This window comes from Pseudomonas yamanorum (assembly GCF_900105735.1).
In the GTDB taxonomy this organism is placed as follows: domain Bacteria; phylum Pseudomonadota; class Gammaproteobacteria; order Pseudomonadales; family Pseudomonadaceae; genus Aquipseudomonas; species Aquipseudomonas yamanorum.
This window is the reverse complement of the sequence record NZ_LT629793.1, coordinates 6,834,747-6,950,089: the sequence shown is the minus strand read 5'-3', so window position 1 is coordinate 6,950,089 and position 115,343 is coordinate 6,834,747. Positions and strand designations below refer to the sequence as shown.

The 115,343-nt window shown below is 60.5% G+C and carries 73 protein-coding genes and 2 pseudogenes (2 of these 75 cut by a window edge); 31 read left to right on the top strand and 44 right to left on the bottom strand.

Features of this window, described 5'->3' with window-relative positions; genetic code table 11:
• Together BLU46_RS32140 and BLU46_RS32135 are read right to left on the bottom strand one after the other, a co-directional pair.
• Positions 1-218, bottom strand: the 5' end (the start) of a protein-coding gene (locus BLU46_RS32140; protein WP_003209708.1) for an ABC transporter permease subunit. 751 nt of this gene lie to the left of the window's left edge; only the first 218 of its 969 coding nucleotides appear in the window; the start codon lies at positions 216-218; its stop codon lies off the left edge, out of view.
• 25 nt (positions 219-243) lie between these two features.
• A complete protein-coding gene (locus tag BLU46_RS32135) occupies positions 244-1,776 on the bottom strand; it encodes a sugar ABC transporter ATP-binding protein (protein WP_008430405.1) in 1,533 nt (510 codons plus the stop codon).
• A 410-nt stretch (positions 1,777-2,186) separates the two neighbouring features.
• Between BLU46_RS32135 and BLU46_RS32130 the strand changes: the two genes are divergently transcribed.
• Genes BLU46_RS32130 through BLU46_RS32120 form a run of 3 tightly spaced genes read left to right on the top strand, consistent with a single transcriptional unit; the run spans position 2,187 to position 5,188 of the window.
• Positions 2,187-3,542 (top strand): sensor histidine kinase, encoded by a 1,356-nt coding sequence (locus BLU46_RS32130; RefSeq protein ID WP_093209878.1) that lies wholly within the window; start codon positions 2,187-2,189, stop codon positions 3,540-3,542.
• Positions 3,527-3,910: a response regulator gene (locus BLU46_RS32125; protein ID WP_003209702.1), complete on the top strand. Its 384-nt coding sequence runs from the start codon at positions 3,527-3,529 to the stop codon at positions 3,908-3,910. Before BLU46_RS32130 ends, BLU46_RS32125 begins: the two co-directional genes overlap by 16 nt.
• Before the next feature lie 9 nt (positions 3,911-3,919).
• Complete coding sequence (locus tag BLU46_RS32120; RefSeq protein ID WP_093209876.1) at positions 3,920-5,188, top strand: EAL domain-containing response regulator; 1,269 nt, start codon at positions 3,920-3,922, stop codon at positions 5,186-5,188.
• A gap of 211 nt (positions 5,189-5,399) precedes the next feature.
• Here the strand turns inward: BLU46_RS32120 and BLU46_RS32110 are convergent, their stop codons facing one another.
• Entirely contained in the window at positions 5,400-6,395 is a 996-nt protein-coding gene (locus tag BLU46_RS32110; RefSeq protein WP_093210228.1) for a M14 family metallopeptidase, read from the bottom strand.
• Here BLU46_RS32110 and BLU46_RS33330 point away from each other — a divergent pair.
• Positions 6,340-6,972, top strand: a pseudogene (locus BLU46_RS33330) (TetR/AcrR family transcriptional regulator); the annotation flags it as partial. The gene BLU46_RS32110 and the pseudogene BLU46_RS33330 overlap by 56 nt on opposite strands.
• On the opposite strand, the gene BLU46_RS32100 reads toward BLU46_RS33330, so the two are convergent.
• From BLU46_RS32100 to BLU46_RS32065, 7 genes are all read right to left on the bottom strand, one after another.
• Positions 6,928-7,926 carry a DMT family transporter gene (locus BLU46_RS32100; RefSeq protein ID WP_093209871.1) on the bottom strand — a complete coding sequence of 333 codons (999 nt, stop codon included), beginning with the start codon at positions 7,924-7,926 and terminating at the stop codon, positions 6,928-6,930. The pseudogene BLU46_RS33330 and the gene BLU46_RS32100 sit on opposite strands and share 45 nt — an antisense overlap.
• A complete protein-coding gene (locus BLU46_RS32095) occupies positions 7,923-8,621 on the bottom strand; it encodes an ABC transporter permease (RefSeq protein WP_063030284.1) in 699 nt (232 codons plus the stop codon). Before BLU46_RS32095 ends, BLU46_RS32100 begins: the two co-directional genes overlap by 4 nt.
• Before the next feature lie 7 nt (positions 8,622-8,628).
• On the bottom strand, positions 8,629-9,333 hold the full coding sequence (locus BLU46_RS32090; RefSeq protein WP_063030286.1) for an ABC transporter permease: 705 nt from the start codon (positions 9,331-9,333) through the stop codon (positions 8,629-8,631).
• 147 nt (positions 9,334-9,480) lie between these two features.
• A complete protein-coding gene (locus BLU46_RS32080) occupies positions 9,481-10,317 on the bottom strand; it encodes a transporter substrate-binding domain-containing protein (protein WP_063030288.1) in 837 nt (278 codons plus the stop codon).
• Positions 10,318-10,342: 25 nt separating this feature from the next.
• Positions 10,343-12,337: an aminotransferase class I/II-fold pyridoxal phosphate-dependent enzyme gene (locus BLU46_RS33410; protein ID WP_093209867.1), complete on the bottom strand. Its 1,995-nt coding sequence runs from the start codon at positions 12,335-12,337 to the stop codon at positions 10,343-10,345.
• A gap of 103 nt (positions 12,338-12,440) precedes the next feature.
• The gene (locus tag BLU46_RS32070; protein WP_093209865.1) at positions 12,441-13,232 is read right to left on the bottom strand and encodes a CDP-diacylglycerol diphosphatase; all 792 of its coding nucleotides are present in this window, start codon (positions 13,230-13,232) and stop codon (positions 12,441-12,443) included.
• A 69-nt stretch (positions 13,233-13,301) separates the two neighbouring features.
• Complete coding sequence (locus BLU46_RS32065; RefSeq protein WP_063030294.1) at positions 13,302-14,285, bottom strand: aldo/keto reductase; 984 nt, start codon at positions 14,283-14,285, stop codon at positions 13,302-13,304.
• 111 nt (positions 14,286-14,396) lie between these two features.
• On the opposite strand from BLU46_RS32065, the gene BLU46_RS32060 reads away from it, so the two are divergent.
• Together BLU46_RS32060 and BLU46_RS32055 are read left to right on the top strand one after the other, a co-directional pair.
• On the top strand, positions 14,397-15,323 hold the full coding sequence (locus BLU46_RS32060) for a LysR family transcriptional regulator (RefSeq protein WP_093209863.1): 927 nt from the start codon (positions 14,397-14,399) through the stop codon (positions 15,321-15,323).
• A 57-nt stretch (positions 15,324-15,380) separates the two neighbouring features.
• Complete coding sequence (locus BLU46_RS32055; RefSeq protein WP_063030298.1) at positions 15,381-16,727, top strand: cation:proton antiporter; 1,347 nt, start codon at positions 15,381-15,383, stop codon at positions 16,725-16,727.
• Positions 16,728-16,730: 3 nt separating this feature from the next.
• On the opposite strand, the gene BLU46_RS33115 is transcribed toward BLU46_RS32055, so the two are convergent.
• From BLU46_RS33115 to BLU46_RS32045, 3 genes are all read right to left on the bottom strand, one after another.
• Positions 16,731-16,871, bottom strand: coding sequence for a hypothetical protein (locus BLU46_RS33115; RefSeq protein WP_167410157.1), 141 nt, complete (start codon positions 16,869-16,871; stop codon positions 16,731-16,733).
• A gap of 11 nt (positions 16,872-16,882) precedes the next feature.
• Positions 16,883-17,095 carry a hypothetical protein gene (locus tag BLU46_RS32050; protein WP_063030300.1) on the bottom strand — a complete coding sequence of 71 codons (213 nt, stop codon included), beginning with the start codon at positions 17,093-17,095 and terminating at the stop codon, positions 16,883-16,885.
• A gap of 72 nt (positions 17,096-17,167) precedes the next feature.
• The gene (locus BLU46_RS32045) at positions 17,168-17,713 is read right to left on the bottom strand and encodes a hypothetical protein (RefSeq protein WP_063030302.1); all 546 of its coding nucleotides are present in this window, start codon (positions 17,711-17,713) and stop codon (positions 17,168-17,170) included.
• Between the two features lie 399 nt (positions 17,714-18,112).
• Between BLU46_RS32045 and BLU46_RS32035 the strand changes: the two genes are divergently transcribed.
• The 3 genes from BLU46_RS32035 (at position 18,113) to BLU46_RS32025 (ending at position 21,119) form a co-directional block, all read left to right on the top strand.
• Positions 18,113-19,522, top strand: coding sequence for a circularly permuted type 2 ATP-grasp protein (locus BLU46_RS32035; RefSeq protein ID WP_063030304.1), 1,410 nt, complete (start codon positions 18,113-18,115; stop codon positions 19,520-19,522).
• Between the two features lie 2 nt (positions 19,523-19,524).
• Entirely contained in the window at positions 19,525-20,475 is a 951-nt protein-coding gene (locus BLU46_RS32030) for an alpha-E domain-containing protein (protein ID WP_076013496.1), read from the top strand.
• A gap of 212 nt (positions 20,476-20,687) precedes the next feature.
• A complete protein-coding gene (locus BLU46_RS32025; RefSeq protein WP_063030306.1) occupies positions 20,688-21,119 on the top strand; it encodes a nuclear transport factor 2 family protein in 432 nt (143 codons plus the stop codon).
• A gap of 4 nt (positions 21,120-21,123) precedes the next feature.
• Here BLU46_RS32025 and msrA read toward each other — a convergent pair whose 3' ends face one another.
• The 3 genes from msrA to msrB all read right to left on the bottom strand — a co-directional run bounded on the left by msrA (position 21,124) and on the right by msrB (position 24,276).
• On the bottom strand, positions 21,124-21,819 hold the full coding sequence (gene msrA / locus BLU46_RS32020; RefSeq protein WP_093209859.1) for a peptide-methionine (S)-S-oxide reductase MsrA: 696 nt from the start codon (positions 21,817-21,819) through the stop codon (positions 21,124-21,126).
• 175 nt (positions 21,820-21,994) lie between these two features.
• Positions 21,995-23,734: a cytochrome c biogenesis protein DipZ gene (locus tag BLU46_RS32015; protein ID WP_093209856.1), complete on the bottom strand. Its 1,740-nt coding sequence runs from the start codon at positions 23,732-23,734 to the stop codon at positions 21,995-21,997.
• A 29-nt stretch (positions 23,735-23,763) separates the two neighbouring features.
• Entirely contained in the window at positions 23,764-24,276 is a 513-nt protein-coding gene (gene msrB, locus BLU46_RS32010) for a peptide-methionine (R)-S-oxide reductase MsrB (RefSeq protein ID WP_093209854.1), read from the bottom strand.
• Positions 24,277-24,574: 298 nt separating this feature from the next.
• Between msrB and BLU46_RS32005 the strand changes: the two genes are divergently transcribed.
• Complete coding sequence (locus BLU46_RS32005) at positions 24,575-25,285, top strand: response regulator transcription factor (RefSeq protein WP_093209852.1); 711 nt, start codon at positions 24,575-24,577, stop codon at positions 25,283-25,285.
• Positions 25,282-26,757: a sensor histidine kinase gene (locus BLU46_RS32000; protein WP_093209850.1), complete on the top strand. Its 1,476-nt coding sequence runs from the start codon at positions 25,282-25,284 to the stop codon at positions 26,755-26,757. Before BLU46_RS32005 ends, BLU46_RS32000 begins: the two co-directional genes overlap by 4 nt.
• Positions 26,758-26,815: 58 nt before the next feature.
• Here the strand turns inward: BLU46_RS32000 and BLU46_RS31995 are convergent, their stop codons facing one another.
• On the bottom strand, positions 26,816-29,731 hold the full coding sequence (locus BLU46_RS31995; RefSeq protein WP_093209848.1) for a hypothetical protein: 2,916 nt from the start codon (positions 29,729-29,731) through the stop codon (positions 26,816-26,818).
• 206 nt (positions 29,732-29,937) lie between these two features.
• Here BLU46_RS31995 and BLU46_RS31990 point away from each other — a divergent pair, with 206 nt between their 5' ends.
• The 5 genes from BLU46_RS31990 (at position 29,938) to BLU46_RS31970 (ending at position 38,643) form a co-directional block, all read left to right on the top strand.
• On the top strand, positions 29,938-31,398 hold the full coding sequence (locus BLU46_RS31990) for a hypothetical protein (RefSeq protein ID WP_093209846.1): 1,461 nt from the start codon (positions 29,938-29,940) through the stop codon (positions 31,396-31,398).
• A gap of 122 nt (positions 31,399-31,520) precedes the next feature.
• Entirely contained in the window at positions 31,521-32,981 is a 1,461-nt protein-coding gene (locus BLU46_RS31985; protein WP_093209844.1) for a hypothetical protein, read from the top strand.
• 49 nt (positions 32,982-33,030) lie between these two features.
• On the top strand, positions 33,031-35,256 hold the full coding sequence (locus tag BLU46_RS31980; RefSeq protein WP_093209842.1) for a hypothetical protein: 2,226 nt from the start codon (positions 33,031-33,033) through the stop codon (positions 35,254-35,256).
• 54 nt (positions 35,257-35,310) lie between these two features.
• Positions 35,311-37,122: a hypothetical protein gene (locus BLU46_RS31975; RefSeq protein WP_157721322.1), complete on the top strand. Its 1,812-nt coding sequence runs from the start codon at positions 35,311-35,313 to the stop codon at positions 37,120-37,122.
• A 30-nt stretch (positions 37,123-37,152) separates the two neighbouring features.
• Positions 37,153-38,643 (top strand): hypothetical protein, encoded by a 1,491-nt coding sequence (locus BLU46_RS31970; RefSeq protein ID WP_093209838.1) that lies wholly within the window; start codon positions 37,153-37,155, stop codon positions 38,641-38,643.
• A 6-nt stretch (positions 38,644-38,649) separates the two neighbouring features.
• Here the strand turns inward: BLU46_RS31970 and BLU46_RS31965 are convergent, their stop codons facing one another.
• Positions 38,650-39,555, bottom strand: a complete 906-nt coding sequence (locus BLU46_RS31965; RefSeq protein ID WP_093209836.1) for an AraC family transcriptional regulator — start codon at positions 39,553-39,555, stop codon at positions 38,650-38,652.
• 99 nt (positions 39,556-39,654) lie between these two features.
• Here BLU46_RS31965 and BLU46_RS31960 point away from each other — a divergent pair, with 99 nt between their 5' ends.
• Positions 39,655-40,614, top strand: coding sequence for an oxidoreductase (locus BLU46_RS31960; protein WP_063030324.1), 960 nt, complete (start codon positions 39,655-39,657; stop codon positions 40,612-40,614).
• A 58-nt stretch (positions 40,615-40,672) separates the two neighbouring features.
• Entirely contained in the window at positions 40,673-41,881 is a 1,209-nt protein-coding gene (locus tag BLU46_RS31955; protein WP_093209834.1) for a serine hydrolase domain-containing protein, read from the top strand.
• Here the strand turns inward: BLU46_RS31955 and BLU46_RS31950 are convergent.
• Both BLU46_RS31950 and BLU46_RS31945 read right to left on the bottom strand, forming a co-directional pair.
• Positions 41,841-44,129, bottom strand: a complete 2,289-nt coding sequence (locus BLU46_RS31950; protein ID WP_063030328.1) for an ATP-dependent DNA helicase — start codon at positions 44,127-44,129, stop codon at positions 41,841-41,843. The genes BLU46_RS31955 and BLU46_RS31950 overlap by 41 nt on opposite strands.
• Positions 44,126-45,775, bottom strand: coding sequence for a VRR-NUC domain-containing protein (locus BLU46_RS31945; protein WP_093209832.1), 1,650 nt, complete (start codon positions 45,773-45,775; stop codon positions 44,126-44,128). Before BLU46_RS31945 ends, BLU46_RS31950 begins: the two co-directional genes overlap by 4 nt.
• Positions 45,776-45,963: 188 nt before the next feature.
• Here BLU46_RS31945 and BLU46_RS31940 point away from each other — a divergent pair, with 188 nt between their 5' ends.
• On the top strand, positions 45,964-46,188 hold the full coding sequence (locus BLU46_RS31940) for a YgdI/YgdR family lipoprotein (protein ID WP_063030332.1): 225 nt from the start codon (positions 45,964-45,966) through the stop codon (positions 46,186-46,188).
• A 330-nt stretch (positions 46,189-46,518) separates the two neighbouring features.
• Positions 46,519-46,794 (top strand): hypothetical protein, encoded by a 276-nt coding sequence (locus BLU46_RS31935; protein ID WP_081253251.1) that lies wholly within the window; start codon positions 46,519-46,521, stop codon positions 46,792-46,794.
• 70 nt (positions 46,795-46,864) lie between these two features.
• On the opposite strand, the gene BLU46_RS31930 is transcribed toward BLU46_RS31935, so the two are convergent.
• The 10 genes from BLU46_RS31930 to BLU46_RS31885 form a co-directional block, all read right to left on the bottom strand.
• Positions 46,865-48,295 carry a polyurethane esterase gene (locus tag BLU46_RS31930; RefSeq protein ID WP_093209830.1) on the bottom strand — a complete coding sequence of 477 codons (1,431 nt, stop codon included), beginning with the start codon at positions 48,293-48,295 and terminating at the stop codon, positions 46,865-46,867.
• A 179-nt stretch (positions 48,296-48,474) separates the two neighbouring features.
• Positions 48,475-51,585, bottom strand: coding sequence for an autotransporter domain-containing protein (locus BLU46_RS31925; protein ID WP_093209828.1), 3,111 nt, complete (start codon positions 51,583-51,585; stop codon positions 48,475-48,477).
• Positions 51,586-51,769: 184 nt separating this feature from the next.
• Positions 51,770-54,727: an autotransporter serine peptidase EprS gene (gene eprS, locus BLU46_RS31920; RefSeq protein WP_093209826.1), complete on the bottom strand. Its 2,958-nt coding sequence runs from the start codon at positions 54,725-54,727 to the stop codon at positions 51,770-51,772.
• Between the two features lie 33 nt (positions 54,728-54,760).
• A complete protein-coding gene (locus BLU46_RS31915) occupies positions 54,761-56,095 on the bottom strand; it encodes a TolC family outer membrane protein (RefSeq protein WP_063030340.1) in 1,335 nt (444 codons plus the stop codon).
• Positions 56,096-56,097: 2 nt separating this feature from the next.
• Positions 56,098-57,432: an HlyD family type I secretion periplasmic adaptor subunit gene (locus tag BLU46_RS31910; protein WP_093209823.1), complete on the bottom strand. Its 1,335-nt coding sequence runs from the start codon at positions 57,430-57,432 to the stop codon at positions 56,098-56,100.
• Positions 57,429-59,180: a type I secretion system permease/ATPase gene (locus BLU46_RS31905; protein WP_093209820.1), complete on the bottom strand. Its 1,752-nt coding sequence runs from the start codon at positions 59,178-59,180 to the stop codon at positions 57,429-57,431. The genes BLU46_RS31910 and BLU46_RS31905 overlap by 4 nt, the downstream gene beginning before the upstream one ends.
• 104 nt (positions 59,181-59,284) lie before the next feature.
• Positions 59,285-59,653 carry an AprI/Inh family metalloprotease inhibitor gene (locus tag BLU46_RS31900; protein ID WP_063030346.1) on the bottom strand — a complete coding sequence of 123 codons (369 nt, stop codon included), beginning with the start codon at positions 59,651-59,653 and terminating at the stop codon, positions 59,285-59,287.
• Between the two features lie 74 nt (positions 59,654-59,727).
• Positions 59,728-61,176, bottom strand: coding sequence for a serralysin family metalloprotease (locus BLU46_RS31895; RefSeq protein WP_003217113.1), 1,449 nt, complete (start codon positions 61,174-61,176; stop codon positions 59,728-59,730).
• 364 nt (positions 61,177-61,540) lie between these two features.
• Complete coding sequence (locus BLU46_RS31890) at positions 61,541-62,641, bottom strand: DmpA family aminopeptidase (RefSeq protein WP_093209817.1); 1,101 nt, start codon at positions 62,639-62,641, stop codon at positions 61,541-61,543.
• A 9-nt stretch (positions 62,642-62,650) separates the two neighbouring features.
• Positions 62,651-64,015: an APC family permease gene (locus BLU46_RS31885; protein WP_093209814.1), complete on the bottom strand. Its 1,365-nt coding sequence runs from the start codon at positions 64,013-64,015 to the stop codon at positions 62,651-62,653.
• Positions 64,016-64,212: 197 nt separating this feature from the next.
• Between BLU46_RS31885 and BLU46_RS31880 the strand changes: the two genes are divergently transcribed.
• A complete protein-coding gene (locus BLU46_RS31880) occupies positions 64,213-65,007 on the top strand; it encodes a helix-turn-helix transcriptional regulator (protein ID WP_063030352.1) in 795 nt (264 codons plus the stop codon).
• A 115-nt stretch (positions 65,008-65,122) separates the two neighbouring features.
• On the opposite strand, the gene BLU46_RS31875 is transcribed toward BLU46_RS31880, so the two are convergent.
• From BLU46_RS31875 to BLU46_RS31860, 4 genes are read right to left on the bottom strand one after another with little or no spacing between them, the layout of a single operon-like run.
• Positions 65,123-66,202 carry a polyamine ABC transporter substrate-binding protein gene (locus BLU46_RS31875; RefSeq protein WP_093209811.1) on the bottom strand — a complete coding sequence of 360 codons (1,080 nt, stop codon included), beginning with the start codon at positions 66,200-66,202 and terminating at the stop codon, positions 65,123-65,125.
• 60 nt (positions 66,203-66,262) lie between these two features.
• Complete coding sequence (locus BLU46_RS31870; protein WP_003217122.1) at positions 66,263-66,604, bottom strand: cupin domain-containing protein; 342 nt, start codon at positions 66,602-66,604, stop codon at positions 66,263-66,265.
• Between the two features lie 27 nt (positions 66,605-66,631).
• Entirely contained in the window at positions 66,632-68,038 is a 1,407-nt protein-coding gene (locus BLU46_RS31865) for an NAD(P)/FAD-dependent oxidoreductase (protein WP_093209809.1), read from the bottom strand.
• A 49-nt stretch (positions 68,039-68,087) separates the two neighbouring features.
• Positions 68,088-68,903 carry a helix-turn-helix transcriptional regulator gene (locus BLU46_RS31860; RefSeq protein WP_093209807.1) on the bottom strand — a complete coding sequence of 272 codons (816 nt, stop codon included), beginning with the start codon at positions 68,901-68,903 and terminating at the stop codon, positions 68,088-68,090.
• Between the two features lie 260 nt (positions 68,904-69,163).
• On the opposite strand from BLU46_RS31860, the gene BLU46_RS31855 reads away from it, so the two are divergent.
• Positions 69,164-69,436, top strand: coding sequence for a DUF1652 domain-containing protein (locus BLU46_RS31855; protein ID WP_017479708.1), 273 nt, complete (start codon positions 69,164-69,166; stop codon positions 69,434-69,436).
• Between the two features lie 51 nt (positions 69,437-69,487).
• On the opposite strand, the gene BLU46_RS31850 is transcribed toward BLU46_RS31855, so the two are convergent.
• A complete protein-coding gene (locus BLU46_RS31850) occupies positions 69,488-71,956 on the bottom strand; it encodes a UvrD-helicase domain-containing protein (RefSeq protein WP_093209804.1) in 2,469 nt (822 codons plus the stop codon).
• A 218-nt stretch (positions 71,957-72,174) separates the two neighbouring features.
• Between BLU46_RS31850 and BLU46_RS31845 the strand changes: the two genes are divergently transcribed.
• Positions 72,175-72,870, top strand: a complete 696-nt coding sequence (locus BLU46_RS31845; RefSeq protein ID WP_063030360.1) for a pirin family protein — start codon at positions 72,175-72,177, stop codon at positions 72,868-72,870.
• A 156-nt stretch (positions 72,871-73,026) separates the two neighbouring features.
• Here the strand turns inward: BLU46_RS31845 and pgm are convergent, their stop codons facing one another.
• From pgm to BLU46_RS31825, 4 genes are all read right to left on the bottom strand, one after another.
• Positions 73,027-74,670, bottom strand: a complete 1,644-nt coding sequence (gene pgm / locus BLU46_RS31840) for a phosphoglucomutase (alpha-D-glucose-1,6-bisphosphate-dependent) (protein WP_093209802.1) — start codon at positions 74,668-74,670, stop codon at positions 73,027-73,029.
• A 99-nt stretch (positions 74,671-74,769) separates the two neighbouring features.
• Positions 74,770-76,182 (bottom strand): aminotransferase-like domain-containing protein, encoded by a 1,413-nt coding sequence (locus BLU46_RS31835; protein WP_093209799.1) that lies wholly within the window; start codon positions 76,180-76,182, stop codon positions 74,770-74,772.
• A gap of 24 nt (positions 76,183-76,206) precedes the next feature.
• The gene (locus tag BLU46_RS31830; RefSeq protein WP_172834566.1) at positions 76,207-77,616 is read right to left on the bottom strand and encodes a hypothetical protein; all 1,410 of its coding nucleotides are present in this window, start codon (positions 77,614-77,616) and stop codon (positions 76,207-76,209) included.
• A 651-nt stretch (positions 77,617-78,267) separates the two neighbouring features.
• On the bottom strand, positions 78,268-79,290 hold the full coding sequence (locus tag BLU46_RS31825) for a zinc-dependent alcohol dehydrogenase family protein (RefSeq protein WP_093209797.1): 1,023 nt from the start codon (positions 79,288-79,290) through the stop codon (positions 78,268-78,270).
• Positions 79,291-79,538: 248 nt separating this feature from the next.
• Between BLU46_RS31825 and BLU46_RS31820 the strand changes: the two genes are divergently transcribed.
• Positions 79,539-80,453: a LysR family transcriptional regulator gene (locus tag BLU46_RS31820; protein WP_008433801.1), complete on the top strand. Its 915-nt coding sequence runs from the start codon at positions 79,539-79,541 to the stop codon at positions 80,451-80,453.
• Between the two features lie 661 nt (positions 80,454-81,114).
• Here the strand turns inward: BLU46_RS31820 and BLU46_RS31815 are convergent.
• The 5 genes and pseudogenes from BLU46_RS31815 to BLU46_RS31795 form a co-directional block, all read right to left on the bottom strand.
• The gene (locus BLU46_RS31815; protein ID WP_093209794.1) at positions 81,115-84,780 is read right to left on the bottom strand and encodes a hypothetical protein; all 3,666 of its coding nucleotides are present in this window, start codon (positions 84,778-84,780) and stop codon (positions 81,115-81,117) included.
• Between the two features lie 181 nt (positions 84,781-84,961).
• Positions 84,962-85,078 (bottom strand): annotated as a pseudogene (locus tag BLU46_RS33315) (IS5/IS1182 family transposase); the annotation flags it as partial.
• 986 nt (positions 85,079-86,064) lie between these two features.
• On the bottom strand, positions 86,065-89,112 hold the full coding sequence (locus tag BLU46_RS31805) for an ATP-binding protein (RefSeq protein ID WP_093209788.1): 3,048 nt from the start codon (positions 89,110-89,112) through the stop codon (positions 86,065-86,067).
• Positions 89,109-90,959 carry a trypsin-like serine peptidase gene (locus BLU46_RS31800; RefSeq protein ID WP_093209785.1) on the bottom strand — a complete coding sequence of 617 codons (1,851 nt, stop codon included), beginning with the start codon at positions 90,957-90,959 and terminating at the stop codon, positions 89,109-89,111. The genes BLU46_RS31805 and BLU46_RS31800 overlap by 4 nt, the downstream gene beginning before the upstream one ends.
• Positions 90,960-90,961: 2 nt before the next feature.
• Positions 90,962-93,763, bottom strand: a complete 2,802-nt coding sequence (locus BLU46_RS31795) for a S8 family serine peptidase (RefSeq protein ID WP_093209783.1) — start codon at positions 93,761-93,763, stop codon at positions 90,962-90,964.
• A gap of 1,378 nt (positions 93,764-95,141) precedes the next feature.
• Here BLU46_RS31795 and BLU46_RS31790 point away from each other — a divergent pair.
• From BLU46_RS31790 to BLU46_RS31760, 7 genes are all read left to right on the top strand, one after another.
• Entirely contained in the window at positions 95,142-96,872 is a 1,731-nt protein-coding gene (locus tag BLU46_RS31790) for a Hint domain-containing protein (protein ID WP_093209780.1), read from the top strand.
• Between the two features lie 232 nt (positions 96,873-97,104).
• Positions 97,105-97,872, top strand: coding sequence for a hypothetical protein (locus BLU46_RS31785; RefSeq protein ID WP_157721321.1), 768 nt, complete (start codon positions 97,105-97,107; stop codon positions 97,870-97,872).
• The gene (locus BLU46_RS31780; RefSeq protein ID WP_172834565.1) at positions 97,815-100,124 is read left to right on the top strand and encodes a hypothetical protein; all 2,310 of its coding nucleotides are present in this window, start codon (positions 97,815-97,817) and stop codon (positions 100,122-100,124) included. Before BLU46_RS31785 ends, BLU46_RS31780 begins: the two co-directional genes overlap by 58 nt.
• On the top strand, positions 100,121-103,933 hold the full coding sequence (locus BLU46_RS31775) for a hemagglutinin protein (protein ID WP_093209771.1): 3,813 nt from the start codon (positions 100,121-100,123) through the stop codon (positions 103,931-103,933). Before BLU46_RS31780 ends, BLU46_RS31775 begins: the two co-directional genes overlap by 4 nt.
• Entirely contained in the window at positions 103,933-105,309 is a 1,377-nt protein-coding gene (locus tag BLU46_RS31770) for a ComEC/Rec2 family competence protein (RefSeq protein ID WP_093209768.1), read from the top strand. The genes BLU46_RS31775 and BLU46_RS31770 overlap by 1 nt, the downstream gene beginning before the upstream one ends.
• A 50-nt stretch (positions 105,310-105,359) precedes the next feature.
• On the top strand, positions 105,360-112,943 hold the full coding sequence (locus BLU46_RS31765) for a hypothetical protein (RefSeq protein WP_093209766.1): 7,584 nt from the start codon (positions 105,360-105,362) through the stop codon (positions 112,941-112,943).
• Positions 112,943-115,343 carry the 5' portion of a hypothetical protein gene (locus BLU46_RS31760; protein ID WP_093209763.1) on the top strand. 2,054 nt of this gene lie beyond the right edge of the window, so the window shows 2,401 of its 4,455 coding nt (coding positions 1-2,401); it begins with the start codon at positions 112,943-112,945; its stop codon lies beyond the right edge, outside the window. Before BLU46_RS31765 ends, BLU46_RS31760 begins: the two co-directional genes overlap by 1 nt.

Genomic DNA, 115,343 nt, shown 5'->3' with positions numbered 1-115,343 from the left:
AAGTCGATGCCCGCTGTGAGGATCACAAAGGTCATGCCCGCCGCCAGCACCACGTTGACCGACGCCTGCTGGGTGATGATCGACAGGTTCTGCACCGTCATGAAGTTTTCGCTGGCGAGGGCAAAGCCCACCAACAGCAGCACCAACACCGGCAGCATGCCCACCGTGCGCATCAGTTCCCGAATACGCTCAGCCTTGCCGATCGTTGCCACAGTCATGGTGTTGCTCCCGCTCGTAGTTGAATTAGCCATGGGCGGCCACCTGCTCGCTGCCGGTGGCGAGGTCGATGATCGCCTCCTGGGAAATATCCAGCCCCGATGCCCCGCCCACTTCGGCTACCAATTGCCCTTCGCGCATGATCAGCACGCGGTCGCAGGTGCCGATGATTTCCGGCAACTCGCTGGAGATCACCACGATGCCTACGCCGGCCTTGGCCAACTGATTGATGATGCGGTAGATCTCGGATTTGGAGCCGATGTCCACGCCACGGGTGGGTTCGTCGAGGATCAGCACATGAGGCTTGACCTCCAGCAGCCGGGCCAGCAGCACCTTCTGCTGATTGCCACCGGACAAGCTGCCGACATTGACCTTGCCCGACGCCACGCGGATCGACAGGGACTTGATTGCATCGCGTGAGCGTTGTGCCGCGTGGCCACGGTCGAGTACCCCACCGGCATGGGCATCCGGCACACAGGCACAAACGTTGATGTTGTCGGCCACGCTCATGTCGAGAAACAGGCCCTGGGCCTTGCGGTCTTCGGTGAGGTACACCACGCCGGCACGAATCGCATCCGCCGGGTTGCGCAGTTGGGTCACGGTCTTGCCGACCACCTCCAGGGTGCCCGAAGTACGCGGGTCGGCCGCAAAGATCAGCCGCGCCAGTTCGGTACGGCCAGCGCCCACCAGCCCGGCAATGCCCAGCACTTCACCGGCGTGCAGGTCGAAACTGCAATTGCGCACGCGCTTGCCGTCGGCCATGTCGCGCACACGCATCACCACCTGGCCGGGGTCGTAGGCGGCATGTTCCTTCTTGTAGAAACCGGAAAGGTCGCGGCCCACCATCATCTTCACCAGCACCTCGGCCGACAGCACGTCCCGCGCCAGTTCGCCGACGTACTCGCCGTCCCGCAGCACCGAGACCCGGTCTGACAGTTCGTAGATTTCCGCCATGCGGTGGCTGATGTAGATGATCGCCAAGCCTTGGCTGCGCAGCTGTTTGATCAGCGCAAACAGGCGGTCGGTTTCCCGGGAAGACAGCGGCGTGGTGGGTTCGTCCATCACCAGGATTTTCGCGTGGGCATGCAGCGCCCGGGCGATTTCTACCAATTGGCGCTCGGCGATGGACAGGCTGGCGACGCGGGTGGTGGGCAGGAACTCCGCGCCGAGCCTTGCCAGCACTTCAGCCACCCCGGCTTCCATGCCCTTGCGGTCGATGGTCCAGCCACGGCGCAGTTCACGGCCCAAGTAGATGTTCTCGGCCACCGTGAGGTTCGGACACAGGCTGAGTTCCTGGTAGATCACGGCAATGCCAAGGGCTTTGGCGGAGGCTGGGTTGTAACTGGCGACAGGCTGGCCATCGATGCGGATGGTGCCGCCGTCATCGGCCTGGTAGGCACCGGAGAGGATTTTCATCAAGGTCGATTTGCCGGCGCCGTTCTCACCCATCAGGGCGTGGATTTCACCGGGGTAGACCTTCAGGCTGACGTTCTTGAGCACCCGCAGGCCGTTGAAGGTCTTGCTGATGCCCTGCATTTCAAGCAAGGGTTCAAGGCTCATGACTGAGCTCCTGGTTTTATTATTGTTGTGTTCAAGCGTTTGCCGGTGACACCCATCGGCAGACCTGACTGCTGCCGACTCTAATCAGATATATTTGCTTACGCAAGCGCTTGCGTCAGCCGTTTATCGCTTGATTAAACGTTTCACCTGATGAATAAATGTTCATTCGGCGATCTGGACCGGTTAAGCGCACACAAAATCGCGCCTTTTTCATCGGAATCTATCCAGTTGGGTGATTTTTCGAAAAAGGCACTGCTTTTGGCCACCGCAACCCCTGTGGTTTGCTGTTTATCTGCTATCGTCCAAAGACATCATCTCCTCCTCATCGTGCCTGCGCGATCTTCTGTGAGCATGCTCTGCGGCGCTGCGTTTGGGCAGCGTCAGGCCTCAAGCTCACGGAACACGTCACGATGGACAATTCTTCAGCCGACAGCCCCATCGAGCCGCAATCCCGGGCCGAGAAAATCGTCGAATTCAAACGTCAGAAAGCCCTGCTCAAGACCGGCGCGCTGCAAGACGCGATCTTCAACAGCGCTTACTTCTCCAGCATTGCCACCGACGAAAAAGGCGTGATCCAGATCTTCAACGTCGGCGCTGAACGCATGCTCGGCTATGCCGCCGCCGATGTGCTGAACCGCGTGACACCGGCCGACATTTCCGACCCCGCCGAGCTGATCACCCGCGCCGCTGCCCTCAGCCTGGAACTGGACACACCGATCACGCCCGGCTTCGAAGCCCTGGTGTTCAAGGCCTCCCGGGGTATCGAGGACATCTACGAGCTGACCTATATCCGCAAGGACAACAGTCGCCTGTCAGCGATGGTCTCGGTCACCGCCCTGCGCAACCGCAACGACGCGATCATCGGCTATCTGCTGATCGGCACCGACAACACCGCACGCAAGCAGGAAGAGGCACAACGCAAAGGCTTTGAGCGTGCGCTCGAAGAGAAGAACCTGGAGCTGGAACACGCCAGCCACATGAAGTCCGAATTCCTCGCCACCATGTCCCACGAGTTGCGCACGCCGCTGAATGCCGTGATCGGTTTTTCCGAGGCGCTAAAGGACGGCCTGGTGGGCGACATGAGCGATATCCAGCGCGAATACATTGGTGACATCTTCACCAGCGGCCAACACTTGCTGTCGCTGATCAACGACATCCTCGACCTGTCCAAGGTCGAGGCCGGGATGATGGACCTGGAACTGGAAGCCGTGGAACTGGCGGGGTTGTTGGCCAACAGCCTGCTGATCGTGCGGGAAAAGGCCGCGCTGCAACGCATCCAGTTGAAGCTCGAAAGCCAGGACGACTTCGGCACCCTGGAACTCGACCTGCGCAAGACCAAGCAGATCATCTACAACCTGCTGGCCAATGCGGTGAAGTTCAGCGAGCACGGCGGCTCGGTGACCCTGTCGGTGCGCGAGGTGAGTCGTGCACAAGTCGGGCAGGTTCCCGGCGACTGGCCCACCTATGGTTTTGCCCTGCAACCCAGCGAGCACCGACAGTTCCTGGAATTCAGCGTCAGCGACACCGGCATCGGTATCGCCCGGCACGACATGAGCAAGCTGTTCAAGGCTTTCAGCCAGATCGACAGTAGCCTGGCGCGTAAATTCGAAGGTACGGGTCTGGGACTGGCGATGGTCAAGCAACTGACCGACCTGCACGGCGGCAGTGTCGCCGTGGCCAGCCGCGAAGGTGCCGGCGCGCGATTTGTGGTGTGGCTGCCGCTGCACCGCGCTGCGGATGCGGAGGCCCCATGGCCGAAATCCTGATCGTCGAAGACAACGAAGCCAACATGCGCCTCGCCCGCTTGCTGCTGGTAAACGCCGGCCACAGCGTGTTGTGGGCGGCCGATGCCGAGACCGGGTTGACCCTGGCCCGGGAAAAACAACCGGCGCTGATCCTGATGGATATCCAGTTGCCCGGCATGGACGGCCTGGCGGCCACGTCACTGCTCAAGCAGGACCCTCACACCGCCCACATCCCGGTGATCGCCCTGACCGCCATGGCCATGAAGGAAGACCGCGACAAAACCCTGCGGGCCGGCTGCGATGCCTACATCATCAAGCCCCTGCGCTACAAAGAGCTGTACCAGGTAATCGATACGCTGCTGCAAAAGAACATTACACCTCCAACTTGAGTCCTCTCCATGGCCAGCCAACCCGCAACGCTCTTGATCGTCGATGATGAAATCCAGGTGCGCAAGCTGCTGGAAACCCTGCTGCGCCACGAGGGGTACCAGACCGTGAGTGCCGCCAGTGGTGAAGAAGCCTTGCAGTTGGTGGCGCAACGGCCGCCAGACTTGATCCTGCTGGACATCATGATGCCGGGCATGGACGGTTACGAAGTGGCCAACCAGCTCAAGAGCAACCAGGCCACGGCGAACATTCCGATCATCATGCTCTCGGCCCTGAGCGAATCCAGTGCGCGACTCAGTGGCCTGGAAACCGGTGCTGAAGAATTCATCAGCAAACCAGTGGAACGGGTCGAGTTGTGGCTACGGGTACGCAACCTGCTGCGGCTCAAGGCCCACGGCGATCAGTTGAAAAACCATAGCCTGTTGTTGGAGCAGCAACTTAAACACCACCAACAGGAGTCCTCGCGGTTGAATGTGCATGACCTGGCGCGCCTGGACCTTGAAAAAGCCCTGCGCCTAGCCGTCGAGCGCGAAGAATTCGTGCTGCATTATCAACCCAAGGTCGAACTGGCCAACGGTCAGGTGTGTGCCCTTGAGGCCCTGCTACGCTGGGACCGGCCCGGTTACGGTGCAGTGTCTCCGGCGGTGTTCATACCGATCCTGGAAAGCCAGGGGCTGATCGTCACGCTAGGGCGTTGGGTGATCGACAACGTGTGCCGTCAGATCGCGACCTGGCAATCCAGCGCGGTGGGTGCGGTGGAAGTGTCGGTCAACGTTTCCGGGCATCAATTGATCGAGGGCGACCTGATTGCCGATATCGCTCAATCACTCGCGAATGCCGGCGTCGAGGCCCATTGGCTGGAGGTTGAACTGACCGAAGGCTCGTTGATGGAGAACACCCAACACACCATCGCCAGCTTGCAACGCCTGCGGGCCATGGGGGTGAAGATCTCCATTGACGACTTTGGCACCGGCTATTCCAGCCTGGCTTACCTGCGGCGGTTCCCGATTGATACGCTGAAAATCGATATTGCGTTTATCCGCGAAGTCACCAGCAACCCCCAGGACGCGGCGATCACCCGCACCATCATCGAACTGGCCCACAGCCTCAAGCTGCGAGTGGTCGCCGAAGGTGTGGAAACCCAGGCGCAGCTGGAGTTTCTGCGGGAAGCCGGCTGCGATCAGATCCAGGGGTATCTGTTCAGCCGGCCGCTGCCGATGAAAGAACTGGAGCGCTTGTTGCTGGAAAAACGCGGCCTGGTCAGGCCGCAGCCCCACTGACTTCGAACAGCCCCTCCCGCTTCTGTAACTTGATTGCTCGCGGGCCGCAGATCAAAAGCTAGAGCGAATGGAGGGTAGCTCTGCTTTTCTGTGGGAGCTGGCTTGCCTGCGATGGCATCAACTGGGTCTGCCTGATACACCGAGGTGTCTGCATCGCAGGCAAGCCAGCTCCCACATTTGACCGTGCCCGCTCTTGATTATGTACTCCCGCCTAAGGATCCAACACCCCCCCGCTGTAACCCTCAGACAACCGCGTGCCGGTAAACTTGGCCACCACCGATCCCTGTGCCACCAACCGCTCCCGATGCCCCGTCACCATCCGCCCGGTTTGCGCCGCATGCAGCACAACTTCAGAAGCCGAATCCCCAGGCCGCCGAACAATCCGCGCAAACCGCTCACCCTCTTCAACCTGCTCACCCAAACCTTTTTCAAACACCAACACCCCGGCACACGGTGCCAGAATGGTCTCCATACAGCCCATGTCCACCACCTGCCCCTGCCAGTCGGCAATCACCGGCGCCTCATCAATCACCCCGCTAGCACAAAGCCAACCCCAGATCCCGTCACCATCCCGCCCGGCCAAGGCATCACTCACATCCGCCTGCCCACGCAATTCAATCGTCGCCGCCAACCGCGGCTTCCCGTGATCAATGATCGTCTCTTCAAACGACCCATCACCGCCCTCGTCCCAGACAATCACCACATCCACCTGCAACGCCGCCGCCAATACCTGGCCCTCCGGCCAAAAGCTGCGATGTATATACAGATACGGCAGCGCCTCATCATCGGTGTGCAGGTCCAGCACCAACTCCGCATCAGCCGCCAACTGCACCAGACTTTTCTGCCATTGCGCCAAGTTGCTTGCCGGCCGCTCCATGGCCAATGAATGATCAAACGCCCGATTAAAGTTCTGCCCGGTGGCCTCATGAAACCGCCCCAACAACCGCCCCTGGCGAAACTGCCCAATGCCAAACGGATTAGCCTGAGGCACCACCGTCACCGAGCCCTTGAGTCGCCCCCGGTCCTGACACGCCTGCAAACGCGGCAGCAGTTGATGCAACACCAGCATCCCGGCGATTTCATCGGCATGCACCCCGGCTTGCAGGTGCACCCGAGGCCCGCTGCCGTCACCCTCGAAGCGCCAGGCGCCGATGTGCAGGGTGTTCCCGGAATCACCGGGGACTTGCCACGAAAGGTCTTTTGCCATGCCGTTGCCCTCCTCTTGTTGGTTCTGCAGGTATATATTGAACACACGTTCAACCATCTGGGATGTGCCTGTGACCGAAGACCGTCGCGACCTGCTGATTGCCGCCACCCTCACCAGCCTCGCCCGGGACGGGCATGCCGGCATTTCGGTGCGGCGCATCGCCGCTGAAGCCGGGGTTTCGGTGGGGTTGCTCAATCACCATTTCGGCAGCATCGATGCACTGATCGCCGAGACCTATCACAAGCTGGCCAGCGAACTGACCACCGCCCTCTGGCAGGAAGTCGACCAGGCCGAGGGCCCAGCAGCGCGGCTGGATGCATTCCTCGCCGGTTCGTTTTCCTCGCGGGTGATGGACCCGAAACTGTTGGGCGTCTGGGTGGTGTTCTGGAGCTTGATCCGCCACTCGGAACACGTGAATGACTCCCATGAAAAAAGCTACCGCGCCTACCTCGAACTGATCCGTCAATTGCTCGACGACCTGGCCCAGAGCGAAGGCTTCGTGATCCATGACACGCGCCTGGCCGCCATCGGTTTATCGGCGATGCTCGACGGACTCTGGCTTGAGTGGTGCCTCAACCCCGGCACCTTCAGCCCCGGCAACGGGCTGCACATCTGCCGCTGCTGGATACAAGGGCTGCGTCACGGAGCATTCGGCGCCGACCACGTCTTGTGACACGTGATGCCGGGCGCTGAGCATGGCCAGGGTGCCGCTGACGGCGATCAGCGCGGCGCCGAAGATCAGCGACACGTCCATCACCGTGCCCCACACCAGGCTCGACAGCAGGAAGGCCCAGATCAAGCCGGTGTACTCAAACGGCGCCAACAGCGTCGCCGTGGCTCGGCGGAAACTCGCAAACAACAGGAACTGGCCAATGCCGCCCACCAGACCGGCACCGAGCATGCCCAGCCACGCCGGGGTCGGCGACGGTGTGTGGGTCCAGGGCAGCGTCACCACCATGCAGATCACAAACACCACATTGGTGATCAGCATTTGCTCCAGCACCGAGGTGTTGTCGTCCACCTGGCGCAACTGGATATAGGTAAATGCCCAGCACAGTGCGGCGGCCAATGTCAGGGCGATTGGCAGCGGGTCGACCATGCTACTGGGACGACAGGCGATCACCACGCCGACAAAGCCTATGATCAGCGAAATCCACTGGCCGCGACTGGCGCGTTCCTTGAGGATCAGCGCCGCCAGCAGCGTGACCATGATCGGCGCAGAAAAATACAGGGTGGTCATTTCCGCCAGGGTCAGGTCCTTGGCGGCGGTGTAGTACAGCAGCCAGGCCAGCAGCGACAGCAGGCCGCGAATGATCAGCAGCTTGCGACTGACGGAACGCCAGGCACGCTTGAGCAAGCCCAGGCGCCCGGCGATCACGCACGCAGCGACCACCACCAGGCTGCGCCAGAACAGGATGGTGAAAACTGAATAGTCGGCCACCAGCCATTTGATCCCGGCGTCCTGCAACGCCAGGAACGCATAGGCCAGCGAACACAGGGCAATCCCTTGCAACGAGCGATCGGTTTTCATCCGGCAGACCTGCGCAACGGTGTGCCGCGCCGCTCGGCAACGGCATACAGGGCTTCAATCAAAAAGGTCAGGCACAGGTAGACCCCGGCCACCAGCAGCAGCGGCTGGTAGATCTGCAAGGTCTGGGCGCGCACCACGTTGGCAGCGCCGAGCAGGTCGACCACGGCGATGGTTGAAGCCAGTGCGGTGGACTTGAGCAACATCACCGTCTCCCCCGCCAGGGTCGGCAGCAGCAGGCGCATGGCCCGTGGCAAGCGCACCCGCAACAGGGCCTGGCGCGGCGTCATGCCAAACGCCGAGGCGGCTTCCATTTCACCCTTGGGCACCGCCAGCAGGCCGCCGCGAATCACTTCACCGACGTACGCGCCCACTGACAACACCAGGGCAAACACGATGTACCAGTAACCGTCCCGCAGGAACGGCCAGAGGAAACTCCCGCGAATCATCGGGAACTGGGCAAATAGACTGCCCAGGCCGTAGTAGAAGATGTAGATCTGGATCAGCAACGGCGTGCCCCGCAGCACACTGGTGTACCCCAGCGCACAGCGGGCCAGCCACTTGCGCCGGGACAGCCGCGCCAGGGCTACCAGCACCGCCAACGCGAAGCCGAGCACTGCCGAAATCACCAGCAACGACAGGGTCGTCTGCAAGCCTTTGGCGATCAGTCCTGCGTAATAACTTATCCACTCAGGCATGTGTGGCTCACTCGACAACCGGCATCCAGCGACGAATACGTCGTTCCAGGCGCCCGGACAGGTAGTTGGAGGCCAATGTCACCAGGTAATACAAGGCGGCGGCCGTGAGGTAAAACAACAGGTAATGCCGGGTCGAGCCCGCCGCCTGTTTGGCGGTGTACAGCAGTTCGTTGGTGCCTACCACGCTGATCAGCGCGCTGTCCTTGATCAGGTTGATCCACAAATTGGACATGCCGGCCAGGGCGTACGGCGCCATGATCGGCAGGGTTACCCGACGGAACAGGCCAAAGCCGCTCAAGCCAAACGCCCGCGCCGCTTCGATCTGGCCGTGGGGAATCGCGAGGATCGCCGCGCGGAAAATCTCCGAGGCGTACGCGCCTTGCACCAGCCCCAGTACCAGGACCGCTACCAGCGGGCCGCTGATGTTGAACTGCGCAAACCCCAGCCACAGCATCAGCGCGTTGAGGCCCATGGAGCCTGCGTAATACAGCAGCAGGATCAGCAGCAACTCGGGCACTGCGCGAAAGACTGTGGTGTAACCGCGCATCAGCAGGGCTATCGGGCGCGGTGCACTGAGCTTCGCGCAGGCCACCACCAGGCCGATCAGCAACCCCACCGCAAACGAGCCGGCGGAGATCTGCAGGGTCATCCATAACCCTTTGAGCAATGCATTGCCCCAGCCTTGCTCGCTGAAGTTGAGTAGATCGAACATCGCGGCTCCCTATTTCGATGACACGCAGTGACCCTGTGGCGAGGGAGCTTGCTCCCGCTGGACTGCGCAGCAGGCCCATTTTTTGGGGGCGCTTCGCACCCCAGCGGGAGCAAGCTCCCTCGCCACAAGCACTCCCTTTCTACCGGGTTAGTTTGTGTAGGGGCTGTCACATACCTTGCTGACGTACGCCGGGGTATCGGCTCTTTTGCACGGGCTGACCGACACACCAAACACGCTCTGCGAGAGGTCCGCGTAGTCCTTGCTCACCAGCAACTCACCAATGGCTTTGTCCAGGCGGGCCTTGAGCTCGGTGTCTTCCTTGCGCAGGCCAGCCCCCACGCCGCGACCGATGATCGGGTCGTAAGGCACTTCGGCGATTTCCGCCAGGCCCTGGGCTTCAGGGGTCTTGACCATCATGGCGATGGCGACACCGTCGGCCATCATCAGGTCGGTGCGCCCGGCAATCAGGTCGGCGTTGGCCGATTCCTGGGTGTCGTAGTACTTCAGGTCAGCAATGTTCTCGTAGTATTTCTTCAGGTAGTTGGCGCTGACCGTTGAGATCTGTACGCCGATGATCTTGCCCTTCAACCCCGCCGGCGTGACCTCGACAGTGGTGCCCTTGGGGCCGGCAATGCCCAGCAGCGAGTCGTAGTAGGCGCGGCTGAAAGCGATCTGTTTTTCGCGCTCTTCGGTGACCGACATCGAGGAGAAAATCACGTCGATTTTCTTCGCCAGCAACGAAGGAATAATCCCGTCCCACGCCACTTCCTTGATCTGACACTCAGCCTTCATCAAGCCGCAGAGCTTGTGGATCAGATCCACCTCAAAGCCGGACCATTCACCGTTGCCGCCCTTCACCGTGAACGGTGGGTAGGGTTCCGCCGCTACCGCGAACACAATGGGTTTCTCCGCCGCCAACGCCGTACCTGCCGCCAGCATCAACACTGCACTGCTCAACCACTTTGCCAATCGTTTGGATTTCATGATCTTGCCCCGTCTTTTTTTGGAGTTAGCGAGTTTGATGCGCGTTGACGAACTGCCGGCAACGTTCACTGCGTGGGTCGATAAACACCGAGTCCGGCGAGCCGGTTTCCTCGATCAGGCCTTGGTGCAAAAACGCGACTTTGGATGACACGTCCCGGGCGAACGCCATTTCATGGGTCACCAGGATCATGGTGCGGCCCTCTTCCGCCAGGGAGCGAATCACCCGCAACACTTCGCCCACCAATTCCGGGTCGAGGGCCGAAGTGGGTTCGTCGAACAGCATGACTTTGGGACGCATGGCCAGGGCGCGGGCGATGGCCACCCTTTGCTGCTGGCCGCCGGAGAGGAACGCCGGGTATTCGTTGCGCTTGGCGGCCAGGCCTACCCGGTCGAGCAAGGCTTCGGCGCGTTCGATGGCTTCGGCGCGGCTTTCCCGCAGCACCTGGATCGGCGCTTCGATAAGGTTTTCGAGGACCGTGCGATGGGGCCACAGGTTGAAATTCTGGAACACCATGCCGAGTGTCGAGCGAATCCGTACCAGCTGTTTGGCGTCGGCCACCAGCGGTGCGCCGGGCCGGCCGTAGTTAAGCTTGATGCTTTCACCGTCGACATGAATGCTGCCCTGGTCCGGCACTTCGAGCATGTTGATACAGCGCAGCAAGGTACTTTTTCCCGAGCCGCTGGCGCCGATCAGCGAGATCACTTCGCCTTCGTGGGCCGTCAGGGAGATGCCCTTGAGCACTTCGATATTGCCGAAGCGTTTGTGCAGGTCGAGCACCTCGATCATCTTCTTCGCCGCAACCGGCTGCACGCTGATGATTTTCGCCGCAGGCGCTATGGGTGGTTCAGCGGCGAGCTTGGCGACGAAGCGGCTGATGCGTTCACAGGCTTCCGCCAGCCGGGTTTCACCCAGGGTGAACGACAGCCGCACAAAGCCCTGGGCCGGCTCGCCGAACGCCGCAGCATCCAGCACGGATACCCCCGCTTCGCGAAACAGGCGCCAGGCGAAATCCAGGGAGCTGAGGCCGGTGTCCCGCACATCCACCAGCACAAACATGCCGGCTTGCGGAGCGCGTACGTGGATGCCCGGGCAACCGCTGAGGCCCGCCACCACCAGGTCACGGCGGCGACGGTAAGTTTCACGCATGCCTTGAGTGACTTCATCGTGGGCCAGTACGGCAGCCGTCGCGGCTTCCATCACAAACCCTGGCAAGCCGTAGAGCATGCTCAATACCAGGGTTTCAGCGTGGGCAACCATGGCCGGTTCGGCGACGATCCAGCCGATGCGCCAGCCGGTCATGGCGTGGGATTTGGACAGGCTGCCAATCACGATGCAACGTTCGGCCATGCCCGGCAGCGCCGCCAGGCTGTGGTACTCGCCATCGAACACCAGGCTTTCGTAGACCTCGTCTACCACCACCCACAGTTCATGCTCGATCGCCAGGTCGGCAATCGCTTGCAGCTCCTGGGGACTGAGCACCACGCCGGTGGGATTGTTGGGGTTGGAGAAGAAGATCGCCCGAGTACGAGGCGTGATGGCGGCGGCCAGCAGTGCCGGGTCGAGGCGAAAACCCGAGTCGGCCGAACACGGCACCCGCACCAGCGTCGCGCCGCTGGCCTTGAGCGTGGCTTCGTAGGTGACGTACATCGGGTCGAGGACAAGCACTTCATCACCGGCCTGTAACAGGCACAGTGAAGTGACGAATAAGGCGTTCTGCGCACCGGCCACAGTGATGACGTTTTCGGCGTTCAGCGGGCGCGCCAGAGACTGGCTATAGCGGGCGGCGATGGCGTCGCGCAGTGCCGGGCGGCCGGGGATTTCGGTGTAGTGGGTGTCGCCCTGGCGCAGGGCGTCGACGGCGGCGTCGGTGATGAACGAGGGTGTGGCGAAATCCGGGTCGCCCACGCTCAGGATAATGATGTCTTCGCCTTTGCTGCTGGCCTGGAAGGCGGCGTGGTGAATGTCCCAGGCTGCTACGCCCTGCCCTGCAATTCGCTCAACAAAGGGTGAAAACCGCATGCCAGTGCCTCTCGTTCAATCAGAAAAAGCGCAAGCCCGCCTGTTACCAGGCAGGGGGTGCAGCCAACATAATTGAAACTGAACACTCGTTCAACGGCAAACTTCACCGGATGTCGTTAACAGCTAAAACAGGTCGTTGTGGTGGTTTGCCCATCAGGTTGCACTGGTGGTCTTGCAGCTCTTCGGCAGACGCCAGGTTCCATTCCTTGAGCGTCAACCGCGTGGTCAGCAGCACGAAGTTGCCATTTGCACCCGGTGTCAGCAGCAAGCTGTAGCTGGCCATGGCGTCGCCCTGGGCCTGCGCGTACTCATTCAAGATCGCCAGCGGGTCGCGCAGGTCGAAGTCCGCTGCCGACATGGTGCGGGCGCTATAGGTGTGCCCCAGCAGTTTTACCGGCAGGGTTTGCCATTGCTCGTTGAGGGTCGCGGCGCGTTCGTTAAGGGCGTTGAACACGTCGGGCCGCAGGCAGGCGATATGGATGTGCAACTGGTTTTGCGAGCGGCCATAACGCGAGTTGATCGCCAGCGACACAAAGCGGTCGGCAATCGGTGTTTGCAGGCCGGCGGAGAGTACATCGTGGTTTTTCCAGGCCTGGGCGAAGTAATGGGGCAGCAGGTTCCGGGTCAGCGCGATGTCTTCGATGCCGGTGATTTTATCGGTAGGGATCAGCAAATCCTGATACGGGCCGTTGAGGTCCTTGAGCAGTGCAAAGCCTTTCGCCGGGTCGACCTTGAGGCACGGGCTGGGGTTGAGGTGCTGGTTCTGATCAGGCACGCATTGGCGGCTGACGATCTGCCACAGCGCATCGGGATTGCCCCGCCACTTCCAGGCGCCCGCCAATGCCACCACACACAACAAACCACTGACAGTCTTGAATACGGTACCGCGCTTCATGCCAAAAACCTCAACGCCAAAGGGATGTCTTCTGTTGTTTTGCAACCGCAGACATCCCTGTCGCAAAGGTTAACGCTGGGCAGGGGCCATGAATTCCGGCCCTACCGGATCTTTTATCGTGCTGGCGAGAATACGGTCGATATGTTGCAGGTCGTCGGCGCTCAGCTGCCAGCCGAATGCGTCCTCGATGCCTTTCAGTTGGTCCGGACGACGGGCGCCCCACAGCGCAATCGTCGGGCCCTGGTCCAGCACCCAGCGTAATGCCAGGGCCAGCACTGATTTGCCGTGGCATTCGCGGGCATACACGTCCAATGCCGCCACCGCCGCCAGGTATTGCTCAAACCGTGGCGCCTTGAATTTCGGGTCGAGCTTGCGCACATCATCCCCGTTAAAACGCGTGGCGGCGTGCATGCTGCCGGTCAGCAAGCCTCGGCACAGCGAACCGTAGGCCAATACCACCAAGGCGTTTTGCTTGGCGTACGGCAGGATGTCGCTGTCGATCGCCCGCTCGAACAGGTTGTAGGGTGGCTGCACCGTGTCCAGGTGGGTGTACTGACGGAAGTCATCCATTTGCGCGGGCGAATAGTTGCTCACACCCACGGCCAGGATCTTGCCCTCACGGCGCAGTTTTTCCAGTTCGCAGGCGGTCTCTTCCTGGGCCACCAGCGGGTCGGGCCAGTGAATCTGGTAGAGGTCGATGTAGTCGGTTTCCAGGCGCACCAGCGAGTCTTCGACTTCCTTGCGGATGCGCTGGGCCGTGGCGTTGCGGCGCACGGTGCCATCGTCCCATTGCAGCCCGGCCTTGGTGGCGATCACAGCGTTGTGGCGCACACCGTGCAGGGCGCGGCCGATCAGTTCTTCAGACAGTCCGAGACCGTAGACCGGCGCGCTGTCGATAAAGTTGATGCCGCTGTCCAGCGCATGGCGAATGGTCTTGATCGAGACCTCATTATCGGCACCGCCCCACATCGAGCCGCCCATGGACCAGGTGCCCAGGGCAATCCGCGAAACGGCCTTGTCGATGCCCGGGATCTTGATGGTTTCGATACTCATGAAAAAGCCTCCGCCAGAAACAATCAGTAAAAAAACGATTACTCTAGATCATCCGTGGTTGAATCGGGCTCAACGGCGCGTGCAACCCAACCCCTATAAAAGGTGCTTGATATGGCTGCGTTCAACCGTTCCGAGTTGGCCGACCTGAATGTGTTCATGGCGATCATCCGTCGCCGCAGTTTCCGGCATGCCGCCCATGAGCTGGGCGTCACCACTTCGGCCCTGAGCCACACCATGCGCAACCTGGAAACCCGCCTGGGGGTCAAGTTGCTCTATCGCACCAGCCGTGCGGTGGAGCCCACCGATGCGGGCGTGGTGCTCGCGGAAAAACTCAGTGCCGGCTTTGCGACGATTCAGGACGGCCTCGACACCCTTGAACTGTACCGCGAGGCGCCGATCGGCCGACTACGCCTGAACGTGCCACGGGATGCGGCGGTGTTGCTTGTCTCGCCCATCCTGGGAGAGTTCACCCGCGCTTACCCGCAATTGCGCCTGGACGTGATGATTGATGACCGCATGCTCGACATCGTCGCCGAAGGCTACGACGCGGGTATCCGCTATGGCGCCACGGTGCCCCAGGACATGGTGGCCGTACCGCTGACGGGCGAGCTGCGCTGGATCATGGTCGCTTCCCCCGCGTATCTCAAGCAGGCCGGAACGCCTTCGGTACCCAAGGACTTGCTCGCGCACTCTTGCGTGCGCATGTACCTGGGCGACAAGACCACCTACAAATGGGAGCTGGGCAACGGCCCCCGCCAGCAGCGTCTCGACGTGCCTGGCCACTTCAGTGCGGCCGACACACAAACCATCGTCGACGCAGCGCTGCAAGGCGTGGGCATCGCCTATTGCCTGGAGAATCGCGTGCTGTCGGAACTGGCAGACGGCCGTCTGGTGCAGGTGTTGCCCGACTGGGTCTGCATCGGCGCGCCGCTGTGCATGTACTACCCGAGCCGCCGGCAGTCGCAGCCGGGGTTGCGGCAACTGATCGACATGATCCGTCTGAAAACCACCGGCTCGCCGTGGCTGGAATCACATTGAACCTGTGCCAGGCGGTGGTCCTCAAACCGGGATAGACCACGGCCTGGTGCATGCTCGATGACTTTTATTTTATGGATGGCCGTACTCGGCGCAGTGTTGCTCATCCTGGCCCTCACCTCCTCCTACCTGCGCTGGATGCCGGTCACTACCTCGGCTGTTTGCCTGCTGCTGGGTATCTGCATCGGCCCGTTGGGCATGGACTTGCTGCACCTGGACATCAAGGGCTCCGCCCGTTGGATGGAACACCTGACGGAAGTCGCGGTGCTGTTTTCGCTGTTTGTCAGCGGGCTGAAATTGCGCCTGCCCCTCAAGCACCGAACCTGGCGCATTGCGTTTGGGATGGCCGGGCCCGTGATGCTCTTGACCATCCTCGGCACATGCCTGGCGCTGCATTGGCTGCTGGGGTTGTCGTGGGGCGTTTCGCTGTTGGTGGGGGCGATTCTGGCGCCCACCGACCCAGTGCTTGCAGGCCTGGTCCAGGTGAATAACGCTCAGGACTATGACTCGCTGCGCTTCGGCCTCTCAGGCGAGGCCGGACTGAACGACGGTACGGCCTTCCCTTTCGTGATCTTTGCGCTGATCTTCATGCAGCACGGCGGCTTCGACGGTGACTGGCTTGGCGGCTGGGTCCTGAAAAACCTGCTCTGGGCCGTACCTGCCGGGCTGCTGGTAGGGTATTGGATGGGCCGGGGCATCGGTCGTATCACCCTGAAAATGCGCATTACCAATGCCGACAGCACACTGTCACCCAATGATTACCTGACGCTGGCCCTGATCGCCCTGGCCTACGTGGTGGCTGAAGCCATCGGCGGCTACGGCTTTCTGTCGGTATTCGCCGCCGGCCTCGGGCTGCGCCAGGCCGAGTTCAAGTCCACCGGCAATTCACAAACCCCCGCCGAGCATCTCGCCCAGCCCGTGGTTGGCCACATGGAAGTGGAGCCGGAGCATGCGTTGCATGGAGACGTCGGGCAACTGCAAGACACGCAGATCGCCGCTGGGGTGATGATGGGCGATATGCTCGCCTTCGGCGGCCTGGTGGAGCGTTCGATGGAAGTGTTTCTAGTGACCCTGCTGGGGGTGGTACTGGTCAGCCATTGGGACTGGCGGGCACTGGCGGTGGGCGCGTTGCTGTTTTGCGTGATCCGGCCCCTCAGCGTGCTGTCGATACCCTGGGGCACCTTGCTCAATGGCCATCAGCGCGGATTGGTGGGCTGGTTCGGGATTCGCGGGATCGGCAGCATCTACTACCTGTTCTACGCCATCAACCACGGGCTGGTGGGAACCAGTAGCGCGGTGGCGGTGAACCTGACGCTGTCAGTCATTGCCCTGAGCATCGTCGTTCATGGTCTCAGCACGCAGCCGATGCTGGTGTGGTATGAACGACGTGCCCAGGCACAACAATGACGTCTACTCCTGGTTTTCGATATTGCCGACGTCGGCGGCATCATCCAGGTCGTTAAGCGGTACTTCGGCATCATCCATCAATGAACCCGGGTCTTCGTTGCCCGGGTCATTGAGTTCATCGTCTTCATCAATTTCAACTGACATGACCGTCTCCTCTAACCGCCTTGGGTATCGATATCGGCATCGGTTTCAGGCTTGGGCTCGCGCTCGGGCTTGAAGTCAGGACTGTAGTCGTTTTCCTTGGCCGTTGGGTCGCTGGCAGGCTTCGGGTCTTTCGGTGCGTCGGCCGCGGTGCCTGGCGCCGGTTCGCCGCGGTCGATGGCAGGATCGTTGCGGTTGCTGGTTTGCGGGTCGTTGTCTGTGCTCATGGCTCACCTCTGTTGGAAAACGCAGACTGCGTAAAGGTAAGGTCCTGTGCGGGTGGGTGAAGTTCCAATTGCTTATGAGCCGGGATTGTCCACCTGGATATAGAACGCATAGGCCCCCAGGATTACCCAGAACACCATGAACAGCCACGGCGCGCGCATCGAAAACAACAGCGACTTGCGATAGCCCTTGTGGGACGACTCCATCTCGGAAAACAGAGGCGACTCGTCATAGGCCATGCCCATCACCGGCTCGCTGCGCAGCAGTTCGCTCTGCTTGTAGTGCCAGTGATCGATGATGTCGTAGGCCGCCCGAATGCCCGGCCAGGCGTTGAGGGAACTGAGGATGCCCAGCAGGGCCAGGAATACCGGCACCACCAGGGTGAACAGCTTGCCCCATTCCGGATTGAGGTTGCCCATGCCGGAAACGAAGGCGATCACCAGGAACGACTGCGCCGTAAGGTAGGCGTCGGTACGGTTGGCCAGGATGCTGGTTTCGTACTGGATCTCGCGCCGGTAGAAATCGAGACGGTCCTTGGGTGAGCCGAAAATCTTCGCGTTGTGTTCGCTGTGGTCGGTCAGGCTCGATTCCGGGGTGTCGGGTGAAATGATTCTGGGCACATCCGTGCTCCGTGCTGGACTGGGACCCTTTAGAAGAATCAGGCCGGCGCGAAGTTCAAGTTTGTTAATGCGCCAAATTGGAGCACGCCCCGCCCCCTGTAGGAGCGAGCTTGCTCGCGAAGGGCGTCAACGATACCGCTGGCATCCTGACTGAACGGGGTGTTCTCAGGTTTTTCGCGAGCAAGCTCGCTCCTACAGGGGTTTCGGCACAGGCATTGCTTTATCCATTCATCTGCCCGGATACAGGAGCAATCGTTACCTCTCGACCCAGAGCCCACCCCAAAAGAAAGTAAGGACCAGGCCTGCTGGCACCATCAGCCACGGGCTCATAAAAAAATGCGTTTTCTAAAGCGGCAGTGCCAAAGCGCAGTTAGTCCCGGCACTGACAAGGTAATTGGAATGGCTCGATCTTTCTTTGATGAAATGAATGACGCACAAGGCGTTTGCCGTGCGCACTATCAGGAATTCTCCCGCTGGCTGGCCAATACGCCGCCAGAACTGCTGGCCCAGCGCCGCCGTGAAGCCGATCTGCTGTTTCACCGCGCCGGGATCACCTTCACCCTGTATGGCGACGAGCAGGACACCGAGCGCCTGATCCCCTTCGATATCATTCCCCGCAGCATCCCTGCCAGTGAGTGGAGCGTCATCGAACGCGGCTGTATCCAGCGGGTGAATGCGCTGAACATGTTCCTCGCCGACATCTACCACGACCAGCGCATCATCAAGGCCGGGATCATCCCCGCCGAGCAAGTCCTCGGAAACGAGGGTTACCAGAAAGCCATGGTTGGCCTCGACCTGCACCGCGATATCTACTCGCACATCTCCGGGGTCGACCTGGTGCGCGATGGCGACGGCACCTACTACGTGCTCGAAGACAACCTGCGCACTCCCAGCGGCGTGAGCTACATGCTCGAAGACCGCAAGATGATGATGCGCCTGTTCCCGGAGGTGTTCGCCAAGCAACGCATCGCCCCGGTGGACCACTACCCCAACCTGCTGCTCAAGACCCTGAAAAGCTCCAGCCGCCTGGACAACCCCAACGTGGTAGTGCTGACGCCGGGCCGCTTTAACAGCGCGTTTTTTGAACATGCGTTCCTGGCCCGGGAAATGGGCGTGGAGCTGGTGGAAGGCGCGGACCTGTTCGTGCACGACCTCAAGGTATTCATGCGCACCACCGATGGCCCGAAGGCCGTTGATGTGATCTACCGCCGTATCGACGACGCGTTCCTCGACCCGCAAGCCTTCAACCCCGACTCGATGCTCGGCGTGCCCGGCCTGGTTGCGGCCTACTGCGCGGGCAATGTGGTGCTGGCGAATGCCATCGGCACCGGCGTGGCGGATGACAAGTCGATCTACCCCTATGTGCCGGAAATGATTCGCTTCTACCTGGATGAAGAGCCGATCCTGCAAAACGTGCCGACCTTCCAGTGCCGCAAACCGGATGAACTGTCCCACGTGCTCGCCCACCTGCCGGAACTGGTGGTCAAGGAAACCCAGGGCTCCGGCGGTTACGGCATGCTGGTGGGCCCCGCTTCTACCGCCGCCGAGATCGAAGACTTCCGGCAACGCATCAAGGCCCGACCCCACGCCTACATCGCCCAACCGACCCTGAGCTTGTCCACCTGCCCGACCTTTGTCGAAAACGGCATCGCGCCACGACATATCGACCTGCGGCCCTTCGTGCTCTCGGGCAAGGAAACCCGCCTGGTGCCCGGAGGCTTGACCCGCGTGGCACTGCGCGAAGGCTCATTGATCGTCAACTCGTCGCAAGGCGGCGGAACCAAGGACACCTGGGTGGTGGAGGGCTGAATATGCTGAGTAGAACCGCCGCAGATCTGTATTGGATGTCCCGTTACCTGGAGCGTGCCGAGAACCTGGCACGCATGCTCGAAGTCAGTTATTCGCTGTCGTTGATGCCCCAGGCCGGGCGCAGTGACGGGCTCGACGAGCTGGCCATGTCGCTGCTCAGCAGCGGCACCCTGGAAAGCTACCTCGAGCGCCATAAGCAGTTGGACGCCGAGCGCATGTTGCATTTCTTCGCCCTCGACGAGGAAAACCCGGCGAGCATCTACAACTGCCTGCGGGCTGCGCGGGGTAACGCCCACGCGGTACGTGGGCGGATCACCGCCGACATGTGGGAAAACCTCAATGCCACCTGGCTCGAGATGCGCAGCATTGCGGCCGGCGGCTTGGCCCGCCACGGCATCAGCCATTTTTGCGACTGGGTGAAGCAGCGTTCGCACCTGTTCCGCGGGGCGACATCCGGGACAATCATGCGCAACGACGCCTATCGGTTTATTCGGCTCGGCACCTTTGTCGAGCGGGCGGATAACACCTTGCGGTTGCTGGACGCGCGGTATGAGATGTTTGGGGAAGAGTCTGAGGAAGTCAGCGACCTTTCGGCACGCGGGTATTACCAGTGGAGTGCGTTGCTACGGGCGCTGTCTTCGTTTGAGGCGTATACCGAGCTGTACCCGAATGCGTTGAACGCGCGGTCGGTGTCGGAATTGTTGCTGTTGCGCAGCGATGTACCACGCTCGTTGCATGCGTGTATTGAAGAGTTGAGCCATATCCTCGCGGACCTGCCGGGGAGCTATGGGCGTACGGCCCAGCGTTTGGCGGCGGAGTTTGAGGCGCGGCTGCGGTATACCGGGATTGATGAAATTCTGGAAGACGGACTCCACAGCCGGCTGACGGAATTTATCGATACCGTGCGGGAGTTGGCGCGGGCGATTCATAGCTCCTACCTTGAAGTCGTCTGATGTGATCGTTCCCACGCTCCGCGTGGGAATGAATCCGTTGACGCTCCGCGTCACGCCTTCAAAAGCGGACGCAGAGCGCAGGAACGATCGTGACGGCTGTGATGTGCGGCTCAATCATGTAACTGTCATTTCGGATCATTGATCCGGCCCTGGTGCCGCTCTTATGTTGGTGGGGTGCAACGCCCCGCCCATCATAAGAACAGGTGCCCACCATGTCCGAACAACTGAACCTATCTCCCGAGGCCGCCCACAGCCTCAAGCGCTGGCACGCCATGCTCGTTGCCGGTGACCTCAAGGCCCTCCCCGAATTGCTGGCCCCCGACGCAGTCTTCCGCTCGCCCATGGCCCACACGCCCTACCCCGGCGCGCCCGTGGTGTCGATGATCCTCAACACCGTGTTCAACGTCTTTGAAGACTTCACCTACCACCGTGAGCTGGCCACCGCCGATGGTCAAAGCGTGGTGCTGGAATTCAGCGCACGCGTGGGTGACAAGCAGCTCAAGGGCATCGACCTGATTCGCTTTAACGAACAAGGGCAGATCATCGAGTTTGAAGTGATGATCCGCCCCTTGAGCGGGCTGCAAGCCCTGGGTGAGGAAATGGGCCGGCGCCTGGCGCCTTACCTGGCGAAAGCCAAGGGCTGAATGTCTACTGGTTTTTCACCAGCACCGGTTCTGCGCGGTACTGCTCAGGGAACAGTTTTTTCAGCTGGGCCACCTTCGGCAGGTCGTTGATCACGATGTACGGATAGGACGGGTTTTCCGTCAGGAAGTCCTGGTGATAGGACTCCGCCGGGTAGAAGGCCTTGCCCATTTCGATTTGGGTCACGATCGGCTTGTCGAAGGCCTTGGCGGCGTCGAGTTGGGCGATGTAGGCCTGGGCGACTTTTTGCTGTTCGGCATTCTGGGCAAAGATCGCCGAGCGGTACTGCGTGCCGCTGTCCGGGCCCTGGCGGTTGAGTTCCGTGGGGTTGTGGGCCACCGAGAAGTAGATCTGCAGCAGTTTGCCGTAGCTGACCTTGCCCGGGTCGTAGGTCACGGCGACGGATTCGGCGTGGCCGGTATCGCCGCCGCTGACGCTGTCGTATTGGGCGGTGCTGGCCGCGCCGCCGTCATAGCCGGAGACCGCATTTTTCACCCCTAGCACATGCTGGAACACGCCCTGCACGCCCCAAAAGCAGCCGCCAGCGAACACGGCGGTTTGCAGGTTGTTCGAGTCTGCCGGCAGGTCCATGGCCGGCGGCGCAATCACCACCGCGTCGTCGGACGGGCCGAAAGAGAACGCCGAGCTGTGGCCGACAAAGGCGGCGAACGCCAGGGCGGGTAAGTACTTAAACAGTTTCATCTCAGTCACTCCGAAACATCAGAATAAACGCGGTCAACGGTGGGAGCTGGCTTGTCGGGTCGCCGCATCGCTGCGATAGCGATGTTGAATCCACCACCGCCATCGCAGCGATGCGGCGACCCGACAAGCCAGCTCCCACATTGATCGGGTTAACCATGCAAAATTTCGCCATGAGTTAGCCGAAGGTGAAGGCGTAGGCCGCCACTTGCGGGTCTAGAAACTCGATGGTGAAGGTCCGGTCCTTGACCGCGCCCGGCTGGCGAACAAGCTGGTACAAGCGCTGCTCAGTCACCGTGCCACTGCCATCCGGAGCAACGTCGGTGCCGTGGGCATCCCCCGGCGCCTGGCCGTCAATCGTCACTTTGAAGCGCACCGGCTTGCCGTCGGCGCCAGGCCCCAGCACCAGATGCAGGTCACGGGCATGGAAGCGGTAGACGATCTTGCCGTGGGCCGCCGCGAGGGTGGCTTGCTGGCCGCCCACGTTCCATTGGCCTTCCAGGGTCCAGTTATTCAGCGCGAGATTACCGGCTACCGGGTAGTTGGCGACCTTGTCGGTAGCCAACGTGCCCGTGGAGACAAAATTCTCGGCACGCTGGAAGCCCAGGTAGGTTTCCGGCGACTGCACTTCGTTCATGTCCGGTGCGGCCTGGATGCCCTTGGCGTCCGCTTCGATCAAGCCGCCCGCCACCTTGGTAGCGCCCGCCTCACGCAGCAGTTGCTGGATCACCCGTTCGGACTCGGCGTAGTCACCCTCGCCAAAGTGGTGATAGCGAATCTGGCCCTTGGCGTCGGCGAAGTAATGCGCCGGCCAGTACTGGTTATTGAACGCGCGCCAGATCTTGTAGTTGTTATCGATGGCCACCGGGTAGGTGATGCCCAAGTCCTTCATGGCCTTGGTAACGTTGTTCACGTCGCGCTCGAAGGCGAATTCCGGAGCGTGCACACCGATCACCACCAGGCCCTGGTCGCGGTACTTCTCGGCCCAGGCCTTCACGTACGGCAAGGTGCGCAGGCAGTTGATGCAGGAGTAGGTCCAGAAATCCACCAACACCACCTTGCCCTTCAACGCCTCGGCGGTCAGGGGTTCGGAGTTGAGCCATTGCACAGCGCCGTCCAGCGCCGGCAACTGGCCTTCCACCGGCAACGTGTCGCTGTGGTTGGCAGCCATCATCGCCCCGCTCTTCTGTTCAGGCTTGGCGCTGAGTTTTTCCACCAGACTTTGTTCCAGGCCACCGGTCGAGGCCGTCGACAAGCGTGCCAGGATGCCGGTGTCCAGGCCCAGGGCAATTGCCGCCACACCCGCCAGCATCAATGCACCCAGGCCACGGCGCAGCCATTCACCGGCGCCCAGGGAACGCTTCATGAAGCCAAAGACTTTACCGCCGACCAGCAACGCCAAGGCCAGGGAGGTGGCAGCGCCTGCCGCGTAGGCCAGCAAGAGCAAGGTAGTGCCGATACTGGCGCCTTGCAGCGCGGCGCCCGTCAGCACCAACCCCAGGATAGGCCCGGCGCACGGAGCCCACAGCAGCCCGGTGGCCACGCCGATCAGGAATGAAGCGCCCGGCCGGGGCCGCGAATCGGCCCCGGCGGCTTCCGACAGGCGACTGCCCGCCGCCACCAGTGGCCGGGTCAGGCGTTCGGACAGACTGGGCAGGAGCAAGGTCAGCCCGAATAGCGCAACAAACAGCAACGCGAGCCAGCGACCGTACTGATTGACTTGCACCACCCAACCGCCGCCCACCGCCGCGAGCGAGGCGACCAGGGCGAACGTCATCGCCATCCCCAGCAGCAGCGGCAAGCCACTGCGCAAAAACGGCTGCCCGGTGCGAGCGAAGACAAAAGGCAGAACCGGCAGGATGCACGGGCTGACAATCGTCAGCACGCCGCCCAGATACGCGAGAACCAAAAGCCACATGGGGTATTCCCTTATAAGAAGACATCGAATTAAGCCGCGGTGAACGTCATGGCTGCGCCGTTCATGCAATAGCGCAGGCCGGTAGGTGCCGGGCCGTCATCGAACACATGCCCCTGATGACCGCCGCAGCGGCGGCAATGGATTTCCTTGCGTTCCACACCGAAGGAAGTGTCAACGTGGCTGGCCACGGCGTTTTCCAGGGGTTGCCAGAAACTCGGCCAGCCGGTGTGGCTTTCAAATTTGGTGGCAGAGGCATACAGCGGCAATGCGCAACCGGCGCAGGCGAAAGTGCCGTTGCGATGCTCGCTGTTGAGGGCGCTGCTGTAGGGGCGTTCGGTGCCCTGCTCCCGCAGGATCGCGTATTGCTCGGCGGTCAGCAGGGTGCGCCATTCGGCGTCGGTGTGACTGACTTCGAAATGTTCGGCGGCTTCGGCTTCGGCAATCAGGGCGGGCCCGGCATTGATTTTTTGCAGCAGGCCACCGGCGATTACCGCAAGCCCAAGGCCGCCACCGGCCAGCAGCATTTGACGACGCGTATACATGACTTTCTCCTCACACAAGTGCTGATGGCTGTCGAAACCCCTATGGCTGACAAATAAACTGTGGCGAGGGAGCTTGCTCCCGCTGGCCTGCGCAGCAGGCCCATCTTTCAGGGCCGCTTCGCGCCCCAGCGGGAGCAAGCTCCCTCGCCACAATAGGGTTGCGTACTTATGCCATTGCGATGAGTCAAGGTTAGGCCCGGTCTGGTCGCGGAATCCTCACGCAGAGTTAAACAATTCGTGATAACTACACTGTTGCAAAACCCGCACAATGCGCGAATCACGAGAAAAGGTTTTGCCAATGGATCAGCCCAAACGTGTCCTGGTTGTCGAGGACGATGCGCACATTGCCGATTTGATCTGCCTGCACCTGCGGGACGAGCAGTTCGAGGTGGTGCACAGCGCCGACGGTAACGAGGCCGTGCAACTGCTGGAACAAGGCGGCTGGGATGCGTTGATCCTCGACCTGATGCTGCCCGGCGTCGACGGCCTGGAAATCTGCCGCCGCGCCCGAGCCATGACGCGCTACACGCCGATCATCATCACCAGCGCCCGCTCCAGTGAATTGCACCGCATCCTTGGCCTGGAGCTGGGGGCCGACGACTACCTGTCCAAACCGTTCTCGATGCCCGAGTTGGTGGCGCGGGTCAAAGCCTTGCTGCGCCGGGTAGATGCCATGGCCCGCAACCTCAAGATGGACGCCGGCAGCCTCGACCTCGGCCAGTTGTTCATCAACCCGCTGACCCGCGAAGCCACCCTGCAAAGCCAGCGCCTGGACCTCACGCCACGGGAGTTCGACCTGCTGTATTTCTTCGCACGCCAGCCGGGCAAAGTCTTCTCGCGCATGGACCTGCTCAACGCCGTGTGGGGCTACAGTCACGAGGGCTACGAACACACGGTCAACACCCATATCAACCGCCTGCGGGCCAAGGTCGAGACCGACCCGGCCAACCCGGCGCGCATCCTCACGGTGTGGGGCCGTGGCTACAAATTTGCCGAGCAATCGTCATGAGGCTGACCCTTACCCAGCGCCTGTCGTTGGTGTTTGCGCTGTTGCTGCTGATTTGCAGCGGCACTTCGGCCTGGTTGCAAGTGCGCTCCAACCACATGCATGAACTGGAGGTGGTGCAAGGCCTGTCCCGCGACCTCGCGGCACACATCGCCCGCGACACCCAGTTGATGGACGCCGACGGCCTCAAGCCCGATGCGGTGCGCAACCTGTTCAGCCAGTTGATGCTGGTTAACCCGAGTGTCGAGGTGTACCTGCTGGACATCAATGGCCGGGTGGTGGGCAATGCCGCGCCCAGCGGGCACTTGCGCCGTGACCAGGTGAACTTGGAGCCGATTCGCCGATTCCTCAGCGGCGCCCGGTTGCCGATCGTGGGCGATGACCCGCGCAGCGTCGACGGGCTCAAGGTTTTCAGCGCCGCGCCGCTCAAGGTCAATGGCCAGCAAACCGGCTACCTGTACGTGGTGCTGCTGGGCGAGGCCCATGACCTGTTCGATGCCCAGGACGCCACCAGCGTGGCTCTGAATATCGCGCTGTGGTCCATCGCCCTGGTAGCGCTCCTGTGTCTGCTGGCCGGCTTGACCGCCTTCGCCTGGATCACCCGACCCCTGCGCCTGCTGACCGAGAAAGTCGGCCAGTTCGATATCAACGGTGCGCCGAAAGTCCAGCAGCCCGTGGCCACTGCCCCGTCGAGCCAGGACGAAATCGCCGTGCTCGACCAAGCCTTCAACCAGATGGAAAACCGCCTGGGCGAGCAATGGCGCGCCCTCACCCACCAGGACCAGGAACGTCGCGAAATGGTCGCCAACATCTCCCACGACCTGCGCACGCCGCTGGCTTCGCTGCATGGCTACCTGGAAACCCTGTCGCTGAAAGACGCCAGCCTGAGCCCTGAAGACCGTCGGCGTTACCTGGGTATTGCACTGGACCAGAGCCGCAAGGTCGGTGGTTTGGCGCAATCGCTGCTGGAGCTGGTGCGGTTGGAACATGGTTTTGTGCAGCCGGTGATCGAGGGCTTTTCCCTGCCGGATTTGGTGCAGGACATCTTTCAGAAATTCGAACTGACCGCCGAGGCGCGCGGCATCGTCTTGAGCGCCACCCTGCCACCGCAGGTGCCAACGGTATTTGCGGATCTGGGATTGATTGAACGGGTGCTGACCAACCTGCTGGATAACGCGCTGCGGCATACACCGGTGAACGGGGATATTCAGATCACGCTTGCGCCCAAGGGGGATCGGGTGGAAGTGACCGTCAGTGACAGTGGGCCGGGGATTGATGCGGAACTGCGTGAAGGGTTATTCCTGCGGGCGTTCACCATTGGTGGTGCACGGCGGGATGGCGGGTTGGGGTTGAGGATCGTGCATCGGATATTGCAGTTGCATGGGTGTGAGATTCGGTTAGTGGAAGTGGTTGGGCGTGGGGCGACGTTTAGGTTTTCGTTGGTGAGCCAGCCTAGAATGTTGGCGGGGGAATAAAAGCGGAGCAGATTCATTGGTTAAATAAATCGGCCCCGCTTACTTTGCGCTATTCGTATTATAGTTGTGTCACACGCAACAGAAACACAGAGATCGACTGAAGGTCCCCCCCATTCGATATCGTATTAACTGAGAATTGAAGAGGACCAGTAGCGCTGGCCGTAAACTCTATTTTTAAGTCCTTTCCTTCGTTCTGGAACGTATAGGTCGCACTCCTATGAACACCCGCCATGATATACGCACCTGGCGGACCGCCATAATAGTTCCCGATTAGTGTTGCCTCGAAAATATAGCGTTTACCGGCCGTGACATTGATGTTCTTTGTAAGCGCGCGCCCCTCCCCTTTAATGGGACCATTGTTGTGCCACAAGAAATATTTGATGCCTCCACCATTGGTCAACAATGTAAGGTAAAGCCCCATCGCGGCTCTGGTCCAACCGTTCATGTTTTGATTATCGAAGTTAGTGTAATCCAGTATCTGGATGGATTTGACAGTGTACGTCGTCGTCTGAAGAAGTACCGCCTGAGATTTATTGTTCACTTTGTCGAAAGCAATACGTACCTCAATGGTCAATGTGGTCCCATCTTTAAGTGTCCGAAACCAGTTGTGATTAGGGTTGTAGCTATACGCTCCCGCATGGCCATTGTTCGCCCCAGACCAAGGCTCATAAACCACGGCTTGGTTGTTACTGTCGGTTCCTTTGTAGGTCAGCCATTTAATTTGCCCATTGGAAAACTGAAACGGATAGGCCGCGATACTCCACAAGGTGGACGCACCAAAGCCGGTTATGTCCAGTAAACCACCCGTGGCAATGCTATTGATCAACGGCCTCGGCAAGCTGCCCACAGGAATCGGTGTTACCGTAACCGTCAACGTTATCGAGGGGCGTGTTACATTTGCCCGGGTCACTTCATACTTGAGCATAAAGGTTTTGTTGACATTACCAATGTTGGCACCAATAGCTGATGCTGGAATGCCAAACGTCACAACGCCGCTGGTTAGTCCGTTTTTGGCGGCAATCACTGGAGAACCAGCACCGGCAGTACCTTGCATGGTGACCTGAATCGAATCACCGTCGCGCATGCCGACATAGCTCACCACCAAGGTCGTGCCGGTCTGTACATCCAGTGGCGCAAGTGTGGCAGTACCGGGGCCTGTGATAGTCGCTCGGCTCAAGCCCGGCGGTGGCAACTCGCCCAGGCCCTGGCGAATTTCCACGGTGGCGATATGGGAATAACGGGGCCGTTGCTGGCTACGTTCCAGGGTGTAAAAGACCTTGACCTGTTCGTCCAGATTGGCCGTGATGTAGTCAATCAAAATGCTGTGCTCAGTGGTGGCTCCGTCTACGCCCACTTGAACCCTGACACTGGTATTGGCGCCAGGACCTATCCAGTACAAAGTGATCCAGTCACCTTGCAATGTGCCGGTAAACGGGGCAATCACCCAGGCATACTCCGTAATATCATCCGGGTTCAAAACCCCGTCGTACGCTTTTTCGACAATGGGTTCGGGCAGCTCCCGCACCGGCTCGCCCACATGGACTTTTAAGCGCAAGGACTCCTGAGGCAATGCCCCCTGGCGGGATAGAACGTAATACACCTCGGTGGGGTAACCGTTGAAATGCTTGAGTATGCTGTCGGGTACCATAACGAGCATCTCGCCTTCGGGCGTGATCGGGATGTTGCCAACCGGCGCGCCTATCCTACGCACAATGGGGCTCCCTACCCCCTCCGCAACCACCATCACGTCCAGAAATGCGCCGTCAGGCCAACTCGCCTGGGCAGGAAACCGCACCGTGGCCTCAGGCAGGTCTGGTTCAAGGTAATCACCGATCAGTTGATCGATGGTCGGAGCAGGCCATTTGACTACATCACCCAGGATCCTCAGGTGGCGGTTGTATGAGCGTTTATCCGGCAATCCGTCGCCCTGGAGCAGGTAATAAGCGTACGCCGTCCCCTTGGCCAGTGCAGCCACCAGGGCATGCTCGATATTGAAGTAATAGGCCTTGCCACCGGACAGGTTTTGACTCTCCAGATGCGGCACTGCAACGCCCTCATTGTCAGTACCCGCCCACACCAGCGTGACGACCGAATACGCACGGGCGTCCGCGCTGCTGACGCGCGCACCCACCCTTACCGCCTGGCCACCCAATTGCTCCAGTTCGATGTCCCGCTCAGTCTCGGGGAACGTCAGCCAAGGGGCCTCTGGGCGCTCCGTATCGAGGTACACGTCCACCCAGGTTATCGGCGACCAGCGCGCCCATTCATCCGGATAATTGCCGGTCGCTCCCTCCACCTGAAAACCCACAGGAATCGCTTCGCCGTTACCGGCGGCGCCGATGTTTGCGTAGTCGACGGTGAGGCGGATGTCGGTGTTCACCTCGTCAGGCTGGACTCGGTGTTCGATTCGCTCGGAACCCCAAACCAGAATCAGCAGGTCATAAGGCGCCATGTTTTCCCAATGCCGAAACACGATCTCGACGCCCTGCGCGGCGCGGGTGTCGTCGACGCCATCGATCAGCACATCCGGAGGCAGTTCGTAGACCAGGCGCTGATGCCCCGGCGTTTCGTCATCGGGATCACGCCCACCAGGACGCTGCAGGTTGACCCGTAGCCGCAGGCGTTCGGTTTCGTCGCTATTGCCGCTGCTGCGAATGACTTTGGCATACACCGGATCGGCCCACGCCTCGAGGAGGTGGTCCACGGGTACGATGAACGGGATGCGCGTCAGGTCCTCATCGTCCTCGCGGATAAAGTTGCCCGCGACCGGCCACTGCGGGTCGCCCCAGTACAGCTCGAACACCGTGCCGGGCGGCGTATTTTCCGGGCGCGCCATGTGCACCAGCAGCGGGTGTTCGATATGCCGCAGGCCGATGCCACCATCGGCGGCCTCGATATCGTCGGGAATGGGCGGCTGAAGCAGTGGAATGTCGACGGGAGGCAGGAGGTCGGCGGATGGGCGATGCATGGGCATGATGAAAGTCCTCGTTGAGTCGCCGTTGGGCGCTGATCCCATCCAATACTTATGGACGCGATGTGGCTACTGTCAGAATTCACAGGTGGCTAATCGCTACCTGTGAATTCTGACAGTAGCCAGGCGCATTTCAGGGGTATTTGATATCTCCAAAAGGCGCACCCATTTCGCTCAAGGTGCGCCGTCGTCCGAACAGGAGATTGACCGTGCCCAGCCAAAGCCACACTGCATCGCTCACCCCGTCGAATGTGCCCGAGGCCCTTGAGCGTCTGGTTATTCCCGGCATGACCCAGAACGTTCCCGGCTATGACGGCGGGTTACCCGAGTGGTTGTTTGCGTCCGGGCTGACGGCACAGGTCAACAACAGTTGGGGTGCCCAGCCAGGAGACATGATCACGGTTGGCGAACAAATAGACCCCTTGAACATCCGGGCAATGGCCATCAAACAACTGGAGCCTGGGGATGAGTTGCAAGCGCATTTTTTCTTTAGCTTGCCGCAAAAAAACCTGCCCGACGGTGAATTCAAGCTGGGCTACGTGTTGCATCGTGCCGGCGGAGTTCCTGGTCAGCTTTCCTTGCCCCTGAATGTGCTGATCAAAACCGATTTACCCGGCGGCCCGGACAGCGGTCACCTGCCGGAAGGACACCCAGCGCTCTCATTCAGCCTCTCCGCCCTGCAAATCTACCCACCCGAAGCCGCCCGGGGCGTTATCGCGACCATCGAGCCTTACCCGAACATGCATGCGCAAGACGTCATCCACTTCCAGTGGGGGGGCTTGACCCTCTTGCAGCCGGTCGAGGGCGTCGGGCAGCAGACCCACATCTCCATCAGCCATGCGCAGATTGTCGAGGCGGGCGACAGCTATGGCTTGTTGGTCAACTTTTATCCGGTCGACCTGGTCGGCAATCCTTCCGTACAAAGCTCCAGGTACCTTGAGGTGGTTGTCGACCTGGCCGGCGCAAAACCCGACGGCCCGGCCATCATCACCGATGACCCGTTGGGCTACATCGACCCGGACCGGCTCAACGGCGAGAGCCTGCAACTCGAGCTGTACACCACTGCCCAGGTTGGCAAACCGGGAGACCTGTATGACATCTCGTTCCGCGCCTACCCACCATTAGGCGGCGTGGTCACCTACCGGGGGTTTGAAGAGATTGTCAGGGCCGGGGTGCCCGTCAATCACCCGGTGCCCTACAGCGTGGTCCGCGCCGCCGCCGGGGGCAAGATTGAAACCAGCTTCGTCCTGCGCAAGCGCACGGAACCGTCAGACCTGGTGTCGCAAAAAACCTTCGCCCGCGTGAGGGGGTCGGTGGTGCGCCTGGCGGCTGCGTTTTTTGAACGCTACCCAGGGCACGTCGTGGCGCCCATACCCGATTCGGCCATCGTGAGTATCCCCTGGTACCCATGGTGCAAGCCCACAGACAGCATCACCGTGATCCTGCGGTACGTGAAATCGCTCAACGAAACCATTGTGTTCAGCGAGCCGCGTGTCGTGGGCACAGCGTGGGCCGATGGCGCGCCCATCAGGCGTTTGATCTATCGCAAGGACCTTGAACGATTCGAGGGTTTCAGCCCTGAGCTTTATTACGTGTATGAGTCCGCGCAGGTCAGGGCTCGCTCCCTGGACTTGAACGAGTCTGTGCGCCAGCGCGTGCAAATCGGTTAATACCATCCGTCGGAACCTGTTAATTCTGACAGTAGCCAAGCTATCCACGACCGGTATTTGATAATCCAAAAACTCAGGAGCGATTCCTGTATCACGTACCCACTGCCAGACCGGAGAACGCCATGCCGACCAAAAAAGCCAAGACATCCGCGGCTAAACCCAAGTTTCTGGATCAATTGTTCATCCCTGGCATGTCACCGGGGTTTGCTAACTATGCTGGCGGGATCCCTCTACGGCTACTGACTCATGGCCTGACCGTGATCGTGTACAAAACCTGGTCGGCGAAGCCCAAGGATAAAATCCAGGTTGTTTCGATGCCAGGCTTGAACGTCCTGGCGGAAAAAACGTTGATGCCGGGAGAAGAGACGGACAACAGCTTCGCGTTTGCCATTCCCGACAGCAGCCTTCCCGAAGGGAGCGTGACGCTGGGCTACGTGGTGCACTATGAAGGCGGCCCGGACTCCGACACCTCCAATCCCTTGGACGTACGAATCAAAAGAACCCAACCGGCAGGCGCCGACAAAAATCAAATTATCCCAGGCCACTCCGAACTCAACTTCAAGCCTAACTACCTCGAAATCAGAGAGTTTCAATCCAGGCTGGTGACGGTCACCGTCGATCCCTATCCGAATATGGATAGCGGAGACCTGATCGCGCTGAAGTTCGGCAACTACAATGCGCCGCGTCAGCAGGTTTCGGGTGTCGGCAAACAGACAGAGATCGCAATCAGCCGTGACGGTATTGTCGAGGCCGGTAACGGCACCAACCGGTTGGTGAGTTTCAGCGTGGCTGACTTGGTCGGGAATGTTTCCACGCCGCGTTCGCGGAACATTCCGGTGCTGATAGACCTTGATCGCGACACCCTGGCTGCACCTATTTTCAATACCCAGGATGTTGAAGGTTTCATCGACCTTGAGCGGCTGAATGGCCAGCCTTTGCATATACAGCTTTACCTGCCCCCTTTTCAAGGCCCCGCAGGTCATACCTACCACGTGACCTACCGTGGTTATCCGAAGCTGGGGGGCGTTGTATTGGAGGAAAAGTACATCACCATTGAGTTTGCCGGCAGAGCGGAAGACTTCTTCATACCCAATGAAAAGGTACGCGCCTGTGCTGGCGGCAGAGTGGAAATCAGCTACCTGCTGCTCAAGACAGGTGTGCCTACGCGGTATTCGAAGTTTGCGACCGCACAGGTGGTGGATGCGATTGTGAAGCTAAGTGCACCGTTCTTCCTGAACCACACCAACCATGTGCTCAACCCCATTCCCAGGGAGGGCGGTGCCGTGGAGATCCCGTGGTACCCATGGCGCAACCCCACGGACAAAATCGAGCTGATACTGCGTCACGTGTTGCCGGGTAGTAATGAGGTCACCCTGTATACCGACCGGTTTACCGTCGGCAATGTGCCGGAAGGCATACCGATCAGGCGCCTGATTCCCTACAGCGAGCTCTTGAAGTTCAACCGCCTTACCCCTGAGCTCTATTACGTCTATGAGCCGGAACAATATCTGAACGCCACCGCGGACATAAACGAATCCGATCGCCAAGTAGTCCAGATTGGCCCACCGGCCGCAGAGGTTTGAACCTGGTTTTGACTATTAAAAGCGCCCGTTCGACGCTGGAGGTTGCCCAATGTCTCGTGCACCGGAAGTAGATTCCGAGCATCCGCTCGATGACGAAGAATACGACATGATTGGTCCGGTATTTATCGATGACCTGTACCCACCGCTCAAAGGCTTTGGCGACTATGACGGCGGCATCGGCCTGCGGCATGTCGAACACGACCTGGTGGTGGTGCTGGTGCCTCCGGCGGTACTGCCGTTAAACACCCAGATCTACCTCCACTGGAGCGATCCCGTACTACCGGTGTACTACATCGTCATCCAACCTGAGAACCAGGGAAACCGACATTTCGAACTCATAGCCCCTAAAGAACTGATCCTGGCGGATTGGGCCGAAGTCTACTGCATCATTCGGCGCCCCAGCGGCAACGCGTCCAAAACCGAACCTTTAAGGCTACGCGTCAAGCGTGACCGCCCTGGAGACCCGGATCCGGACCCGGATACCCCAGGCAACCAAGGCCTGGTGTTTTTCCTGCCTGAAGACCTGGCCGCCGGCAGTCATGTGGATCAGATCAGAGCCAATCGAGGTGTAGCGCTTAGGGTGGAACCCTACGAAAACATGGCAGCGGGTGACACCTGTTTGATTGCCTGGGGTTCCCAAATAGTCCCTTACGTCGTTTCAGAAAAGGAGGTGATGCGCTCGTTTGACGTCGTCGTCACCGCAGACGTGATCAGGCATGACGACTACGAAGACACGCTGCCGGTGGCGATGCAGATCATCGACATGGGCGGTAACTACCCTGCCCCCAATACCGACGCCAACTGGTCCGAAATCAGTCGGGTCAACGTCAACCTTGGAGTCCCACGGCCGCGAGGGCCTTGGCTTGAGCAGCCAGGGGAGATCGTTGACATGGAAGAACTCGGAGGAGCGGCGCAATTGATTTATCTGTGGACCGACCCGGATTTTTTTGAGGTGGGTGACACGGTGAGGTTTGAGTGGCAGGGCCGCGACATACAAAACATACCCTTCTTTCATACGGAAACCAGATTCGTCGACCGCAAAAATCACTTGATGGAGTTCGAAGTCGAGAATGAGTTGCTTAGGGTCATCGCGGGCGGTATCGCGATCATGTATTACGAGGTGTACAAGATCGTGACCAATACCTGGTACCCGTCACGAAAAGTGCGTGTACAGGTTATCGGGCAATTGATCGAATGGCCGGCTCCGACCATTGACCAGGCACCTAACGGACAGATCGACGCCAACTCAATTGCGACGATGAGATTCAGTGCGCAGGATGGTTGGACACCGGGCACTCGAATTCGCGTGGTCTGGGTCGCCCCCGGGGTCAACTTCTCTGATGAGATATTTCTGGAGGCCATTCCTGTAGACCGGCGATTGAGCTATACGGTGCCGAGCGCACAAGTCCAACGTTTTAATACCTTGCCCGTCGAGGTGTATTACGAGCGTATTGATCGCACGCCCCATCGTCCGTCGCTGCGAATGCAACTTCAGGTGGGAGAGCCGACAAGAACATTGCCCGCTGTGATCGTCAGCGGAACCTCGGGGGATTATCTGAACCCAGATGATGTTGGCGCCCAGGTGACTGTCACGCTGCCGGTTACCGATACGTTGGAAAATGACGTCATTACCTTGATCTGGGACGGTGATGTGTCGGATACGTCCGCCGTGGTTACCGTCAGCGCAGCCCAGGCAGGAAGGTCGCTGCAGATTCCAATTCAGAGGCGGTTTGTCAGTGAAAACCTGAATCGATCCGTGAGGATCAGATACGACCTCGCCCGGGCGAATGTCCCCCGGCGCTTTTCGCTGATTCGGGTGTTGCTGATTCGCCCCGGGTTCGACCACATCACCAACTTCCGCAACAGCAACCAGAATGGCTGGGCATTCGGTGCAGCGCTCAGTGATATGCGCGATCGGCGGTTTGTGGACTGGGGCACCTATACAACTTTTTATAACTACACCTACGGAGCAAATAACAAAGCCGGGGTCATTTTCAGCCAGACGTTTGGCAACCTTCGACCTGGCTCTGCCTACATATTCAGCATTCAGGTGAGAAGATTTGACGGCCGTTTCACGCTCCCGTCCATTGGTCTGCGCTCTTCGCAAGGCCAGGTGGTTAGTGCGACTCAGATCAGCAACATGGATAGCTGGCGCACCCTCTCAGGTCCCGTGGCACCTGTGGGGTCCTCAATAACTCTTTTCATCGATAGCCATCAAGTCTCTGCGCAAGGCAATGACTATGAAATCGGTGAAATACGTTTCAGGTTGGCGTAACGCTCGCCTCTGCTCTCCCCCTCAAATGGGGCCATCCAGAAAGGAGTCATTGCGATGTCCACAGTCATTACAGACGTACCCCAACCCACTGCTGAATTGGGTAGCCTTGAGGTGCCAGGGTTGTTTCCAGCCAGTGCCGGTGACGTGGGCATTGACGGTAGCCTGGGCCTTCGAAATATCCAGACGCCCCAAGTGGTTTACGTGCACACGTCCTCAAGGATGGCCAATGGTGATTTACTCGAATTGTTCAGCAATGACCCGCTGATACCGGTGGCTCATACCTTTGTCCAACCTGGCGACTTGCAACAGGCGCGGCTACCGCTGCTACTGCCGGTGGCCAGTATCAGGCCGCTGTTGATTGACCCACTGGTATGCCGGAACAACCTCACCGGCGAGTCGACCCAGACCCTGCGCCTGCGGGTTGACCTGAACATGCCTGGCGGCCTCGACCCCGACGTAACGACGCCGGGGCACCAGGGGTTGGTTTTTAAACTGCCTGCCGACGTGATGGTTAACGGCGTCAGCAACAAGCGCGCCCGCGAGGGTATCGAAGTCGAAGTGCTGCCCTACCCATTCATTGCAGTCGGGGACCGCTTGTTGCTGTGCTGGGGTGATCAGCAAGTGACCCATTCGGTCAGTGAAAAAGACTTGCGGCGCTCCATCATCCTGGTGGTGCCCTACGACACAATTATCGCCGCTGGCGATAGTGATCGGCTGAACGTGCAGTTTCAGGTGCGTGGGCACACCGGAAACGATTCCGATCCTGCTGCACCCTGGTCGGCAGCCAGTGAAGTAAGGGTGTTTGCCCGGGACGACTTCCTGTATGCGCCGTTTATCAACGAGGCCGACCCGCAAACCCGGGTGATCGATCTGGCGAAACTTGAGGGAAAATCGATTACGGCGAATGTCTACGCCGACCCCAACTACTTCTCGCCTAACGACACGCTGGAGTTTTTCTTCCAGGGCACCGACGCCCATGGAAATCCAGTCACCTATGGCGAGAAAACGCGGATAGACCAAAGCAACAAATTATTTGAGTTCCCGATAAGCCATGAGCTGGTGGCGAAGCTGGTCCAGGGCCACGCCAAGGTGCAATACACACTTCACAAATTTATCGAAGGCATAACCTTTCACTCGGTCGCCGACTACGTAACGGTTCAGGGCGTGGTCGCACCATGGACTGCGCCGTACATGAACGAGGTGCAACCCTTCGCCCATGTGCAACCCGTACCTTTTGATGGTTACGCCTACGTGCCTTATCAGGAAAGCTGGAAACCCACAGACCTGATCACCCTGGTCTGGCTGGTACCCGACCCGGAGGGTGCCGTGGAGTACCGGTTCAGCCGCAGTGCCGGCGAGCGTCCGGAGCACAATGTGCTTGAGTTTCATGTGCCAGGCGCCCAGACCAAGCGTTTTGAGGGACGGCCTTCGGTGATGTACTACGAAGCCACCGATAGCCGCGCCATCCCTCGGTTGCTGGGGCAATCAGCGCGTAAAAACCTGCTGGTAGGCGAGCGTTGGGCGCCCATGGCGGCACCCGTGGTGGAAAGAGTCATCGGCCACCGGCTTGACCCGGATCTGGTGCCAGACGGCGTGTGGGTCACCCTTCCCAACCCGCCGCTTGGCCGGGATATCCGCTTGCACTGGTTCGGCCCGGGCAACCGTATCGAAATGCTGGTGCGTGCCAATACCCCAGGTGAGGCACGGGTCAAGGTGCCGGCAAAATTTGTACTGGATAACCTCAACCGCATCGTAAAAGTCTATTGGCTGGTCAATCTGGGCGGGACACCGCAGCGTTACTCCGGCGTGACGACGGTGCGGATAGCACGCAGGCATACGGTTGACGATGAGAACCTGCCGAATTGATTGCAGCCCCTATACCGTGGAGGTTTCACCATGTCTCGTGCGCCCAAAAAAGACGCGGGCGGCCCCCGTGCCGACGATAAACCCGAACTTGTCATCCACAACCTGACGCCGCCGATCCCGGAAGATGAAGCCGCCACCCAATCCAGCGGCGGCCTGGGCCTTCGGCATGTGGAGCATGATGTGAGGCCGACGCTTTACCCAGAGCGCACGTACGCGCTCGGCACCGAGATATTTCTCTATTGGGATGGCCCGGTCCCGGAAGATTACGTGGTCATAAACAGTGGGAACCAGAACGCCCCGAGAATTTCCCTCAGGGTGGACAAACACAACGTCCTACCAACGTGGGCCCACCCGTATTGCACTGTTCAGGAACCTCGCGAAGGCCCGGTGGAGTCAAATGACCTGAAGGTGCGGATCAAACTGGACCGTCCCGGTGGGCGCGATCCAGACCCGGATACCGTGGGCCATCAGGGCTTCGTATTTAGAATGCCCCCCGACTTGCAGGCGGGCGAGGTGGTGACTCGTCACAGGGCAGTGCTGGGCATCATTCTTGATGTCCAGCCTTACCTCAACATGGCGGAGTTCGATACCTGCAATATCGTCTGGGGTTCTCAAGGTTTTTCTCATGTGGTGAGGACGCCTGAGTTGGGCAGACCTTTTTCAATTAAAGTGCCCACGGAGGTCGTCCTGGACGCAGGAAGCAGCCCGCATATCTCGGTAGCAATGCAGGTAATCGATGCCGTCGGCAATTACCCGGCCGTGAATATGGACCCTGACTCGGACACTAATTGGTCACCCATCACGTGGGTTAATGTCGACCTCGACGCCGTACTGAACGAGCCGCCCTCTCTCGAACGGGAACTGCCATCGAGAACCACCCGGATCGGTGCGCGCGGCGCAGGTAGTCCATGGTCGGCACCCCAGGTTCTGGAGGCGGAAGGGGGCCGTCTGGACCCGAACATCGCCAAGGCCACCGTGGTGTTCACTGCGCCCGCTGGCTGGGATGCACCGATGCAGATGCGCCTGGTATGGGAGGCAGATACAACGATCTACACCCAGGAACACACGCTGGACGAGATTCCGGAAGATCGCACCATCGTGTTGACGGTGGATGGAGCGCAACTCAAAAAGCTGGCTAACCAGCTCACCGAACTGTTTTACGAACGCATTGCCCCCTTGCCCGCTCATGAGTCCCTTCGCCTGGAATTGCAGGTGGGCGAACCCGTCAGTCGTCTACCCCAGGCGCAGGTTGAGCATGCGCAAGGCGAGCACCAAGTGACGGTCATCGTACCGTTCACCGAGACCGCACCCGGCGACACCGTGACCTTGCAATGGATCGCCAACCAGTCGAGAACTACCGTAACCACCACCCTGAACGCAGACACGGCCGGCCAGGCGCTGCGCGTCACCATATCAGTGGATGGTCTTCAAACAGGCGAAATCGTGAAGGTGTATTACAGCCTCGATCGCAACGGACAGCTCCCCCGTTACTCGAAGCTGCAGGTGTGGGAAATGAGGTAATACGGTTTATGCAGTTCGCTCGCGATACTCTCGGGGAGAACAGGCCATCACACGCTTGAAGGCATTGCTGAAGGCGCTGTCTGACTGATAACCCAGGGCCTGGCCGATCGTGGACACGCTGTTGTCGCTGGCCTTCAAGGCCTGCACTGCCAGGTGCATGCGCCACCGGGTCAGGTATTCCTGTGGCGCCAACCCCACCCGTTGTTTGAAGTGCAAGGCAAAGGTGGAGCGGGATTGGCTCGCAAGCACGGCCATTTCACTCAACGTCCAGCGCCGGGCGGGTGCTGCGTGAAGTTCCCGCAGCACCGGAGCCAGCCTTGGGTCGGTCAACGCTCCCAACCAGCCAGTGGTATGCGCGCCCATGGAAGATTGATAAAGCCGCAGGATCTGCACCAACATCATTTGCGCCAAATGCTCGGTCATCAGCGCCGCGCCCTGTAACGGACTCGCGTATTCCCTGGCCAGGCGGTCCAGGCACCAGCGCAATACGGCGGCCTGTTCGGAGTTGGCGCTCACCCGCAGCACCGGCGGCAGGCTGGCCAGCAACAGTCGGGCGTCATCCCCGTAGATAAATCGTCCGGCGATCAGGAACAGATCCACCGTGGCACCCACCGTGGCGATGCCTCCCACCGCATCGGCATACACCTCACGTGCATCGAGTCCTTCAGGGGACAGATTGCTGGACAGCCTCCACGGGCGAGCCTGGGTCAACAGGAAACAATCCCCCTCATACAAGCGTATCGGTACCGCCAGCCCTTCCACTTCCAGCCAGCAACTGCCCTCCACCACCGCGTTGAACTTGATGCCATCCGGCGCCGCAAAGTTGATGGCCCAGGCGCCTCCAGCCTTCAGGCCGGCGAAGGTCGAGCGATGGCTTTTTAACAGTGCCAGCACATCGGAAAGGGTATCCATGAAAAAGCTCCGGACGATCGCGACAGAAACACGGACTCTAGGGCATTCCGCGTCCGGGCTCCAGCGAGAGACCCTAGGCCTCCCATAAGGAGATCTTTCATGGCTGACAAACAAACCCCAATTGGCAGCGGCTTCGATGCCGGCACCACCGCCCAGCAAGCCTTGGCGGGTAGCGATTTGCGAGGCAAGACGGTGATTGTCACCGGTGGCTATTCGGGCATTGGCCTGGAAACGGTGCGCGTGTTGGTCGACGCGGGTGCGCAGGTGATCGTTCCCGCCCGGGATCCTGAAAAGGCCGAACGCAACCTCTCGGGCATCATCGGTGTTGAACACGCCAGCCTGGATTTACTCGACCCGATTTCCATCGACCGTTTTGCCGAAAACTTCCTCGCCAGCGGCCGGGCATTGAACCTTCTGATCAATAGCGCCGGAATCATGGCCACCCCCCTGCAACGGGATGCGCGAGGTCTCGAAGCGCAGTTCGCCACCAACCACCTGGGCCACTTCCAGCTAACCGCCCGGTTGTGGCCGGCGCTGCGTGAGGCGAATGGCGCACGCGTGGTTTCGGTATCGTCCCTCGGCCATCGTCTCAGCCCCGTGCATTTCGATGACCCGCAATTTGAACACCGCCCCTATGACAAGTGGCTCGCCTACGGCCAATCAAAAACCGCCAACGCACTATTCGCGGTAGCACTGGACCGACGAGGTAAAGCAGAGCACGTGCGCGCATTTTCCGTGCACCCGGGGGAAATCCTCACCGACTTGATCCGCTATCTGGACAAGGACGACCTGGCATTCGTCGGCGCACTGGATGAGCACGGCAATATCCGCCCCGCCAGTCACTACAAGAGCCCCGAGCAAGGCGCCGCGACGTCGTTGTGGTGCGCTGTCAGCCCGCAACTGGAGGGTATGGGCGGACTCTACTGCGAAGATTGCGACGTGGCCGCTTGGTCGCAGGATGACACCCGCCGTAACGGCGTATGGCCCTGGGCGGTCGACCCGGAGCAGGCCGAACGCTTATGGGCACTGAGTCAACAGTTGTGCAATGTCACGTTGTAGTCCGGGCCCCTGGCGTTCATATTTGGCAGTCATGCACTGCCAATGAGCGACCTGAACCATGCAGCCTCCTGCCAGCTACCTCGTGCCCCTTGCCGCCTCCCTCTGCGCCACCCTCGCCTGCGCCGACAGCCCGGACCCGCTGCTCGCCAAGCGGGTGGATGCGGTGGTCGACAGCGCCATTGCCGACCAGCGCCTGGTGGGCACCGTGGTGCTGGTGCTGCGGGACGGGCAGCTCGTGTATCACCGTGCTGCCGGCCTGGCGGACCGCGAAGCCGGGCGCCCGATGACAGAGGACACGATCTTTCGCCTGGCATCGGTGACCAAACCGCTGGTCTCCGCCGCCGCGATGCACCTGGTGGAACAAGGTCGCTTGGGCCTTGACGATCCGGTCAGCCGCTGGCTTCCTGACTTCAATCCCAAGCTGGCGGATGGCACCACACCGGTGATCACCGTCAGCCAGTTGCTTAACCACACCGCAGGCCTGAGCTATGGATTCCTGGAAAGTACCCGCGGTCCCTACCGCACCGCCGGGGTTTCCGATGGTTTGGGCGAGCCCGAGATCAGCTTTGCCGAGAATCTGAAGCGCATCGCCAGCGTGCCCCTGAGTTACCCGCCGGGCAAAGGTTGGCAATACTCGATGGCCACCGATGTGCTGGGTGCGGTACTGGAACAAGCGTCGGGCCAGAGCCTGCCGGTATTGATGCGCGAGTCAGTCACCGGACCGCTGGGACTAACCGATACCGGGTTTTCCGTGACGGATATAAAACGCCTGTCCGCCGCCTATCAGGATGGATCACCGCAGCCGCTGCGCATGGTCGACAAGGCCACCATCACCTCGGGCAACAGCACTGCGCTGTTTGATGTGCGGCGGATACTTGATCCCCATGCCTACCCTTCCGGCGGCGCTGGCATGGCCGGGACGGCAGGTGACGTTGCGCGGTTCCTGGAAACCATTCGCCAGGGCGGCGCACCGATCCTGTCCGCACACAGCGTGCAGTTGATGGTCACCGATCACGTCGGCGCCATGGTGCAAACCCAGGACCCGGGTTGGGGCTTCGGTTATGGCTGGGCGGTGCTGAATGAGCCCGCGCTGACGGGCACGCCGCAATCCCGGGGCACCTTTGAGTGGGGCGGCGCCTACGGTCACAGCTGGTTTGTCGACCCGCAGCAAAAGCTCACGGTGGTTGCACTGACCAATACGGCCTACGAAGGCATGTCCGGTCTGTTCACCCACCAGTTACGGGATGCGGTGTATCCGCCGAAGTGATCGACCACCAGCGCGGCAATAGCTGCCGCACCCGCGCTTCACCAAAGCGGTCATCGATCAGCATCACCACGCCCCGGTCCTGCTGGCTGCGAATCACCCGCCCCGCGGCCTGCACCACCTTTTGGATGCCAGGGTACAAGTAGGTGTAGTCGTAACCGGCACCGAAGATCGCGCCCATCCGCAGTTTGAGCTGCTCATTCACCGGGTTGAGTTGCGCCAGGCCCAGGGTGGCGATAAATGCACCGATCAGGCGGGTTCCCGGCAGGTCGATGCCTTCGCCGAATGCGCCGCCGAGCACGGCAAAACCGATGCCCTGGCTGTGCTGGGTGAACTGGTCGAGAAATCCCTGACGTTCGGCCTCGGCCATGCCCCGTGACTGCTGCCACAGGGTGATGTGCGGGTGTCGCTCGGCAAGCAATTGCGCCACTTGCTGCAGATAATCGAAGCTGCTGAAGAACGCCAGGTAGTTGCCCGGCTGCTGCGCAAACTGCGCTGCGATCAGCTCGACGATGGGCTCCAGTGACGCCTGTCGATGCACAAACCGGGTGGAGATCCGGTCGACGATATGCACCTGCAACTGCTCGGCCTTGAACGGCGATTCCACATCGACCCAGGCCGTGTCCGGCGGCATTCCCAGCAAATCCGCGTAGTAATGCCGAGGGCTCAAGGTCGCGGAAAACAGCACGCTGCTGCGGGCTGCCGTCAGCCGTGGCCGAATGAATTCGGCAGGCACCACGTTGCGCAGGCACAGGTTCGATGAGCTGCGCTTGCCGCTGTGTTCGCGCTTGCTGATGTCGAAGATGAAGTGTTCGTTGAACAGTTCGGCGACCTTGGCAAACTGCAAGGCCTCGAAGTAGAAGGCTTGCAGCTCGCCATTGAGCGCTTCGGGATGGTCGTTGAAATACTCGCCCATGGCGCTGGTGCACAGGCTCAAGGCGTGCAGCAGTTTGTCGGGTTTCTGGGCGTAGGCCTGATACGGCGCCACTTGTTCCTTGTGCAAGGCATTCCACTCACGGTTCAGGCGCTGGAGGGGCTTCTTCAGCGGCTCGGGCGCGATCTCCCGCAGGGTCTTGAGGGTGTATTGGTCGAGGGCTGCGCTGTACATCGAACGACCTCGGTCCACCAGGTTATGGGCCTCGTCCACCAGCACTGCGACCCGCCACTGGTTGAGCTGCGCCAGGCCGAACAGCATGGCGCCGAAGTCGAAGTAGTAGTTGTAGTCGGCGACCACCACATCGCTCCAGCGCGCCATTTCCTGGCTCAGGTAATAGGGGCAGACGCCATGGGCCAGGGCGACTTCCCGCAGGTTGCGCTGGTCCAGCAGCCGCACGCGAGATGCGGCTTCACGGGCAGCCGGCAAGCGGTCGTAAAAACCCTTGGCCAGTGGGCACGAGTCGCCGTGACAGGCTTTGTCGAGATGCTCGCAGGCCTTGTCCCGGGCTACCAGCTCCAGTACCCGCAGCGGCAAATCCGGGCTGCTGTCATACAGCACTTGCGCGGCATCCAGCGCCAATTTTCGGCCCGGGGTCTTGGCCGTAAGGAAGAACACCTTGTCCAGTTGCTGGGGGGCCAGGGCCTTGAGCATCGGGAAAATAGTGCCGACGGTCTTGCCGATACCGGTGGGCGCCTGGGCCATCAGGCAGCGACCGGTGCTGACGGCCTTGTAGACCGTTTCCGCGAGTGGCCGCTGGCCGGGACGAAACGCTGCATGGGGAAAGCCCAGCGCAGTTGCTGCGGCGTTGCGGGCTTCGCGCTGGTACATTTCCTGTTCGGCCCAGCCGAGGAACAGCGCGCATTGCTGACGGAAGAAAGCCTGCAGGTCGTCCGCCTGAAAGCGTTGGCTGAGCAGCGTTTCGTGCTCGCCAACAATGTCGAAGTACACCAGCGCCAGGACAATCTCCGACAACCCGAGCTTCTGGCACATCAACCAGCCGTAGACCTTGACCTGGGCCCAGTGCAGCTGCCGATGGTTGGCCGGCTGCTTGTCGAGGTCGCCGCGATAGGTTTTCACCTCTTCCAGCTGGTTGCGGTCCGGGTCGTAGCCATCCGCCCTGCCCCGGACTTTCAACTGCTGGTATTCACCTTCCAGCGCGACTTCATTCTGGTAGTGGGCGCTGCGCCGCGAAGCCACGGTGCGGTGGCCGACAATCCCTTCTTGGGCGCTGGGAGACGGGGTAAAACGCAGGTCGAGGTCGCCGACCTTGGCGGTGAATTCACACAACGCACGCACCGCGACGCTGTAACTCAAGCCGCCTGCTCCGCCCAGCGCACATAACAGACGGTCACGGGCATCTGGTGTTCGCCGCAGAACTCCAGCCAGCGCAGCTGGTTGTCTTGCAGGCGATCGCCGGGGCCTTTGACTTCGATCATGCGGTAGGTTTTTTCCTCGGGCCAGAACTGGATCAGGTCGGGCATGCCGGCGCGGTTGGCACGGATATCCAGCAGCAGGCGCTCGAACCAGTGACGCAGGTGCGCGGCGGGCAGGCAGTCGAGGGCCTGGTCGAGCAATTCTTCGCTGAGTACGTTCCAGAACACGAAGGGTGACTGAATGCCCCATTTGTCGACGTAACGCTGGCGAATGGCGTGCTTGTAGCGCTCATCGTCCAGTTGGCCCAGGCACTCGGCGAACAGCTCGGCTCGCCGCTGATGAAAGTCTTCGCTGTGCAGGTCCACGGGACCACGCTGGAACGGGTGGAAAAACGACCCCGGCAACGGCGCAAAAATCGCCGGCCAGCACAGCAGTCCAAACAACGAATTGATCAGCGTGTTCTCGACGTAATGCACTGGCGCACCGTGGTCGCTCAAGTGGGCCTGCACGCAATACTCCACCGACATCAACGGGTCCGGTGCCGGCAGCTCAAGGTCCAGGCGCACGATAGCCCGGGGCTTTACCTTGGGCATCGCCGGCTCGCCGAGTTTGCGCCGCAGCCTGGGGATCACACGCAGCAGGTGCTGCTGCTCGGCAGCGCTCTCCGGAGCCAGCTGTGCTTCACGGGCCAGCCGCATCGCCTGGGCAAAATCCTCCTGACGCTCCAGCACCCGGATCAGCCGTGCCCGTGCGCCGGGGTATGTGCAGCTGCGGTAGATCGCCTCCGCCAGGGCCAACTCGGCGCTGCGCTCACAATACTGGCCGACTTGAAACAACAGCTTGGCCCGACGCTTTTCCAGCCAGGGGTTGTCGGTGTGCAAGGTGGCGATTTGTTCCAGCACGTTATCCAGTGCCTCACCCGCTTCAAAAGCCTGTTGGCACTGGTGCAGGAACAGAAAGCCGTGCACGTCGTCACGGCTGCGCAATCCACGGGATTCGGCGCAGAATTCGACTTTCTCGTAGGTAAAAATCCCCAGGTCCGCCAGCACAAACTCCGACCAGTCCTGATAGAGATTGCCGAAGAACATCAGCCGCAGCCGGTCGCACAGGTCCATCACGGTGAGACTGTAAAGCTGATCGGCCAGGTCCGGGCACCAGTGCTGGAAGTGACGCGGTTCACAAAACTGCGTTGACAGCGACGCCAGCCAATCTGCCTTTTTGGCCCTGGGTTGCTCGATCCAGGGTTTGAACGCCGCCAGGATTTCAGCTTTCTGCAACAGGCCAAACAGCTCGCTAAACGACAACAGGCACTGATCTGTCACCCACCCCTGCTCCAGCAACGGCATCACCGCCGCGTGCACCGCGCCGATTTCGACATAATTGAGCTTGGCGGCCCGGAAATGCGCGCCCTTGCGCATCACCATGCGCACCAGCAAGGCCTGGGACGACTGCGGCAAGCTGTCAAATTGCTGAATGAAATGCTCTTCGTCCGGGGCCAGTAAATCGGCATAGCGCTGCCCCAGCCAATCGAGCACCTGGCGGAAGTTATGCAGGTAATAGAGCGGGTCTTCAAGGGGATTGGACATATCAGGCACGGGATCAAACACTGGTTATGCATACAGAGTGCCGTCCCTGAGCGGCTGTTGCAATCGGTAATAGATCAAAGGCGCACGCAACTTTTTGCGTAATAATGATCAGATGGCTGTCAGCCACATAAAATATGTTTCCCCCGACCGCTCAGGCGCGGGGTTTTCGAAGGATCAGGGTAAGGGTTATGAGCATGAAGAATTTGGGTCTGGCGGTGAGTATGGTCACGTTGCTGGTACTGGCCGGTTGCTCCACGCAAACCGTGGTGACGTTGCAGAACGGCACCCAGTATTTGACCAAGGACGTGCCGAACGCGAAGACCGCTGATGGTTTCTACGAATTCACCGACATCGCCGGCAAGCATGTACGGGTCAAGGCCTCTGACGTCGCGACCGTGATCAAGGAGAAATAAAAAGTGGGAGCCCGTTGGCTCCCACTTTTCTTTGCAATGCACGCCCCTGTGGGAGCCGGGCTTGCCCGCGATGCAGACAACTCGGTTTGCCAGGTGCACCTTAGCGATCCTATCGCAGCCTCGCCAAGGCTCGACAGCTCCCACATCAGCGATCACAAAACTGTGGGAGCTGTCGAGCCTTGGCGAGGCTGCGATGGCGTCGGCACTGCCAACACTAATGCCGGCTTGTGCAAAATAAACAATATTTCACCGAAGGATTTCCCCCTGCCCCTGCGTTTAACCGATCAACCGCCTTCAACTTCGAAAGCGGTATGACGGAGAACCATGGCCATGGCATTCATGTCCCGAGCGGTGCGCACTCTGCTACTCATTCCCTTGATGTGGGCTGCGCTGGCGAGTACGCCGGTGTTTGCCGACACCATCATCATCCGCCAGGCGCCATCGCGCGTGGTGATCGTGCAGCCCCCTCCTCCCGGCCCGCGCTATTACGGCCACTGGGGCTACGGCTATGGCCCGCGAGGCTATTGGCCGCGGGGTCATTATTACGGCTACGGGTACGGCCAACCCCACCGTCCGTACTGGAACCACGGTCACTACTGGAGATAACCCAACCTGCGATACTGATTAACCCTGTGGCGAGGGAGCTTGCTCCCTCGCCACAACAGCGGCCCGCTACTTAGCTGATGGAAATTCCATCGCCCCAAACCCCGGCTAGTCCAACGCCGACCAGCGTCACCGAATCCGCGCCAAAACTCAACACCGTATCGCCCCCCACCACTTTGGCGTGGTCACGCCAGTCCGCACTGCCCTCCACGTCCCGGAACACCAGCTTGTCAGTCGGCTGATAACCAATCACCCGGTCCTGCCCAAACTGCCCGCCGAACAGAAAGGTGTTATGCCCACTGTTGTCGCGGATCGTGTCATTGCCCTTGCCGCCCTCGATGAAATCCACACCCTTGCCGCCCTGGATCAGGTCATCACCATCACTGCCGATAATGAACGTGTTGCCCTTGTGCGGCTCGGCATTGCGGTTGAGGTCCTGCACCCAGGTATTGGCCCGGGCCGGGTCCGACAGGTTGGCCACGATAATCGTCGAGTCCCGGCTGGTCAGGTCGTAGAATTTCGAGTCCAGGACCCGGGTCAAGCCATCGCCATAGGCCGTGGGCAAATGAGAAAGCCAGGTGGGCACATTGACGATGGAAAACGGCAGGACATTCCACAGCGTCGACGCGTAGTGGTCGTTGAAGTTGACGATATTGTCCGTCGTCGACTCATGGGGCTTGTCATGCACGCCCAGGGACGAGAAGTTGAACGACGAGCCGTCCAGCGCGCGAAACACCGGGTCGTTTTCATAACCGATATTCAGCACCTTGTCGCCGCTGCTCTGGGTTGGCGAGGCATAGGCCACATAGTTGGAGTCCTTGTAGAACCCAGACCATTTATTGCCGCTCAAGTCGGCCATGCTGTTGACCGCCAGGCCGCCCAGGCTATGGCCGCTGACCACCACATCCTTGCCCGTCAGGCCATGACTGCCGGCATACGCCGCGACATCCTTGAGCAAGGTGCCAAAGGCTTCGCCGGCGTAGTTTTTCGCGTAATCCTTGGGCCCCAGCGCTGCCAGCAAATCACTGACCAGATCGCCAATGGAGTCGGTGATCAAGGTTTCCCGAGGCCCCGAAGTCCCGCGAAAACCAATACCGATTTCCAGCAGCTTGCCGGCGCCATCGTACTTGCCCAGCACTTCCACCTGCGCGGTGGTGTAGCCGGCCTTTTCACCGAAGAACGTGCCCCGGGCATCCACCTTGCCGCCATAGCCCAGGGTACTGGCGCTGATGGGCGTCCAGCCGGCCTTGTTGACCGCATCGAGGGCGGCTTTTTCCGAGTCCGGATTCCAGGGAATCCCCGGAATCACCCCCTGCGAGTCAGTGCTGCCCAGCAACGCACCCACCAGCGTGGCCGGCAGCCCCAGGCCAAAACCGTTGTGCTGATAACCCACGGCAAAGCCGTTGTCCAGGTTGTGGTAGGAGTACAGCGTGATCGCCATGGCATCGGCGAACAACGCTTTGGAGCCCTCGGTCCCGAGGTTTTTATAGTCGAAAACACCCATGGTATTGCCTCTCTTTTGTTGGAATTGTCGAGAAAGCCGAATTTGCACAAATGAACGCTTGGAACCGGATCAAAGTGGGAGCGGGCTCGCTCGCGAAAGCGGTGGATCAGTCAACCCATCCACCGACTGGCACACCGCCTTCGCGCGCAAGCCCGCTCCCACATTTCCAACGGTGGTGTTTAGAAAGCCCAGTCCAGGCTCAAACCCACCCCATGGACTTTCTCTTTGCTGGCCAGCAGGCCGTTGTAATCCAGATTCACCTTCGCATCCTTGCTCAGCGCCAGGCTGACCCGCGCGCCCACCAATGCCGCATCACGCACCATCGACGAGCTCTCCACCGAGAACGACGGGCCGCCCGAGGCAAACGCCAGGTTGCGCTCGGAGTCGACGCTGCTCAGGTTGTGCTGCCAGCCCAGGGTGCCGGAAAGCTCCAGTTGCTGATGGTCGTTGATATTCAAGGTTTTCAGTGCTCGAGCACCCAGGGTACTCAACACCACATCGCGGCTGTCATCCCGGCCCTTCAAGGCCGCCGCATCACCCTTTTCGGTAAACCCGTCGGCATCCAGATGCACATACGCCAGGTTGGCAAACGGTTCCAGGGCCAGGGGTTGCAGGTTCAAGCGATACGCCGCTTCGGTAAATACCTGAGTGCTGCGGGCATCCACCTTGGCTTTCTGCTTGCCGGCGACTTCGCCGTATTGCAGCTCACGCTTCACATCGGCGCGGTGCCAGCTGTAGGTCGCCCCGCCGCTCAAACGCAAGGCACCGATTTCATGCCCGGCGTACGCGCCCAAGTGATAGCTGTCTACCGACGCCCGGGAATGGGTGTCGCTGCCCATGTTCAGCGACGTGTCGCTGTACCCCGCCACCAGGCCCACGCGGGTGTCTTCATCCAGCGCGCCGTCCACACCCGCCAGCATGCCGCCGATGGAGGTGGTGTAGCCCGCCGTATCGCTGCCGCTGTTGGTCTTGCCCCAGGCGCCCAGCGCCTTGACCCAGACGTTGCCACGGCTGTCGACGGTCTGGCTCGATGCGCCCATTTCCCCTTGCTGCAAACGCTCGCCCACGGCTTCGCGCAGGTAGCGGTTGTCATTGACCAATGCGGTTTCCAGCGCCGGGTAGATTTCCCCGGACAGCTGCTGGAACGCGCCTTGGGCCGAGGCTGCATTCGGCGCCAGTAACAGGCTTTCATAGACGGCGTTGCCCGCGCCCAATTGCTCGGCGGCGGTTGCCACCGACCGTTGGTTCGGCGTGGCCGCCACACTGGCAAAGGTGTTGGCATTGCGCCCCACATCCAGTTGCACGCCGTTGGCGGCGTAGTTCAAGGTGCCGCCGATAAACAGGTAGTTAGGCAGCACCGAACCGAAGCTGCCGGTGATCCCGCCTGCGGCCTGCAGGATGTTGTATTGGCGACCGATCAGGCTTTCGGCCTGGGTCTGAGTCAGCAGCGTCGGGCTGTTTTCCAGGGCCAGGGTCACCGTGCCGCCGCTGAGGGTGGCCTTGCCACTGGCGACGATGCGGTCACTGCTGGTTTGCGACAGCTCCACCGCGTAAGTGGAGCCCGCCGCAAAGCTCACATCACCGGCCACATTCAGCGTGCCGATGGAGTTACCCGGCGCCACGGTACCGCCGCTGTTCGCCGTCAGCGAACCAATGCGCCCTGAACCGCCCACTACACCGCTGTTGCTGACGGTGACGTCAGAGGTGATCGAACCATTGATTGCCAGCAACCCTTGGTTGACCAGGGTCGGGCCGCTGTAGGTGTTGGTGCCGGTCAGCACCAGCGCACCAATGCCCTGCTTGGTCAGACCGCCATGCCCGGCGATGTCGTTGCTCCACACATCCAGCCCGCAATGCACGTCGGTGCACAGGCGCTGGGTCGGTTTGCCGGCATCCACCACGGCGCCAATCCCTGGCAGGTCCGCGACGAATTGACCGGAGCCGTAGGCCCCGTCGATACGAAATTCGGCCGGGATATCCTCAGCCGTCACAAACATCCCCGGGCCGTTGATGGCCTTGCCCAGGTTGATCATGCCCCAGCCGTACAGCGAGTCGATGCCCGGTGCGCCGAGGTCGGTCGCGGTGGTTTTCAGCAGCGTGGAAATCTGGTCGCCACTCATGTACGGGAAGCGCTCCATCAGCACCGCCGCACTGCCGGCCACATGAGGCGCGGCCATGGAGGTGCCGTTGAAGTTGGCGTAGTCGGTGGTCAGGTTTTCCAGGGTGGTGCCGTTGATCACCGAGCTGTAGATCTTGGTGCCGGGCGCCGCGACGCAGAAGCTGGCGGCATAACCGCAGCGCGAGGAAAAAGTACTGATCACGTACGGGTCGGAACTGGCGGTGTCGGGGTTCTGTTGCAGCGCCGCTACCGACAGCCAGTTGGGCGCGATCTCCGGCACGAAGTACGCGAGGCCCGAGATCGCGTCCGGGTTATTGCGGTTGTAGTCGTTGCCGGCGGCAAAGATCGTCAGCACGCCGCTGCGGGCGGCATCGATGGCGCCTTGATAAGCGCCGCCTGCGATCGTGCCAAGGATCGGCCGGATGTTATTGAACTGCGCCTGGGCTTCATTGACCGTGAAGTTGGGGAACGCCGGATCGCGCCCGCCCTTGGCGTACTGGTCACCGATGCCGATACCCCAGCTGTTGTTGATGATGCGTGCGCCGCTGGCCACCAGGGCATCCCAACCGGCTTTGTAGACCGCGCCGTCGTTGCCCAGGATGATCCCGTCTTCGGGGCCCGGGTCACCGTTTTCGGCACTGATGATCTGCGCGTCGAACGCCACGCCATGCATCGGCCCGCCGTCACGGTTACCTGCGGCAATCCCGCCCACGTGTGTCCCGTGATTGCCGAGTTTGCCGTTGGAGCCCAGGGAGGGTGTGCCGTCGTAGCGGAACGCGTCCCCGGCCTTCACCGGGATGTACGGGTCGGTGTATTGGCGAATGCCTTCGGTCACGATTGTGACCACTTTGCCGGGGCTGGCGAATTCCGGATGCTGGGCATACACCGGCTGATCGAAGATCCCCAGCTTCACGCCCTTGCCGGTGTAGCCGGCGGCGTAAGCAGCGTCTGCATGCACGGCGCCGAGCCCCCAATCGGCTTTGAATTCATTGCTGCGCCAGCTGGCAGCATCCCCCGGTTTTCCGCTTTCCACGTAGGGTGCGGCCTGGGCGGTACCCAGGCTGGCCAGGCAACACAGCAACGCGCCGTATGGCACGCAGCTCAGGGCCTTGAGCGGGTAGCCCGGGCCTGTTGGGATGGCGGATTGAAACCCTCGTTTTGTTTTTTTCACGGTGACCTTCCTTAGTTTTTATTGCACTTGTATAAATCACGTTTCTCCCAGGCGCCGCCGACCCAATGTGGGAGCGGGCTTGCTCGCGAATGCGGTGGCTCAGTTACAGGTGCGTCGACTGACACACCGCATTCGTGAGCAAGCCCGCTCCCACAGTTGACCTCCTTCGGCCTCAGGATCCTGCTCAGAATTGCCAGTTCAGACTCAACCCCACGCCCTGGATTTTTTCCCGGCCAGCCAGTTGGCCCGTGTAGTCGAGGTTGACCCGTGTGCTTTTGCTCAACGCCAGGCTGGCCTGGACACCCACCAGCGCTGCATCGCGCATTAACGGCGAGCTTTGCACCGCGAACGACGGCCCACCGGCGACAAACGCCAGGTGCTCTTCGGATTCAACGGCACTCAGGCTGTGCTGCCAGCCCAACGAGCCGGAAACGTCCAGTTGCTGCCGGTCATTGAGGGGCAAGGTTTTCGATGCCCGTAGGCCCAGGGTGCTCAGCACTGCATCGCGGCTGTCACTGCCACGCTCCAGCGCGGCAGCGTCGCCTTTCTCGTGAAAGCGTTCGTTGTCCAGGTGCACGTAAGCCAGGTTGGCGAACGGCTCCAGCGCCACCGAGGGCAAGTTCAAGCGGTAGGCCGCTTCGGTAAAGACCTGAGCGCTGCGCGCATCCAGCTTGGTCTTCTGCTTGCCGCTGACTTCGCCGTACTGCAAGTCACGTTTCACGTCGCCGCGATGCCAGCTGTAGGCGCCGCCGACGCTCAGGCGCCAGTTGCCCAGCTCATGCCCGGCATAGGCGCCGAGGTGGTAGCTGTCGATGGACGCCGAGGAATGAGTGCCGCTGCCCATGTTCAGCGAGCTGTCGCTGTAACCGGCCACGAGACCGGCGCGGGTCTGCTCGTCCAGGGCGCCGTCGACACCCGCCAGCATGCCACCCAGTGAGGTGGTGTAGCCCGCCGTGTCGCTGCGGCTGTCGGTCTTGCCCCAACTGCCGAGCGCCTTGACCCACACATTGCTTTCACCGGTAACCGGCGTATGGCGCAGGCGCTCGCCGACGGCATCACGTAGTTGGCGACTATCGTTGATCAGCATGGTGTCGATGGCCGGATAGATTTCCCCCGACAGTTGCTGGAAGCCTTGTTGCGCGGCGGCCACGGAGTCCGAACGCAGGATGCTTTCGTACACCGGGTTGCCCGCGCCCAGTTGCTCGGCAGCCGCCGCCACCGAACGCTGGTTACGATTGGCGCCGACACTGGCAAAGCTCGCATCACTGCGAGCAATGTCCAGTTGCACGCCGTTGGCGGCATAGTCGAGGGTGCCGCCGAGGAACAGGTAGTTGGGCAATACCGCACCGAACTGACCCTGGATCCCGCCCGCCGCCTGGAGGATGTTGTACTGACGCCCCAGCAGGCTCTCGGCCTGTTGCTGGCTGAGCAGCGTCGGGCTGTTTTCCAGGGCCAGGGTCACCGTGCCGCCGCCGAGGATTGCCTTGCCGGTGGCGACAATCTGGTCGCTGCTGGTGGGGGTGAGTTCGACCGCATAGGTGGAACCGGCGGCGAGGTTCACGTCCCCGGCTACCTGCAAGGTACCCACGGAATTGCCCGGCGCCACGGTGCCGCCGTTGTTCACTTGCAACGCCGCGATACGGCCGGAGCCACCCAGTGTGCCGCTGTCATTGACCGTCACTGCCGACGTCAGTGAACCATTCACCGCCAACCGACCGCCATTCACGGTGGTCGGGCCACGGTAGGTGTTATCCCCACTCAGCACTAGGCTGCCCGCGCCGGACTTGGTCAGGCTGCCTTCATAGATACGCTGGGCCGCGGCTGCCGCCCGAGCGGTGCCAACGGCATAGTCCGTCTGATCCTGCTGACTCGCGCCGGCGCCCACGCCGTTTTCCCAGCCCTTGTCGTGCAGGGTTTGCTGCCAGGCCAGGGTTTCGGCGCTGTCTTCGGCCTGACGCTGGATCAGCGCCTTGTCGGAGATCGCATTGCTCCACACATCGCCCTGCCCGGCCGCCAACGTGACATTCATCGGCCCGAGCAATTGCCCGGGCCCGTGCATCGCCCGGCCAAGGTCCGGCACGCCCCAGCCGACCTGGGTGGTCGGTGCATCCGTGACCGCGCCATTGAGCTGAGTGGCGGTGGTCAACAGCACCTGCAAGGCCTGTTCGTTGTTCAGGTACGGGTAGCGTTCCATCACCAGTGCCAATGCGCCCGTGGCATGGGGCGCCGACATCGAGGTGCCGGATTTCACCCCATAACCGCCGTCGGGAACGGTGCTGTTGATCAACGCCCCGGGGGTGGAAATGCACCAGTACTTGGCGATGCCGCACTGGTTGTATTTCTGGTTATTCGCCTTGTCCAGCCCCGACACCGCCAGCCAGTGGCCCTCCAGTTCCGGCTGGAAATACGGCAAGGCCGAACGCACGCTGGCGTTGGCGTAGCCGCTGTTACCGGCGCTGAACACGTTGATCACCCCGGCCTTGGCCACATCCGCAGCAGCATCCAGCCAGGTGTTCCGGTTGTAATGCTGGGCATAGGCAGCATGCAGGTCGCCCAGGGTCTGGTAGCTGACACCCTTGGGCTGGCTGCCCCAGCTGTTGTTGATCGCGCGCACGCCGGAATCCACCAGAGCGCTGTACACCGCCTTGAAGTACTTGGGATCCGGCGTGGGGCCAAACAGGAAGCTGTCATTGGCGTTGGTGTTACCGACGTAGATCTGCGCGTTGTACGCCACGCCGTGCATGCCCACGCCATCACGGGCCGCACCCATGGTGCCGGTGACGTGGGTGCCATGGGAGTCATTGTTGGGGTTGAGCGCGCCGGTGGTGCTGAACGGGCTGCCATCGACGTAAGTGCCGCTGGCGGTGACCGCGTGATAGCGGTCCTTGGAGGCTTCGGGATGGTTGGGGTCGAAACCCGAGTCGAGGGCGCCGATCTTCACGCCACTGCCGGTGATGCCGCTCGCGTAGGCCTCGTTGGCTTTCATCCGGTCCAGGCCCCAGTCACTCTGGAACTCGGCGGAGCGCCAACTGGCGGGGTCGCCCGCTTTGCCGGTTTCGATGTACTGCCCGTGGGCTGCCACTGACAGCAGCAGCAAGGAGCCTGCGGTGAAGGGTTTGAAGCGAGGTGAATCAGTGATCATTTAAACCATCCCTTGTTGTTTTTATGGGTGTGCTTAATGTTCGGGGCCAAACGCCTCATCCACCTTGGCCAGGTCGGTGTCGCGCAAGTTGCCCGCGTAGTAATGCAATTTGGTCCAGGCCATGAGGTAGTCGTACCGCGCCTGGGCCAGGTCGCGGCGGGTGCTGTACAGCTGCTGCTCGGCGTTCAGCGCATCGAGGTTGACCCGCTCGCCGCCGAGGATGCTTTGCTTGGTGGAGACCACCAGCGCTTCAGCCGAAGTCAGCGCCTTTTGATACGCCCGCAGTTTGCTGACGCCCGACAGGCAAGCGCTGAACTGGCGCCGCAGTTCGATCAGGGTTTCGCGGGTCTTGCCTTCCAGTTCGTACTCGGCCTGCTCCATGGCGCGGCTGGCCTGGCGGGTGGACGCCGAGACGCCACCACCGGCATACAACGGCATGCTGACTTCGATGCCGATGGTGTTGGTGTCATAGCGTTGGTTGTAGGTGTTGCCGCTGTCGGATTCCTGCTGGCGGGAGCTGGCATAGGCCGTGATACGTGGCAGGTGCCCCGAGCGGTTGCGCTCCACTTCATAACGCGCCACTTCTACGGACTGGCGTTGCGAGGCCAGGTTGGGGTTGTTGGTCAGCGCCAGTTCGTGCCAGGTGTCGTAGTTGGCCGGGGTCAGGGTGAAGGCGGCAAATCCCGGGTTCAACGGCGCCAAGTCATTGATGTTGACGCTCTGCACACCTATCAATGCGCCAAGCTCCCGCAGCGACGCGTCTTGCTCATCCAGCGCCTGGATTTCCTCGGCAGTCGCCAGCTCATAGCGCGATTCCGCTTCCAGAATGTCGGTGCGCGTGCCCTCTCCCTGCTGGAACAGGTGCTGGTTCTGCTGGAACTGCTGCTCGTAGGCTTTTTTCTTCGCGCGGGCAATGTCGATCTGGTCTTGGGCGAACAATGCCTGGGTGTAATAGGTCAGCACCCGCACCAGCAGCGCCTGGCTTTTGTCGCGAAAACTCTCGTCGGCAAACAGCGCCTGGGCCACGCCCTTGCGGTAGTTGGCATAGGCCTCATAGTCGAACAGTGGCTGTTGCAGGGTGAAGGTGGAGCCGTAGCTGTTGTAGTTGCGGTCATCGTGATAATTGCCGCCGCGCCCGTCGGGCAAGGTGGCCTGGGAGTTGTTGCGGCCCTTGTTGTAGTTGTACGACAGCTTGGGCAGCAGGCCGGCGCGGCCGATGGTGCGGTTCTCCAGGCCGGCGTCGCGCTCCTTGATGGCGCCGAGGAATACCGGGTCATTGCGCAGGGCCTGCTCGTAGACATCGAACGGCCCCATGGCGGCCTGGGCGCTGCTGCACGCGAGTAACAAGGCGATGAACATCGGCTTCATGCTCATTCCTCGGTCAATGCCGAGCCGGCGCGGTCCAGCAGCGGCTTGAACAGGTAATTGAGCAAGGAGCGTTCGCCGGTGCGGATGAACATCTCGGCGGGCATCCCCGGCTTGATCACCAGGCCATGGAGTTTTTCCAGGGCGTTGCTGCTGACGACGGTGCGCAACACGTAGTACGGCATGCCGGTTTTTTCGTCGAGCATCTGGTCGGCGGAGATCAGGCTCACCTCCCCCGGCACTCGGGGCGTGCGGCTCTGGTTGAAGGCGGTGAAGAGGATGTCCACCGGCAAGTGGGCGCCGACCTTGTCCACCAGATGCACCGGCAAGCGACCTTCCACTTCCAGGCGGGTGTCCTGGGGCACGATTTCCAACAGGGTTTCACCGGCACGCACCACAGCGCCTTCGGTGTGCACGCCCAGGTTGACGGCGATGCCGTCGGCGGGCGCATTGATTTCGCTGTGCTGCAGGTCGAAACCAGCGGAGGTCAGTTGCTGCTCCAGGGTCAGGCTGCGCAATTGCGCATCGGCCAGTTGGCTGCGGACTTCCTTCTGATATTCCTCGCTGTGCTGCTGCAACTTGAGGCGCGACTCGAGGATGCCCTGCTCCACCCGGCCGCTTTCCCCGGTGTTCTGCGCCAGGTCCTGTTGCACCTGGGAGAGTTGACGCTGGTACTCCATCAGCCTGTTGCGCGGGATGTAGCCGTTGTCGGCCAGGGGTTGCAGGTTATTCAGTTGGTCACGCAGGGATTGCGCCTGGGCGGTCAGGTCGCTGCGGGCGCGGCGCATGCCGTTGAGCTGTGCGGTGGCGCCTTCGATACTCGCGCGAATCCCCGCCTGTTCCCGGGCAAAGGCTTCACGGCGACTGCTGAACAGTTGGCGCTGGCCTTCGAGCACCAATGCCAGGGCTTGATCAGGGTTGCCGCTCAGCTCCGCCGGAAAGGTAATCGTCGACTGGTTATCCCGCTCGCTCTGCCACCGCGCCACGCTGGCCCAGGCCATGCGGTATTGGGCTTGCAGGGAGTGCACGTCAGCCTGGTTTTGCGTCTGGTCGAGGCGGAACAGGGGTTGGCCCTGCTTCACCGCCTCGCCTTCACGCACCAGGATTCGGCTGACCACGCCGGGGCTGAGGGTTTGTACCGCCTTGCGCTTACCCGACACCACCACCGTGCCTTGCACCGGAATCCCCTGGTCCAGCGGTGCCAGGCTGGCCCAGAGGAAAAACCCGCCGGCGCCAACCACCGTCAGCAGCCAGCCCATGCGGGCAAAGAAGCGCGCGTTGTGTTCGGGGTGAGTCTGTTCGTAATCGCGGTTGATTTGAATGCTGTTGTCGCTGCTCATGCGCCTGGATTCCTTCCGGCTTGATACTGACGGCTGAGGCTGACCCCGGCCTTTTCTCGCGGTGCTTCCTGCTGGCCGGACAGCGCCCGCAGCACGTCCTGGCTCGGACCAAATGCCTGCAAACGGCCTTCGTTAAGCACAAGCAGCTTGTCGGCCTGGGCCAACGCCGAGGAACGGTGAGTCACCAGCACCACCGTGCTGCCCTGGGCCTTCATCTGCATGATCGCGCTGGCCAGGGCGGCTTCGCCCACGGTGTCGAGGTTGGAATTGGGCTCGTCGAGCACGATCAGGCGCGGGCCGCCGTACAGCGCACGGGCCAGGGCGACCCGTTGTTTCTGGCCACCGGACAGGCCGCTGCCCTCGTCACCGAGCACCGTGTCGTAGCCGTGGGGCAAACGCAGAATCAATTCGTGCACGCCCGCTTGTTCGGCGGCCTGTACCACCAACTCCGGATCGGCTTCGCGAAAGCGTGCGATGTTGTCAGCGATGCTGCCGCTGAACAGTTCGATGTCCTGAGGCAGGTAGCCAATATGCGGGCCGAGGTGGTCGCGGTCCCAGCGATGGATGTCGGCACCGTCCAGGCGCACGGTGCCCGCCAGGGTTGGCCACACGCCCACCAGCACCCGGGCCAGGGTCGACTTGCCGGAGCCGGAAGCACCCAGCACGCCGAGCACTTCACCCGCCGTCAGGTTGAAGCTGACCTGATGCAAGGTCGGTACACGCCGCCCCGGCGGGCCCGCGCTGACCTGCTGGAAACTGACATTGCCCTTCGGCGCCGGCAAGGCCATCTGCTCACCCTGGGGCGGAAATTCGCGCATCAGGTTATCCAGGCGCTGATAAGCCAGCTTGGCCGAACTCCATTGCTTCCACACGGCGATCAACTGGTCGATGGGGCTCAACACCCGGCCCATCAGGATCGAACCGGCGATCATCATTCCTGCCGTCATGTCGCCCTTGATCACCAGCAACGCCCCGAGGCCCAGCACCAACGATTGCAGGCACAGGCGCAGGGATTTGCTCAGGGAACTGATGATCGACCCGGTGTCACTGGCCTTGTTCTGCAAACCCAGAAACTGCGAATGCACCTTGAACCAGCGTTTGCGCAATGCGCCGAGCATGCCCATGGCCTGGATGGTTTCGGCGTTGTGCAGGTGGCTGGTGGCCAACTGGGTGGATTGCTGGGAAAACCCGCTGGCTTCACCCAGGGGCTTTTTGGTCAGGTATTCGTTGAGGCACGCCAGGGCAATCAGCAGCACTGCACCGGCGCTGGCCAAGACACCCAGCCAGACGTTGAACAGGAAGATCACAAACAGGTAGATCGGAAACCACGGCGCATCGAAAAACGCGAACAGCGCCGGCCCCGTGATGAATTGGCGGATGTGGGTCAGATCCCCCAGGGATTGCCCGCCATGACCTTCGCCCCGTTGCAGGTTGCGCTCGAAGGCGGCCTTGTACACCCGCAGGTTGAAACGCCGCTCCAACTGGCTGCCGATGCGAATCACGATAAAGCTGCGGATCACCTCAAGCACGCCGATAAAGGCGAAGAACCCCACCACCATGAGCGTCAACATCACCAGGGTGGTTTCGTTCTGTGAAGACAGCACGCGGTCGTAAACTTGCAACATATAAATCGACGGCACCAGCATCAATACGTTAATCAATGCCGTGAAGCAGCCAATACTGATCAGAATACTTTTGTAGTCGCCGAGTGCTTTGAATAGTGGTGCAACGGGAGTGGTCTTCGCCATGTTGCCTGATCTTCCCTGAGCCGAATGACGCGCAATAGTTTGCCAGGCGCCCCATTAAGGGGCGGGCAAACATTAAAATCGGGTTATATCGTTATAACGAACTATTAGGGTGCACGTTGTAATATCAATACCGCGCCAGATTTTACGCGGCCTTCATATTCGCCTTCTTTCTGGCGATTCAAATGGGTAATGCCGGTACCTTCGGCATTCATCAACCAAATACCGTCGGGCGTTGGCGTCCAACTAACGGGGGCTTCACCCAGCCATTGTCCCACGCACTCCACATCGCCCCCCAGGGCGTTGGCTTGCTCAATCAGATCCAGCGCACACACCTGCTCTTGCTGGTGCAGCGTCCAATGCCCGGCCAACTGCGCGGACGTGGGTAAAACCAGACTGCTTGCCATTGCTGTGGCTCCTGCCGACATAAGCAACGCCTGGAGACACCAGGCAACTGTACTGCGAAATAGCGTCATCACCTTCGCCCGTTCAAGGGGTGGATGCAAGGGCAGAGGGCGGCGCGTGTGCGCCACCCTCCTTTACACCTGAATCAAGCCACGATGTCGCTGACGGCTGCCTGGCCAACGGTGGTGACGAGGAAATCCGCCACGCCGTGACCGGAGAAGTCCACTGCCAATGTGCCCAGGTTGGTACCCGAAGCATAGGACAGCACCGCGTCGCCGGCGTGGCCGGTAAACGCGTTGACGAAGGTCAGGCCCGCACCTTTGGTGATGCCGGTGAGGTCGATCTTGTCCGAACCCGAAGTGAAGTCGAAGATCTTGTCGGCCGCACCTGGCTTGGAGTCCGAGCTGGCGCCGAACACGAAGGTGTCGTTGCCTGAACCGCCCCACAGCTGGTCTGCACCGCCGCCGCCGAAGATGATGTCGTTGCCGGCACCGCCCTTGAGGACGTTGGCTGCAGCGTTACCGATCAACAGGTCGTTGCCCGAACCGCCGATGGCGTTCTCTACGGTCACGCCCTTGGCGATGGAAACGTTACCCACCAGACCGCCAACGTCGGAGAACGAGGTCTCATTGAGGTTGATCTTCTGGTTTTGGGTAAAGCCGGAGAAGTCCAGGGTATCGTTGCCACCACCGTCCCACACCGAGAACACCAGCTTGTCGGCCGATGAAGTGGCGCTGAGGAAATCACGCCCGGTGTTGGAGTTGAAGCCGTAGGTGGTGTCGCCGGCGCGGGTGTTGTAGTTGGCGCCGTAGAGCTTCTGGATCGCGGCGATGTCGTCGATCAGCGGGCCGGAGGAGTAAGCCTCTACCCCGCCTTTGCTGAAGTTCTGGTTGGTATTGCTCTCGCTCCAGTAACTCATGACGCTGTAGCCACGCGTGTCCTGTCCATAGTCCGCGTCTTTGTACGAAGGGTTGCCGGTCCCGGCGTTGTAGTCGCCAGGGTGGTCCAGGCCCAGGGTGTGGCCGATTTCGTGGGTCAGGGTCTGCCGGCCATAGTTGTTCAGGTCCGGCGTCTTGTTCGGCGTATAGCTGTTGTTGGTCAGGTACCAGGAAGTGCCGTCAAGCCCGCTTTCGTTGTACTTGGCGTTGGTGCCTGGCAGGTAGGCAAAGGCCGCTGCGCCGTCCTGGCCGCCGCTGTAGTTGCCGAAGGTCATGTGGAAGTCACCGCCCGAGGCTTTCTCGGTGAAGGTGACATTGGCCACATCAGCCCAGGATTGCATGGCCAGTACGGCCTGTGCTTTCTGCTGGGTGTTGAACTGGCTGAACCCGGTGATCCCATGCTTGTTCATGGTCGCGTTGGAAGCCGAGGTCAGGAAGGTGTAGGTAAGATCGATCTTGCCGTTGCCATCCACGTCCCGGTAAGCGGCGTTCTCACGCAGCAGGTGGTCGGCGGCCTGGTCAACGGTGAACGAGGGTTTGCCATTGACCGTGAGGTTGCCGCCACGGTCGTATTGATGGCTAAAGCTATCGATTTGCGTATAGGCGGTACTTGCTTGAGCCGCCGACACAATAGCTTTGTCTTTTACTTTTGACATAAACGTACTTCCTTGTTTGCAAGTGGAACAGTTTTTGTCCGACCGGACTCACTTTGGCGAGTAAGTCCGATCACTCGCCCCTTTTGAAGGCGAAAGAAAACTGACACAACCTGAAATCATTCGTCCAGCGGTTTTTATCCAAGGAAAAAGTTGGGCCGACGAACAAAACCTGCAAACATTGGCAAATAGCGCCTTATAAAAATTCAGCTATTTAAATATTAAATACTCCTAAAGACATTTGATGAGGAATGGATCCAAAGTATTGCTTGAGGTGCACTAAGAAAGTGTCACCGTGTCATTGTTAGTATTGAATGGCCACTATTTAAGTGCTTGTCCCGTATTACCGGGACAAGACTTAGTTTATTTATTGCTCGCGCCAGCCTGTTTGACGTAATGCCTGCAGGAGTGTTTGCGAGTCCAGCCCCGGCACGCGCACCCCGTCGTCGGTGAGCATGTCCTCCCCGGCCACTATCGCATTAATGATCGCTTCCTCGACCGCTTCCGCTGCCGCGCCGAACAACGGTGAAATGTGGTCGTTATTGACCATTTGCAGCGATGTGCTAAGGGGCAAGCCCTTGCGCCCGTAGTCGGCCGCCGGTAAATCCTGATTGCCGGTGGCGAACGCCAGGAACAGGTCTCCGCTGGAGTCCTCGGTGCCACCGCCCGTGCGCGCAATGCCAATGGACGCGCGCTGTGCCAGGCGCTGGCATTGATGGGGCAACAACGGCGCATCGGTGGCGATGATCACCACAATGGAGCCCATGCCGGGGGTGCCGCGATCGGCAAACGGTGACGGAATTTCCATCAGTTGCCGACCTACCGGGTAACCGTCCACCCGCAACTCCTGGCGCTTGCCATGGTTGGCCTGTACCAGCACACCGACGGTCCAGCCACCCTGCTCCGCCGACAGGCGCCGCGAGGCCGTGCCGATCCCGCCCTTGAACTCATGGCAGATCATCCCGGTGCCGCCGCCCACGGCGCCCTCCGCCACCGGCCCGGACTCGGCGCTGGCCAGCGCCTCGCGCACATGCTCCGGGCCGACGTGCTGGCCCCAGATGTCGTTGAGCAAGCCGTCGTAGGTTTCCATCACCACCGGCATGCACCAGTACACTGCTGGGTCTGCCAGGCTTTCACGCTCCAGGGCGATCAGGGTGTCGCGCACAATCCCGATGCTGTGGGTGTTGGTGATCGCCAGTGGCGTGGTCAGCAGGCCCGACTCGGCGATCCATTCAAGACCCGTGGCGTCGCCATTGCCGTTGAGCACGTGGTAGCCGGCAAAACACGGTTGAAACCGCGCGGCACCGGCCCGGGGCTGGATTGCCGTGACGCCGGTGCGTACCTGTTTGCCGTCGATGCGGGTCTTGATCGTGCTGTGGCCGACCCGAACCCCTGGAACGTCGGTGATGGCATTCAGCTCACCGGGCGTGCCCAGTCCCAACGTGATGCCCAATTGACGTGCGCGCATAACCACTCCTTACAATTTCTGAAACGCCGGACTCAACCGGCCACTGATGCAATATAGGATCACCGACAGTGCCAGCAGGCCGATGATAATCATGATGTCGCGAACCGAGGCGGCAATCGCCAGGGTCACCAACAGGTAGCCGGCCCCCAGCACCGCCAGCAAGGCCGGCACCGGCCACAACGGCATGCGATACGGATGCTCGCGGTCACGCAGCAGAACCCGGCTCATCAGCGCGCTCAACGCCACGATCAGGTACACCAGCATGATCAACAGCACGCTGAAGGACGTCAGGTCCGCCAGGTTCGAGCTGAAGCTGAGCAATGCCGAAGGGATCGCCAGGAACAGCGTAGCCAACCACGGTGAGTCCCAGCGCGGATGAATGCGGGTGAAGAGTTTATTGATGGTCGGCGTCCACAGTGCATCGCGGCCGCTGCTGAACACCACCCGACCGATCTGAATCACGATGGCAACAATGGCGTTGAACACCGACAGGAAAATCCCGGCACTCACCAACCGCGACAATGTTTCATTGCCATGGCTGGTCAGCAGGTAGCCGATCGGATCGGGACTGCTGATCATCGCGCTGAGGGAGGGTGCACCGATCAACAACGCGGTAATCGGCACCAGTTCGATTACCACCACCAGACCCAGGGACCACAACACCGCCTTGTGCACGCCCTTGCCGCCGCACTTCATGTCTTCGGCCAGCAACACCGCCGGGCCATAGCCATTGAAGGAGAACAGGCCAATGCCCACCGCGCCGATCACCAGCGCCCAGGGCGCCAGGTGCAACACGCCGTTCTCGACGATTTGCGGTTGCAGCAGCACGCTGACCGGCTGCACCGGGTTGCCGAAGCCGATAAATACGATCACCAGCAACGCCGCCACTTCCAACAGCAGGCAGGTGCCGGTGATCCAGGCATTCAGCTTGATATTCAGGATGCCCAGGGCGTAGCTGCACACAACGATGACCAGGGCCACGGTTTGTGAATCGAACTTTGTGCCGAGGGCGTTATTCAGGTACGTCGCCGCGCCGGTGGCCAGCACCGGCGGGATAAACAGCAACATCACCAATACCGTGAGGAACGTCGCATAACCGGCCATGCCGCCGAACACCCGCTTGGCGTACACGTACTCACCGCCGGCACTGTTGTGGGCGCGGCCGAGTTCGGCGTAGCAAAAGGCGAACATCAGCGCGAGCAACGCGGCCATCACAAAAGCCAGGAACACCCCGCTTCCGGCCTGCTGGATGGCAAAGGGCGCAATCACGAACACGGAACTGGCCGGGGTCACCGCCGAGACGGTGATGGCCACTACATCGAATACGCTCAGGGTGGGTTTCAGCACGCCGTCGGGCGTGGAAGGAGCACTCATATCGTTATCCTCTTGATTGTTCTTGGTTTGAGGCAGAAACGAAAAGGTGAAGCGGCGCGGGGTATGTTCCCCACTGACTGACGGCAAACTTAAACACTCTACGTAGATCGGCCAATTCCCCTATTGGAGTACTCCCCTTGACGCCGACGGGCAAAAGTCGAACCCTTGCGGCCTGAATCCTTAGCGTGGAGCTGCACATGAGCCTGTTCAGGGAAGTCGGCATGCACGCAGGCCTGGGCCGCACCGTCGCGCAGATCGGTACCGGACGTTTCTGGAAACAACTGGTGCTGCTGTTGCACCAATGCGTGCCCTTCGACAATGCCCTGGCGATCTTCTACCCCACCGACGGCCCGCCCCAGGCGCTGGAGGAATACGACGCGCAACCGAGCAGCAAGCCGGCGTCGATGCTGGTTTACCTCAATGGTTTGTACCTGCTGGACCCGTTTTTCCAGGCATGTCGCGAGGGGTATGCCAGCGGCGTGTACCGCCTTGAAGAAGTGGCACCGGATCATTTTCGCCAGAGTGAATACTTCCTCAACTACTTCCACGACAACGTGCTGGAGGACGAGGTGCAATTCATCCTGCAATTGCCGGGTGCGGGGACGTTGTCGCTGTCGTTGGGGATGCAGCGGTTGTTTACCGGCGAAGAAACGGGGTTGATGACCACGCTGGCGGCCTGGGTGCTGCCATTGATGCAACAGCATTGGCAGCAAAGTACCCAGCGGGTGGCCGCGCCTGCCGAGATGGCCAGCCAGATCCGGGATGCGCTGAGTCATTTTGGCTGTGGGGTGTTGTCGGAGCGGGAGTTGGAAATTGCGCGGTTGGTGTTGCGTGGGTTTTCGTCAAAAGCCATGGCCGAACGGCTGAATATCTCGCCGGATACGGTCAAGGTTCATCGTCGGCATTTGTATGCCAAGCTGGATATCTCGTCGCAGCCGGAACTGTTTTCGTTGTTTATCCAGTCGTTGGGGCATGACCTGGAGAATCCTTAATGATCGTTCCCACGCTCTGCGTGGGAACGCCGCCCTGGACGCTCCGCGTCCGCTTTTGAAGTCGTGACGCGGAGCGTCACAGGATGCATTCCCACGCGGAGCGTGGGAACGATCATCAACGGCCGGTACGAATGGTGTTCCACACCCGCGTACGAATCCGGTCGATGTTCAGTGGCATTGCTTCCAGTGCGAACAACTTGCCCATCATTTCCGGGCTTGGGTACACCTTGGTGTCGCTCTTGATCGCCGGGTCTACCAGGCTGTCGGCCGCAGAGTTGCCGTTGGCGTAGTGCACGTAGTTGGTGATGCTGGCCATGACTTCCGGGCGCAGCAGGTAGTTCATGAACGCATAGCCGGCTTTCTCATCCGGGGCATCGGCGGGCATGGCGACCATGTCGAACCAGATGGCGGCGCCTTCCTTGGGAATGTTGTAGCCGATGTTCACGCCGTTCTTGGCTTCCTTGGCGCGGCTTTCGGCCTGGAGGATGTCGCCTGAGAAGCCGACGGCCACGCAGATGTCACCGTTGGCCAGGTCGGCGGTGTATTTCGAGGAGTGGAAGTACGCCACGTACGGCCGTACTTTCATCAGCAGGTCCTCGGCCTTTTTGTAGTCTTCCGCCTTCTTGCTGTGGTGCGGCAGGCCCAGGTAGTTGAGCGCCGCCGGCAGCAGCTCCGGGCCGTTGTCGAGGATCGCCACGCCGCATTTCTGCAGTTTCTGCATGTTCTCGGGTTTGAAGATCAGGTCCCATGAATCTACCGGGGCGTTGTCGCCGAGTACCGCCTTGACCTTGTCGATGTTGTAGCCGATGCCAGTGCTGCCCCACAGGTAAGGGAAGCCGTGGGCATTGCCCGGGTCGTTGTTTTCCAGGGCCTTGAGCAGCACCGGGTTGAGGTTCTTCCAGTTGGGCAACTCGCTCTTGTCGAGCTTCTTCAACGCCCCGCCCTGGATCTGCCGGGCCATGAAGTGGTTGGAGGGGAACACCACGTCGTAGCCGGATTTGCCGGTCATCAACTTGCCGTCGAGGGTTTCGTTGCTGTCGTACACGTCGTAGGTGAAGCCGATCCCGGTTTCTTTCTGGAAGTTCTTGGTGGTGTCGGGGGCGATGTAGTCCGACCAGTTGTAGATCTTCACCGTCTCGGCGGCTTGGCTGAGGGTGGCGACGAATACCAGCGGCAACAGGGCAATGGGTCTCATGGTTCGATTTCCTGGCGGTTTTAGGGCTGTTTTTATGGCAGGCGATCAAAGATCAAAGAATCAGAGGATCAATACATAGGTCTTGCGCACGGTTTCCTGGATGTCCCAGATACCGGTGCTGTTGGCCGGCAACATCAGTGCGTCACCGGCTTCTATGTGGAGCATCTCCCCGTTGTCGGGGGTGAAGGTGCAGCGGCCCTGGATAAAGTGGCAAAACTCCTGGGCTTTGATCTGTCGGCGCCAGCGCCCGGGCGTGCATTCCCAGATGCCGGTTTCGACGCCGTCGCTACGTTCCACACTCAGGGTCGAGGCCACCGCGACCGGTGTGCCCAGTGGCACGGCAACGGGGGAAGAGTCCGGCAAATGGGCGCTGAGTGTGTCTTTGAACTGGGTAATGCTCATGTTCATACCTGTGGTGATTGAAACGACTTAGTGCATGAAACCTTCCATGAACCCGGCAACCCCGCTGGCCAGCTTGCGGCGCCACGGCGCAGTGTTGGGGTTGGCCAACACCTGGTCCTCATGGACAAAACTGCGAATGATCGCGTTGTAGCCCAGCCAGCGGCAGGGTTCCGGTTCCCAGGCCTTGAGCCCCTCCAGCCGGCCCGGCTGGATCACCCATGGCTGCGTGACCAGCGGTGTGTCGAGCCCCAGGATCAAGTCGGCCAAGGTACGCCCGCCCAGGTTGCTGGCCCCTACGCCCTCGCCGCCATAACCACCGGCCAAAGCGATGCCCGCTGCGTGATCGCACAGCATGTGCGGCTTGAAGCGCCGGGACATGCCGAGGTTGCCGCCCCAGGCGTGGGTGATGCGGACTTTCTTGAGCTGCGGGAACAGTTCACCGAACAGGTACCGACGCAGTTCGACTTCGCTGTCGGTGAGGTCGAAGTTGTGCCGCAACTTGCCGGCAAACTGATAGCCCCCACGGGCGCCGAACACCAGGCGGTTGTCCGCCGAGCGCTGGCCGTAGGTGACCTGGCGACTGCTTTCGCCGAAGGCCTGGCCACGGTTCAGGCCGATTTCGTCCCAGGTGCTGGCGGGCAACGGTTCAGTGGCGACAATCAGGCTTTGTACCGGCAACTGATAGCGGCCCAAAGGCGCCAATGTGGTGGCATACCCTTCTACCGCCGGCACCACCCATGACGCGCGCACTGAGGCTTTAGCCGTGCGCAGGCTGCCGGACTGCCAATGGGTAACCGGGCTGCTTTCGTAGATCGTGACGCCCATCTGCTCCACCACCCGCGCCAGGCCACGCACCAGCTTGGCCGGGTGAATCGTGGCAACGTGGGGGGCATAGATGCCGCCATAGGGTTTGGCGATGCGGATTTGCTCGGCCAGTTGCTGCGGGCCGAGCCAACGGTAATCATCGTCGGTCAGGCCCTGAGCGTGGAGCTTGGCCAGGTAGGCCCGCAGGGTGGCTTCCTGTTCGGGATAACGCGCGGCGCAATACAGCACGCCACCCTTGCGGTAGTCGCAGTCGATGCCTTCGTGCTCAATCACTTGCGCGACTTCATCGGGAATGGCGTGCAGCAGGTCGAACGAGGCCCGGCGCTGCTCGGGGGACAAGCCGGCCAACAGGCGGTCTTCCCCCAGCAGGTTGCCCATCAGCCAGCCACCGTTACGGCCCGAGGCACCGAACCCGGCGGTTTGTGCCTCAATGATGGCGATTTTCAGCTCGGGCGCCTGGCGCTTCAGGTAATACGCGGTCCAGAGCCCGGTGTAGCCGGCGCCGATAATGGCCACGTTGACGTCCAGGTCGTGCTCCAGAGACGCACGCGCCACCAGCGGCTCGTCCAGCTGGTCCATCCATAAACTGATATTGCGCCATGCAGGCATGCCAAGCTCCACCACCACACTTCGATGGCCGTGATCCTAGAGCCTGGCCTCAGGGGCTGTCTTGCGCGCGTGCACGCAGGGAAATTTGTTTGACGTAGGCCTTGGGCGACTGGCCGGTGTGCTGGCGGAAGCAGCTATAGAACGCCGACGTCGAATTGAAGCCCGCGGCAAACGCCAGTTCGTCGATGCGGATCGGCGGCGTGGCCTTGTCCAGTGCGGCCAGCAAATGCTGGAGGCGCGCCTGGTTGACGTAGCGGTAAAAGCTTTGGCCCAGCACCTGGTTCAGCAGGTAGGAGATCTGGTTGCGGCTGTACCCGCACTCCTTCGCCACCCGTTGCAGGTCCAGCTCGGGGTCCAGGTAGGGTTGCTGGCGCTCGAAGTACTGCTGCAGGTCCTTGGCCATGTAACTCAGTTGCTGGGGCGACAGGCCCAGGCGGCTGACGGTTGGGCGCGTGGTCTCGCTGCGGCTGGCGGACTGCTCGTGCACCAGGGAAGCGTATTCGTTGACCCGCCAGATCAGGCCGTCACGCACGGTGATGGCTTCACTGGTGCGAAATGACACCAGTCCCTGGCCGCCACGCAACGTGATGCGGTACTGGATGAAGGCCGTGTCGCCGTCGGCGCGGATACGGTCGGTGTGCTCGATCGCTTCATCCGCTCCACGGGGCATGCTGGCTTGCAAGTACTCGCGCAGATCGTCTGCACCGACCACGCGGTTCTGGAAGAAATCGTGGTACTGGATGTCCGGGTGGTAGTACGACATCACGCCATCCAAGTCCCGGTGTTTCCAGCACAGATGGTGACGCAGCACCAACTCGCCAGTGGCTTGGGTTTGCAGGGAGTCATCCGCGATGAAGTCGGGCATGGAGCGCTCTAAGGCTGGGACAGCCTGCGAGCTTGCCCAACTTTCCGGGCGGGTTCAATGGCCATTTGACAGTTATGACTAATGGCCTTTCGCCCATTTCCGCGTAGGACATGACCCACATCAAACTTCCCGAAAACAACCGCTGAACGGGGCAAAAAAACTCCCCTGCTGGATGCGAACGAATGCTATTTTTAAAGCTCACGACGGCCAGGACCAGTGACGGTCCTGGCGCCCCTGCAGCGAGCTAAAGGAAGCGCTCAATGAACAAGGTGGGCAAGATGAACAAAGTGACATTCCCCAACGCCTGCCAGCTGATGCGCTGGCATTTTCATCCAATGGGCTTTGAAGCGAGCATGGATGCTCCCGGTAGCATGATCGCCCGCCTGTTCGACCGCGCCAGCGGAGAAACCCTGATTGCGATTGCCGGCATTCCTTGTGCCACGGTGATGAACGCCGCTGATGTGGAGCGGATCATCGAGGCCGTGGAGGATGAGCTGGAGTCGTTTGTGCCGCCGCTGTCGCTACGAGCTTGATCTGTGTGGCGAGGGAGCTTGCTCCCTCACCACGTGATTCAACGTCGGCCCTTATGATTTGCTGATGCGCTGATCATCAAAAAACGGCTTGTCTGCGGCAATCCGGTCCGAAGCCTTTGGCATATTCACCCCTTGGCCATCCTGCGCCTCGACATACCAATAGCAATGGCTCACCGCCCGGGTAATCCCCACGTAGGCCAGGCGTAGCACTTCGTCCTTTTGCGCGCTGTCGTAAGGTTCGGTGTCGCCGTCCTTGCCCAGGCCCGCCATGCGGTAGACCTGGTTCTTGTAAGGCGAACTGGTCAAGTGCTGGCAGTCGCCTAGCAGGAATACCGCATCCGCTTGAAGGCCCTTGGCGCTGTGATAGGTCAGTTGCTTCAGACGGCGATCGCCGTACGGCAAGCTAGAATCTAGATTAACTGCAGACTTAATATGCTCTTGTATCAATGGCTTATCGCTGCTTTTTCGATATAACATTAATACCGAATCACCCTTTTGATAGTGCGCCAGCAGTTGCTGGCCCAGCGCCGCATCGTCACGATCACGCACGGTGACGGGCACCAATGGCTTCGGGGTTCCACTGGCCTTGGCTTTCTTGCCGCTGATGGCCGGGGCGGCACGCACGATGTGTTCGGCAGCATCAATAACGTGTTGATGGCTGCGGTAGTTCTCGCCCAGCATCACCCGCGTGGTGGTGGGCGACGGGAATTCCTTGTTGAACTCCATGAAGTACTTCGGCGAACTGCCGCGCCAGCCATAGATCGATTGCCAGTCATCCCCCACGCACAACAGCGAAGACCGCTGGGCGCCACGGCCTACGTGCATGGCCGGGCCGCGACTGCGAATCTCCCGCAGACTGGCCCGGATCCACGAGACGATCTGCGGGGATACGTCCTGAAATTCGTCGATCATCAGGTGCGACATCGGCCGCAGCAGGCTGTCGCTGAGGAGCTTGAGGTTTTCCGGGGTGTTTTCGCCAAACAGCGAGAACATACGGTTGTAGGTCATCACGGGGGGCGACTGGTCCAGCAAGTGGTCTTCCAGGGCTTTCCAAAAAATGCTCAGGGCTTCGAAGTACAAACGGTCCGGATCGTCCTTGGCAAAGCTCATCTTGCCCACGGTGGTGGGCACATCCAGCCCGAGGTTCTCGATAAACCCGGCGGCGGCGACAAAGCTGTCCAGCAGCGGCGCCGAGCCCAGCTCACCCTTGACCTTGTAGTCGAAGCCCGGGCCCGCGGTTGCGTCGCCAGCCAGGCTGCTCAAAAGGCGCTTGGATGACTCATAGTTATCAATCCATATCAGTGGCTTACGGCAGAAAGCTTGAAACAGGGTTCGCTTTACCGCCCACTCAGCGCGCACGGACAGCTTGGAGCCAGGACGACTGAGCTGGGCATTTTCCCGAGGGTCAAAGCCCAGCATTACCCAGGCATCCAGCTCGGCAATGTAGCCGTGGCAGTGGAACTGCGCGCCATTGATATCGAAGGTCTGGCGATTGGGCTCAATACCTTTGATCGGCCAGGCACCGGCGCGAAACCACAGGTCTTCAATCACATCACAGAGTTCTTCATCGCGCTTGGCCGCCAGTTCGGTCACCGCCACGCGTTTCTGTACGTCTGGATGATCCCGTTCCAGCTCCTTGAGTTGCAGGGCGTGGCGCGCCAACGGGGCGATCAGCTCGCGGAAGCGCGCATGCCGGCCATGCAACTGGTGGTAGCAAGCATTCAGTTGCTGGCGCTGGGCGTCGTTGATGCGCAATTCGAAGGGATTACTGTCAGCCTCATCAAAGCCCGCTTCGGTGCGCACGTTGAGGTTCTCAAACGCCTGCAGCCGTTCAAGGCCCGGCAGGCTGCGCACCATTGGCAGGATGCGCGAGTGAAAGGTGCGCACCACGGCTTGCGCCTCTTTCATACCAAGGGGTTGGCCCCACAAGGCGAGAATTTCCATGAGCTTGTTGATGAAGTCCTTGCGCGACTCACGGGTGAAGGTCACCACCGTCATTGAGCTCAACTCAAAGCCCAGGTAATGGGTCAGCAGCAGGATACGCAGCACCAGCGAGGTGGATTTACCCGCACCGGCGCCGGCAATCACCGAGGTGGACGGCGTATCGCTGAAGATCATCTTCCACTGGGCCGCGCTCGGCTGGGCATGGGCCGGCAGCAGGCGTGCCACGTCGGCCTTGATGCTTTTTTTCAACTCGGCGGTCAGTGGCAGGCGCCAATCGTCGAACAGGTTGTCGTCGACACCTGGCGCGGTGTGTTCATCCGGCCGAAAGTCACGAATCAGCAGGACCTGCCGGCCTTCCTCGATGCCATCCGCCTTGCCTTCCTGATAGCCATACTCCACGCCGGCCGTGTGGCCACTTCGAAAGCCGTCGGCCTGGCCATGCAACCAGGAAAAACGGTGTTGGGCGCGCAGGCGCGTCAGGCCGTGACCGAATAATCGGGCGGCGAGCCGTTTCAATAGGGGCATTTCGGCCAGTGGCCGCAGTTCGGGAGGCAGATCGGGGGTGTGTTGCGGCACGCGGACTCCTGCAATGCGTTAACTCGGACAAGAGCCCTATGGTCGCCGCAAATGCCCCACAGTTCCAGCCAATTGCTTTGCGCTCATGCAGTTAGGCGATGAAGTGAAGACAGGTCCTTAGGATCGGCATCGAAGCATTCGATAGGAATCCAGCATTTTTTACGCTTTTTATCGATCTGGCGCTGCTGGATCATGGCTCCCATCCACAGGAGACGATCATGCTTGAACTTCGACCTTTCAACACCCTGGGCGGCGCCAATCACGGTTGGCTGGACGCTCACCACCACTTTTCCTTCGCCGAATACCACGACCCCAAGCGCATGCATTGGGGCAACCTGCGGGTATGGAACGATGACCTCATCGCACCGGGCACCGGGTTCCCTCAGCACGCGCACCGGGACATGGAAATCATCACCTATGTGCGTGAAGGCGCCATCAGCCATGCCGACAACCTGGGCAACAAGGGCCGCACCGAGGCTGGCGATGTCCAGGTGATGAGCGCTGGCACCGGGATCGCCCACAGCGAATACAACCTGGAAGCCACGCCGACCAAGATTTTCCAGATCTGGATTATTCCAAACGAGGCCGGTTTGCCGCCGTCGTGGGGCGCCAAGCCTTTTCCTAAGGGTGACCGCGAAGGTTTTGTGACCCTGGCCAGTGGCAAGGCAGGAGACAGCGAAAGCCTGCGCATTCGTGCGGATGCCCGGCTGGTAGCGGCCAATTTGAAAGCTGGTGAAAGTGCCGAGTATCGGCTGGACAATGGGCGTCGGGCGTATCTGGTACCAGCCACCGGAGTGATTGAAGTCAATGGCTTGCGCGCACACGCTCGAGACGGTGTGGCAGTTGAGGATGAGCAGGTGTTGCGGGTGACGGCGGTTGAGGACAGTGAGATCGTGTTGGTCGACCTGGCCTGAATTCGCAAGCTCACACATCCAATGGGTAATGAGCTTTATGTGGGAGCTGGCTTGCCTGCGATAGCATCAACTCGGTATGGCTGAAAGACCCAGTTGACTGCATCGCAGGCAAGCCAGCTCCCACAAAAGCCTGGCTACCACATTTTGGCCGTGGTGTTACTGGGAGATCGCCCCGTCCACCAACACCTGCGCCTCTTCCACCAGCTGCTTGAGGTGATCATCACCGATAAAGCTCTCGGCGTAGATCTTGTAGATGTCTTCAGTACCCGATGGCCGTGCGGCAAACCAGCCGTTTTCAGTCATGACCTTCAGCCCGCCAATCGCCTGGTCGTTACCCGGCGCATGGCTGAGGATCTGCTGGATGCTTTCCCCCGCCAACTGCGTGGAAGTCACCTGGTCCGGCGACAGCTTGCCCAGCAGGGCCTTCTGCGCCGGGGTGGCCTTGGCATCCACACGAATGGCGAACGGTTCGCCCAACGCGTCAGTCAGCCCACGATAGATCTGGCTTGGGTCCTGGCCTTTGCGCGCCGTCATTTCGGCAGCCAGCAGCGCCGGGATCAAACCGTCCTTGTCGGTGCTCCAGACGCTGCCGTCCTTGCGCAGGAACGACGCACCGGCGCTTTCTTCGCCGCCAAAACCCAACGAACCCTCGAACAGCCCGTCCGCAAACCACTTGAAGCCCACCGGCACTTCGTACAGGCGACGGCCGATGCGCTTGGCCACCCGGTCGATCAGGCCGCTGCTGACCACGGTCTTGCCCACGGCAGCATCAGCACGCCACTCAGGGCGGTTCTGGAACAGGTAATCGATGGACACGGCGAGGTAGTTGTTCGGCGCCAGCAGGCCACCGGATGGCGTCACGATGCCATGGCGGTCGTGGTCCGGGTCGCAGGCGAAGGCCACGTCGAAGCGGTCCTTGAGGCCGATCAAGCCTTGCATCGCGTAGCTGGAGGACGGGTCCATGCGAATCTGGCCGTCCCAGTCAACGCTCATGAAGCGGAACGTAGCGTCGACTTCGGTGTTCACCACGTCCAGGTTCAGACGGTGATGCTCGGCAATGGCCGACCAGTAGCGCACCCCTGCTCCGCCCAGTGGATCAACGCCCAGGCGCAGGCCTGAACTGCGGATCGCATCAAAGTCGATGACGTTGACCAGGTCGGCCACGTAGGTGTTGAGGTAGTCGTGACGATGGGTCGTGTCGGCCTTCAGGGCCTGGGCATGGGTGATGCGCTTGACCCCGGCCAGCTTATTGGCCAGCAGCTCGTTGGCCTTGGCTTCGATCCACTTGGTGATGTGGGTATCGGCCGGGCCGCCATTCGGCGGGTTGTACTTGTAGCCGCCGCTTTGCGGTGGGTTATGGGACGGCGTGATCACGATGCCGTCGGCCAGGCCGCTGGTGCGGCCACGGTTGTAGCAAATAATGGCGTGGGAAATCGCCGGTGTCGGGGTGTACTCGTCGCCCTCGGCCAGCATCACGTGCACGCCATTGGCCGCCAGCACTTCCAGGGCGCTGGCGCCGGCAGGCGTCGACAGCGCGTGAGTGTCCAGGCCGACAAACAGCGGGCCGTTGATGCCTTGGGCTTCACGGTAAAGGCAAATGGCCTGGCTGATGGCAAGCACGTGCCATTCATTGAAGCTCAGGTCGAACGAGCTGCCGCGGTGCCCGGAGGTACCAAAGGCGACACGCTGGGTGGAGATCGCTGCATCAGGCTGGCCGGTGTAATAGGCCGTTACCAGTCGCGGGATGTCTACCAGCAGTTGAGCTGGTGCCGGCTTGCCCGCAAAAGGACTGAGAGTCATGCATAAACCTCTGAAAGAGAAGGATTCGGAAAAAAGTGCAGTTTACTGAGAGTTGGACTGCTCCGCGACGTTATAAATCCTACAACAATCAGTGAAATTTCATTCGACTCCGGTCTGTGCCTGCCTCAACGCCTGGGCCAGCTCATCCAGGGCGTTTTCCAGGTGATGCGCCCCGTCGAAGGTATGGCTCAGCCGCAGGTGCTGGCGGTGCAGGCCGCTGATGCTGAACAGCTCTCCCGGCGCAATCACCACCTGCCGGGTGAGCAGGCGCTGGAACACCTGGCGCATGTCCACCACCGCCGTTGAGCGCAACCAGAAGGTGGCGCCAGCGGCAGGCATTCGGTAGCTCACCTGCTCCCCCAGATGCTCCTCCAGATGCTGGTTCATCAGTCGGGACTGCTCGTTGAGTTTCGGTCGCAACTCCCGCAGGTGCTGGTCGATCCGCCCGCTGAGATAGAGCCGCGCAATCGCCCGCTGGCGGATGGAGGACAGCCGGAATTCACGCAGCAGGAACTGACGTTGCAGCTCGCCGCTCAAGTGGCGGGACAACAAATAGCCAAACGGCGCTTCGGGCCCGAGCATTTTTTCGAAGGTGGAAAACACCATCAGCCGCTCGGGGTTGGCCAGGTCACGCAAGGCGGTGGTCGGCTGCTCAAAGCCCAACTCGCCATGGCTGTCATTTTCTAACAACCAGCAGTCATGCCGGTTCAGCAACCGTACCAACTGCAGGCGGTCATGGGTGGGCAGGACGATGCCGGACGGCAGGCTGACGCCCGAGGAGAGCAGCGCCAGTTGAACCGGCTCATTGCCGAGCATTTGCTCGAGCAGCTCCAGGTTCAGCCCGCCGTCGGCCGTGAACGGCAGTTCAAGGACCTTCACGCCCGCGCCCTGCAACAAGCGCAGGATCAACCAGTCACAGGGCGATTCCACGATGACCGCCGCGCCCTTGAGCCCCAGCACCTCAATCAGGATCTCCAGCACCCCGCGCAGATCGGCACCGATGTACACCTCATCCGCCTGCCAGCAGCGGGTGGGCGACGAGGTATAACGCGCTGCCAGCGCCGCGCGCAGCTCCCAGACGCCGCACGGCTGCGACCATGGCTGCAGATGACGCGGGTAGTGACGTAACAGTTCGCGCTCCAGCAGCAACAGTGCACCGTCCAAAGACGCCCCAAGTGCCGGTTCATCGGCGCTGAGCACCCGCATTCCCGGGCGCCGCGCACCGGCGTAGAGGCGCTCCAGCAGATCACCACCGCTACTGCCTGGCGGTTTATTCAATACCGGCCAGGCGTAGTAGCCCGACTTGGCCACCGAATAGACCCGGCCCTCCTTTTCCAGCAACGAGTACGCGTATTGAATGGTCGAGATCGACACGTTCAGGCGCTCCGATAATTGCCGCAATGATGGCAACTTTACCCGGGCATCGGTACCAACCTCGTTGATGAGGTTGATCATGTAGCGATACACCGCCTGGTAGGCGAAGTCGGTTTGCCTGTCGTCCTTGAGGTTCATCGCTGCTCACCCGCCGTCACCCCGTTAACGCCCGGTTGCCATGGCAGGCGCGCCTTGCTGCGGGGCTGCGGCCGCACACGGAACCGCGGTGGCCGGCCGTTTGCGATAGAGGTGCTGCAGCAGGTGGATCGGCAGCCCGCTGATGTCGACAGCCCATTGCACCAGCATCTCGGCCACCGGTTTGCCTTGCAGCGCCTTGTGCAGCTCGGGAAGTGCCACCAGCATGCCGGGGTGGCACTGGCGCAAAAAGCTCTCGAGGCGCTCGCCGTGACGGATAAACGGCGAAAACATCAGGCAGCTCAGTTGGCTTTCATCCAGCCCGAACAGCGCCTGGGCATAGCCCGCGGACAAGGCGCGGCCTTCCGGGGTGGCAGCCTGGGCAATCATAGGTTCGGGAATCTGCTTGCGGCGCATGAACAGCAAGGCCTGCTGCACAAAGCCCAAGGCGCCCTCCTCGTAGTCCAGTTCCCGCAGGCACTCGGCCTGCAAGCCTCGCAGATGGGCCATCAACATTGGGTTCGCGTAGGTCGTGTGGCTGAAATGGAAGCCAAAATCGTCGGGTTTATAGTCCAGAAACTGCCGCAATAGCGGGCCGGACGGGTACTCGGCCGCCGCCATCAGGTCTGCCATGCAGATGTAGGCCATGTGGCGGTGATTGTCCTTTTCAGACATATCGACGACATCGTAGTGCTCACCGTAGACGTCGCAGTAATAAGCGTGACTCCACTCATCCATGCGCGCAAACAGCCCGCTGAGCATCAGGGGCTGGCGGGCCGGGACCTCTACCCCGGCCGCCAGCGCGGCTTTTTTCAGCCACGCAAGGTACTCGCGTTGCTTGCGCGCGGAATCACCGCTGACCAATGCATGCACGCCGCCATTCCACGTGGTCACACGCTGGTAAAAGTCGCCAAGGGCCAGATAGGCGTCGTTGCACAAGGTCTGGCGAAGATCGCCCGAGGTCAGGTGCCCCACCATCAGCATGTTGCGCCGGCTGGCGTCGCGCGCAGTGCCGGAGGCCGGCCGCAGCTGATTGAACGGCAACACTTCCTGGTTTTCCACCATCAACAGTTCGACACGCGGATCGTCATGCATAAACAGTGCGCTGTAGCCGCGATGCAACGTGTCCAGCGCCGATTGCGTCATGCCGGCATGGCGCAAGGTGGCGACGCGCAATTGAAAGGTCCGCGGCGCCCGGCCCGCGAGTGTCAGTTGTGCCGCCCGCAGCAAGGTCAAGGCGTAACTGGTGCCAGCCCCCGTACCGTGAGCCAGCAGCACCTTGTATTCACCGATCCGCTCCATGCCACCTGCCGCCACCACGATGCGTTGAATCAATAATTGAAGCGAGGTGCGTTCTGTTCGTGAGAAATGCCCTACCAAGCGTTGCAATACTTGTTGATAGACATAGTTCATGGCTTGCTCGTGAATAGCGCTCATAGTTCTACTACCTGAGTTGAAATATCAGTTTCGGGCAACCGTTAACGGTGTTTGCCCGACCTGTTGTTTCTGTAGGGGCGTTGCAACATGTGACTTCAATGAAAGATTAGCACCGCGCCATACCCGAAAACGCGCGCCTCAGGGCTCCCAGCCCAGGAAAAGCGCCGCGCTTCGGGGCTCAATGCTAAAACGGGCAATCTTAGGAATATTCTGACAACTTCCTACTCTGTCCTAACTTACAAATTAAAGAATCATCCGACATAACCAACTTTAATATAAGTTTTTCGCCTGGCCGGGCATATAGAGCATTATTGGATTTAACGGACGCACGGAGTAATTTCAGATATTCAATCATTGCTCAATCCTTGAGATGAAAGTGACCGCGCAATTATCAGCACTTGCGACGTGATTAACAGATACAGAACCGCCGCTAAAACCAGTTCAGATGGGAGCACCCGTGGGGTGTCGAATGTCCAGACACGACAACGCCGCACTGGGATTCAGGGCGGCGTCAGGGGTTGGGGAAGTGATTTATCGGGTTGAAACGTTGAAGTCCCGATTCAAGCGGTGAGCAGGTTAAGCCCTGTCAAATGGCGCATTTGCCCCATGCGCCCGGGGGCAGAAATACTCTCTTGAGAATATTCCCACAGATCAAACAGCTTCTACCTGCAAGGCGACGCGTTCGCGGCACGGGCATTCGTCCATATAACGGTGTGCTTCAACGAACTGACTGAAGGGAAATACCGTGGTCTTCAGCGGTATCAGCACCTTGTCGGCGGTCAGTTGATTGATGTCACGCAGGGCTCGCTGCAAGGCCACCTGGTCCTGGATGATGCCCAGTTCCGGTTTGCCGGTGAAGTTGCCGATGCAATGCACAAAGAACTGAATATTCTTCTGGAACGCCGCGCAGGCCGGGAATGGGGTCTGGTTGCCGCCTTGCAGACCGTACAGCACCAGGCTGCCACGAGGTGCCAGCACATCACCCAGCAACGACATCTGCGGGCCACCCAAGCCATCGAACACCACGTCTACGCCGCGGTTGTCGGTGAACTTGTTGACTTGCATCAGCAGGTCTTGTTCTTCGGTAACGATGACCTTTTCCGCCCCGAGGGACAGCAGGTATTCGCGCTCATCACTGGTCTTGGTGGCGGCAATCACCCGCACACCCAGGGCTTTGCCCAGTTGCACAAACGATGGGCCGGCACAGTGACTGGCGTCCGTCACCAGGGCGAATTGCCCGGGTTTGACCCGCGCCAGGTCCATGTAGGCAAAGTAAGCAATCAGCAGCGGCGTGTAGTGCACACTGGCTTCAATCGGGCTCAAGACGTCCGGGTAACGGGTCAGGGCCGAACGCGGCAGGACGATCTGTTCGCCGTATACCGGGTAATCGTTCGGGCTCTCGGCCGGGAAGCTGGCGACTTTGTCACCCACCGCCAGGTCGTCGACACTCTCGCCAACGGCCACCACCACACCGGCCATTTCATGGCCCAGGCCGGATGGCAGGCGGGCATGGGACGACGCCAGGTTCTGGCGCCAGAGAATGTCGTACCAGCTGATGCCAATCGCCTCGACGCGCACCTGCACTTCGCCCGGTGCGGGCTTAGCGGCTGCATGCTCTTCGCATTTGAGCACCTCGGCCGGACCAAACTTGTGAAAACGGATCGTGCGGGACATCGCAAACCTCGTCAAAGTAACCTCTATTGCCATGAACTCTATCTGGGCTTTCGGAGCAAGACCACCGGTCGCCGTTAATAGTCGACATGCCTGTCATTGATTCCGCACATACGGAAATCGCACCAGGCCATGTAGGAAAACTGAATTAGCCGGTGCAGAGTACCAGCCTTTCCCCGTAAGATTCATGCCGGTCATTGTTCTTATATGACCGCTCCCGTCAAGTTTACTGACGCCGCCTGGGACACAAGATGAACCGTAACGACCTCCGTCGTGTCGACCTCAACCTGTTGATCGTATTCGAAACCTTGATGCATGAGCGCAGTGTGACCCGCGCTGCCGAGAAATTGTTCCTTGGCCAGCCGGCCATCAGCGCGGCGTTGTCACGCCTGCGCGGCCTGTTCGACGACCCGTTGTTCGTGCGTACCGGGCGCAGCATGGAGCCTTCGGCCCGTGCGGTAGAAATCTTCGCCCTGCTCTCCCCGGCCCTGGATTCGATTTCCACCGCCGTCAGCCGCGCATCGGAGTTCGACCCGGCCACCAGCACCGCCGTATTCCGCATCGGCCTGTCGGACGACGTCGAATTCGCCCTGCTGCCACTGCTGCTCAAGCGCCTGCGGGCCGAAGCGCCCGGCATCGTGCTGGTGGTGCGCCGCGTCAACTACATCCTGATGCCCGGCCTGCTGGCCTCCGGGGAAATCTCCATCGGCGTGAGCTACACCACCGACTTGCCGGCCAACGCCAAGCGCAAGGTCCTGCGCCGCAGCAAGCCGATGCTGCTGCGGGCCGACAGCATGCCGGGCTCCATGAGCCTGGATGACTTCTGCGCGCGGCCCCATGCCCTGGTGTCGTTTGCCGGGGATTTGAGTGGGTTTCTCGATGAAGAACTGGAGAAACTGGGCCGCAAGCGCCATGTGGTGCTGGCGGTGCCGCAGTTCAATGGGTTGGGGACGTTGCTGGCGGGGACCGATATTGTCGCGACCGTGCCGGACTATGCCGCTGAAGCGCTGACTTCAGCGGGTGGGTTGCGGGCTGAAGAGCCGCCGTTGCCGGTGCGTACGTTTGAATTGCACATGGCGTGGCGTGGGTCACAGGACAATGACCCGGGGGAACGGTGGTTGCGGTCGAGGATTCAGATGTTTTTTGGCGACCCTGAGAGTCTTTAGGCGGCGTCGGGCAGGCTGTTGATCTGATCATTTTTGCCTTTCCACAAACCATGGAGCTCCATTCACTTACAGTGGATTGCTACATTGGGGGCACATCTGAGGGCATGCTTTGGATGGTTTGAAAAGGATTCCCCCAGCCTGAGTTCCAACAGTCCCCCTCCTCAAAAACTCGCCCGCGGCTGTTCCCAAACGCCACGTAGTAAAGGGTAGTCAAGGTAGGTCGGTAAGGTGCCATCCCTCTACCCAAATGCGTGAGCAACCGAGTGTCCTACTGCGCAATAAATCTCAGGTGTAGATCGCCAAGCTGAATTCAGACCTCACGTCGTCGCTTTTCAAGACGCTGCCAAAAAGTCGGCAGCTCACTCCTAGGATGCAGAAGGCTTGACCAGACCTCTAGCAGACGTGGCACTGCAATCCTTCGTACATCGACCTCCAAGCCAGCCTCAAGTAGCCTTTCACGGTTTGCAAAGAGCTCTTGGCCTAGATCGTTTTCAAGCTCTATTTGCGTGAACGTGACATCGAAGAAGCGTTCGTGCGTGTCTTGCACAAGCTGAAAAGCATGGAGCAGGCATTGTTTGCCGGCTCTATGATTTAATCAGGTGGGTGATCAATTCCGCGACACCGGAACCTTGGGATGCCGTTATTTCAGTATCGCAGATTGTCAGGATTGCAGATTCAAGAGTTGGTGATAAAACGTGACCGGAACCTGATTCAGTAGCCGCACCTCTTTGTAGTAACGAATGTGAGGACTACTTCGGGTCAAGATCCTCGCAAGCGACGAATGAGCCACACGTTCAAATCCATCATAAGAAAGACTCTGAACAAACTTGCAATATCTATCGGACAAGTTCGCAAAATTAGCAGCGGTAGCATAGACAATGATAAGTACCATGCTGCAACCAACCGAGTTATAGCGGTGAATCTTGTTCATATGCTCGCGGATAATGTTTCGCTCAACCGCTTTCAGCCTAAAAGCCTCTATAAGAGCTATATATCTGTCGCCCTTGTCCATTATCCAAGCATCTACTTCTCCGACCTCATCACCTGACGCAGAACTGCCGCTACGCGACTGGTCGCGAACCGTCCAGCCAGCAAAATTCATGCGATGACGCATCAATGAGACGAGCCAGTCATTGATTGAGTTCTCTTTTACTAGAGAACTCACCTTGGAAGTTGTCACTTTATATGAACGCCTCAAATGCATGCGCCGCAACAGCAACTCCAATCCAATTTGATCAACCACATCAAGCACATATTCGTCTAGAGTATTGGCATTGTTACTGAAAATTCTCACCTGATCAACGGCTTGCATATTACAAATACTATGCCATGCATTTAGCGAATCTTCCCCCGATGAAAAAAGGCCATTGGCTCCGAGAGAAATCGTGCTTGCCTCAGACAACTCCCCCTCGAAACTCGAAGCCCTTTTTTCTATTTCTTCCGGTAGATCCTTATGAAGCCGTCGCATACGTTTCATGCGGTCAAGCGCTTCACCTGTGCGCCCGACATATTTGAGATATTCACACCTTAACAATGAGATTTCAACGTTGTCCTGCTGTTGAATAGAGGCCAAACTCCAGAATCTCTCAAATACCTCCAGGTTAAATATTTTAAGACTTAGTTTCAGAATATAATAGAGATCCATATTCTCCAGCGAGGATAACTTTAGGTTTTCATAGGCACTCACCCATCGCTTACAGTACAAGCGTCCCTCGATATTACCGTCGGTTTTTGATTTTTCGAGCGCCGCCCTGATAAGCCCGCTCATCTCCCTGATTGCTCGTGGCCGGAGTGACATGCGTTCAAAACGCCGAAGCGCACTTGACGCATCAACTTCTATCTCAGCGGTCGCGAGGAGATATTCGCAATAACGCTCGACTCCTGACGCGTGCATATCATCGCTACATTTCAACCCCTTCAATTTTTCGAATCGCTCGGCAGCAGAGAGACTAGCGTCGTCAAAGACCTGTTTGAGTTGAATTTGCGCGGACAAATTGTTTAACCGTGCGTCATGCGATTTATGGCTACTCTTCCTCGCATACTCAATATAATAGCTCGCCATTTCGTGCTGACCATTATTGGCTGCCATGGTAATCAACTCGTAAAGTTGTGGCATCCAATGAACTTTTTCGGACACAGCCGCTCTATTGGATATCTCCGCTTCGATCAGCGCTTTACGCCTCGGCGCCTCGGTTCTTTCAAGCAATGTAAATATCGCCGTCAGTGGGACGTGCTCGCTCGAAACGAGCCTCACTAAGCGCTCAAACATGCTGTCTTTAAATAGATTGGCTGCCGCGCAGATCTGTTGCCACACTCTAATCGGACTGTGCTCAGAATTGTCTATGAAGTAATCCAGCGCACCCGAGTAACGGCCATCACTAAAGCCAAATTTTTCAACTATTGAAACTATTTCACCTTCCCCATCGGCTACGCGCTCCAACTCCGTTTCGGCAGCATGTAGAGCCAGCAGCAACCTCAAGTGCATTCTAACGCCCGCGATAAAACTCCTCAGCTTATTTGGGTCATCGCTCACGTCATCTATACACAGGTCTTCGAACACATAAATCAACTTCGCCTGTTGACCTTTTGGCAAATAGCGATATAAACACGCCCAATCAAGTTCATCGAAAGCAACAGGAGCCTCGCGCTCGCTGCATTTTTTCTTGATCAATGTATTCAGCACCGTCAAGTAACTTTTTGCCAACTGCGTAGAAACAGATCGAAGCGCGGATGCTTTATTACCCTGCATGCCTGGTATTTCTTTCAGCATCCAAAAAAGGGCAATCCACTCTCCTAGCGGGATTTGGCCAGGCGTCTTATTTCTTTTCTCCAAACGAGACTTGAGAATTCCCATGAACGGCTCAACGTTATGTGAAAACAGTTGAACCTGCGAACCGGAGCAATCCACATAATGAATGGACATGATCGCTTTATTAAAGGAGGGTAAACAGGTATCGTCAATGGATTTCCCATGCAAAGAACCACCCAACTCACCTTCTACAAACCAAGCAATAGCTTCAGCTAAATTTTCCAGCCCGCTTATCACTTGCGCTGCATCCAAATACTCGGAATAGGAGTCAACGTATATCTCTAACGCTTGAGTCCACAGAAGATTTTTCCAGATCTTGTCATAGGCAACCTTTGACGAATTCAGCTGACGGATTCGCTGTATTCCGCCATAAATCTCGATCAGGCCAATGTGATTAGTGGGGAAAAACGAAAGCAACATGCATAAATATTTTTTATCTATTGCAGACTCGAGTAACATCCCGATCAGTCTTGGAAGATTCGGCGCACACTCCAACAGCTTTTTGGTCAAGGGAAAACTGCTATCTTCATTGTATAGATTATTCTCGCTTCGAATGATAGTGGCAACCAGGCTCCCACTTATGTCCCCACCGCTATGGTTTCCCCATCGCGTGGTATCGGCCCACCATTGAGCCTTTTCATATAAAGAGTCATCTTCGCCTGCAGGATCCAACAAGCCTTTGATCAACCCCAGATCTAATTGATCGGGGTGCTTGCGTCGGCCTGCTCCTTCACTGCTGGCAAGCTGTCGCACGCCGCGCTGGGCAAGTACCACATCTACGGCACATATGGACCAGTCATCATTCAGAGATTGGTCGTTCAATAAATAATCAACACCTGCTTTCAGGAATTCTTCCTGATCAATCTCAGGCCTATCAAAGTCTAAGTCAAAGATGTAATTCCACCCCGTCACCAACCTCATTTTCAGGGTATAGGTCGTGAACGCTTCGTCTACGGTATTTGATGATCTCAACAGCTCCCAAACTTGCGACCCGACACTCTCCACTTCGCGCGTATCTATTGAGAGTAAAGCGTAATCACCCCGACGCTTCAGATACGGTTCCAGCACCACCAGGTCATGAGCGCTCAGCGCTCTGCAGGCGATTTGTAATTTGGGAGCCAGCAATCCGTCCGATCCGGCCTGTACATCACGCAAAAACTGAAGCGCATTGAGTTGGGCTATCAATTTCGCTGACATGTCTACTGCTACCTCCATTGAGGCCAAAACCTTGAGATAACCATTCGGAAAGCTGATTGCTCTAACTGCCTCCAGCGCCTCAATATCAATGGTGTAGGCTAGGAATAACTCGCCCCCGTCTTCGGTAGGCCAGCCTTGCCGGCCCTCCAGCAATTCTTTTACCGCTCCGCGATTCAATAAGGGTGGGTAAATCTCGGACTCAGCAATCAGTTCGGCAACACGTTGATGCTTTACGTTGAAAACTTGTCGACTGGGTGGGTGATCGTGCTCATAAAGGGACAGCTTCCGTTCCAGATCTTTAATTAATTCGTACGATCTCATCTCTGTTTCCAAATCTACCAGTACGCTGCGTGTTTTTTCGCTCTATCGCAGGGAAGCTTTACTCCGCTTCACCCGCTACGGTTTATCGCACAGTTTTGCATATCGCCTCCGCGCCTTCACTCATTGATCTTCCACGCGTTGAAATGACCAGCACAGACTCAGATCAGTAGGATCGGTTGCAGGGATGACGCTGCTCTGGCAAATGGCGACGGTGTGCGTCGGTGTAGCCATAGGACTTGCGGAGTTCTGGAGACTGGAAGCTGCCCTTGGCTCCCTCCTTTACACGAGTTGTGGGCGCTGATGAAGAAATGACCCATCTGCCGAAAAAACGCTGACCCCAGCAGCCTTCAAGGCTAGGACCGTCTGTGCTGATATCTACCTATCTATGTCAGAGCACTCTTGCCCCAGCAGCTAGGGCAATTCCGCATTAGTGCCAACAGCCATGCTGTCGGCGCTGATGGGATTGTGAACCAGGCTACAGGAATTATTGACCCACCCGAGTATTAAAAAATGATGACCTTGCGGGTGATTTCGGAGGCAGCATGTGGGTCGGTCAAAATCGGCAGTCTGGGTCAAAATCCTATCAGCGCCAACAGCTCGCGCCCTTTTCGCGACTGGCATACCCTACGCGAAGTGGAACGAGGACGACCGCAAGCTGGTCGCTGGCACTCTCGGGCGCGAGAAGTCTCAACAGCCTGGCTTGGACTACGGGCTTTTCGGGAGCATGGGCGCAAGTGGGACGTTCTCGAACCTGGTCATCTAAGCGCCCACAGGTCTCTCCCACGCCCTCGATTTCATCTCGTTGATCGGCGCGGTCACGCAGGACGACTACGACCGCTACTGCAAAGCGTTCAGAGCAGCCTTCGATCAGGACGGGTGAGTCGGCGGACTACCGACCGCGACCAGGCTCTTGGCGATGAAGCGGCCTGACGCATTCGTCTGCATCGATTCGGCCAACCGAAAGGACTTGTGAGAAAACTTCGGTGTCAGCCCGAGTACAACGAACCTGGAGGACTACTGGCAGCGCATCATTGAGCCGATGCACGGCGATCTGTGGTGGAGACATCCGCAGCCGAGCAATGCGGCTGACGCTGAAATCTGGTTGGGACATGCAGCGCTTCTGGACGCCATCTACTACACGCCCCGTTGAGCATGCCGCTCTTCGACTTCCTGCGGACGCTGGACATGTCCATCCCCTCTTGAAACCGCCGATGTTCACCGATGGTGAAGAAGTCGCTGACTTGGTCATCTTCAAAAAATACACATCCTGGCAGTGCAGGCCACCTAAATTCTGAGCCACGCTCCATGACGATTCGCCTCGAAAGACTCAAGGCCCATTACCGCTTTATCGTAAGCCTCAAATAATTTCAGCGCCTCACGAACGGAATTGCTTGGCGCCACCTTTGCCATGAAGTACAGCAAGTCATAGAACAGCCCACTGCGATCGGAGAAGTGAATCAGAGTGGCTGTCCAGCGTTCCGGGTCGCGTTTAAGTGCTTTTTCGAACGGTTCATTTTTCAGCTCGGCTGGCCATATCGGTGCCAGGCTTGCTTTGTACGTAAACTCCAGCAGTGCTGCGTTGTCGTCACGTAGCACCCCCTGAATGTAAGGATAGAGTTCGGGGTAAAGGGGTCGAAATACCTGCCTGAACCCCGGGAGCTTCATCGAGCGACGGTGCAACTCTACGTATCCGACTGATGAAGCCTTACGCTGAAAGTCCGCCAATTTAAAGCCCTCCCCGCGCTGAATTGCGTTTACCAAACTCTTCAGGTTGGGGTCATGCACCTTGAACTCCGACAACTCACCATCCAGGGCACTGATGAAATTCGGGGTCAGGTCGCACAAGAGCCCGGTGGCGATGGGCGCCGGGAAACCAATAGGGAAACCCCCAAGTGTCTGTGATGAAATGAGCAGGGCTTTAAGTTCATCGTTGCTGTGAGTGCGCTGACGCGGGCGTTTAGTGCCGGAGTAATCCTTAGGCAAATAGTTTACCCCGCACAGGCCCATCAACATGCGCAATGCCGTGGCTATATCCAATCCGTCGCTACGGTCCGTTCGAACCGGGCGTTGCCACTCAATGAAACGTGCCTTGAATAGATGACTTTTGAGTACGTCACAGAACTTATCCTGTTCGCCGGCGCACAGCGCCGCCAGCGCGGCTCGCCAAACCGGCGTTTCACAAAAGTCTACGGCGTACGCCTTGGATTGCCTCCCGCCAGCGATCATCTGGAAAAAATTATCTAGCACCTCATGACTCAGGCCGTTGATGACATCCAAGTCCGCTTTGCTAAAACTAGCCGCAATAAAACTCGGCAAATCACCGCGCAGGGATGGCAGATCGGGCGAGCGGACTATGTCATCGTAGTGCGAAGGTACCGCAGCAGTACCTGTACTTTTGAGCGTCTGGGTAAGCTGCTCGCTTTGATACTCGAGGCGAGCGTCATTAGAAAGAGTGTTGAACTCGTGTTCATCGAGTTCGTACCTCATCTGTCTTTTGAGCCACGCTCTCCGTTCAAGTGGCACAGTTTCCAGCTCTTCACCCAGTGATGCGACTAACTGTGAGGCGCTAGTACGCAATGAGCCAAGATCCACCGCAGGGATGAACAGCCGGTGATAATCCGCCTCAAGCGCTTGCTCTTCGCGACTAAGGTTAGGGTCATGCCCCTCTTCGTAATATTTCAGCGCTTCACAGTGAACCTCATGCGCGATGGCGAGGTCTTCCGGTAGCATGAGCCCCAGCATCACCTGTCGCAAATCGCTACGATGACGCACTACGCCGTCGTACTCTGTTTCCTCCACCAGCCATACTTGGCGAGCCAGCGTGGTGAATAAATCATCTGCTCGCGTTCCCTCCAGTACAGGAATTTTGCAAGGCTTTGCCAAGACTTTACTGATCAGCTCGGCATTGACCCGACGCAGAATAAGCCCCATGTACGCAAGGTCACGCAAGTCCGCGTCGTCGGTACGCAAGCGGTCCAGGATTCGTCGGTATGTGAAACCACGGATCAGTGTATGCGGCACGCCTTTGAGCGTCTGGTTATCCAGCAGCTCGATGGCTTCCTGCACACTGCCTTCTTCGTTAAGGTACTGAGCCAAAAGACGGATAAACAGTGGGCTGGCGCCCCATTCTCCAAGCATTCGGCGGCACAACCCCTCCTCCACCTCAATGTTTGCATCTTGCAGCAGGCACTTAAGCATGGCGTAGGCTGGGTCTGGCTTCAGGTCTCCCAGGGCCATGGACTCGATATTCCATCGACGATAATCATTAGGCGGCACCCGGCCGCTAAATATCGGCCGCAGCCCAAATAGTTGGCCTTCCTGTTGGACGCTGTCGAGCCAGATGCGAACGCTACGGTGTGCGTTTGCACCGCGTAATAGCACTTCTTCGAAGGTGTCCAGAACCAGCGTTATGGGCTTATTTATCGGCAAGTAGGATGCCATTTCCTGGCGCCAGATGGACCATATGCTGCTCGTGGAATACGCATTACTCGCGTAGTCATCCGAATACTGCCCACCCATTACCTCCTGAGCTTGCTCACGGAACCTGGCGAGAGCTTCGCTCAACTGCGGCCAGAAAAATCCAAGCTGGCGGCTGAATTCCAGTGTCATGCGGTCGTTGTCAGCTTGTTCAAAGGCTGCCCGGTCGAAGTCGAACCAGATTACCGGTACCTTTTCGCGTAGTAAGTCACGCGCAAATGCCGCCAGCAGGGCGGATTTACCTGCGCCACCTAGCCCAGTCAGATAGACCGGCTTGTCTTGGTTGAAATCACTGATTTCACGTTTACGGAGCACATAGTGATGCAGTTGACCAAGCTCAATCTCGCGGCCGTATAAATCCGTAGGCAAAGCAACGCGCAGTGAAGACTCAAATTCGCGCAAGGCCAATGTACTGAGGACTTGAGTGCGGGAAGCTTGGCGAGCGGGGATTAACTCTAGAAATTGCTGAGCCGTATACAGTTGACTCAGCTCAGGGATGGAGAGCGGCTTGATAGGGACCGGTTTGTTCGCGCTGAGCTGAATCAGAAATCGGCCCAGCACGTCTGTGGGAGCGGCTTTTGACTTGCGGGCGAACTTGCCCAGCACCTTATCTCTTGCCATTTCACGCAAGGTACTGCGCCGACTGTCGGGCAGCATTCGCCAGCGGATCCCTTGATCAGTCACCACTTCGTCGCATATTTGAGCCAATGCGCGCAGCACGCCGCGGGCGATCTCAGGCTCCTTGTCCAGGTCGACCAATACTTTGGGGTCGAAGTCGCCGAGCAAGGAAGCAAGCGCCCGCACATCTGCCAGCCGCTCGGCGATACGTTGTTGGCTCTCGATTGGCGGGCTCATAACGGCCTCAACGCTGGGTGGATAATATTTTGGATAAACCAAGCTACAGCGTCGACGGAGGGATCTTCAACCAATGGACTGCTTGCTTCAATGACCGTAGCCAGACGTAGAATTTCTTCCGTCCTCAAATCAAGCTTGTGTTCGGTGCTGTAAAACTCAAGGTATTCAATCACGTCAAGCCGACCAGTAGGCGTAATGGTATCGATGCAGAGTTGGGCCTGCTTGGCACCGGGAACGACGATTTTCGATCCGAGCAATACAATGCGCAGCATGGGTATCTCGGATATGTCGCGATAAATCTGTTCCAGGAAGTGTTGCATGGGTCCAGGTGCCAATGGATTGATATCCAGATCCTGGATGACAAGCCACAATTGGCGGGGAACCGCGCCCGTGGCCAGCCTTTTGGCAAACGCTGGAAAAAGAATACTGCGAACCCAGGCATCCAGTGCGGTGTCACCCTCCCCTATGGCTGGAAGCGCTGGTGCGGCAGGATCATCCGCCCCCGCACGGCGGAACACCTCTTCAGCAAACACCCTGGGGTCATTGCCTATTTCCGAGGACGTGAACGTGATGATGGAGTATTGCGCGCGATCCCTGAGCATCGCATTCAAGATTTCCAGCGTGGTGCTTTTGCTGCTCGGCGTCATGGGCTTTTGTACTACGGCAATAATCTGTTTATCGCGAAGCATGCAGTCCTGCACTGCGCTTTGAAACCCCCTGCGCCCAAGGATTGGCGTGTGGTCCAATGTGCGCCATACGGGGTCAAGCTCCAATACATCCCCAAGCACCGACCCACTGTTGGCAGCAATGCACGCGGTCGGGATTGCGCCATTGATTGACACCCCGCCCACCTGCATTCCGCATTGGTGCAGCGCCACTGGCCTGTAGCTGGCATCTACGAGCAGCCCACCCGATGAGCCCTGTAATGCGTTGACCGTATGGTGTAAGCGCGTTTCGTGGTCAGGCGGCCAAAGCTTGAGCCCATGCCCGACAGCGGTATGCATTTTATTGCCGGCGGGGTGTTGATACAGCGTCAATTGTGTTCCGGTGTCGCTGATATGCGGTTTATGTTCTGGATCGAGCTGGTAAAACCCACGCAGCCGCCCCACGATTTTGCTTAGCCGTATTCCCGCGTAATCTAGATACTGATCGAACCCTGCCGGTGGGTTGGTTTGAAAATCGTCCGGCAGAGGCGGCGACAACTCCGTTGGGTGGCAGCGGCTGCCCGCGACCAGCCATTGCTCGGCAACCTTGACCTCCAATATCTCGTAAGCGGCGCCGACGTGATCGAACTGGACCTTCAGCTGCCGGGCACTGCCCTCCAACGGGTTGTAGGCCGCATCCAGCAACGGGCTGATGACATGCCATGCCGTGAGAATGGCCTGAGGTCCGACCAGAAATCCAGTGCCGTAGCTGGTGCCGCCTGCATGTTCTACCACTACGCGGCACACGCGGCGCAGAGCCGTCAGGCCGCCTTGTGTCATCGCATAGTTGCCTGCAAAGCCGATTAGAGGCTGCACCAAAGACTGCAGGTGAAGGCTCAACACGCGTTGGGCCTCATCGTTGGCCGCATTCAGCCCGCCAACACTTGTTAATTGAATGCACAACTCATTCAGCCAGCCCAGGCGTTTGGCTTGGGCAAAGGCCGCGTGGTAGACGGATTGCCCCGCGTCGCTCAACTGTTCGAGTACTTTAAACTCGTCGGCGCGCGCACCTGCCCCCCCTGTTTTTTCCAGCTTGAGGTTGTGCTCGGCTGCGAGCTTGTCGTACAACGCGCCAAAGGGGCTGCGTTGGAAGGTAAGGCTCTGTCCCAACAACACCAGTTCCTGATCAATCGCTGGCGGCATAGTTAAACCCAATGCAGGTCAGCGTGATTGAACAAGGTGCTGCCCGCAGCGACTGCGCCAATGCCGTGCGCGTAGTTCTCACGAAGCCAGCTGCCGCCAAAGTGCAACCCCACCACGCTTTGCGGTGCGTTGAAATTGATAATGGGGGATCCCGAGCACCCTCCGAGGGTCGTTGCGTCATGGGTCAGCACGCAGCGCCAGGTGTCGCCATTCAACGTCCCTACGCCTTGCATGATGAGCCCTGGTGACAGATATTTGGTGCCATAGTCGGCACTGAACAGTTGATTGAGTCGGCTCGCCACTTGGGCATCGATTTCACCGGTGACGGTACGTGGCAATGAGCCGGGGCGTCCGGGATACCCTGCAAGGAACACCTGGTTTTTCCCATCCGCCCTGGAAGGATCTTTAACCAGGCTCATAGGCGTTGGCAGGTATTGCTGCCCGTTGAAGCTTTCGACCTGCAACAACGCAACATCAAGGCATGACAAGTCGAGGCTATGTTCAGGAATTTCCTTCGCGCCGGCGCCAATCACCTCAGTGATGCGAAAGCGTGAGGCGGTGGTCAGCGAGCTGGGTTCGTCGGCAAAGTCTATGGTGACCTCATCGCTGAGCATGACCCATCCTTTTGGGTTATTGCGTTGTGGAACAGGTGCCGCGAAGGCTTGTAGCACGTGACGATTGGTCAACAGTATGCCGTTGCCGACGAGAAAGCCGGTGCCCACATGGATGCCACCCACATCAATACGGCCGATGCGCGCCAATCGGTCTTGAAGGGTGCGGTCATTGCGCATCATATACAGCGTGTCAGACCAAGCTTCGGCTTCTGGATGATTGGAGTCCACATCGTTATTGCGTACCCGCAACGCCGGTCGGCCGGTCATGCGCACCAAGGCTTCGAGCCCAACTGTGTTGAGTGCCCCTGGTTTTACACCTTTCGCATAATTATCGAGTTCCTGCTCCACCGCCCCGACCAGTTCGCGACGAAGATCCAGGCTGACGCCTTGGCGCGCGTCAAGCAGGTGCTCGAACCGTGCAAGTTGTTCCGACTTTCCCGTACCGCGCAGGTAATCCCGAATTCTTTCGGGATTTAATCCCTGCGCACTTTCCAACCCCAAAGCCTTGATGGGCAGGGCGAGGCTCATGCGCTTATCAAGCAGCGAGAGCGGCCCCGTGGACGGCAGCCGGGACAGGCTGGTGAGCCCTTGAACCTCGGTAAATTGTTTCAAGCGCCCGTCAGTGCTCTGTTGAATAGCGTCATTCAACTTGCCCGACGGCCGCGTCGAAAACCACTTTGACTCAGCCTTGAGGTCTGACGCTTGTCCACTGGCTCGAGCTTGGGCCAGCGCAATGGCAGCTATTTCCGGGTGGTACTTGGCCAGGTGCAATGTCGAATCGGCTGCGGCTACGCCGAACTCCTGATTGAGCAACGTCTGTACATCCTGTTCAGGCCCGGCCAGCGCCTCATTATTCACCACATGGATGTCACTCAACGCCAACTCAAGCAATGCATCCGCGGCAACCACCCCGCGCCCGTAGTTTTCAGAGTCCCACCCCTGTGGCTGACGCGACGTAGCCAGCAGTGCCGCCTTGAACAGTTGTTGCACGTTCACACCCTGCTGCGCTGCGTGGGCAATCACGTTGTCGCGTCCATGATGGGAGAGCCAAAGCGCGGCTACACCTGCCGTAATCGCTGTGGCATACGAGGTGCCCTGCCCCGGCGCTACTCCATCCATGCTCTCGGCCGCAGCATTGCGTTGCGCCTTCCAGACCAGTTCGGCCGGTGCGCTGATATCGACAGCGCCCCCTCGGCAACTGCCAATCCAGGTGCCGTCGTCCACGTTCGAACCACCGACAGCAATCACTTCTGCATAGCGCGCGGGCCACACCACGATGCGTGCGCAGTTACCCGCCGCCGCAATGACAATCAAATTGGCCTTCACGGCTTCGCGCACGGCCGCATGCAAGGCGCTGCTTGGAACGCCACCGAGGCTCATGGAAATAACGTGGCATCCGACCCGGGTCGCATGGGCAATCGCCTTTGCGACAGGTGCTGCGTTGAAGACCTTAACGCTTTCAATGCATCGAATCGGCGCAACCCGAGCGCCGGGCGCAGCACCACACATGAGTTCAGTGTCCCGGCCCGCAAGGACGCTGGCCGTTGCCGTGCCATGCCCTGGGTTGCCCATTTTCGGCGAGAGCAGATCGGCAGGATTCAGGTTGTTATCGATGATGTTGCAGGCCCGGGCTCTATCGAGCATTTCTTCGCCAAGCTGGTTATGGGCGGCGATTCCGGTATCGGGTTGGGCGATGATGATTCCCTCGCCACGGGTCGCGGCCCAGGCATCGACCACGCCGGTCAATTTCAAGGCCCAATGACGATCCTGCGGCGGCAACTTGTCCACAATGCAGGTCGCCTCCAGCCATTCAAACGCCTCGGTAGCGGCCTCCTCACCTGGCTCGCCCGGGGCAGTATAGAAACCGGTCCCTAGATCGGGTTCGACGGACACCAGATGCAGCGCATCGGCTAGAGCATAACCGATGGAAAACAGCTCGCGAGACGGCAGCGTGCGCTCCACACCCAGGCAGCGCAGGACCAGAAAAGATTCCAGCAGGGGATCAAGGGGATGCAATTGCAGATTCGTCGAATGCAGTAGTGCAGTAATGCGCTCCAGCTCGGCGTTGAAATCGGGAATGGTCTTGTATTCAAGAACAAACCGCAGTTCGTCTGGCGGAAAACCCTCGGTCGCCGTTGCTACAGACTGGACTTGGTTCAAAAGCCTGCGCAATACGGCCAAGTAATCCATCGCACTCTCCCTCTATCCCTAGATAACATTAAAAACAGCCTCATATTGCCGTCGGCCGTGGGGGGCACGCAATAGCAATATGCCGCTACCGAGGATTCCCGCCCGACGATTTTGGTTCAGACATATGAAAAAGGGTCTTGGTCGTAGGCCCGCAGCGATTTCAGCTAGCGCATGATTAAAGGGTTTATCAGGTCCCTATTTTTTCTATGCCTGATGAGGCTCTGGTTGTGCGCACTGCAGTGGAGTCGATCATCTAGGTCTACATTTCCCGTGTAGCTCGATGCGTAGCCGCTTGAGTATCAGATCGAATGCCCCTCAATTACGCCAGTTTCGAAATCATTGATTAATGGTCAAAAACGCTCGAAGACGTCACGTCAAGCAGCGCCTGAGCACTAAAAACATCCCCGTCGAAGCGTGGGAAAAAGGACCACTGATAAAACTAACCGTAATGCATTGTTAGATTGTTCCGCTGGTTGAAGAGAGGAATGACAGCTGTAACTGTCGCCGACTTTCGGCAAAAGTGGTCGCGAAATCGCTTCGGCTGCAAAACGTCGATTGAATCCGAAGCCCACCCCTGCGCAGATTCGATGCATCTCGGGGTATGGCTGACGGCAGCGGCGCCGGCATTGGCCCTGGGTCTGCCAATGCGCTTGGTCGCTGCACTCACCAAATTGAATGTGAAAATCAGCGCTGATTGTTCAGTGGCCACATGCTCTCAGTGAACATCATCTCAAATGTACCCTGAAAAGCACTGCTCAAACGCGCCACTCTCTCTACCTTTATCAACCGACGATCGATGCCAAACAATCCAATCTGAGATGCTGGTACACTGAAAGCCACCGGCGACCACCCTGCTCCGCCTCAGAGATCGCCAATCTCGATCGCCCGCATATCCCGCGCTACTGGGGGCAAAACTGGGGGCACATTTGAATTTTTTCCGCCTGAAAACACCGTCCTAGAGCCCAGTCAAAATGTTCTTTGGCTTGCCTGAGAGTCTTTAGACGACGTTTAGCAGGCTGTTCATGTGATCATTACGAGCTGCAGTGCAAAGGTTAATTATGGCCTCTCCTTGCTGCGCAACCACTCCAGCACCTGCTGCGTATTTTCCACGCAGGCTTGTCCCTACTGGCCTATCAGGTCGCGCTGCTTCAGTTCGGTGCAATTTCCGCCGGACTTACAGGCTTTCAGTTCGTTCAGAAGAAATTCCGGCCATTGGCACAAAAAAGCTCCTTAATGGCCATTTGAAATCGCTTTTCTTGACACTTGTTATTTCTCCACTACATTCGAAGCACCCGCGCGAGTTGGAATGGACTATCCCTACGCGGAGTCCGGACTGTGCCCATGCTTCTTAGCGATGTACCAAGGAAGGATACTGACGATGCAAACAACTCAGCCGCCAGCTGCCATTGATCGTTTCGGCAGGGTGATTGCCCTCCTGACCGCAGATGAACACTCCGTCTTCCAGAACGTACTCCAGGATGTTGCCGCAACGAAGCGTGGGGTTCTGACCCTCGACATGCGCAAATCAGACCATCGCCGTTTCGTGCTGGACCGGCTTGGCGGCGACGACTATCTGGAGCGTTATTTCCCGGCAACCCGCAACCTGGTGGAATCGACCCGCGTCGCCCATGAGGCGCTCGGCGGCCCTGCCACCCAGACGCTGCTCGAAATGGACGACCCTACCGTCGGCGAGTGGCAACCCTTAGTGAACATCACCTATTTCGGTGTCGACACCGACGGTAGCACGGTGATTGCCCAAGGCATCGTGACCCTGCCTGACCTGGCGTGCACGATGTCCCTGAACCTGGTCCTGACCGACAACATCACAGGTCAGCCCTTCGCCTCCATCACTCTGCCGACCCAGTACAACGTGTCGACCCAGACGATCGAGGCCACCGGTACGATCCCGGCGCAAGACAACGTGAATATCAGCGCCACGCTCACCGCCTCGTACCTGCCGGCCGGGGCCACCACCTCACTGCAAGTGGTGGCCAGCGCAGCGATTCTCGGCGCTGTCGCCGTGTCCTCGGTCAACGTGATCAACCCCAACCACAACAACCATCCGACCGCGAGCTACATCAAGGTCGCGCTCAACCGCACCCCCCAGCAGCAGACCGACTGTGACTACTACTACAACTACGGCATGAGCGGGCCGCAGCCCATCGTTGGCTTGCAGGTCAACGGCTCGGCACAGTTGATCAGCGGTTTCAGCGTGGCGGGCAACCCGAACTTCAACGGTACCTGCCTGTTGATTCGTCGCTCGGGAACCGGCGACGGCGCCACCCTGGCATTCCCGGAAGACCAGATTCCCGGGCTGTGCAATGGCGCCGGCAACGCCATCAGCTGGAACATCGGCCCCGATTGGTTCAACGGTGCGCCGTGGGACCAGGGCCAGGTAATCGACCTCAATTTCGTACTGAACTTCACCATCAACCCAGGTGGTCAGACCTTCGTGCGCGTCACCAGCGCGCCTCCTGCACTACCCTCCCTGCCGACCAACATCGCAACCATTGCGCCGATGCAGTTCGTCTGGGGTTGCGTGGCCGTGGGCACCCCGGTGCGCATGGCCGACGGCACGCTGCGGGCTATCGAAACACTCAAGATCGGCGAGCGCGTCGCCGACGGTGCAGGCGCCAGCCTGCGGATCGCTGAAGTCTGGAACGGTCACGAAGCGAAACCGCTGTATCGCCTTACAACGGCAGGCGGTGGCGAAGTGTGGGTGACTGAGGAGCATCCGGTGCCGACCACCGAAGGTGTCTGGCTGGCCCGCGAACTGACCGCGGGGATGCGCGTCAGCACCGCCTGGGGTGAAGAGCCAATCCTGGCGGTCGAGCTGGTCGAGTACGACGGCCCGGTGGTCAACCTCGACCTGCTGCCTGACGCTGCGCAGACTCTACTCGACGTCGCTGACGATGCCATCACGGCATTCGAGGCAGGCGGCATCCTGGTCGGCGACAACCGGATGCAGCGCGTCTGGTCGCTGCGTGCCGGCGATCTTGCCCGGCAGGCGGACCCACTGCTGGGCCTGGGCCACGCCTGGCAGCTCGACATCACCAACAGCCAACGTGTGATGGCCGGCCTGTCGCCGATCGAAGCACGCTCAACCTGAGCCGAGCTGTGCCGCAGTCGCCCCCGGTCGTGGTCATGGCCGGGGGCTAGCTTGCGTGCGTTTGCTCCTGTCCTGCCTTCAACCGTTCGCATCGGGGACCCGCGCCATGCCCACCCTCGCCTCCACACCAGCTGCTCCGCTCATCACCTCCGTCCAGTGCAACAGCGGCGGGAACCTGCCGGCCTTCTCGCTAAGCTGGACCCCCCAGCAGGGTTACACCGGCCCGTTCACTGTGCTGGTGACCGATGGTGCGGGCAATGCGATTGTCGGCACCACCACGGCTGCCAGTGCAACCGGGGCGACCTGGACGGCGACTGCAAGCATGACGGCCGCGAACAACTTCTATTACGTGCAAGTGGCGGTGACCGGCAACCTCGGCATCATCAGTGACAAGGCGCCGCTGCTGTTCGCGCCGGTAACCGCAATTACCACCCGTTTCGATGGTATCACCCTCTCGGTGGGCTGGACCCCGGCCGCGTCTGCCCTCCCCGCCGGCCAGACGCAAATCCTGCTGATCACCCCGGCAGGCGCCCAGGCCACTATCTCCGACAGCAGCACTTACGCACAGATGGTGGTCGACAGCCAGCTACGCAGCTCCGGCGGCGATTGGTCGCTGTACCTGACACCCCAGACCCAGTCGCAGTCCCAATCCCAACCTCAGCCCGTGACCTCCAGCGGTCCGCAAAGCGATGCCGCGGCGGTCTATGCCGTGGCACCCAGCGTCAATCGTGTCAGCGTCGCTGCCAATGCGGCGGGCGTGACCCTGACGCTAGGGGTACCTGCCGGTATTACGACGCCGTATTTCGTCGTCAGTATCCTTTCCAATGGTCAGACGGTGTACACGTCCGCCCCGCTCGCCGGGCAGACCGTCACGGGGGATTGTTCAGTGTCAACTACCCGTTCTCAGCCAATACCCTCGGCAGTTGCCAGGCCGTGGCGGCCTTGTCCGCATCGACGGCCGGCGTCACCACTGGCCCCAACAGTCAAGCGGTCGGGCTGATTCTTGCGCCACCGGGCAGCCTCCGCTTTGCGGTCAGCGCCGATGGAGCCAATCGTTTGCTCAGCGCGACCGTCACGCCCCCACCCGGCCCTTGGGCGGCGAGCAGCTCGACGGTCATCGTCAACAACCCCGATGGCAGCGCCAGCGCCTGGCAGGCCACAGGCTTTGGTTTCACACAGAACGTGACGCTGCAAAGCCCCTCCCTCGGTGCGGCCTACACACTGGTAGCTCAAGTCAGCAACGGCCCCAGCTTCAGCCCGCTGTCCATCGGCACGCCGATCATTACCAGCCTGCCGACGCTGACCAGCGTGGCGATTGACCAGGGCAGCGCCGCGCTGGCCTGGACGGCAGTCGCGGATGCTGGCGTCAGCGGTTATCAAGTCCAGGCCTTGTCTGGCACTACCGTGGTCGCCAGCGCTGTGTTCAGCGGTACCAGCGCCAGCCTGGCGCTGCCCGATGTGCCAGTATCGATCAGCGTCGCGGCTGTTGGCGCGAACAGCAGCGGCCCGGCCACCGCGCCTGCGGGCGTTATCAACCACCCCCCGACGGGGTTGTCCTCGAGCTGGTCCACCACTGCTGCGGGGTGCACGCTGAGCTGGTCGAGCGTGACGGGTGCCACCGACGGCTATAGCATCGAGGTCCTGCGCAATGGCCAGTCGGTCAGTACGCTCAGTAGCACAACCACCAGCCAACAGGTTGCTGCCAGTGTATTCGCCAGCGCAGGGGGCTACAGTTTCCGCGTGCGTGCCAGCCGCACCACTGCGCCAAGCCTGCTCGGCCCCTGGAGCGCCGCGACGCAGATCGTCACGGCGACCTCGGGCGCACCCACGGTGGATTATGACGGTGCCCTGCTCAATGCCCGTTGGGCGCCTGTCGCCGGAGCCGAGGGCTATCGCCTGGTTCTGCTGGAAAATGGCGTGGAATCGGGCGCGGCCTGGTTCGCCTACAGCCCCGAAAGCTCAACTGCCCTGCCCTACGACGCGAGCAAGAACTACACCCTGGCCGTGCAAGCGCTGACGGGAAGCAGCACGGGCCCGGCGGTGACCGCCACGGTATTCGGCGCAGGGTTTTATCCGCAGTTCGCTGCGGACACCGCTGCTGCGCTGGTTCCGGCAACGTTGCCCGGTATGGCGCCGTACAAGATTTCCATTGGCCTGCCACAGATTTTCACCAGCACACCGGCCAAGTTGCCCAGCACTGCGCCCTTCGCCCTGGAGACCGGCACCGCGCCTTATTCCTACGTGCTGACCATCGACGGCACCGCCGATACGTTGCCCTGGGCCTTTACCGCCGATGCCATCCGCGACGATCTCTACACGGCATATGGCACCTTCCTCGATGCGCTTGCAGAGCAAGGGGCCACCGCCTTTGGTATCCAGACCGTACAGGCCGCCATCGCCCGCTCTATGCCACAGACATTCGTCGAAACCCTGCTTTACAACTATGGCTTCGATGGCCGCTCCGGCTGGGTCGACCTCAAGCCCGGCATGGTCCTGCGCGCCGAATACGAGAGTTACCAAAACATGGGCGGCTCCGCACCGGACCAGGCTTATCTGAACGGTTTCATCACCGGTGCAGTGGCGCATTACTCGATCACCCGCTCGGCCAGCAATGCGACGGAATTCACCACCCTCGACGCGTTCATCGGCTGGTTGACGGCATTGGGTGGCACCAGCGTCAGTACACCGGCTGTGAGCAACCGTAAACAGGCCGGCGGCGGTGGGTTGATCGACAGCGGCTACTCGATGATGCGGCAACCGTTCCTCAGGCTGGTCTATCCACTGAGTTTCCCCGCCACTGACCAGGCGGGCACCCCCTACCCCGAATTCAACGCCGTGCTGCTGGCGGCGCCGACACTGGCCGCGCTGACGGCCGCCACCACCAATATCCGCAGTGGCAGTGCCGCCGGTACGAATGTCGGGGTGCTTTATTTCCGTGGCCGTACCACGCTGGTGCCCCAGATCCGCGTCTGGGTAAATGGCGTAGAGCAACTGCTGTCGCTCGGCAGCAGCGTTGGCGACATCCTTGCCGAGCGGGCCATGCGACCTTCGGCGGTCGACCTTCCTCTGACCGGTATCAGCCTGCAACGCGGGGTCGGCCCGGCGCTGATCGGCTCGCCTGCCAGCTATGACGCCAGCGGCGCCACCGCCGTGCGCCTGAACTGGGCGCCTGCCGGCAATACTGCGCTAACGGCCCTGCCGCTGCTCGGCGGCGACCGTATCGAACTGGGTACAGGTGGTGGCAGCGCATGAGCGGGCTGGTCGAGCCGCTCTTCACTCAATCGAACACCGCCGCCGATCTCTACTGGTTGAATGACGGCAGCCGTCGCGCAGGCTTTCGTCCCTCGGGCAGCGTCGCGTTCGGCGCCAGCGTCAGCCTGACGCAAAGCTGGAGCGATGCCACCGGCCTGTGGTTCTGGCTGGATACGGCGCCTGGCGCGGATAGTGATTTCGACGCGGCCCTCAGCCGCTATCTGCTGCTCTTGCCACCCGTGACAGGGCCGCGTGCGCTATGGGTCGCCGGTGCCGGGGGCGACATCGCCTGCTGGCGCAGCAACCTGATCGGCATGACCCGCACCGCCGGCATCACCCACGTCAGTGGCGGCTGTATTTTCGAAACTGGCGGCATCCGTGTGCTGGTCGGGGTCGGCAACCAGGTCAGTGTGGGCGAATATGCCAACGACTGGAACGGCTGGGGCTTCAGCCTCAGCGGTACCCCCGGGCTGGTCTTCGTCACCGGTGACGGCTTGCTGAACGCAACCTCCGGCCTTTGCGGCTTCAGCTACGCGCCGGGCCAGGTCGGCTGTCTGCGCTGGTCGCTGAGCCTGACGCCGGGCAGTGAGTCGACGCCCAGCGACCTCACACAACTGGGCGCCAGCCTGCGTTTTTTCGGCCCCGATCCACTGGACGATGGCAGTATCCGCGTACTGACCGTCGAGCCGTTGCGACAGACCACGGCGCTGACGCTGTATTGCAGCTTCGACCCGCTAGCGCCTCTCGACCCGGCGCGCACCCGCCTGGCGCTGCTGCCCTGGGGCGCGACTCTGGGCAGTGTGCCGAGCTTCGACAGCGGCTATGTCAGCGCGCGCGGCTACGGGGTGCAGCTGGCCCCGCGCAACCTGGCCGTGGCCACGCCGCCCGGTTTTGTGTTCGCGGTGCAGCCGCTGATGATGGGGGCGCTCGACGCCCCGCCCAACGAGGTGCCGGTGGTTTACTACCTCACCCCGGACGGCGATTTCGACCTGACCTGGGAGAACGACAGCGGCCAATTGATAACCGCCCGCCCCCAGGTCGACAGCCTCGACGCCGCCCCCCTCGAACGTCTGCTGTGTGGCGCTAATGGCCTGGACTATGTCGGCCTGGCGAGCACCGCTGGAACGCTACTGAGTTTTCGCGCCGCTCAGCCGGCTTATGCCCCCCCGAGCGTCGACAGCCAGACCCAGCAGTTGCGCAGCGTGCTCGATGACGAGCCGGCGCCTGCGGCACTGACCGCCCTTGGCACGACCGCCTGGAGCTGGGTCAGCGCAGACAGTAGCGTGCGTTATTACGCCCAGCCCGAAGACGCGCCCTTCTATACCGGTGGCAACGCCGGCTTCCTCGACTACCTCGAAATCGCAGCGGCGACCCTCACCAGTGCGCAAGCGCTACCGGCCTTCCCAATGGTCGGCTATGCCGGGCTCGACCCGGCACAGGCGGATTTCGCCCAACACCTCGAAGCACGCGGCATCGCCCCCGAGCGTCGGCGCCAGATCAAACGGCTCACCCAAAGCCAATGGCTGCTGCCCAAGGACGCGGCGCCACTGCCGATCGCAGCGCCTGCCACCGTTCAGCCCGCCGTCTCGCCGCCGGGCCTGGCGATTGGTTATGCCGGCGACGATGTGCCTTGGGCATGGCTGGCCATCGGCAATACCGGCAGTGCACCCGATGGCTTGCCGGACCTGCGCTTCAGCGCCGTCGATGGCGCCTTTCGCCAGGCGCTGCTGAGCAACCGGCTGTTCATGGTGCTGGGCGACAGCGCAAGCGTGCTGGCCAATGGCTCGGTCGCCTACCAACTGACCCCCGAGTCCCTCGGGATGATCAAGGCACTGCCCCCCCTCAAAGGTGTGCCGGTCGATGTCTACAACGCCGTCGCGGCGGCGGTGCAGGCTGCCAGTTACCAGGTCTACCCCACCGAGAGTGCGTTCAACGCGATGCTGGTGGCAGCGGTCAGTACCATCACCGACGAGCAGAAACGGGTCTTCCAGCGTTTCGCCGGGCTGCTTTCGCCACAAATCGGCGACTGGCTGTTCCGCATGAGCCCGCGCAACTGGTCGGCCCCGGAGCGCAGCGGGCCAAAGAACGCCCGGCTGATCTTCAAATTCGTTCGCGGCCGCACGCTTGCAGAACTGGTTGCCGATACCAGCGTGTGGAGCTGGGCCGAAGCCTCGTCGGTCGATGGCCGGGCAGATACCGCGCGTGCGGACATCCAGTCGATCATCCGCAACGCCAGGGAATCGGCCAGCACGGCAGCGGCCAAAGGCATGCCCTCGGCCTATGAACACTTTCTCGAAGTCATCGATGACCCTTACTGGACCGGGGTGCTGGCGCTCTCGGTCGAAGTGCCGCTGGACACCCTGCCCGAACCGCTGCAACCCCTGGCAGCCGGTATCGACCCGAAAGGTTTCTACGCCCATCACCTTGGCCTGAACTCGACGTCGTTCAGCACCGACAGCGGCGCACTGTCATTCGATGTCACCTCAAGCTTCGGGCTGATCGACTACCAGAACCCGGTCGACCAGTACTTCTCCCAGGACATTCCCTTCACCTTCCGCGTGCAACAGCTGACCGTGGGTTTCGAGAACGGCAAGCTGGCGAGCTTCACCAGTTCGGTGCAGTTGATGGTCAACCGGCTGTTCGGCAGCGAGACCCGACTATTCCCCACCGGGCATGGCAACAACCTGATTCTCGACGGCGTCTACCAGTCGGAGCGCAATGACGGCGGCGGCAACCGCGACACCTATGTGTTCGCCATGCGCGAGGCTGGCGCGTTCCAGCTGCCCCTCGGCCAGCTCAATGAAGTCGCGGTCGACAACACCCGGCTGGTCACGGTGCGTGCGGCCGACCCGGCCAGCGGCAACACGACCGTCACTGCCGCCTTCCAGTTGTCAGGACGGCTGCGTTTCGCCGAGCCCGCCGAGTTCGACCCATTCTGCTGGGGGCCGCCGGCCCTTGAGTCCAGCGAGTTGCTGCCCGTGACTGGCGCTGCGAACCCGGCAACCGATGCCACCGGCTCGGCGGGCCTGGTTTATTCGAACTACGCGATCACCATGAGCTTCTCGCTCTCGCAGCCAGATAACGTCACATTCACCGTGGCCGATGCCGGGGTGGCCCTGGATGCGGCGAACAGCCCGGCGCGCAGTAATTCTCTGTTCGCTCGCTTCCCGCTGCGGCTCACCGGCCTGCTCGCCACCGCTGACCCCAAGGTCACCGGCGGCACGCCCTCGACCCTCGACCCGGATGCCGCAGGTTACGTCTCGGTGTCGGCACCGTTGCAGCAGGGCAAGCTCACCCAACCCTGGTACGGGCTGGTCTACGAAGTCGATCTCGGCACCCTCGGCGCCCTGGCGGGTTCGGTCGGCCTGACCGTGCAGTTGCTCGCGGCCTGGAGCCCGGCTGGCGGCGAAAAGGGCCTGCCAGCAGTGTATTTCGGCGTCGCCCTGCCCGGGGTCGAACGCATGCTCGGCGTCAGCCTGCCGCTACAAGGCATCCTCGATATCGGCTTTCGCACCATTCAGTTCAGCACCTACATCGACGCCGAGAAACGCCGGCAGTACCTGATGCACCTGCGCGATTTCGGCCTGCACGTACTCGGGCTATCGTTCCCGCCCGGGCACAACGACATCATTTTGTTCGGCAACCCTGACCAGTCCTCCAACACCAAGTTGGGCTGGTACGCCGCGTACGACAACGGCAAATCCGACGACAAGAAATCCACCCGCGCCGCGCTGCCCCAGGACGCCTCTCGGCGAATCCGCTCGGGCCGGCCGGCGCGCGACCCGCACACGGTGCGCAAGGAGGACTGATGGCACAGCGGGCGATTCTCGACGCACTCTGGTGCGGCCAAGGCATGTCGAACGTGTTGCGGGTGTTCCGCGACGATAGCGCCGACCCCACCACCACCGCCGCCGACTGGTTGTGTGTGTTCGACTTCGGCAGCGGCGGTTTGAGCGCAAGCAAAAAGGTGCTCGGGATCACGCCTCCAGTGAGCTTCCTGATCGATCAACTCAAGCTCCAGATAGCGGCCGGTCGTGACCCCGTCATCGACGTCATGCTGATCAGCCATCAGGACCGCGATCACTGGCTCTTGCTCAGCGAACTGGATAAGCAACTGAATGACCAGAAGATCGCCTTGAAAGTTGGTCGGATACTGCTGGCTGGCGAGAACTGGCGCCAGAGTTCCACCGATGCGTTATTGAAGTACGCCAAACGTACAGCGGATATAAAAACCTGCGTGACCAATTACACCGCTGAATCGAGCAACTACATGGCGCCTCTGATCGGCGTGGGTTCGACGCTGTCCATTGGCGACGTCACCTTGCGCATGCTGGTGACCAATGTCGCCACCAGCAACTCCCTGGAAGATATCGAGCGCAACTGTTCATCGGCAATTGTCCTGCTGCAACTGGGGCCGTTTTCTTTCATTCTGCCCGGCGATGCTACCTGGGAGACACTCAGCCGACTCAAGACGATCATGAGCGGCTGGTCGAAAAACCCGCTGCCTTCTGTGTATGCGGCTTCGGTGCCACACCATGGGGCAGAGAGGACAATGAGTCGCTCGGCCAGCACTGTGGATTTGCAAGATCTGGTCTGGTTCACCGGCTACACCCGGCCCACCTCGATCTTTGCCAGTGCGGGCTACTACAACACCCATTCCCACCCCTATCTCAGCGTTCTGGACGCAATGGGCCGCTACACCCTTGCCCAACAATTTCACGAGCGACCCATTGTGGTGTTCAACGGCAAGAAAAGTGCGTTCGAGGTAATTCCGAAGCAGCAAAGAAACATTTACACCTCGGTCATGAACCTCACCACACCGGTCAGATCGGCAAACTGGATCTTTAATATCACCCCCAACACCAATAGCACCGGCGTGCAGGTCTTCGACGCGGGTGTCCCCGGCATTCTCCTGCCGCCCCAGACCAACCCCATGCAGCTCGTAGCCGATCTGGTCAACGCTAACGCCATGGACACCAGCATCGATATCGAGAATGACACCCACGACGCGATGTTCCTGGACGTTCGTTATGAGCCCATTCGCTGGGGGCCGACCACAACGTATACCGGTGGGGCCATGAAGCCCTCCTGCGAGCCCGCGCCACTGCTGTTCAAGCGTGTGACGAAGCGCCGATACGAACGCCCTGCACCACCGCCGCGCCGAGTGCACCCATGTATTTCATAAGACTGGCCTGACCGTCGCCGACGGCCTACCTTGCGTTGGAGATTCGCGTCATGTCCGTCAATAGCCTCTACGACGCCTTTGTCAGGGCCGCTACAGCGGCCACGATCAGCGCCGATATTCTTCCGCTCATGGGCAAGCTGGTGACCGGCCTCGGTGTCACCACCCTGCCACTGACTGCCGCACGTGCCGAGCGCCTGCCGACGACGGCACGCCTGACCGCTAACACCACCTGGCCAGATACGACGGGCTGGTCGCTTAGCCTGATCGGCAGCGTCGACGTTAAAGGCCGCGACGTACTGAGCCTCAACTTGCAGGCACGCACCGAGCGCGGCTTCGTCGCGCTGAAAACACTCGTGCCGGATCTGCCGCAATCACGCCTGCCCTCGCCGGATGTCCCCGGCACCTTGATGCTCGGGGCCTCAGTACTCGCCGATCTCGGCCCGGAACAGGCGAGTGTGTCCCTCAGTGTCACCGACGACGTGACCAAGCCAGCAGGCCTGCCCGAACTCACTGGCTGGCTGCTACTCGCAGGAACGACACTGGCTCGCTATAGCGCACTGTTGGGCAACAACCCGCTGGCCCTGGCCGGGCATTTCGACCCACGCGCTTCGGCAGCGGTCGCCAGCAAGGTCGACCTAATCGCCCAGGCGCCCGACGACAATGGCAGCTGGATCAATATCCCGCTGGAAGGACTGGCCCTGGCCCTGACCACAGCGCAGGTGGATGTCTACAGCCTCGACAAGCCACAAGGGCTTCTCTCCATCGTCGAGATGGTGCTGACGCTGTCGATCGATAGCGGTCGACCTCAGGCGATTACCGTCAGAACCCCACTGTTGAACTCCGACACCATTTGGGATTTCAGTGGCAGGATCGTCCCGCCCTTGACCTTGACCGATGGCATTAACGCGCTGACGCGCCTGTTCCCTGGCGCCGGAAGCGATATTTTCAACTTGCCTGCGGGCCTCGCCCCGCTCGATGAGTTCGGTTTGAGTGCCTTGCGCTATGGCGTGCAGACCGAAGACGGCTCCTTCATCCCGGCAAAAACCCTCTACACCGGCGCGACGATCGTTTCCACCAGTCAATGGGACCCATCGATCCCGTTTATCTTGATCGAACAGGTCGGTATCGACTGGCTGGTGAACTGGGTACCGGGTGACACCCAATGGAGCGGCAACCTGTTCGGCACCCTGCGTTTTGGCGCCAAGACCGCCGACGGCAGCAGCCCGGCGGTGAAAGCCAACATCCCTACCGACATGAAAGGCAACCCGGTGTACCTGGATGTCTCGGTCAGCCTGCCGGGGTTAGTGGTCGAAGCCCAGACACGCGGCGCCATCGAGTTGGACCTGAGCAAGGCGATGACGGTGTTCTTCCCAGGTACACAGCCTTCGGTCGGTGCCGCGCTGGTGGTCGACTACATCAGCATGAGCGCCTCGATCTACGAAAAGACCTATGGCGCCACGTTGAATGCCCACGGCACCTGGGAAATTCCGATTGGCGACGTAAGCTTCAGCCTCGACGATCTCAGCTTCCAGGTCACGGTAGCCCCGGCGACGATCTGGGGCGGGCTCTCGGCGGTGCTCGGCCTTTCAGTCGAGGGGGTCACGACCGCGCAACTCTCGGTCGGCGCCTATTACCCCGGTGACGGCAGTTGGGATTTTCAGGGCGGGCTGGCTGCCGGCACGCTCAACCTCACGCAACTGGTCTATGCCTTCCTCGGCCAGACCGCGCCTGGCTGGCTACCGGCGCTGGAGCTGACCCGACTATGGGCCACCTACTCCACCGCCGACGGCAACCCCTATTCGGTATCGGCGGCGGTCGCCGTGCAATGGGACCCGGAGGTGCTCGGTATCAAGTTGCTGCTGGTCGCAGAAGCCGACATCAAGCGCCGCAAGAAAATCGAAGGCAACAGCCTGCAAGCGGCCCGCGACACCTTGAAGTTGCAGGCGCTGGAGCACAACCGCCCGCGTCTGCATGAAATCGTCTGGCGCGACAACCTGGTCGACGATGCGCCGGTGATGATCTACGAAGGCTCGGTCAAAGGCTCCTTCGAGCTGAACAACCTGATCGTCACGGTCGGGCTGTCCTTCATGTCCCAGGAACAGACCTGGCTGTTCCGTCTTCAGCTCGACCGCTTCGCCTTGGAAGCACGCACCTCCTGGACCGGCAAGGGCGCTGCGCGGCATCAGGTGCTGACGGTGGAAATGCAAGGGGTGACCCTCGGCGCGATGATCGAGAGCCTTGCTGCCCTGGCCAATCCCAATGCCAATTATCGGCTCGAAGCGCCGTGGACCTTTCTCAACAGCATCAACCTCGGTCGCTTCACCTTGGTCATCGACCCGACCGAGCAATCGGTGACACTCGACTACGCGATCGACCTGCATCTGGGCTTCATCACCATCAAGACCGTCGGCATCCGCTACGACCGCAAGACCGGCGAGCCGCAGGTGAACATCGAAATCACCGGCAACTTCCTCGGCAAGGAGTATGGCCGCGAACCCGATATGACCCCGCTGGGCTGGGATGCCCTGAACGATAGTCCGCCGGCGATTCCCGGCAAGGGCAATGCGCTGGTCGATCTGCGCTACCTGGGCTTCGGCCAGCATGTCTCGCTCGATGGACTGACCCAGCCGAACTCCCTCAGCGAAGTCATCACGCTGATGCGCGCCCAGCTTCGCCCCAGCGACGACCCGATGCGCAACCCGCTCGACCAGCCGACCGGCAATAAACTGCATTTCGACGAGAGCAGCCAGTGGCTGATTGGCCTCGACGTCACCGTGATGGGCACGGTGTCGGTCAAGCTGGTGATGCACGACCCCGACCTGTATGGCGTGCTGATTGCCCTGGGCGGCCCCGAAGCCGGCTCGCTCGCAGGTTTCAGCTTCGAGCTGCTGTACAAGAAGGTGACCGATGACATCGGCGTGTTCCATGCCCGCCTGCAAGTGCCAGACATGTTTCGCCAGCTGGATTTCGGCGCGTTGGCGATCACCCTCGGCATCATCACGGTCGATGTGTTCACCAACGGCAATTTCAAGATCGACCTGGGTTTTCCTCATGCCCGGGACTTCAGCATCAGTTTCGGCCTGCAGTACGGGCCATTCATGGGCAAGGGCGGGATCTATTTCGGTGTGCTCAATGGCGCCACCTCGACCCAGGTGCCGGCGATCACCAACGGTATGTTCTCGCCGGTGCTGGAGCTGGGGATTGGCCTTGCGGTCGGCATCGGTCGCGAATTCAACAAGGGGCCGCTCAAAGCTGGGCTGTACGTGCAGCTGGAAGTGATCTTCGAAGGCGTGCTCGCCTGGTTCCACCCCGACGATGCAGCCGCCTCCAAGGCGATGTACTACAGCGCGCAAGGTACCGCAGCGTTGGTCGGCAAGGTGTACGGCAAGGTCGATTTCAAGATCATCAGCATCGATGTCAGTTTCGAGGCCTATGCTGCGGCCTCGATCCGCCTTGCCGCCTACCGCCCGACCTTGGTGGAAATGCACGTCGGGGTGCGTGTGCATGCCTCGATCAAGGTGCTGTTCATCCGCATCTCCTTTTCCTTCTCCACCAGCCTCGACGTATCGTTCACCATTGGCTCGGCCTCGACCACGCCCTGGGTGCTCTCGGCCGACCAGTCCGGGCGCACGCCGGGTCTGCGCGCGACCGACCGCGCGACACTCGGCCGTGACGGCGGCGTGGCCGCAGCGGCCCTGCCCAATGCCTCGCGCAACTTCACAGGCCGACGTCGGCGCCCCGCGGATATGAGCCGTTTGACCCGCCAGCTCACCCGCGCCCGCTTGCAGAACGCGGCGGCCCAGGGTGTGAAGCATCCGCTGTCAGCCCAGCTCGCGGCACTGGCCGATGGCCCTGGCCAAGCACCCTGCGCCGCCGGGGTCTACCGCCTGAATTTCTCACCCGACGCCAAGGTCTATGCCGATGGCGCCGTGCTGGCGCTGGATGTACGCATTCTGCCGGCCTTCACGGTCGCTGCGATGCCGTTGACCTGGCCCGACACCGCCACAGCCACGCCCGCAAACAGCCCGGCCTACCGCATGGTGGTGATGCTGAGCATCGACAGCCCGGCCCCGGCCCAGGCCTCGAGCCTGGAAGAGGCGCGCCTGGGGCGTTTCAACCCCACCGCACGTGCCGGCAGCGCGGCCGAAACACCTTTCGCGGTGCTCGCCGAAGGCCTGTTCCGCTGGTCGCTCACGGCCATCGGCCTCGACCCGCAAAACGCCACCCTGACCGCTGGCGACCTGGTCGAGCTGGCGGCACAAATGGACTGCCCGCAAACCTTCGCCGAGGGCTTCGCCTTCGACAACCTGAGCGGCTTTCTCGGCAACAACGTCACCCTTCAGGTCTCGGGCATTCCTGCGGGACCTGAGCCGGATGGGCTCCCCGGCGTCTGTTTCCCGATGCCGCCCGCCCTGGGCTGGACCAGCCCCGACCTTCCACCACCGGAAAACACCCGTGATTTCGCCACCTTCCAACCGGTGGACGATGCCTACGCGGCCCGCATCGCCAGCTATTTCAGCAAGCTCTCACCCCAGCCAGCCGGCAGTGGCAGCCTCACCGGCGGTGGCATCGACAGCAACGAATCGCTGGCGTCGGTGATCTTCCGTGAATACCTGCTGCTGGTCAGCAAGTCGATGGTTCAGGCCGCCGAGAACCTGTTCGCGCGCTTCCCCGTGGTGATCGACGAAGACTCGACCCTCGCTGGCATTGCCAACATCACCGACTTCCCGATCATCAGCGTCGATTACGTCATGCACTTGGGCGACACCCTCGATCAGGTCGCCGAAACCTATGGCTATGGCGCCGCCGAGTTGCTGGCGCTCAACCCTGGGCTGGAAGTGACCTTGGCCGGCGCTGCGCCCGGCACGCTGATCCCGTTGCAGTTGGGCGTGACCCCCGAGAGCATTACCGCCGCCAACCCCGAGCGCGTGCTGGCGGCGGGCAAGACCCTGCACGCTGACGCCCTCGAAACCCAGATCCTCACTGGCGAAACCCCGGCGGCGCTGTGCAGCCGGGTTGGCGCGGTAGTCGATACCTGGCTCGACAGCGTTGCGGCCCTCGATGTGCCGCAAATCACCCGTGCCGCAGCGCCACTGAGCCTGCCCCAGGCGAGCTACGCCAACCCCAGCGCACTGACCCTGACCCAGGCGGCTGCGCTGTTCTACATCCGCTTCAACGCCGGCACGGCCGCTGTCGCCCTGGTGCCGGAAGCCGATTGGTATGCCGAAGCGATCAGCCAACTCAACGATCAGGGTGTCGGTGCCGACGGTTCTTTGCCCGCCACCGTGCAACTGCCATCGGCCTATGACAGCCTGACCAACCCGGTGACCTGGACCCGGCTGAGCGGCGACAGCCTGGCGCTGCTCGCAGCCGCCACCGCGCTGTGGCAGAACCCCACCGTGGTGGCGGACTTCGCCACCTGGCTGACGTCGGTACAGCGCCTCAACCCTGGTTACAGCGGCGGTGCGCTGCTGATTCCGGCCACGAGCAGCGCACTGCTGCCCGATGAAACCCTGCGCGCGCTGGCCGCCCGGCTGTTGCTGGTCACTGACCCAACCGCCGAGCTCGCCACGCCGAGTGGGGCTTTCACTACCCTGGTTGCCAGTGCAGATATCCTCGCCCCGCTGGGCCGCGTGGTGGTCAGCGACTGCACCCTGACCACCGCCGCGGCCCAGACCCTACGAGATTTCGCCAGCACCTACGACCTCACGATCGAAACCGTCGGGCGGCTCGGCGCGGATGTTCCCGGGCTGATCCTCCCGGACGCGAAACACCCGTTGATCGTTCCGACCCTCGCGGCAGTAAAACTGGCAACGCTGATGCCGAAACTCACCGGCGATGCCCCGGTACGCGACGTGGCCGGACAGGTTGCGCGCTTCATGCTGCATGGCCAGCGCCTGCCCGTGCCGGGCTCGAGCGACGATAGCCAACTGGCCGGCATCTACGACCTAGTCGGCCAGCAAGTCAGCAGCCCCGCCCCGGACGCTACCCTGCCTCCCGAAAGCGTGCGTATGACCCTGACCATCGCGCCGACGCAGTCGCTGAAATGGATCAACCTGGTGCAGACCGAAACCGCGCCAGCGAATGTCGATGTCGCCCTGTTCAGCGCCCGCGCCCCGGACTTCCTCCAACGCAACCCGGCAGCTGCGGCCAATCGACTGCGTCCGGGGATGATTCTGGAAGTCGGCGACAGTGCCACGCTGACCCTGGCCATCACCGAAAAAATGCTGAATACCGGCTACCCCGCCACCGTGCTCGCCCCGGTGTTGACCCAGGCGCCGCAAGCCTTGCAGCTTTGGCAAGACGTTCCTGTACGCCACGGTCTGGCGCAACGGGTGATCTGGCAAGTCCCGAGCAGGCCTGAGCTGCCCTGTCTCGGCGCTGGCGCGGCGATCGGCATGCCGTCTTTCTGGCCTTTCAGCGCCAGCCTCAACGCCCTCGCCGCGGCGGCCGACGACAAACCCTGGCAACTGTACCGCGCCGACCCGCAGCTCGGCCCCAATGCGCCGCCAGTACCCATCGAGCACTTTGTCTGGGCGACACTGCTCGATATCCGCATCAACCGCGTTCCAGGTCGGCCGCACACCGCCGAAGTCGTCGGTGCCGACACGGCGGGCCGGCAGTTGCTGCTGGAACTCTGGCAATACCTGGAGGACAACCTCGCCACCGACAACGCCGAGCTGTTCTTCGGCTTCCAGTTGTCGCCGTCAGCAGGCCTGGCGGCAGGTCTGGCCAGCACTCAAGGCAACCCGGACGCCAGCTACCTGGTACGAACCAACCTTTCCACTGAAACGCGCTCAGGCAACCTCAGCAGCCGACGACCGCCCGCGCTGGCCGCAGGCGATGCGCCGCCCAGTGGCCCTTACTATGCGCCGATGTCCAATGCGCTGGGTTTTCTGACGCTACTCTGGGAGGCCAGCGTGGTCGGCGGTGGCGGTTACTGGCTCGACCTCACCGATGCTGCCGGCAATGGCTTGGGCGACGAGATCTGGGGGCCGGATGGCAATGCGCTGATCAGCCTCGTGGTCGTGCTGGACAGCCAGTCGCAGGCCACGCCGCAGCGGCGCCTCTACAGTTTCAACAACACCGCCCTGCTCGGCGACCCGGTCGACACCTCGTCGAACGTGCTCTTCGTCGCCGCCCCCGATGACCGTGACCAGGTGCGCCAGGCCACGGTGGCCCAAGGCAACGTCGGCTTCACCTTCGGCATCAGCAACCCGCCGGACCTCGGTGACACCCCCGCGCTCAACGCCCGCCGACTGTACAACCTGGCGGGCTATCAATTGCTCGAGAACGCGGTGTTCGAAGCGAGCCATGACGGGCGGCCGGTCAGCCCGCAATTACTCGACGGCGGTGCGATCCAGGCCTTGCGCATGGCAACGCCACGGCTCGCCGCCAGCGACGACGACCAGCAGACCATCACGCAGGTCATCCCGATTCACCGCTTCGCCAAGACCGCCAGAGTACCGGCTGTGCCCGGTTTGCCACCGGCAGCGCAAGACCCGTATGCAGGTATTTCCAGCGGCGATGGCAGTATGCTGTCCAGCGCAAGCGTGGCACTTTGCTTCCATGATATTTTCGGCAACAGCACTGCCCCCGGCCCGAGCGGCAACTCTCTCGAAGGAGATGCGTAATGAGTGCTGTCGATACAGGTTTATCCGAGAGTGCTGGCCGCGTCGACATGACAGTCGGCTACACCGACCCGGTCATCGGCGTCACGGCATGGCCGGTGACCACCGTGGCCTGGAGCATCCAGCCGCCTGCTGGCGGCCAGGGCGGCGCGCAACTGGCGCTGCGGGTGGCCTTGCAACCCGGTGGGCTGGTCCCGACCGGCAGCGCTGCGGGGAATAGCGCCTGCGCGACCGCCACGGACATCGCCGGGCGTTTCGGGGCGGTCTGGTATCAGCTCATGCAGCCCGACATGACCGCGTCGCTCACCACCTCGCTGAACCAGCCCCCCGCCGGCCAGCCCGTGCCACTGCCCGTCTCGATCGATGGCCTACGCGCGCATGTTTCGGCCAGCTACGCCTATGCCCTTGCCGCTTCGGCGCTCGACACGGTGTTTGCCGACCCTGCCAGTACCGCGACACTCGCCAGCGTCCTCGACCACTACGGCGTGGACTGGCAGGCGCTTGGCCTCGCGGCCGACGAGCGAACACTGGGCAGCCTGGTGCAAGTGCCCAGCACCGGGTTGCAGGTACCCTCCTTCGCCGTTTTCGTGGCCGCCGGCAGCATCGCTACGCTGGTGCCCGCTGGCCTCGAGCCGGCCACCGTGCTGGCCGATGCCGATAACACCAGCCTGCCGCTCAACCCCGGCACCGAACTGGCGGTGACCAGCAGCGACAAGGCCCAACCCACAGAGGGCCTGTCGCTGGCCGCCCTCGCCCTGGCCCTGAACATCACGCCGGCCAGCCTGGTCAGCGCCAATCATGCTCGCCCGGCGCTGCTCGCCCCCGGGTTCATCTTCACCGCCCAAGGCATCGAGGTCGAAGTGCCCTTGGAGCAACCTGGGGCCGATGCCACCCTCGATGACATCGCCCTGGCGTTTCGCAATAACGGCGTACCGTTCGACACCGTCATGGCGGCAGTGGCCAGCAGCGAGAGGCCGGGCATGTTCCGCAGCGGCGCCACGCTGGCGGTCGACCGACAGATCATTGCCGCAGACTGGACTCTGGCAGACAACGACAGTGGCATCGACACCGAGACCCTCGCCAGCCTCAACGCCGCCACGGTCGATCTGTTCGCCGCCGGCACGCCGATTTTCCTCCAGGCCAGCGCCATTACAGGGCTGGACAGGGCGCCGCTGGGGGCTACCGCCCGGGCCTATGCGATCGAGCCGGGCGACCTGCTGCGGCACAATGCCGGCCTTGCGCCAAAGCCCGCCGCCACCGATGGCAGCGCCGGCCTGCCGATTCCGGGATTCGCCACGCTCCCGGCTACCCCGGCGAGCCTGCGCATTCCCTACCGGGTTCGCGCCGGTCAAAGCATGAGCGACATCGCCGGCCTGTTCCTGTCTGCGGCAAGCGACCCGGCGGTCAGCGCCGAAGTCGCGCTGACCGTGGCCAACCAGGCGCTGCCCGGTACCGTCGCGGCGGGCCAGACCCTGACGGTCGCCGGCCAGACCCTGACGGCTCAGGCCGGCGACAGCTTCAATGCGCTGATCGCCCGCGCCAACCCGGCGGTGAGCCTAGAGGCCTTCGCCACTGCCATTGCCAACGACACCACGATCCTCGCCGGCGACGCGCTATTGCTCTGCCCTCCGGCGAAACTGACCAGCACCGAGAGCCCCATCAGCCCCAAGACCCTCAGCAGCCTTTATGGCCTCGAGGCCACGCTGATACTGAGCGCCAATGCGGCGAGCGCCGGGCTGATGGCCCCCGACATCACCCTCAGGCCGTCGCCGGTCGCCACGCACCCAACCGTCACCACGGTTGCTGCCGACAGCCTCAACGCAATCATCCGGCGCTTCGCCCTGGCCGGCATTTCGGTGACCCTCGGCGACATCGTCCAGGCCAATCGCGATGTCGCCTTCCTCGCAAGCGACGCGCTGTTGCTGCTGCCACCTGCCGACACCCTGCTCACGGCAGCTTTTGGCGGCACCGGCTGGCAGTTTCCCGAGGTGATTTTCCCACTACGCAGTTGGGTCACCCTTGCCCGCGATCCGGCCTTTGTCGACCCAGCGTTTCGCGGTGCTACGGTGCCCACGGCCGTGGAACAGGTCGCCAGCCCCATCGCCGCCGCCCGCGACAGCGCGCCCGAGCGGCAGGAGGACGGTGCCGTCACCCTCGACCTATTCGCCAAGGCCCTGGAAGATGTTATTCTTGGCCTCAAACTGGCGACTGGCCGGGTGTTCTCGGCCGAACGCGACCCGGCGCCGACCGATATCTGGGCGGTGTCCTTCGTCGACCCGGGCGGCATCAGCGCCGTGACCATCAGCCCCAGCGCCAGTGTGTCGGGGGTCGAAGGCCTGCAACCACTCAGTTTCGCCCTGCGGCCACTGTCCAGTACCCTCGAAGCCGCGAGCGGCGTGCCAA

Coding starts and splice junctions, on each gene's coding strand:
- BLU46_RS32135 (WP_008430405.1), bottom strand. CDS start 1,776: ATGAGCCTTGAACCCTTGCTTGAAATGCAGGGCATCAGCAAGACCTTC.
- BLU46_RS32130 (WP_093209878.1), top strand. CDS start 2,187: ATGGACAATTCTTCAGCCGACAGCCCCATCGAGCCGCAATCCCGGGCC.
- BLU46_RS32125 (WP_003209702.1), top strand. CDS start 3,527: ATGGCCGAAATCCTGATCGTCGAAGACAACGAAGCCAACATGCGCCTC.
- BLU46_RS32120 (WP_093209876.1), top strand. CDS start 3,920: ATGGCCAGCCAACCCGCAACGCTCTTGATCGTCGATGATGAAATCCAG.
- BLU46_RS32110 (WP_093210228.1), bottom strand. CDS start 6,395: ATGGCAAAAGACCTTTCGTGGCAAGTCCCCGGTGATTCCGGGAACACC.
- BLU46_RS32100 (WP_093209871.1), bottom strand. CDS start 7,926: ATGAAAACCGATCGCTCGTTGCAAGGGATTGCCCTGTGTTCGCTGGCC.
- BLU46_RS32095 (WP_063030284.1), bottom strand. CDS start 8,621: ATGCCTGAGTGGATAAGTTATTACGCAGGACTGATCGCCAAAGGCTTG.
- BLU46_RS32090 (WP_063030286.1), bottom strand. CDS start 9,333: ATGTTCGATCTACTCAACTTCAGCGAGCAAGGCTGGGGCAATGCATTG.
- BLU46_RS32080 (WP_063030288.1), bottom strand. CDS start 10,317: ATGAAATCCAAACGATTGGCAAAGTGGTTGAGCAGTGCAGTGTTGATG.
- BLU46_RS33410 (WP_093209867.1), bottom strand. CDS start 12,337: ATGCGGTTTTCACCCTTTGTTGAGCGAATTGCAGGGCAGGGCGTAGCA.
- BLU46_RS32070 (WP_093209865.1), bottom strand. CDS start 13,232: ATGAAGCGCGGTACCGTATTCAAGACTGTCAGTGGTTTGTTGTGTGTG.
- BLU46_RS32065 (WP_063030294.1), bottom strand. CDS start 14,285: ATGAGTATCGAAACCATCAAGATCCCGGGCATCGACAAGGCCGTTTCG.
- BLU46_RS32060 (WP_093209863.1), top strand. CDS start 14,397: ATGGCTGCGTTCAACCGTTCCGAGTTGGCCGACCTGAATGTGTTCATG.
- BLU46_RS32055 (WP_063030298.1), top strand. CDS start 15,381: ATGACTTTTATTTTATGGATGGCCGTACTCGGCGCAGTGTTGCTCATC.
- BLU46_RS33115 (WP_167410157.1), bottom strand. CDS start 16,871: ATGTCAGTTGAAATTGATGAAGACGATGAACTCAATGACCCGGGCAAC.
- BLU46_RS32050 (WP_063030300.1), bottom strand. CDS start 17,095: ATGAGCACAGACAACGACCCGCAAACCAGCAACCGCAACGATCCTGCC.
- BLU46_RS32035 (WP_063030304.1), top strand. CDS start 18,113: ATGGCTCGATCTTTCTTTGATGAAATGAATGACGCACAAGGCGTTTGC.
- BLU46_RS32030 (WP_076013496.1), top strand. CDS start 19,525: ATGCTGAGTAGAACCGCCGCAGATCTGTATTGGATGTCCCGTTACCTG.
- BLU46_RS32025 (WP_063030306.1), top strand. CDS start 20,688: ATGTCCGAACAACTGAACCTATCTCCCGAGGCCGCCCACAGCCTCAAG.
- msrA (WP_093209859.1), bottom strand. CDS start 21,819: ATGAAACTGTTTAAGTACTTACCCGCCCTGGCGTTCGCCGCCTTTGTC.
- BLU46_RS32015 (WP_093209856.1), bottom strand. CDS start 23,734: ATGTGGCTTTTGGTTCTCGCGTATCTGGGCGGCGTGCTGACGATTGTC.
- msrB (WP_093209854.1), bottom strand. CDS start 24,276: ATGTATACGCGTCGTCAAATGCTGCTGGCCGGTGGCGGCCTTGGGCTT.
- BLU46_RS32005 (WP_093209852.1), top strand. CDS start 24,575: ATGGATCAGCCCAAACGTGTCCTGGTTGTCGAGGACGATGCGCACATT.
- BLU46_RS32000 (WP_093209850.1), top strand. CDS start 25,282: ATGAGGCTGACCCTTACCCAGCGCCTGTCGTTGGTGTTTGCGCTGTTG.
- BLU46_RS31995 (WP_093209848.1), bottom strand. CDS start 29,731: ATGCCCATGCATCGCCCATCCGCCGACCTCCTGCCTCCCGTCGACATT.
- BLU46_RS31985 (WP_093209844.1), top strand. CDS start 31,521: ATGCCGACCAAAAAAGCCAAGACATCCGCGGCTAAACCCAAGTTTCTG.
- BLU46_RS31980 (WP_093209842.1), top strand. CDS start 33,031: ATGTCTCGTGCACCGGAAGTAGATTCCGAGCATCCGCTCGATGACGAA.
- BLU46_RS31975 (WP_157721322.1), top strand. CDS start 35,311: ATGTCCACAGTCATTACAGACGTACCCCAACCCACTGCTGAATTGGGT.
- BLU46_RS31970 (WP_093209838.1), top strand. CDS start 37,153: ATGTCTCGTGCGCCCAAAAAAGACGCGGGCGGCCCCCGTGCCGACGAT.
- BLU46_RS31965 (WP_093209836.1), bottom strand. CDS start 39,555: ATGGATACCCTTTCCGATGTGCTGGCACTGTTAAAAAGCCATCGCTCG.
- BLU46_RS31960 (WP_063030324.1), top strand. CDS start 39,655: ATGGCTGACAAACAAACCCCAATTGGCAGCGGCTTCGATGCCGGCACC.
- BLU46_RS31955 (WP_093209834.1), top strand. CDS start 40,673: ATGCAGCCTCCTGCCAGCTACCTCGTGCCCCTTGCCGCCTCCCTCTGC.
- BLU46_RS31945 (WP_093209832.1), bottom strand. CDS start 45,775: ATGTCCAATCCCCTTGAAGACCCGCTCTATTACCTGCATAACTTCCGC.
- BLU46_RS31940 (WP_063030332.1), top strand. CDS start 45,964: ATGAGCATGAAGAATTTGGGTCTGGCGGTGAGTATGGTCACGTTGCTG.
- BLU46_RS31935 (WP_081253251.1), top strand. CDS start 46,519: ATGGCATTCATGTCCCGAGCGGTGCGCACTCTGCTACTCATTCCCTTG.
- BLU46_RS31930 (WP_093209830.1), bottom strand. CDS start 48,295: ATGGGTGTTTTCGACTATAAAAACCTCGGGACCGAGGGCTCCAAAGCG.
- eprS (WP_093209826.1), bottom strand. CDS start 54,727: ATGATCACTGATTCACCTCGCTTCAAACCCTTCACCGCAGGCTCCTTG.
- BLU46_RS31915 (WP_063030340.1), bottom strand. CDS start 56,095: ATGAAGCCGATGTTCATCGCCTTGTTACTCGCGTGCAGCAGCGCCCAG.
- BLU46_RS31910 (WP_093209823.1), bottom strand. CDS start 57,432: ATGAGCAGCGACAACAGCATTCAAATCAACCGCGATTACGAACAGACT.
- BLU46_RS31905 (WP_093209820.1), bottom strand. CDS start 59,180: ATGGCGAAGACCACTCCCGTTGCACCACTATTCAAAGCACTCGGCGAC.
- BLU46_RS31900 (WP_063030346.1), bottom strand. CDS start 59,653: ATGACGCTATTTCGCAGTACAGTTGCCTGGTGTCTCCAGGCGTTGCTT.
- BLU46_RS31895 (WP_003217113.1), bottom strand. CDS start 61,176: ATGTCAAAAGTAAAAGACAAAGCTATTGTGTCGGCGGCTCAAGCAAGT.
- BLU46_RS31890 (WP_093209817.1), bottom strand. CDS start 62,641: ATGCGCGCACGTCAATTGGGCATCACGTTGGGACTGGGCACGCCCGGT.
- BLU46_RS31885 (WP_093209814.1), bottom strand. CDS start 64,015: ATGAGTGCTCCTTCCACGCCCGACGGCGTGCTGAAACCCACCCTGAGC.
- BLU46_RS31880 (WP_063030352.1), top strand. CDS start 64,213: ATGAGCCTGTTCAGGGAAGTCGGCATGCACGCAGGCCTGGGCCGCACC.
- BLU46_RS31875 (WP_093209811.1), bottom strand. CDS start 66,202: ATGAGACCCATTGCCCTGTTGCCGCTGGTATTCGTCGCCACCCTCAGC.
- BLU46_RS31870 (WP_003217122.1), bottom strand. CDS start 66,604: ATGAGCATTACCCAGTTCAAAGACACACTCAGCGCCCATTTGCCGGAC.
- BLU46_RS31865 (WP_093209809.1), bottom strand. CDS start 68,038: ATGCCTGCATGGCGCAATATCAGTTTATGGATGGACCAGCTGGACGAG.
- BLU46_RS31860 (WP_093209807.1), bottom strand. CDS start 68,903: ATGCCCGACTTCATCGCGGATGACTCCCTGCAAACCCAAGCCACTGGC.
- BLU46_RS31855 (WP_017479708.1), top strand. CDS start 69,164: ATGAACAAGGTGGGCAAGATGAACAAAGTGACATTCCCCAACGCCTGC.
- BLU46_RS31845 (WP_063030360.1), top strand. CDS start 72,175: ATGCTTGAACTTCGACCTTTCAACACCCTGGGCGGCGCCAATCACGGT.
- pgm (WP_093209802.1), bottom strand. CDS start 74,670: ATGACTCTCAGTCCTTTTGCGGGCAAGCCGGCACCAGCTCAACTGCTG.
- BLU46_RS31835 (WP_093209799.1), bottom strand. CDS start 76,182: ATGAACCTCAAGGACGACAGGCAAACCGACTTCGCCTACCAGGCGGTG.
- BLU46_RS31830 (WP_172834566.1), bottom strand. CDS start 77,616: ATGAGCGCTATTCACGAGCAAGCCATGAACTATGTCTATCAACAAGTA.
- BLU46_RS31825 (WP_093209797.1), bottom strand. CDS start 79,290: ATGTCCCGCACGATCCGTTTTCACAAGTTTGGTCCGGCCGAGGTGCTC.
- BLU46_RS31820 (WP_008433801.1), top strand. CDS start 79,539: ATGAACCGTAACGACCTCCGTCGTGTCGACCTCAACCTGTTGATCGTA.
- BLU46_RS31815 (WP_093209794.1), bottom strand. CDS start 84,780: ATGAGATCGTACGAATTAATTAAAGATCTGGAACGGAAGCTGTCCCTT.
- BLU46_RS31805 (WP_093209788.1), bottom strand. CDS start 89,112: ATGAGCCCGCCAATCGAGAGCCAACAACGTATCGCCGAGCGGCTGGCA.
- BLU46_RS31800 (WP_093209785.1), bottom strand. CDS start 90,959: ATGCCGCCAGCGATTGATCAGGAACTGGTGTTGTTGGGACAGAGCCTT.
- BLU46_RS31795 (WP_093209783.1), bottom strand. CDS start 93,763: ATGGATTACTTGGCCGTATTGCGCAGGCTTTTGAACCAAGTCCAGTCT.
- BLU46_RS31790 (WP_093209780.1), top strand. CDS start 95,142: ATGCAAACAACTCAGCCGCCAGCTGCCATTGATCGTTTCGGCAGGGTG.
- BLU46_RS31775 (WP_093209771.1), top strand. CDS start 100,121: ATGAGCGGGCTGGTCGAGCCGCTCTTCACTCAATCGAACACCGCCGCC.
- BLU46_RS31770 (WP_093209768.1), top strand. CDS start 103,933: ATGGCACAGCGGGCGATTCTCGACGCACTCTGGTGCGGCCAAGGCATG.
- BLU46_RS31765 (WP_093209766.1), top strand. CDS start 105,360: ATGTCCGTCAATAGCCTCTACGACGCCTTTGTCAGGGCCGCTACAGCG.